The organism is Tateyamaria algicola (genome assembly GCF_047715485.1).
Lineage (GTDB): Bacteria > Pseudomonadota > Alphaproteobacteria > Rhodobacterales > Rhodobacteraceae > Tateyamaria.
On sequence record NZ_CP180422.1, the window covers coordinates 334,983 to 445,894 of the forward strand.

Sequence of the window (110,912 nt, forward strand, 5' to 3'; positions counted from 1 at the left end):
CTTGAACGAGCGGCCGACCAGCATCTGGTCGTTGGCCAACAGGGCCGAGGCCAGCGTGTCGCCCTCGAAACCCTTTAGGATCTTGCCGTTGAAGGAAAAGCGAACGGCCTTGTCTTTGTTCAAAAGGCGGCCGTGTGTGGCAAGACGTGTGCTCATGTATCAGCCTTTGTGCGGGCGGCGGCGTCGGAGCCTCCGGCGGGGATTTTTTCAGAACAGAGAAGGATCACGAAAACGCCCTCCACGACCAGCCGGGGCGCTTGGCCGAAATAGCGTCGCACAGCTCTTTGGGTGGCTCCAGCGTTTGGGCCGGGTATGTGCCAAAGACTTCCAGCGTGGTGGTGCAGCGGGCCGCGTGAAACCACTTGCCGCAGCCGTAGACATGCCGCCACCGCTCGAAATGGACGCCCTTGGGGTTTTCGCGCATGAACATGTAACCCTCGAACTCATCATCGCTCGAACCGGGGCCGAACCGCGTCAGATGCGCCTCGCCGCCCGCATGAAATTCGGTTTCTTCGCCCGTTACGCCGCAGCAGGGACAGGTCAGGATCAGCATGGGCGGGCTCCGATATGTGAGCCGAACACATAAAAGGCGGGCGTCGCAAGACGCCCGCCTGGTGCGGTTCGGGAGGAGAGTTGGGAGTTATTCGGCCGGGATTGCCACGCCTTCGGCAGCAGGGGCAATGGCACCTTGGGAGACTGTACCATTGTCCGGCACACCGCCGATCGAGCCGACAAGCGCCAGAATAGCGATGATGGCGACGATGACGCCAAAGGCAATGAGCAGGCCACGCCCACTGACGCCGTCGCCACGGTGCAGGTTCGGGTTTGGATAGTCTGACATGATGGTTCCTCCTTTGGATAGGATACCATCTGGTCGTGGTGCTGCTGGCCCGCAACCAGCGCCCCGGATAGCGCAAAAAACGGGCCAAGGGCAGCCGATTTTGGACCAAAACACTGGCTAAGTCCCGCCGGTTTGGCGAATTTGCGTGACGCAGACCGGCGGATTATGGCACTGTAAACAAAAGTTGACAGGAGACTGCCATGAGCAAGGAAATGGGCGCCGTTCTGGTCTTTGGTGCCATAATTCTGGGCGCATTGATCATGTTCGCGCTCGAACAACGTGCTGCGGCCAAACGCAAGGCGGCGCGCGGCGGGCGTGAAATCGACGTCAGCAACCTGATCGCCTTTGGCTCGGCTGCGGGCGAAGGCAAGAAGACGGCCGAGTGATCGCATCAACATTGTGCGCCCTCGCATAGGCGCAGCCACGTCACCAGCCGGTCGCCGAACCCCCATTGCATGGTGGACACCGTCAGCAGCATCACGTTGGCGATGTTGAACACATCCGCCTTGAGCCGCAGCGTGTCGAAATTCCGCTCTTCGGTCATGAAATCCACGGAGTAGCCCTGTTTCGGCAGCTCCGTCGGTTTCACCCCGTTCTTCAGCGCGGCAAGCTCGACCCCGTATTCATGCAGCAGTTTTTCGACCGATTTCTGGCGCTCAAGCTCGATCTGCGCCAACCGGTCCGAAAAGAACAGGATGGCAGAGGCATTGCCCAAAGCGCCAAAGCGCTGGAACAGGTCCGCATTGCCGACGACCAGCGCCGCAATCGTGCCGATGCCCCAGGCCGCGAGCCCGACATAGGCCACACGCTTGGCAAAGCGTTGAAGGATGTATTGCACCCCCAGCATGCCTAGTGCGCCACCCCAGCCGCCACGCTTTCGTCGATGAACTTGCCCGCGCGGAAGCGATCGAGCGTGAATTCCTCAGTCAAGGGCGAATGCCCCTTGGCCATCAGTTCCGCCATGGCCCAGCCCGATCCCGGGATCGCCTTGAACCCGCCCGTGCCCCAGCCGCAGTTGATGAACACGCCCTCGACCGGCGTCTTGGACAGGATGGGCGAGCGATCCCCGGTCACATCCACGATACCACCCCATTGGCGCAGCATCTTGAGGCGGGAAATCATCGGGAAAGTCTCGATCAGGGCGCGCACGGTTTCCTCGATATGGTGGAATGATCCACGCTGGGTGTAGTTGTTGTACCCATCCGTACCGCCCCCGATCACCATCTCACCCTTGTCGGATTGGCTCATGTAACCGTGCACCGTGTTGGCCATCACGACCACGTCCATGCAGGGTTTGATCGGCTCGCTGACGAGCGCCTGCAGCGCCACGGATTCGATGGGCAGACGGAACCCTGCCATATCGGCGATATGGCCGGAATGGCCCGCCACAACGACGCCCAGCTTGTCGCAGTCGATTGGCCCCTTGGACGTGTCCACGCCAATCACCTTGCCCCCGTCGCGGCGCACGCCCGTGACCTCGCATTGCTGGATCACGTCCATGCCCATGTCCGAACAGGCCCGCGCATAGCCCCAGGCGACTGCGTCATGGCGCGCCGTGCCGCCACGTGCCTGCCACAGACCACCCAGCACCGGGTATCGTGGTCCGTCGATGTTGATGATCGGCACCAGCTCCTTGACCTTTTCGGGGCCGATGAATTCAGTCTGCACGCCCTGCAACGCATTTGCATGGGCCGTGCGTTGATAGCCGCGCACCTCGTGATGGGTTTGGGCCAGCATGATCACCCCGCGCGGGCTGAACATGACGTTGTAGTTCAAATCCTGGCTCATCGTTTCGTAGAGGCTGCGCGCCTTTTCGTAGATGGCCGCCGACGGGTCCTGCAGATAATTCGAGCGGATGATGGTCGTGTTACGACCCGTGTTGCCACCGCCCAACCACCCCTTTTCCAGGATGGCCACGTTGGTGATGCCGAAGTTCTTGCCAAGATGGTAGGCGGTGGCGAGCCCATGCCCACCCGCGCCAATGATGATCACGTCATACTTTTTCTTGGGCTCCGGCGCGCGCCACGCCCGTTCCCAGCCCGTGTGGTAACGCGCAGCTTCTCGCGCGATGGCAAAGGCGGAGTATCGTTTCATATGGCGGGGCCCCGGCGCTGGAATCGATGAAGGTCGGTCAGATTTGTAATGGCCGCTTGCACAAAGAAAAAGGCCAGCGCTGGCGGCACTTTTTATCAGTTTTGCGACACCGTTGCGGATGGCGCGACCATTGCCGGTACCATCCGCGCCGCTTTGTCCCTTTTGCTGGCTCTTTCCAAGGGTTACATGGCAATGGATCGCAGGGAAAAGGCGCGCATGCTGTTTTGGATTATCACCGGATGTTTGACCCTTGTCGTGGTGGCCACGCTGGCGCGCGCCTATATGCGCGGTGCCGACGACAGCCGTCCGCCTGCGGCCTATGATCTAGATGTCTACCGCGACCAGTTGAAAGAGGTTGAGCGTGATCTGGCGCGCGGTGTCGTGTCGCAAGCGGACGCCGAGCGCGCGCGCACCGAGGTGTCACGCCGTATCCTTGCTGCTGATGCCGCCATGCAGCAGACCCAAACCGACACCCGCCGGTCCGGGGGTGCCATCCTTGTGGCTGGCGCGACGGCGGCGGCGCTTATCGGTGGAACATACGCGATTTACCTTGAACTCGGCGCACCGGGGTACGGCGATCTGGCCCTGAAGGACCGGATCGAGGCCGCCCAGATCTTGCGCAGCGACCGCCCAAGTCAGGAAAGCGCGGAAGCCAGCGTGCCCGATGCCCCGCCCCCACCGGATGTGGGCCCGGACTATGTCGCCCTTGTCGAACGCCTGCGCACTGCTGTCCAAAGCCGACCAAACGACATTCAGGGCTTCACCTTGCTCAGCCAATCCGAGGCGCGGCTTGGCAACTTCGGGGCCGCGCATGCCGCCAAAGCAAAAGAGATCGAGTTGAAGGGCGCGAACGCCACGGCGGCAGATTTTTCCGAATATGCGGACCTCTTGATCCTCGCTGCCGGAGGTTACGTGTCGCCCGAGGCCGAGCAGATATTGGAACGCACGCTTGCCCTTGATCCCACCGATGGCCCGGCGCGCTATTACTTTGGCCTGATGATGGCCCAGACCGGGCGCCCGGACACGGCCTTGCGCGTCTGGGATCAGTTGCTGCGTGAAGGGCCACCAGACGCCCCGTGGATTCCCGCCATCGAGGTTCAGATCGAAGATATGGCCATGCGCGCAGGCGTTGACTATGCCCGCCCGGTCATCGGCACGGGGCGCGGTCCTTCGGCGGCAGATATCGAAGCCGCGGAAGAGATGAGCCCCGCCGAACGCATGGAGATGATCCAGGGCATGGTTGCAGGCCTCAGCGACCGGCTCGCCACCGAAGGCGGGCCTGTGGAAGATTGGGCGCAGTTGATCTCGGCCCTCGGTGTGCTTGGCCGGATGGACCAGGCCGCCGCGATCTTTGCCAATGCCAAAGAGGTGTTCGGCACCGACCCCGGCGCCATGGATATCCTCAACCGCGCCGCAGATCGCGTGGGCCTGCAATGATCACCGACGACACTGCGACCTTCGCCGCAGCCCTGCCACCGATGCGGGCCCTGATGGGGCTGGATCTCGGGGACAAGACGATTGGCGTCTCGGTCTCGGATACGTTTCTGTCGGTCGCCACGCCGCTTGAAACCGTACGGCGCAAGAAATTCGGACTGGATGCCGCGCGCCTGCAAACCCTGATCGCCGAGCGGTCGGTGGGTGGGATCGTGTTGGGCCTGCCCCGCAACATGGACGGAACAGAGGGCCCGCGCTGCCAATCCACCCGCGCCTTTGCGCGCAATTTCGAACGGCTCTGGGATGGCCCGATCACCTTCTGGGATGAGCGGTTGAGCACTGTGGCGGCAGAAAAAGCGCTGCTTGAGGCGGATACGACACGCAAACGTCGCGCCGAAGTCATTGATCACGTGGCGGCGGGCTATATCTTGCAAGGGCTGCTGGACCGGCTGGCAGTGATCAAGAGGCAGGCATGAGCGACATCCCCCAGAACCTCGTATGGACGCGCGACGAGATCGAAAGCCCCTGTGTGCAGGTCTGCGTTATCCATCCCGAAACGCGCCTGTGCGCAGGCTGCGCACGCTCGATTGACGAGATCGGGGCATGGAGCCGGATGAGCCCCGACGAACGCCGCGCCATCATGGCCGAGCTGCCGACGCGCCAGCCTGCCCCCACCACACGGCGCGGTGGACGCAGCGCACGGCTGAAACGCTAGCTGACCATGAACCCTGGCACCCGAAACCGTGTCGGTTTCCAGCCGTTCTCTGCGTCAGAGAACGTTCACTTTGCCAACCACTGCGCAGGGTTTGTGAATTCCGGGCGAAAGAATGCAATCATGCGCCCCGGCCCCGCAGGCCCGCGCCACGGCGCCGTGCCATGCAGCGCAAAGCGGTGGATCAGGAACGACTGACCGGGACCCGCCTGAATTGGCACCGGCGCGCACCGCGCAAACACATCCCGCCGCGCAGCGTGGTAGGCGTCGGTCAAATCCACATCGCCCACCGACCTGTCACCAATCGCCGCTACAATGGCCGCCTGCATGATCTTGTGACTGCCCGGCCACACGATCGTGGGTGCGGCTGGCACAGGGTTCAGCGGCAGGCCGAGGATATAGGCATGGAACTCGCGCGCATAGCGCCGCCGCTGCGGCCCTTCCGGCAACAGCCCGTCCACATGCGCCGCACACCGTTCTAGGCGGTAGCGGTGGTTGGCAGCGCTTTGATCCGCATCGCGCTGCGGGTATCCGGGATAGATGATCGACAGTTGGGCGGCATGCTGCGCCAATTCCGGCACTTGATCCATCCATCGCCCGACCAGCGGAACCCCATTGATCGCGCCCGCCGCATCATTGGGCAAGGCATCCACGCCCACGAACCAGGTTTGCCCATGGCGCAGGTTTTGCCGCTGCTTTTCGGGGTCTTGCGCGATATCACGCGCGACCTCTTCTGCCGCAGCGGCCCAGGCCGTTACACGCGGATCGCCGTCAAAGAGGACATATCCGTCCTCTTCCATCATCCAAAAATGGCTTTGCGCAACATGTTCAGCGCCACAAGCACAAGGAACACCGCAAAGACGCGTTTGAGCGGTCCGGGGTCCATCGCATGGGCCAGTTTCACGCCCCAGGGGGCGGTGATGAGGGTCATGGCGATGATGATGGCAAAGGCGACCAGATTGACCGCCCCGATGGTCAGGGGCGGCACCGGGCCGGACAGCGACACGAGCAGGAACCCAATCACCGAAGGCACGGCAATCAACACGCCAAAGCCGGCAGCCGTCGCGACAGCCCGGTGAATGGGCATGTTGAATAGGCTCATCAGCGGCACGCCGAAACTGCCCCCGCCAATGCCCATGAGCACCGACAGGAATCCCATGCCGGGCGACAGCGCCGCACGGCCGAGGCCGGTTGGCATCGCCTGCCCCAACCGCCAGCTCGACCGCCCAAACCCCATGTAAAGCCCCACGATCAAGGCCAGCACACCAAAGATGCCCTGCAAGGTCGTCGAGCGTAGCTGCGCCACGACCAGCATGCCCAATACCGCGCCAACCACGATGCCCGGGGCCCATGTGCGCAGGATGTCCCAATCAACGGCGCCCTTCTTGTGATGGCTCATCACCGAGCGCACCGAGGTGACGATGATGGTGGCCAACGACGTGGCCAGACACATCTGCATCAGGTCCGGCCCATCATAGCCAAGCGTCTGAAACGCGTAGAAAAACGCGGGCACCAGCACGATACCACCGCCAACACCCAACAGGCCTGCCAAGACGCCGGCGAATGCCCCGATCACGGCCAGCACAGCCAGCATCTGGAACAGCAAAACAGTATCGGGCATGTGGGTGCTTTCCTTTGGGTCGGGGCGTGCTACACCGCTTTGGCGTCCGGGGCCAGTGCCGTCACTTGCGCGAACGCCGCACGGACAAGGTCAGGCCCGGCTCCGGGCTTGGTTGCGCCCTCGCTCAACACGCGCCGCCAGCCCCGCGCGCCGGGGCGCCCCGCAAACAGGCCCAGCATGTGCCGGGTGATCTGGTGCAGCCGTCCACCGCCGGTCAGATGCGCCTCGATATAGGGCAACATCGCCTCGACCACCTCTTCCGCCGTGCGATCCACACCGGCGCCGAAAATCCGGCGATCCGCGCTGGCCAGAATGTCCGCTGGCTGATGATAGGCCGCCCGTCCGATCATCACCCCGTCCAGACCAGACTCGAGCAGCGCTTCGGCCTGCGCCAATGTCTCGACACCGCCATTGATCGAGATGTGCAGATGGGGAAACAGCCCCTTCATCCGCATTACCAGATCGTAGTCCAGCGGCGGAATGTCCCGGTTTTCCTTTGGGCTGAGTCCCTTGAGCCACGCCTTGCGGGCATGGATCGTCACCCGCTCACAGCCCGCTGCCACGATGCGGGCGAGGAATTCGGGCAGAACCTCTTCGGGGTCCTGGTCGTCCACACCAATGCGGCACTTTACCGTCACAGGCACGGTGACCGCGCTGCGCATGGCCGCCACACACTCTGCCACCAGTCCCGGATCGCGCATCAGGATCGCACCAAAGGTGCCCGATTGCACACGGTCCGAGGGGCAGCCGCAGTTAAGGTTGATCTCGTCATATCCCACAGTCGCGCCAAGGCGCGCGGCCTGCGCCAGTTCCGCAGGATCGGACCCGCCCAGTTGCAAGGCGACCGGATGCTCGGCCACATCGTAGTCCAACAGATGCAATGCCCCACCGCGCACCAGTGCAGGCGCGGTCACCATCTCGGTGTAGAGCAGCACGTGCCGACTGAGCAGACGGTGCAGATACCGGCAGTGCCGATCCGTCCAGTCCATCATGGGGGCAACGGACAGTGTTGCGGCCGCATTGGCTGCAGTGCTGGGCATTGATCATTCTCCAAGGTCCGCGAACCGGTCGTTGCGGCCATATTGCACACATACTGCACGGAAATCGGGGGCGTCCAGCCCTGCCCCCAGGAAGTCGGTGCACCGTTTGAGATTTGGCGCCGCGAACTGCCGGTCTTTCGCCTCAGGTGACATGACAAGTGGCAGCCCACCCATGCGCTGTCGGCCTTTATGCGCTGAAATGGGCATCGCACAGGCAACCAAATTGCGCGCCGCTTGTGGCCCCGTATCCTGTGCAGAAGGTGACCGGCCAAGTGCCCCGCAACCACCAAACAAGACCACCTTGAACCGACCTGATACCGATCGCGCGCACAATCGACCAGGAGCCGAGGCAGATGGACAAACTCAAGACGTTTCTCGCCCTCGGCGCGCGGGCCTGGCGCAGTTTTTCGCGCGAGACACGGGGCAAGCTGTATCTGTCCGTCGCTCTCTTCCTCGGGGTCATTCTGGCGCAGACATCCATCCCTATCCTGTTCGCCACCATCATCTCGAACATACAGTCAGACAGCGATCTGGTCGTCTATGTCCTCGCCATCTACCTCGCCTTATTCTTCGCCATCCGGTCCATAGAAGAGCTGCGCTTTGCCATCTACGTGTCGTTCGAGCAGACCGTGCAAAAGAGCATCGCCCTCGAGGTCATGGGCGTGTTCTTCCGCTTCCCCTTTGCCGAAGTGCGCAAGAAGTCCGCCAGCGAATATGCCATCATTGTTGACCGTGGCCTCAGCGGCGTGCGGGCGGTCCTTTACAACCTGATCTTTTCCATCGGCCCGCTGGTGATCCAGACCGCGATCCTGATCATTGTCACGTCCATCGCACTGGACCTCTGGCTGACGGTGTGGATTGGCGCGATCCTGGCGGTCTTCATCGTCACAACCGTGTCGCTGTCTGAACGGACGCGCAAACTGCAAGAGGTCTGGTTCGCCACGGCATCCGAGAACTACCAGATCCTGTCCGAAGGGTTGCGCGCCTATGAAACCATCCGATCGTTCGACCGTGTCGGCTGGCTCAGACATCGTTATGGAACGGCCACGGACAGGTTCATCGATCAGGTGGTCGTGTCGCTGCGCCCGGGCATTGTGCTGGGGTTTGTGCAGGGGGTGCTGTTGGCTCTTCTGGTTGGATCGGCCACGGTGCCCATTGTTTTTGGTGATCTCGACACAACAACCAAAGTCGCCGCTTTGGTGCTGATCAACGGTGTGATCCTCCAGATCGTCCAGCCGCTCTTGCAGTTTTCAGTCACCTACCGGCTGTTCATTCAGGGGCTGGCAAGTGCTGGGCAGATGCTGGAGTTGGTGTCAAAACCCGATTGCCCGGCAAAAATTCCGCATACGCGGATCGCAGGCGACAACGCGTTTGAGATTGAAAATCTCTGCGTGACCGAGGCCGATATCCAGATCCTGAACCTTGCCCACGTATCCATCCGCCGGCATGGCGTTACCTTGATCAAGGGGGCGTCCGGGTCGGGGAAAACGACCCTCGCGCGCTGCCTTGCTGGGCTGCGCGAATATGATGGCGACATCCGGTGCAGCAGTGACATCAATACTGTTTTTTACATGACGCAGGCCGTGGATGTGTTCAACACGTCCCTCGCCGAGAACGTAAGCCTGAGCCCTGAGCCAGACGGTGACAGAGTAGAGCGCGCCCTGGCCCAAGCCGGGCTGGCAGGCAAGGAGCTGTCCAACCTCGAACAACGCCCCGCGGGCGAAGGCGGTGCGCATATGTCGGGCGGGCAAAAGCGGCGCATCGCCATCGCGCGCATGCTCTATCACGACGCCGAAATCCTGATCTTTGACGAACCCACCAACGATCTGGACAAGACGGGTGTCGACGGGATCATCAAGACGATTTTCGACCTTGGCCAAAGTCACACGTGCATCGTGATCTCCCATGATCCGCGCTTCCAAGAACAGGCGGATTTCATGATCGAGCTGCCCGGTGTCACCTAGGACGGGCGGAAGCCCGCACATCGAGCACACCGCATTCCCGCAAGGTTCCGCCCAAACGCCAGTGCAATTCTATCTCGGATTGAAAACGCCCAGCCCCTTTGGAACCATCACGCACGGCAGTTGGCGAACTCGTTTTCGTGCAGCTGTAGACCATCCAAGCCCAAAACCTGACCAAGGAGAGACGTGATGACGCTACAGACACACACCTTCCCCTCAGAGAGGGTCGCAAGCAAATCTGTGATCGGCAACTACCGCAGCAACGTGATGCGCGACGTGAGCGCACGCTTCAATGCGGCCGAAGAGACCAATTCCATCGCCGAAAGCGCGAATTGCGACACCGGCTCGTCAAGCAGCTGTGGCTGCGGGAACTGCGATACCGGGGCCAGCAGCTGCTAGCCATTCGGTGCCTGCCCGGTCCGGCCCCTGCGTGTCGGGGGCCGGATCTGTGATCCCGTGTTCGCGAGGCTCCAATGTCATACATCATGCTGGACGCCCAGGTGGAGGTCCAAAGGTCTGCTGCTGGCCACAGCTTCCTGTTTCGCAAGGATAAAAAGGCGATCCACTTGGATCGCTGCGATGCGCAGGTCGTGTCTGTCATCGAGCATCTGGTGACGGGTCAGGACATTGCGCGCATTCAGGGTAATCCGTTGCAGGATGAGGCCGTGAATGAAGTGCTGGACCGTCTGATGGAGGAAGGTTTGGTTTCCGTCGCGCCCGCTGCGGATGCCGCGACACCAAAGTTCGACAAGGCAAATGCCAAACCGCTGATATGCCTCACGGCGCACCAACCTGTTGCCGGACTGGCCGAAGCGCTGGAAGCAAACGGCTATGCTTGCGTCGGGCACGATAGGGCCGACCTGACCCTGGCCATGTCTCTTCCGTATGACCGCGACTTTCTCCACGCCGAAAACCGTGCCGCGCTGCTGTCGGACACGCCCACCCTCTTTGTAACGTCCATCCGGGGGGTGGTCGAATTCGGCCCCTTCCTCCTGCCCTGGCAATCGGCTTGTTACGAATGTGTCGAGCATCGTTTGGAAGCCGCCCAGCAAAACACCGACTTCTCCCGAACCGAATGGAGCGAGGTCAGATCGCCACAACAGGCGCCATGCCTGTCGGGCATAGTCCGGGAATTGAGCATCGCCATGCTCCTCTCGATCCACCGGACATCGGACCACGCGCACCTGATCAACAGCCAGACTGTGTTTCATCCGGCAACCGCGTCCTTCAGCACCCATTCCGTGCTGAAAGTGCCCGGCTGCCCCGCCTGCGGACGCAGAGCGCGCGGTGCGATGTCATGCGCGATTTGACCAGCGGCGACATCGCCGCCGCCCTCGTGGATGCGCGGTGCGGGCTGATTACCTCGATCGACCACGTTCCGCCCCTGCCCGGTGGCCCCATGATCCAGACCTATCGCGGTGCGCTCGCAGCCCCCTACGCGCAGACCGAAGACGGGTTGCAGCGCGAAAAGATGGACAAGGTCGTTGTGTCGGGATGCAGCCGCGATGATGCAGCAGCACGATGGGCGCTGATTGGCGAGGGTCTGGAACGCTACGCCGCCTACCGCTTTCCGGCTGAGCGGTCTGTTTGCGCGTCTTTCAACAATCTCGGGGACAGCGCGCTTGATCCGCGTGATTGGATCAGCTTTGCCGATGCACCTTATGGCAAGGCGTCTCAATACGTGCGCTTTGATCCCGATGCCGCGATCCGCTGGACCGAGGCACGACGCTATGGTGGCGGCCCACCGCGTCTGATTGCATCGGTTCTGGCCTGGTTGCGCCTGGGTGGCACGGAACGTGCGGAAGAGTTCATTCAACGCGCCTCAACCGGCCTTGGTGCGGGCACATCACTTGCGCAGGCGCAACGCTCCGGTCTTTTAGAAGTCATCGAGCGGGATGCATTCAGCAGCCGCTGGCTGCTTGGCGCCTCTCCCAGTCGGATCGCCGCCCAATCGGACATCAATCAGTTCTATGGGGATGCCACTGCGGCGAGCGGCATCCTGGTCGATCTCTTCGATATTGCGGTCGATGATCTGGCACATGTCGTCCTGGCCCGGCTGTGTGTGGAGGGGACGGAATTCACGGGCGGCGCATTCGGTTTCGCGTTGGGGGCCAGCGCACATCCAGACAAGGCCACAGCCGCCCGCAAGGCCATTGAGGAAGGGTATCACATCCTGCAAGGCATGTTGCACTGGCGCAGACAGGGCAATGCGACCGTGGCGGCAGAGGATTTGTCCGACTTCCTCGATCACGGCCACTACTACAGCCAACCCGGTCCTGCGGCGGATGCGGCGTGGTTCTTTGCGGACCGATCCGAGGACGTGGGCGTCGACATCACAGCGCCATCCACCGCTGCGCCAGACTACGAGCAGGACGTCGCACGCCTCATCTACGGGCTGGCCGCACAGGGCCGTCCCGCGTACTTCGTCGACATCACACCGCCTGATGTCAGATCGCTGGGCTTTCACGTCGTGAAATCGCTGGTGCCCATGTCCCAGCCCCTGACCTGCGGCGCGCGCGTCATCGCGGATGATCGTCGGCGCATCGCGCAGGTCGCGACCCATCTCGGCCTGCCCCGCGACACGCCAATCAACCGCCAAGTGCAACCCTTCGCATGATGCTGGATGACCACATAGACAGGCGCGACCATGCGCTGACGGCCGTGGATGACTTCCATGAAATGACGCGGCTTTATCCCGATGCGCGCCGCGCCTGGGGTCGCCGCGTTGCGTATTTCAACACCAACGAAAAGGCGCGTGCGCGCTTGCTGGACGAACACCGGGACCGTTTTGGATCGGCCTGGCAGACAGGCGACACGGCACAGTCCGCCGATCTGGCCCAGCTGCTTACCGCGCGCAAAAGCCACAGACAGTTTGCATCCGCACCTGCGTCTTTTGAAAGGGTCAAGGATGTCATGGTTGCGGCGACCTGCGCAAAGGAAGGCTCCGCGCACCGCCCCTACGCGTCTGCGGGTGGCATATACAGCGTTGATCACTACCTTATCGGCCTGCGCGTCGATGGGCCGATACAGACTGCATTTGTTGCGTATTGCTGCCCCAAGCGATGCGCCCTGATGCCCGTGCGCACCGGCCTCGACCCTGCGACCTGCCGCAAGGCACTTGGCCTGAGTGCTGACGACGAAATCGACCCCGCATTCGTTGTCATCCAGACGATGAACCTCGAGCGTGCAACGCGAAAGTATCAGCAGCGCGGATACCGGTTTGCCCTGTTGGAAGCCGGGCTCGCCGCCCAGAACATGTGCCTGCTGGCGGATGCCAACGGCTTTGGCGCGCTGATCTGGGGCGGGCACCACGACGACATGATCGACCAGTTGCTGTCGATCCATGGCACCGACGCGACTGCCATCAACACCATACTCATGGGAGGCCACACCCGGTGACGGAGAACTTGACCCAGTCTGACCCAACCACCGCGATCAACGCGCTGCTTCAACAGGTGATCGACTACACGCCCATCGTCGGCCCGCCCATTCCCGTGACCCAAGCGATGCGGGATGCGTTTGTGAAATATCCCAGACACGCGTTCGTCGATCAGTTCCGCATGGTCCACGATGATCCGATCTCTAACCCCCGGTCGCGTACTGACCCGGATGCGCTGTCCCTGATCTACACCAACCAGCCGCTGATGTATGTGGGCGCGAAACGGCAGACGCTGCCGGCCTCCAGTTCGGAACCGGCCTTTATCCTGCATCTTCTGTCTGCTCTGGACATTCAGCCGGGTCAATCCGTTCTTGAGGTTGGATGCGGCACGGGCTGGCTGCTGGCCATTGCGGCACATCTGGCCGGGGATGCCGCCCGCGTGGTCGGGATCGAGATTATTGCCGATCTCGCCCGACAAGCCCGCGAGCACCTTGATAGCGCAGGCCTGAAACAGGTCGAGGTCGTGCATGCCGATGCGAATACCGTCGCGCAATCACTGGGCCGCTTTGACCGTGTGATCCTGACCACATCCACGTTCAGCTTTCCCGAATTCCTGTTCGATGTCTGCAAGGATGGCGGGCGACTGGTCATGCCACTGCGCAACAAGGGATTGTCGGAAGAGGCGCAGTTTCTGGTGAAGGATGGCGCGGGGTTTCGCTCCGAAGGGTCGCGCCTGTGCAAATTCGTCCATATGACCGGCAATACCGAGACCGACAACGGCATCACGCCAGCCGACCAACCCCTGCTGGACCGGATCAACACCGGACAGTCCGAACTGCTGGACATTCCCAAGGGCCCGCCCGGCACGCTGTCCTTCAGCACGTTCCTGTCCAAGACACGGCCCCATTTTGCGTTGCTGGGCCTGCGCGCGCCTGCAAGCGGGACCAGCCTCAGGGCGGGCATCTTTGGTGATCCCGCAGCCCTTGGTATCGCCTTGCTTGCCCCCGACTGGACCAACGGTGCCGTGTGGAACCAGGGGCGGCTGGCATGGTTCGGCGACGCCGGATACCGCGATGCCTTTGTGGCCGCGTTCGAAGAATGGCAGAGGCTGGGCAAACCGGATGGGTCCAAATTCCAACTGCGCGTGCTGCGCGGGTCCGACATACACACAGATGAACAGCCGGATCGCACATGGGTCGAGCACCGCGGCAACACCGCATTGATCTGGACGCTGGCGCCACCATCCCATTGAACGCAGAAGGGGCTCAGATGTCTGGTCTGAAAGACTATGTGACAACCAAGCGGCACGCGATTGCGGCCAGGCACGCGGCCATCAATGCCGCCGACAGTTTCACGCCCGTTCAACTGATCGCCCATGCCGAAGCGGCAGGCGCAAGCGGCGTGCGCCGGATACGGATCAGGGATTTCCAGGTCCTCAGCGACAGCCCCTTCAACTTTGCCGGTCACGATCTGGGGCCCACGTCACCCGAGCTTCAGCTGGGCGTGCTGGCCAGTTGCATCGTGCACACCTACATCGTGCAGGCCGCCATGCTCGAAATTGCGCTGGACGGCGTGGTGGTCGAAGTCACCGCCGACATTGATCTGCGCGCAGGGCATCCGGATCACAAGAACATCCCCGCCGCCCCCAGCAACATCAGCTACACCGCCCATGTCGCGGCGGATACCGAAGACCTTGATGTGCTGAACGACACCGTGCGCCGCAACTGCCCTGTCATGAACCTGCTCGAACAGCCCAACACGATCGCCGGGCGGGTTGAACGCCTTTGACATGGCCCGAAAAGGAACATGAGACCATGAAACGCCGCATCCTACCCACGATAGGCCTGATGGTTTTGCTGATGAACGGCGCTGTTGCGCAGACGTCGACCGGGACGGACACGGAGGCTGAGCTGCCACAAAGCGCCGATGACATCCGCATCGTGGATGTCGATCCGACAGGCACACTCCAACCCGCACCCCTGCCCGAATGGGTCGAGCCGCTCAGCACGGATGACCCGGCCCTGTCCCCATTCACAGGCGTCTGGCGCGGCCAGTGGGAAGGGACGCTCGACAGCTATTTCGCCATCGTCGAGGCCGAAGCGGATCGGGTCAAAGTGTTCCACTCTTGGGGGTCCAACGTGCTGCTGTCCGAACCGGGCATGCGCTATGTCTGGGGCCGTATCCACGACGACGTACTGTTGCTGCCGGGTGATCTTGCGTCGATTTCGCTGCGGGATTCCAAGGACGGAACGCTGTTCGGCCTGTATTACAGCCGCTCGGTGCACATGCCCTCGCGCATTGTCCTCACCAGATGAGCCAGGGTGCGCATGCTCAGGCCAGCGCACCGTTCAGCCAGGTAAAGCATCGGGCCGCGCACACAACAGGGTCGATCACCTCGACATTGACGCGCTCGCGCACCGCTTCGCTGACCTGCACCATGCCAGCACATCCAAGGATGATCGCGTCGATCCCGTCGTCCTGTGCGGCGCACTCTGCCTGCCCAACGATCTTGCGCGTGGACGCGACCGGATCGCTTTCCAGTTCCAGAACCGCCGCATCAGAGGCACGCACCCTGCCCAGGTGCGCGCCAAACCCGACAGAGCGGATGTTGCCCTCGATGATCGGCACCGAGACGCGCAAGGTCGTAACCACGCTGAACCGCCACTGCCTGAGTGCGGCAAAATGATAGGCGGCCTGACCAATTCCAATGACCGGACAGTCGGCCAGTTGGGCGGCCTCGGCCAGACCGGTATCGTCAAAGCAGCCGATGACGATGCCCCCTGCCCCTTCGCCCGCCGCCTTCATGACCAAATCCAGAAGCGGCGGCGTTGCGGCCTCGCCATCCTCTGCCCCCTGGATCGCGGGCGGGCCCTGATGCGAGGTCCAGCCAACGAACTCCAGATCGGGGGCGGCGGCGCGTGCCACGGCGACCATGGCCGTTGTCATCGACACGGTGCTGTTCGGATTGATGATCACGATGTGCGTCACAGGGTCAGACCAGCCCCTGACCGGCATCAGAGCCTTGGCGCGCGCGTCTGCGATTGGCCAGCCAGGCGATCAGAAGAAACACTCCGATCACCAGCAGGGAAAACACCGTTGTCAGCGTTCCCAGCGCAAACAGCACCGGCGTCGTCACATTGGTGGTCATGCCAAAGATTTCCAGCGGAAGAGTGTTGTAGCTGCCCGAGGTCAGCAACGTGCGCGCAAATTCGTCATAGCTTAGGGTAAAGCCGAATAGCGCAACACCGATCAGCGCAGGGGCAATGATGGGCAGAACGACGTGTCTTATGGTCTGCCAGGGCGTCGCGCCAAGGTCGCGCGCGGCCTCTTCATAGCTTGGGTCGAACCGGTTGAAGACGGCAAACATGATCAGCAACCCAAAGGGCAAGGTCCAGGTCAGTTGCGCCCCGTATCCTGACGTGGACCAATGCACCGGCAGCCCCGATTGCGACCAGATCAGCCCGACCCCGAGAGAGATCAGAATGGACGGGATCACCAGCGACGTGATGATCAGGTAGAACAGCACACCCGATCCCGCAAACCGCTTGCGAAAGGCCAACCCACCCATGACCGACACCACAACCGTACTCACCATCACCATCAGACCCAGCACCAGGGACCGCCTGAACGACCCCCAGATATCGCCCACCGCCTGTTGTTCGAAAAGATCGCGAAACCAGTGCAGCGACACACCGCGCATGGGGAATGTCAGCCCCCCGTTCGGGCCCTGAAACGACAGGATGGCGATGGTCAGCGTGGGGCCATAGAGAAAGGCCAGAAACAGCACGAAAAAGGCGGCGAGGATGTAAAACGACTTGGGGCGCGGCTCCACCTCAGAGCTCCTTCCGGATGTCGACAAAGCGCAGCAATGTGCCGATCAAGATCAGCACGGTAATCAGCAGGATCACAGCCGTGGCCGAGGCCGACGGGTATTGCAGCAACCCGATATCGTTCTGGATCATGCGACCCACATTCGCCGACTGGCTGCCCGACATGAACCGCACCGTGATGAAATCGCCCATCACCAGCGCCACCACAAAGATCGTGCCGATCATGATACCCGGCTTGGTGAGCGGCACGATCACATGCCACAATGTCTGCCATCCGCTCGCACCAGCATCTGCCGCCGCCTCGATCAGCGATTTGTCGATCCGCATCATCGTGTTGAAGATCGGGACAACCATGAACAGTGTGTAAAGGTGAACAAAGGCCAGAATGACACTGAAATCGCTGAACAAAAGCCATTCCAGCGGCTCGTCGATCACACCCCACGAGATCAGGGCGGAATTGGCCAGCCCGTTGCGCCCCAGGAACGGAATCCACGAGATCATGCGGATGATGTTGGAGGTCCAGAACGGGATCGTGCACAGCAGGAACAGCGCGATCTGCCAGGTCAGGCTGCGCACATGGAAGGCGAGGAAATAGGCCACGGTAAAGCCAATGATCAGGGTGAACGCCCAGGTGATCGCGGCATATTTTAACGTGTTGAAGAACACGCGGTAAGTCACCTCAGAACCTAGCAAAAAGGCGTAATTGTCGAACTGAAACGCAGGATAGATCGACCATTCGGTCGCCCCCCAGAAACTGACGACCACGACCATCACGATGGGCAGCACCAGGAACAGGGCCAGCACCAGCGCCAGCGGCGCGGCCATCAGCCATCCCGTGATATGTCGAGAGATCGTCATGACCTGTTCTTGCTCTTCACTTTGCCAGGAAAACTCTCAAAGGGGGTCTGGGGGAACGGAATGTCCCCCCAGCCGATGGCTCAGGCGGCGATGAACTCATTCCACTTGCGCACCATGTACTGGTTTTCGTCCATAACAGCGTTCCAGCAGGCCACGGCTCCCATGCGGTCGTAGAACGACCCGCCGTCGCGCACTGCGCCCGCTTTCTCCATCACATCGCCGAACGGGTTGGTGATGTCGCCCTGGGCTTCCTTGCCTTCGAACCAGAAGCCCCATTCGTCTTCGGACATGAAGTTCTTGGATGTCTCGGGCACGGCCGAGTAATAGCCCTGACGCATCAGGAACCCGCCGACCCAGCCGCTCAGATACCAGTTGATGTACTCATAGGCCGCATCCAGTTCGATCCCCGACAGCGATTTGGACAGACCGATGCCACCGCCCCAGGACCGATAGCCTTCTTTCAGCGGCTGGTAGACACATGGGATGCCCTGGCTGCGCACCGCCGTGATGGCGGGCGACCACATCGACTGGATCACGACCTCACCGCTCGCCATAAGGTTCACGCTCTCGTCAAATGACTTCCAGAAGGCGCGGAACTGACCGGCTTTCTTGGCCTCAGTGAAGATGCCGAGGGTCAGGTCGATCTCTTCCTTGGTCATGTTGCCCTTGTCGGGGTATTTGTATTCGCCCATCGACTCCACGACCATCGCCATATCCATGATCCCGATGGAGGAAATGTCGAGGATCGACGCCTTGCCCTTGAATTCGGGGTTCAGCAATTCGGACCAGTTGCTGATAGGCCGCCCGATGAGGTCGGGGCGGATGCCCAGCGTATCGGCGTTGTAGATCGTGGGGATCAGGGTCATCCAACCGGATTCCTCGGCCACGAATTCCTTGCCATCCGGCCCGGTGGTGAAACCAACCGTGTGCGGCGCGGTGCCTTGGGCAATCACGCTGTCAGGCGTCAGCTTGCCTGACCGGAAGGTGCCGACGATCTTGTCGTAATTGGCGATCTTGGACGTATCCATCGCCTGCAGGTTGCCCGTCGGCCAGACCTTCTTGCAGATCCAGTATTCGATGTCTGCGATGTCAAAGCTGTCGGGCTGGGTGGCGGCGCGTTGCGTCACGCTGTCGGAATCGAGCGCGGTCATTTCAAGGGTGAACCCGAGGTCCTCCTTGACCTTGTTGGCCACTTCATTGAGGTTGGACACCCCGGTGCCAAACTGGCGCAGTGTCACATCCTTGATGGCCTGTCCCCATACCATTGGAGCCGGAAGCGCGGCGGCTGCAACCGCCGCGCCACCTGCCTTCAGCATGGACCGGCGCGAATAGCGTGTCTTTGGTATCGTCGTCATGTGATTTCCCTGTGTTTTCGATTTGCATTATGCGGTCAGGGCGTGTGCCGCCCGGGCCTCCCAGTCGAGGCCGACAGCCTCGCCCAGATCCTTCGGGTTGCCGAAGAAATCCTCGTCCGACAGCAGCGCCGTCACTTCCTGATCCCCCGCAATCGCGGCGGTCAGCGCGACATGCGTGCCCTGGTATTCGATGTTGATGATCTTGCCCGGCAGGCGCGCGCCCTCGGGTGCTTGCAGGCGCAGGGCGTCCGAGCGTACGGCGATCTTGCCCTCGGGCATGGTGATGACGTTGTGCGAGCCGAGGAACTGCGCGACAAACGCCGTCTTCGGGGCTTCGAACACATCGCGTGTCCGCCCCGCCTGCTCGATACCGGCATTGTTCATCACGACGATCTCGTCCGCCAGCGCCAGCGCCTCGTCCTGACCGTGGGTGACGTGGATGAACGTGATGCCCAACTCGCGCTGCAGCCGCTTCAACTCGGCCCGCATCCGCACGCGCAGGAACGGATCAAGGGCGGACAACGGCTCGTCCAGCAGCAAGACCTGCGGCTCCGTGATCAGTGCGCGCGCCAATGCCACGCGCTGTTGCTGGCCCCCCGACAATTGCGCAGGCAGGCGGTCTGCAAAGCCGGTCATGTCGACCAGCTCAAGCATCTCGCCTGCGCGGCTGGTGCGCTGGCGGGCGTCCACACCCTGCATCTTCAGGCTGAACGCAACGTTGTCGGCAACACTGAGGTGGGGAAACAACGCATAGTTCTGGAACATCATTGCCGTGCCACGTTTGGCCGGCGGCAGATGCGAGATATCGCGCCCGCCCAACAGCACGGCACCGTCTGACACCGTCTCGTGCCCGGCGACCATGCGCAGGGTCGAGGATTTGCCGCACCCCGACGGACCCAACAGGCAGGCATAGGTGCCCGCCGCGAAATGATAGCTGATCGCATCCACCGCCACGGTGGTGCCGTAGCGCTTTGTCAGGCTGACAAATTCCAGATCAAGCTCGTCGTTCATGGTGCCCTCACGTGGTCTTCCACCAGCTTGCGAAGGCTGCGGGCCAGGCCGAAGCATTTTCCCACCGACCCGCATCGGCGCAGCATCAAACGCCCCCGACAGGGCAGACACATCGACCATTGTGCAAAAACTGGGCAGATATTGTATACGATCCAGATGCCGCATGTACTTGATCTTGCCCTCCCCAAACCGTTGCGCCTATCAGCGTGGCAGGAGACTTGGCATGCACGACTCAGCCCAGATGCACATTTCAACGGCCGAAGACATCGTTTCGCATCTGACCGAGGCGGTGCATGAACACCGCGTCCAACCCGGCATGAAACTGAGCGAGGATGAAGTCGGCGACATCTTTGGCGTCAGCCGCACGGTGGTCCGTCAGGCCCTGCGCGCCATGGCACATGGCGGGCTCGTCTCGATCGAGCGCAATCGTGGGGCCTTTGTCGCCAAACCGTCCCTCAAGGAAGCGCGCGAGGTTTTCGAGGCCCGCGCCCTGCTGGAACCGCAAACCGCGCGGGCTGCGGCTGAACGCGCGCAGGCCGCCGACATCGCCCTGCTCGAGGCGCATATCGAGAACGAGCACGCGGCCCTCGCCCAGGACGAGGCCGGGCGAGCACTGAAGCTGTCGGGCGAATTTCACTGCGAGATCGCGCGCATCGCCGATCAGGACACAATCGAAGGGTTCGTGCGCCAGTTGGTGTCGCGCTCCTCCCTGGTCATCGCGCTCTATTGGCGGCGGCGCAATGCGCTGTGTGAAAGCCATGCGCATCACGCACTGCTCGATGCGTTTCGCGAACAGGACGGGGACGCCGCTGAAGAGTTGATGAAGGGGCACCTTCTGGACCTCGTCTCGCAACTGGATTTGCGCGAACGGCCCAATGACACCGCCTCGTTGCGCGAGGCGTTGAAGAAATGATCGCGTTCCGAACCGCACAGCAATCCGACCTTGCACAGGTGCTGGACTGGGCGGCCGAGGAAGGATGGAACCCAGGTCTGGAGGATGCGGCCGCCTTTTTTGCCGCCGATCCATCCGGCTTCTTTGTCGCGCTCGATGACGGGACACCGCAGGCGGCGATCTCTGTGGTCAACCACAGCGACAGTTTCGCGTTTCTGGGCCTCTACATCGTGCGACCGCCCTATCGCGGGCGCGGCATCGGCTATGGGCTGTGGCAACACGCCCTGGCCCATGCAGGCACACGCACAGTCGGGCTGGACGGCGTGCCCGAACAGCAGGCCAACTACGCCGCATCCGGGTTCGAACATGCAGGCGCAACCACACGCTATACCGGGTTTATCTCGGCCAAAGCAGATGAACACATACGCCTCGCCGACACCGATGATATCAAGGCCCTGAGCGCGCTAGAGGCGCAGGCATCCGGCATTCACAAACCAGCCTACCTCGAGGCGTGGCTGGAGCAGGCAGACACCCGCACGACGCTGATCGCTGATAGTGCAGATGCCGCGCACAGCTTTTGCACGGTGCGCAGGTGCGGAACCGGGGCCAAGATCGGCCCCCTTGTTGCACATGACGTTGATACGGCAGAACGGCTGATGCACCACGCTGCATCCCTCTACCCCGGCGAAGTCAGTATTGACGTGCCCGAAACCTCTGCCCCCCTCGCCGCCCTCTGCGCGCGCCTTGGCCTGACACCGGGGTTCAGGACGGCGCGGATGTATCGCGGCCCGTTCAAACAGGCGCAATCGGAAATCTATGCCGTGACATCACTGGAACTGGGGTAAGGACCGCCCTAGCCCGCCAGCGACGGCAACCAAAGGACAATGCCCGGAAAGGCCACAAGGGCCGCGATGGTGCAGGCATCGGCGATGAAGAAGGGGGTCACACCCTTGAACACGTCCTGCACGGTCAGATCATCACGCACACCGGCCACCACGAAACAGTTGAGGCCGATGGGCGGGGTGATCAGACAGAACTCGGCCATCTTAACGACCAATATCCCGAACCAGATCGCGCACATCGGGCCCGACATGCCAAAGGTGCTGTCAGCAGCCGAGACGAACTCGCCCCCGTTCAGCGCCATGACCGCCGGATAGACCACGGGCAGGGTCAAGAGCAGCATGCCGATCGCGTCCATGAACATGCCCAGCACGGCATAGGCCAGCAGGATGCACACAAGGATCAGCATGGGCGAAACGGTCAGCGAGGTGATCCAGTCGCTAAACGCACCCGGCAGATCGGCAAAGCCAAGGAAACGCACATAAATCAGAACGCCCCAGATGATGGTAAAGATCATGACCGTCAGCTTGGCCGTCTCGATCAGTGCGTCCTTCAGTTCCTTGAAACGCATGCCCCGGTAGAGCGCCATGAGGAACACGATGAACGCCCCCACCGCGCCGCCCTCGGTCGGCGTGCCCCATGCGTCGCCGAACGGGTTGTAAACAAAGAAGATGATGATCACGACCACCGCCACGATGGGCAATGCTGGCGGCAGCGACACAAGGCGTTCTTTCCAGGTAAAGCCCGACACCGGCGGGCCCACGTTTTTCCAGATCAGCGCAATCGCCACGATCATGCCGCCATAGATCAGCGCGGAAAATGCACCGGGAATGAAGCCGGCCAGCAGCAGCTTGCCTACGTCCTGTTCCACGATGATCGCGTAGATCACAAGGATCGCCGAGGGTGGGATCAGCGATGCCAGCGTGCCCCCGGCGGCCACGACCCCGGCCGCGAATTGCTTGTTGTAGCCGATCTTGAGCATTTCCGGGATCGCGATGCGGGCAAACACCGCCGCCGTCGCCACAGATGCGCCAGAAACGGCGGCAAAACCTGCCGTCGCAAACACCGTGGACACGGCCAGACCTCCAGGCACCCATGCGATCCAGCGCTTGGCCGCCTCGAACAGGGCCGTGGTCAGCTTGGCATAGTAAGCGAGGTATCCGATCAGGATAAAGGTCGGGATCAGCGACAGTGCCTGCGAGGACACCTTGGAATGGGGCACTTGCCCCGCGATCTTGACGCTGATTTCCAGCGCCTTTCCAAAGCGTTCCGGGGCGTAGTCAAACCCGTTCCAGCGCAGCCAGACAAGGCCGACAAAGCCCGCAAGCCCCGCAGCAAAGGCGACGCGCATGCCCAGAAAGACAAGCACCAGCATTCCGCCTGTCGTCCACAGGCCAATCGTAATCGGGTCCATCAGTCTGCCCCTTCCAGCGCTTCGGCCTCGGCGCGGGCCTGTTCGGCCACGCTCTGGATCAGGGGGACGGCCACGGGGCTGTCCAGGTTCAGCCAAAAGGCCCGCGCATAGCCAACCGCCTGCAGAACCAGGCGCGCGCACAGAACGGCAAAGGCGACGGGCACAATCAGTTTGCTGGGCCAGATCGGCAAAGAGATATCGATGGAACTGTCACGCGAACACAGTGGGCGCGCGCAGTCAAATGAGCGGTCGAAATGCGCCCAGGATCCCCAGACCAGCGCGATCATAAGCGCCAGGATCAGCAGGATCGACACCAGTTCGAAAAACCACAGCAACCGCCCCTTCATCGCACCAATGATGATGTCCATGCGGATGTGGCCACCATTCCGCTGGACATAAGAGACCCCCATGATCGCGATCAGGGGCATCAGCATCTCGATCAGATCGACATAGCCAAGCAGCGGTTTTTCGAAAAACTCGCGCCCGGTGACGGAATAGGCCGCAAGAAACATGAGGGAAAAGGCGGCCAGACCGCTCAGCAGGGCCATGACCCGCTCTATCGGGACAAGGCCGCGATCAAGGCGACTCAGCAGGCTCGAGTCCTCCAGTACCGTGGATGTTCCGGCCATATCTGCTCTCCCCGTCGGCGCCTTGTTGGCGGCGCGACAGGGCGGGGTTCACCCCGCCCTGCCCTTTGGATTAGCTGCCCGACTTGGCGTCAGCCAGCGTTTTGGCAACCAGATCATAGAGTTCCTGACCGGGCAGGCCCTGACCTTCCATGTCGGCGATCCATTGATCACGGATCGGGTCGGCGGCCTTGGCGCGGAATTCGTCGATGACGCTCGCGTCGATCTCGACCTTGGTCACACCTTTTTCTTCCAGAACGCTGTCCCAGCGCTCAAGCAGCTCGGCGTAGTTGGCAAGGTAGTGATCGATAGCCTCGGGCACCGAGCTGTCCAGCGCCGCCTTGTGCTCATCGCTCAGGCTCTCGTAGGCGTCGATGTTCACCACGACAGGGCAGTTCACCGTGCCGGGGTTCAGGTTGGCGGTCCACCAGTCGGCCTGGTTGATCGTGCCAAAGCTGAGATGCGCGTGCTGGGCAAAGGCCACCGTGTCCACGACGCCGGATTCCATGGCCTGATAGGCCTCGGTCGCGGTCACGGATGTGGGCACACCGCCCACGGCGGAAAACGCGTTGCCGATGCCGCCAGTGGCGCGCACACGCATGCCTTCAAAATCTGCCAGCGTCGCGCGCGGATCACCGGTGCCGACGAGGTTGTATTGCGGCATGGGGCTGGTCATCAGCAGCTTGGCATTCCACTGCGCCATCTCTTCGGTGGCGGCGGGGTGAGCGTAAACGGCTGCGGACACCGCCACTTCCTGTTCAAGGTTCTCGACCCCGAGGAACGGCAGTTCGAGCACGGTGATCACGCGGTTCTTGTCGCGGTGATAGCCGGCACAGAACTGCGCCATCTCGAACGCGCCGATCGAGATACCGTCGAGGTTCTCGCGGTTCTTGGACAGCCCACCATAGCTGATGTTCATGGTGAATTCGCCGCCAGTCTTTTCGCTGACCAGTTCGGCCAGCTTTTCGACATGCTCGGTAAAGGCGCGGCGCTTGCCCCAGACGGACACATTCCATTCCGTGGCGGCCGCCTCAAGTGCAAAGGTGCACGAAATGGCGCCGACAACAGCGCCAACTGCAAGTTTGTTCATGATGTTTCTCCCTTGATGCGGGACGTGATGGCCCGCTTGTGAGCGAAGCTAGCGCGGGTGCAGCGATATGCCAAGAGGAAGGCGGAGGACACCTGCCTACCTGCAACCGATGCGCGATCCGTACTGCAATCAGGGCGTGACAACGATATTGCCTACATGGGTCTTGTCGATAAATGCCTGTTGGGCGGCGCGCAGTTCAGCCAGGGGAAATGTCGCCGCCAGCAGCGGCTTGACCTCGCCCGCCTCGATATAGCGGACCAGATCGCCAAAGATATGCGGCGGCAGCACGGTCGAGCCGGTGAACGTGAGATCGCGCAGATAAAGCGTGCGCAGGTCCAGATCGACGATCGGGCCCGCAATCGCGCCCGAACAGGTAAACCGCCCGCCCCGTGCAAGCACGTCGATGACTGTCGCAAAATAGGGGCCGCCCACGATGTCGGCGACCACGGTGACGGTGTCGCGCCCGATTGCGGCCTTCAGCGCCGCGCCGAGGTTTTCCGGCGCACGCGGCAACAGCGCATCAGCCCCCAATGCGGCCATCTCCGCATGCTTGGCCTCGGATGCCAGCCCCACGACCACCGCACCGCGCCGTTTGGCCAACTGGATCAGCGCCGACCCAACTCCTCCCGATGCGCCGGTCACCAGCACAACGTCATCCGGGCCCACATCGGCGCGGCTCAGCATGCCCTCGGCCGTGGAATAGGAGCATGAGAAGGTCGCCAGTTCCGCATCGCTCAGCGGGCTGTCGATCACGGCCACGTTACGGTGGTCGGCCGTGGTGTACTGTGCAAAGCCGCCATCGCGTTCACTTCCGAAATACCCGGTCTTGTCCTTGTTCAGCGGGTCCGCCCAATCGCGCAGCCAGCAATCCACCATCACACGTTTGCCGACCAGATCGGCCGCGGCATTCGCGCCCACGGCGACCACCGTGCCCACGGCGTCCGCCCCCTGGATGCGCGGGAAATGGATGGGCGAACCACCCCAGGCCGGGTCTTCTTCGCCGACATCGGTGTATCCGTCGCCATCCGTGGCCTGCGTCACGGCCTTGGAATACCAGCCGACCCGCGTGTTCACATCGGTGTTGTTCAGACCGCACGCGCCCACCTTGATCAACACGTCGTCGGCGCCGACCACGGGCATCGGCCAGTCGGTGTGGTAGGCCAGCGCGTCCATATCGCCGTGACCTTGCAGGACGTAGGCAGTCATTTCGGTAGGGAGTGTCATGCGGCGGCCTCCTTGGCGGCGTCCATGCGCGAGGGCATGTCTTGTGGGTCATGGTTGGGCGCGCCGGGCACCCCGCGCCAGTCGTGGCACATTCAAGTTCACCGCCACAAGACCGGTGTCGGGCACAACCGAATAGAAAACGCGCCGGAATATGCGAGAGGCACCGAGCGGCAAGGCATGTTTGATTCTGGCCGCGCCCGCTCTGGAAACAGTGCGCGACACAATATGTCACACCGCCCACTTCACCACGCACGATTGTTCGCCGGGTGTCGGGGGCGGGCTGTCAAACACGCGCGGCCAGTCGATTGACATTCAAGGCATCGGAATCACGGGGAAATTTACTGATCCACACCATCAATTTACAAATATCTCACACGCGCGGAAATCGCTTTACACCAAAACCCAGACAATTCAGCCTTTTATTCCCTTCTTTTCAGCTTTGCGTATGATCACGCTCAAGGGAGGAGGACCCGCACGCGACCGCGTGGCCATGGAGGATGGCCATCTGTCACGTGCCCTCCGATTACGATTGACGACCATTCGGAGGAACAGCCATGTCCGACAGCAAAACCCACGCTCCCAGCGCGGAAATGATCGCGAACGCCCATGTGGACGCGGCCAAGTATGACGCCATGTATGCGGCCTCGATCAGCGATCCGGAGGCGTTCTGGAACGAACACGGCCAGCGCATCGACTGGATCAAGCCCTATACCACGGTCAAGGACGTCTCCTATGATTTCGGCAACGTGTCGATCAACTGGTATGGCGATGGCACGCTGAACGTGTCGGCCAACTGTATCGACCGGCACCTGGCCACACGCGGCGACCAAACGGCGATCATCTGGGAACCCGACAGCCCCGAAGATGACGCGTTGCACATCACCTACACACAGCTGCACGCCGAAACCTGCAAGATGGCGAACGTGCTGAAATCCCTCGGTGTTTCCAAGGGTGATCGCGTTGTCATCTACATGCCCATGATCCCCGAGGCGGCTTATGCGATGCTGGCCTGCGCACGGATCGGGGCGATCCACTCCATCGTGTTCGCCGGGTTCTCGCCGGACGCACTGGCCGCCCGTGTGTCGGGCTGCGACGCCAAGGTCGTGATCACCGCTGATGGCGCGCCGCGCGGGGGCCGTGTGACCAACCTCAAGGACAATGTGAACCAGGCGCTGATCAACGTGATCGACGACACCAAGTGCCTGGTCGTGAAACGCACCGGCCAGCAGATCGCCTGGCGTTCCGGTCTCGATTTCTGGCTGCATGAAGAGGCGGAAAAGGTCGATGCCGACTGCCCGCCAGAAGAGATGGGGGCCGAGGACCCGCTCTTCATCCTCTACACCTCCGGCTCGACCGGACAGCCCAAGGGCGTGGTCCACACCACCGGCGGCTATATCGTCTATGCCGCGCTGACGCACGAAATCACTTTCGACTACCACGACGGCGACGTTTACTGGTGCACGGCTGATGTGGGTTGGGTCACCGGACACAGCTACATCGTCTACGGGCCGCTGGCCAACGGCGCGACCACCCTGATGTTCGAGGGCGTGCCGACCTACCCGGATGCCTCTCGCTTCTGGCAGGTCTGCGAAAAACACAAGGTGGCACAGTTTTACACAGCCCCCACCGCGATCCGCGCACTCATGGCCCACGGCAACGACCCCGTGGCCAAGGCGGACCTGTCCAGCCTAAAGCTGCTGGGGACTGTTGGTGAACCCATCAACCCCGAAGCGTGGAACTGGTATAACGAGGTGGTCGGCGGCGGGCGCTGCCCCATTGTCGACACCTGGTGGCAGACCGAAACCGGCGGTCACCTGATGACCCCCCTGCCCGGCGCCCACGCGACCAAGCCCGGCTCGGCGATGAAACCGTTCTTTGGGGTGGAACCGGTCGTGCTCGAACCGACCTCGGGCGATGTGATCGAGGGCAATGGCGTCGATGGCGTGCTCTGCATAGCTGACAGCTGGCCCGGTCAGATGCGCACCGTCTGGGGCGATCACGAACGGTTCGAAAAGACGTATTTTTCGGACTACAAAGGCTACTACTTCACCGGCGACGGCTGCCGCCGGGATGAGGATGGCGATTACTGGATCACGGGCCGCGTAGATGACGTCATCAACGTCTCGGGCCACCGGATGGGCACAGCCGAAGTGGAAAGCGCGCTGGTGGCACATTCCAAAGTGGCCGAGGCCGCCGTGGTCGGCTATCCCCATGATATCAAAGGGCAAGGCATCTATTGCTATGTCACGCTGATGAACGGCGAAGCACCGTCCGAAGAGTTGCGCAAAGAGCTGCGGACATGGGTGCGCAGCGAAATCGGGCCCATCGCCTCGCCCGACCTGATCCAATGGGCGCCTGGGCTGCCCAAGACACGCTCGGGCAAGATCATGCGCCGCATTCTGCGCAAGATTGCAGAGGATGACTTTGGCGCGCTTGGCGATACCTCGACCCTCGCCGATCCGTCGGTGGTGGACGATCTGATCGAAAACCGCATGAATAAGGGCAGCTAAGGTGGACGGTGCCCGCCGCCCGAGCGCTGCGCTCGTTCTGATCCTGCTTGGCCCGCCCGGTGCGGGCAAGGGCACCCAGGCCCGGATGCTGCAAGAGCGGTTCGGCTATGTGCAACTGTCCACAGGTGATCTGTTGCGTGCCGCCGTCGCCGCAGGGACCGAGGCGGGCAAGGCCGCAGATGCGGTGATGAAGTCGGGCGGGCTGGTGTCGGATCAGATCGTGATCGACATCCTGCGCGACCGCCTCGCGGCGCCAGACTGCGCAAGCGGTGTGATCCTCGATGGCTTTCCACGCACGACCGTGCAGGCCCAGGCGCTGGACACAATGCTAAGCGAAAGCGGCCAGCGCATCGACGCGGCCGTCAGCCTCGAAGTGGACGACGGTGCCATGGTCGCGCGCATTTCTGGGCGCTACACCTGTGCAGGCTGTGGCGAGGGGTTTCACGACACGTTCAAGATCCCCACCAAATCCGGCATTTGCGACACCTGCGGCGGCACGGACATGACGCGGCGCGCCGATGACACAGTCGAGGCTGTGGGCACCCGCCTTGCCGCCTATCATGCCCAGACTGCGCCGCTGATCGGCTATTACGGCGATCACGGGGTGCTGCAACGGGTGGATGCGATGGGTGCGATTGACGAAATCGCAACGTCCCTTGGCCATGTGGTGCGCGAAGCCACAGAGCGCTGACTTGCAGATCGCGCCAATGCACAAACAATTCCCGCCACAACACTGGCCAAAGTGATGGGCGCCGGGCATTCTCGGTGCCATGTCCGATATCTCCCAACTCCGTTACAAGATCGCGCGCACGACTGAACAGCTATGCGGGTTGTTGCGCATCGACCCGGTCGCCGTCATGCGCCGCATGCGCTTTCCCGCAGACTTTCTGCAAAACGAAGGACGCGGTGTCACGGCAGAGGACTTCTTTGCCGGGTGGGAGGCGATCATCGCGGAATCCGGGCGCGCGGATGCGCCGCTGTTCCTTGGGCAGGCATATGCGCGCGGGCCGTTTAACCCGGCCTTCTTTGCCTTTACCTGCAGCCCGAGCATCGCCATCGGGCTGGAACGTCTGGCCCTGTTCAAACCGCTTAGCGGGCCGCTGCATCTGGGCTTGCGGCGCGGTGATTCCGGCGCGCTGACCATCACCAAGTCATCCAATGTCTCAGCGCACCCCCTGCCCGCCTCCTTCGCGGCGACCGAACTGGTGTTTCTGATCGAGGCGATGCGCACCTGCACCGGCCAGCATGTGGTGCCGCGCCACGCGACCCTGCCCGAACGCCTGCCCTGCCACGCGGCCGTCGAGGCATTCATTGGCTGCCCCGTTGCGATTGGCGGCGCGGCGACGTTGCGCCTGGGCCCCGATGACGCAGAGCGCATATTGCTGTCGGCAGACCCCGAGCAATGGGCGCAGTTGGAACCCAATTTTCGCCGACAGATGCAATTGCAGATGTCAGACCAGACGATGAGCGCGCGTGTACGCAGCGTCTTGCCCGAGATGCTGCCCGCAGGCGAGGCCAGCGTGCAGGCCGCCGCCTCGCGCCTGCGTCTCAGCATCCGCAGCCTGCAACGCGCCCTCAAGGCCGAAGGCACGCGGTACCAGGATCTGCTGGATGCCACGCGCGAAGACCTCGCGCGCCGATACCTTGCCGACACCGACCTCAACATCGAGGAAATCAGCTATCTGCTGGCCTACCGCGATCCAAATTCGTTCTACCGCGCCTTCCATATCTGGACAGGCCAGACCCCCATGTCCGTGCGCAACGCCAGCTAAAGCGCGGTCGTGGCGTCATAGCGATAGACCCAGTCCTGACGCGCATGGATCGCCCCGGGCAGGATGCGCGCGCCCAGCGCCATGGGCCCGTAAAACCCGATCTGTCCGAGGGCCGAGGCTTTGTGAAACATGCGCGCATTCGCGGCCGAGCCCTTCTGGATGCGCGACGTGCGCGCAATGCGGGTGTTGAAGTAGGTCTGAAACCCGTCCTCGGGCGTGTCGGATTTCGCGAGGGCTGCCGCCAGTATCCATGCATCTTCAAGGGCTTGTACGGCACCCTGCGCCATGGACGGCAACATCGGGTGCGCGGCATCCCCCATCAGTGCCACACGTCCCTCGTGCCAACGCGGCAAGGGCGCGCGGTCAAACAGCGCCCAGCGGTTCAACACCTCGGCCTTGTCGATCAGGGTCGCGATCACCGGGTGCCAATCCCGAAACGCCGCTTGCGCATCTGCCTTGCGCCCCTCTTCACGCCAACCCTCGGGGGCGGGTTCGGGTTCTTCCACCATGCCAACGAAATTGGCGAGGGTGCCGGCGCGCAGCCGCGTTGTGACGGCGTGGCGGTTGTGGCCTGCCCAGACACAAGCCGATGGCGGTGGCGCATCAGCCCCAAGGGCCGCAACCGGGACAACCGCGCGCCAGGCCACGTTGCCGGTATAGCGCGGCGCGCCCCGGCCCAGCATCTGACGCCGTATGACGGAGTGCAGCCCATCAGCCCCGATCACGATATCGGCCCACAGAGTCTCTGCATCCTTCAACAGCAGACCCGCCTGCTCACCCTCTTGCACGTACCCCGTGACGCTCTGACCGGTCATCACGGCATCCGGTGCGAGCGTGCGCAGCCGTGCAGCCAGTGCATCTACCAGATCGGCCCTGTGGATATGCATGTAAGGCGCGCCCCAGCGCTGTTGCGCATAGCCCTTCATCGGCAGGCGAAAGACGGAAAAGCCAGAGCGCCCCAACCGCATCTCGATCGCTTCGGGTTCAAACAGGGTCGCTTGCAGATGCGGCGCAACGCCCAACGCCTCAAGAACGCGCCAGCCATTGGGGGAAATCTGCAACCCCGCGCCCACTTCGCTCAGTTCAGGCGCCTGTTCCAGCACAAAGATCTCCCAGCCCCGCAGACGCAGCGCAATGGCGGTGGCCAGCCCCCCGATGCCGCCGCCTGCAATCAGCGCCTTCACGTCAGCGCCCCATCTGCACGCAAGGACGCAATGGCAGCGGTGTCATAGCCCAGTTCTGCCAACACGGCCTCTGTCTCGGCCCCCGCACCCGTGGGCGGTGGCGGCGTGAGCGCAGGCGCGCCACTCAGCCGGGGGGCCACCGCCGCCTGCCGCACACCGTTCACGTCAACATAGACACCACGCGCCTCCATATGCGCATCACGTGCCGCCTCATCCAGCGTCAGTACCGGCGCCACGCAGGCATCCGTGCCCGCAAAAACCTCCGCCCAATGATCGCGCGGGTGGCTGGCAAACACAGCCTCGAACCGCGCGGCAAGCATGGGCCACCCGTCCCGGTCATTCTGCTCGGGCAGCGCCGCATCGGACAGGCCAAGGCCCGTCAGCAACAGGGCATAGAACTGAGGCTCTAGCGCACCCACGGCCACGTCGCGCCCATCCGCGCAGCGATAGCAGCGATAAAACGGCGCGCCGCCATCCAGCCAGTTCGTGCCCGGCTGCGCGGTCCACACGCCTTGGGCCATCAACCCATGGATCAGACCCATCATGGCGGGCACGCCGTCCACCATGGCGGCATCGACCACCTGCCCCTTGCCCGTCACGCCACGCGCGATCACGGCGGCGAGCAGACCATAGAGCAGAAACATCGTGCCGCCCCCATAGTCGGCCACGAGGTTCAGGGGCGGTTTGGGCGGTGCGCCCGCCGATCCCATCAGGCTCAACACGCCAGATTGCGCCAGATAGGTGATGTCGTGCCCGGCCACGTGCGCCATGGGTCCGTCTTGCCCCCACCCGGTCATGCGGCCATAGATCAGGTGATCCGGACAGTCGGCAGGCCCAAGGCCCAAACGCTCCATCACGCCAGGGCGAAACCCTTCGATCAGGATGTCCGAGCGTACAATCAACTCCTGCGCAACCGCGCGCCCCGCCTCCGATTTGAGGTTCAGCGCCACCGACCGCTTGCCGCGCCGGTTCACATCATGAGGCTGCGCAGGCCCCGTGGCCTTGTCGATCACCGTGACGCGCGCACCCAGATCCGCCAGCAATTGCCCAGCCAGCGGCGCAGGCCCGAGACCCGCAAACTCGACGACATTCAGACTGTCCAACGGCCCCGGCATTCCCATCCCCCCGGCATTCACTTGCCCCGATAGGACAGAATGCACAGGCAAGGTGCAAGCCAAAGGCACAGAACATTTTTTGCGTAGGGGAATGATATGCCCAAGCGGTGCGGGTGAGAGGACACTGCTCGAACCAAAACGGCCTCAAGTAGCCGAAGGCGGTAGGCCATTGAATATGGTGCGGCCGGCGAGACTCGAACTCGCACGAGTGTTACCTCACAGCGACCTCAACGCTGCGCGTCTACCAATTCCGCCACGGCCGCACGCCTTGACTTGGTGAGGGGTCTTTAGCTGCGAACGCAGCGGATGCCAAGAGCGAAAACCAGCAAAGAAAAACCGGGACCCGCAAGGGCCCCGGCCAGGATCGCAAAGGCGTCTTGGTTTTACTCGCTGACGAGGCCGAATGTCGGCAAGGCAGCGGGCTGGACCTGCGGCTGGGCCGGTGCCAGACCGGACTGCGAAGTGCCCAGGCTCAACGAGGCCTTGCGCAGCAATTCGACCCGCTCGGGTTGACCGGGGGCAAAGACCGCGGGCGCGCCCGCATCCACCGCCTTGATGCCCTCGGCATACCAGACCCGTGCGGCATCGACCCGCTGCGACGTGCCAAAGCCCTGCGCCAGATGGTGCCCCATCAATTCGCCGTAGACGTGATCGCCCATGGCAAACAGCATCAGGGCAGAGCCAAGGGCCACATCCATGTCATCCGTCCGGTAACCGACACCCATGCAGATACGGGCCGTGCCCTGCAATTGCGCGGGCGACATGCCGGTGGTGAGGATAAAGCTCGCCACATCCTGCACCACTTCGGGCTGCGATTTCAGCGCCAGCGCGGCCACATGCGGCTGCATTGCGGGGGCAAACTGCTTGCACTGGGCCGCGATCTGATCCGGGGTGAAACCCTGCACCTTGGCAATCATGTTTTCGCTGGTCGCGATGGCATAGGTGCGCGCAAGGCAGAACTGTTCGTTCAGCGCCACGTTGGGATCGGTCATCGCCGCCGCCGTGGTAAAGCCGCCATTGGTGTTGGTCAGCAGCGACACGGTGTTGCAATGGGAGGCCAGCGATTGCTGCGCTCCACCACCCAGGAAATTGGGCAGGGCCGAACCGGTCGCTGCAGGCGCGGCGGGGGTCGGTGCGGCTGCGACCACCGTGGTTGTGGTCGTCGTGCCAACTGTCGGGGTGGTCGGCTGGGGCGCCACAACGATGGTTGTGCCAGTGACCGGGGCCGCGGTCTGGCCTGCCAGCTCTGCGCGGTAGGTCTTGAGCAGACCGCGCGTGCCATCCGGCGTTGTTGCGATCTGTTGGGTGACGGCGTACCCGCCAGCCTGCGCCCGGTTGTAGGAACTGATCAGCAGGTTCTGCTCGAACGGCGACAACTGACCGGTCGCGGGATAGCCCATATAGGCCTGATAGGCGGAAATCGCATTGCGCGACCGCTGGCCCAACTGACCGTCGACCGACCCTGCATTGAACCCGAAATAGTTGAGAGAGGCCTGAATCTCGCGCCCCTCCTGCGTCGACGGCAGGCGCGGCTTGTAGGTCTTTTTGGTATAGGACCGCGTGGCCGCTTTCTTGCGCTGGTTCTGCTTGGTGGCTGCGTGGCCCACGATCCCGCCGATGATCGCACCGGCGACAAAGTCACCCGCATCCGCCGCAACACGGCTGGCGGGGATCAGGGCAACGGACAGGGCAAGAACGGACGCAGTAATTGTCTTGGTGAACATGAATAAACCTCCGGAAAATACACCTCCACCGTACCATTCCGCAGGGATTCGCGAAGTCATTATTTCCCTACCCTCAAAACGTGATCGGCCAAATGGCTTGAATTTCGCGCGCCCCATCGTGATCTGAATAGTAATGACATAAAGCGAAAGCCCGGACATGAGCACAGCTGACACCCAGACCGTGATCGAGATCGACATCGTATCAGACGTGATGTGCCCCTGGTGCATTGTCGGTTTTCGCCAGTTGGAACAGGCACTTGGCGTCACGGGCATGGGCGCGCGCATCCGCTGGCATCCGTTCGAATTGAACCCCGCGATGCCACCCGATGGCCAGAACCTGAGCGAACATATCGCAGAGAAATACGGCAGCACCCCGGAACAATCCGCGCAGAACCGCGCGCATCTGGTAACTTTGGGCAAAAGCCTCGGCATTGATTTCGTCTTTTCCGAAAACAGCCGCATCGTGAACAGCTTTGCAGCGCACCAACTGCTCGACTTTGCCTTGGCCCAGGGTCTGCAACACCCGCTGAAACTGGCGCTGTTCAAGGCGCATTTCACCGATCAACGGGATGTGTCGGACCATGACGTGCTGCTCGACGTTGCCGAGTCCGTGGGCCTGAACCGGGCCGAGGCCGCACAGGTGCTGAGCAGCGGCGCGCTGACGGACTCGGTGCGCGAGAAACAGGCGTTCTGGACCTCGCGTGGCATATCCGGCGTGCCCTCCATGGTCTTTGCCGGCAAGTACCTGATCACTGGGGCGCAAAGCGTGGAAAACTACGCCCAGATCCTGCAACAGGTGGCCAAGGAAGAGGCCGCCTGACCTCATGCCGGCCCGGCCCGTCGCCCGCGAAACACAGAGACCGCAATGGCCGTCAGCCCCAGCCCAAGGACCACGTAGCCAAGATCGGGCAGATCGCCGAAAAACATGACGTTGATTGCCCGCCCGGGCAGAAAGTTGAACAGGCCCGCCACCATCAACCCATGCCAATAGAGCCCGCGCATCGCATGCTGGTGCTGAGTGATCCGCCCGGCCAGCACATGCCGCATCCCCTCATAGAGCGACCAGAGCGCAAAGACCGCCAACAGGTGGATGGGGCTGAACGGCCCGATCACGGGGAACGAGTGGATCCAGAAGGACGACAGCGCCGTGACGGCCATCGCCAACACCCAAGAGTAGCCAAACAGCTTGTGGATCACATCGCGCCGCCTGCGGTAAAGGGCCAGCGGCCCCACGGCCAAAGCGGTGCAGGCGGCAATGATGTGCAGTTGAATGACCGGGGCGGCGTCGAGAATGGGGTTAAGGGCCAAGGGCGCGTCCTTTCGTGCTGTCTGATCCAGTGGTCCTCAGCTAGACAGGGGGCGCGCGGCCATTCCATTGTAACTGCGTGAAACAGGGGATCAGCTTCGTGAATGACGGACATCCGCACTCTGCGCTTCGCGAATGGCGGGCGCATATGGCCCACCCGGTCACGCTGATCGCCGTGCTGGCGATCGCGGCGGTGCTGGGCGTTGCGGGTCCGTTCGGAACGGATGACCGGTTGGCGCTGCTACAGCGGCTGGTCTATTGGCTTGCTATCGTGGGGCTGACCTATGGCATCGGGTCGATCAGCGACGCGCTTGTCACATGGCGCATGGCGCGCCAACGTTTGTGGCTGAACGTGACGGTGACGGCACTTGTGACGGGTGTTTGTGCCAACCTCGTGGTGATCGGGGTCAACCTGATCACCTTCGGATGGATGCCCAGCGCGGCCGAACTGCCCGCATTCCTGGCCACCACTTTCGGGATCGCCGCCATCGTGACGACCGCCCTTGCGCTGGTCAAACAGCAATCCCGGGACATGCCGACACCCCTTGCCCCGCCCCGCATTCTCGACCGGGTGCCGGTGGACAAGCGCGGCGCGCTGGTGGCGCTTTCGGTCGAAGACCACTATGTGCGCATCCAGACAATCAAGGGCGAGGCGCTGGTATTGCTGCGGTTAAGCGACGCGATGAAAGAAGTGGGCGACACACCCGGCGCACAGGTGCACCGCTCACACTGGGCGGCCTTCGATCAGGTGCGCAGCGCACGGCGCGCAGGCGACCGCGCGATCCTCACCATGTCCAACGGCACCGAGGTGCCGGTCAGCCGTGCCAACATCGCCACGATCAAGGAGGCGGGGCTGCTGCCCTGACGCGCCATGGTCGAGTGGATCACAACACCGGGGCTGACCGACTACCGCACCGCCGAGGCATGGATGGAAGAGCGCGCCAACGCCATCGCTGCGGGCACGGCGGATGAATGCATCTGGCTGCTCGAACACCCCCCGCTCTATACCGCTGGCACATCCGCCAAAGCGGCTGACCTGACAGACCCGAACCGGTTTCCCGTCTACGAGACGCGGCGCGGCGGCCAGTACACCTATCACGGGCCCGGCCAGCGCGTGGCCTACACGCTGCTCGATGTGGGCAAACGGGGCCGCGACGTGCGCGCCTTTGTGCAAAACCTCGAGGCCTGGGTGATCGCCACACTCGACACGTTCAACGTGCGCGGCGACATCCGCGAAGGGCGGGTGGGCGTCTGGGTGCAGCGCCCGGAAAAACCGCCACAAGCCGACGGAACACCGGCCGAGGACAAGATCGCCGCCATCGGCATCCGCCTGCGCAAATGGGTCAGCTTTCACGGCCTGTCGATCAATGTCGAACCCGACCTCGGCCACTTTGACGGGATCGTGCCCTGCGGGATCGCAGAACACGGCGTGACCAGCCTTGTCGATCTCGGCCTGCCTGTGACGATGGGCGACGTGGATGTCGCACTCAGGCAGACATTCGATCAAGTCTTTGCACAGGACTGAACCTTTTGGGTGCGCTGCTCATCTTCGGTCGGGAACCGGGTCGGCGTGACTTCGGACCTTTGAAACGCATCGTCAGGCGTTCGGCTGTCAGGTGACCGTCTGGCCTGCGTTGCCGCCCTACCCCAACATGCCCGCCAGCGCGCGTGCCTCGTATCCGCGCATCACCGGGCGCACGCAGCGGCTGGCACACATCAGCAACTCGGGGAAGATGCGCGCGATCTCGGCGGCCACGGCCCCCTCTTCGCTGTCGCCAAACTCTGCCGCCTCTGCCGCTTCGCGGGTCAGATGAAAGCTCTCGGTCGCAGCGCCTTCGGCAAAGATGATCTCGTGCCGGTCCATCAGAATATGGTAGTAGGTGACCCGCGGGCGCGGCGCGCGGTGGATCAGATCACCGCGCACAAGGTTCACCGCGCTCACCAGCACTTCGTCCGCGCCAAATAGCATCTGCGCACGCCAATCACTGATCAGCATCCGGTGGGCAGGCGACACCAGCAGGTCGCGGGCGTTGTCGAGCGCACCGGCACTGATATGGACAGGCGCCAGATCGCCCGACGCGTCCACCATGCGACGCAGCACGGCGCGCACGGGCCGGTTGCCGTTGTCATAGGTGACAAGGCGCATGCCTTTGCGCAACTGCTCGACCGGAACCGGGCCATCCTCCGTTTCGATCAGAGCACCATCGGTAAAACAGGCCACGTTCGTGTTGTCCTCGGTCAGTTGCGCACCTGACACGCCCGTAAAGGTGAGCGAGCCACCGGCCAGCGACGTGTTGTCCGAGAAATCACCAACCGACTGGTTCAGCACCCCGTCATCGGCAAGGTCCGCGCGCAATTCGTGGATGTGGGAGTAGTAGGCGCTCAGGTCGATGAAATCGTTGTTGGTCTGATCGCCGTCGTTCAGCGCGCCACTGTTGCCCGCATTGAAATCGGTGATGACATCGTCGCCGTCCCCGGTGTTGTAGACGAACACATCATCGCCCGCCCCACCGGTCAGCGTGTCATTGCCCGTCCCGCCCGTCAGCGTGTCATCGGCCGTGTCCACCCGCGCCACGCTGAAGTTGTCGATGGCAAAGCTCTCGTTTGCGATCGTGCTGTTGAGGTCCGAGCCAAAGCCGATGGTCAGCGATGTGGGCGGGTTCGTGATCGTCAGCGCCACGCCAAGGATCGTGTCATCCGTCCCTACCGAGTAACCCAGCTCGCCCGTTGCCGTGTTGGTGAAGGTAAAGCTGTAGGTGGCTCCATCCGGCCCGACAAAGCTTTGCGGTGCCGGGTCCGACGTGTCGCTTTCTAGGAAAGGCACGCGCACTTCGGTGCCATTGACCGTGATGATGAAATCTTCGCCGTTCCAGCTGTCCAGCAGCAGCGCGTCGAAATCCACCTCGATCTGTTCGGCATCCGAACCCAGCTGGAAGGTGCGTTCGGTCGCAATCGCGCCGTCGCCCGCCCCAAAGCGGCCCAGCGAGGTGCCAAGGTTCGGATCAGTCTCGGTCTGATTGTTGGACCAACCCTCGACCGTGCCCTCGAAATCCTCGGAGTATAGGATGGTCGTGCCCGACCCCTCGTCGCCGACCAGGCTGTCATTGCCCGACCCGGCCTCGATGATGTCAGAGCCGGCGCCGCCCTCAAGCGTGTCGCTGCCCGCATCGCCCGTCAGGCTGTCATCGCCGGTGCCACCCGATACGGAGTCGTTGTCATCGCCCCCGATCAGCGTGTCATCGCCGCCATCGCCGATGATTGTGTCGTTGCCCGCACCACCATCAAGACTGTCCGCGCCCTCGACCCCGGCAGGTGTACCGGTGACCGAGTATTCGGGCCCGGGCGGCGTGCCGATCATGTCGGTTGTCAGCAGGCTTTCGGACACATTGCCGGTATCGGGGCCACTGATGGTCGCCGACAAGGCGTCGCCGCCCCGGTTTTCCCAATAGCGGATCTGGATCGTATACGTCTCGTTCGGGTCCAGTTGCACGTCGCCATACCGCGTGGTCGTGCCCTGGTGGAAGTCGTTGTTCAGATAGTCGAGCGTGCCGCCGGTCTGGTTGGCGAACTGAACCGGATCCCCGTTGGAATCAAAGATCTGGATGGTGGAGCCGTCATCCGACGATGTGGTCAGACGGTAGGTGCCGCCCGCCGTGGTGTTCAGCGTGCTGGTATAGATGACACCGAAATCTTCGGGGTTGCCCGTGGTGCCGCGCACCGAATTGGTCAGCCCGCCCTCGTTGAAATCGGTGACATAGCCCGATCCGGTGCGCGTTCCGTTCTCAATATCAAAGGCTTGGCCCGCCGAAGACGAAAAGTTGTAGTCGAACGTCTCGAAGTGCCACGCGCCCTCGACCGGGCCGTCACCGCGCAGAACGTCATCACCTGCCCCGCCGGTCACCGTGTCAGCGCCAAATGCGCCAGTCAGGGTGTCGGTGCCGGTTGTCCCGGAGATAACCTGACTACCTTCGGTGCCGGGATTCGTGTTGTCGTTCGTTGCCATTGCCAGCCATTCTGATCTGCCGCGCGGATTGCGCCTGTGACCTGAACACCTGAAGCCGGAATCAGACTTATCGAAGGACGAAAGATGATGAAGAGGTTACGAAATTAAGGCCATTTTGGGAGATATGGTGCACAGCAGAAACCAGTCCCCCCGATTTCCAAGCACTGTTTCGCATCCAGAAACGGTGAAAGACGGTGACTTGGCGCGATTTCGCAAGGACGCGCGACAATTCACCCCGGTTGCGGCGACGATCTTCCATTGATGCGGGCCAGCCAAAACTCTAGAAGCATTGAAGAAACCGCATGTGGACGGGAACCCCGCATGCGCTGACCTAATTAAGCCAGGAGGCACCGCATGGCAGACGCAGCCATTCACGGGCACGAGCACGAAGACGAGCGTGGTTTCTTTACCCGCTGGTTCATGTCCACAAACCACAAAGACATCGGTATTCTGTACCTGATCGTATCTGCCCTTGTCGGCTTTGTTTCGGTGGCCTTCACCGTTTACATGCGGCTCGAACTGATGGATCCGGGCGTTCAGTACATGTGTATGGAAGGGGCGCGCATGTTCGCGGATGCCTCCACGCCCTGTACGCCCAACGGGCACCTCTGGAACGTGCTGATCACCGGCCACGGCATCCTGATGATGTTCTTTGTCGTGATTCCCGCCCTGTTCGGTGGATTTGGCAACTATTTCATGCCCTTGCAGATCGGCGCGCCGGACATGGCGTTCCCCCGCATGAACAACCTGTCCTTCTGGCTCTATGTGGCCGGTACGACGCTGGCGATCTGTTCGGTGCTGGCGCCGGGTGGCAATGGCCAGCTTGGGTCGGGCGTCGGCTGGGTTCTGTACCCGCCGCTGTCGACCAATGAACAAGGCATGTCGATGGACCTTGCGATCTTTGCGGTCCACGTCTCGGGTGCTTCGTCCATCCTGGGTGCGATCAACATGATCACCACCTTCCTGAACATGCGTGCCCCGGGCATGACCCTGTTCAAGGTGCCGCTGTTCTCGTGGTCGATCTTTATCACATCGTGGCTGATCCTGTTGTCCCTGCCGGTTCTGGCGGGCGCGATCACCATGCTGCTGATGGACCGCAACTTCGGCTTCACCTTCTTTGATCCGGCCGGTGGCGGCGACCCCGTGCTTTACCAGCACATCCTGTGGTTCTTTGGTCACCCCGAAGTGTACATCATCATCCTGCCCGGCTTCGGCATCATCAGCCACGTGATCGCGACCTTCGCGCGCAAGCCGATCTTCGGCTATCTGCCGATGGTCTGGGCGCTGATCGCCATTGGTGTGCTGGGCTTTGTCGTGTGGGCGCACCACATGTACACGGTCGGCATGTCGCTGAACCAGCAGGCCTACTTCATGCTGGCGACCATGGTCATCGCGGTCCCGACCGGGGTCAAGGTGTTCAGCTGGATCGCCACCATGTGGGGCGGCTCGGTCGAGTTGAAGACACCCATGCTCTGGGCTTTCGGCTTCCTGTTCCTGTTCACCCTTGGTGGCGTCACAGGCATCGTTCTGTCCCAGGCTGCCGTGGACCGCTACTATCACGACACATATTACGTTGTGGCGCACTTCCACTACGTGATGTCGCTGGGGGCCGTGTTTGCGATCTTTGCGGGGATCTACTTCTACTTCCCCAAGATGACCGGGCGGATGTACCCTGAATGGGCAGGCAAGCTGCACTTCTGGACGATGTTCATCGGTGCCAACATCACCTTCTTCCCCCAGCACTTCCTGGGCCGCCAAGGGATGCCACGCCGCTACATCGACTATCCCGAGCAGTTCGCCTACTGGAATGAATGGTCTTCGTGGGGCGCGTTCCTCAGCTTTGCCTCGTTCCTGTTCTTCTTCGGCATCATCATCTATTCGCTGCTGCGCGGTGCCAAGGTGACCGAGAACAACCCCTGGAACGAGTATGCGGACACGCTGGAATGGACACTGCCCAGCCCACCGCCAGAGCACACGTTCGAAATCCTGCCCAAGCAGGAAGACTGGGACAAACAGCCGGGCCATTAGCGGTGCGACTGACCTAAAAAACAAGAAGGGCTCCGGTGGCGACCGGGGCCCTTTTTCAAATCGCCAAAGCCAGAAGACCAGATGCTGTACACTCCGCTACTCGATACATTTTCAATCGCGTGCATCGCGGTGCTGCTCGGATTGAGCACGGTCATGTATCGACGCCATGTCTCTGCAACAAAGCACGCCTTAGCGCTCGCTGGACTATGTGGGGTCGTGCTGGCGGCCTGGGTCGTCTCGGAAACGCTGACGCTGAACTCATCCACCCCCGAAATTTTGCCACCTACGATGCGGCCTCTCTCCGTGGTCAGCGGACTGACGGTCCCCCTGCTGATACTATTGTGTCTCGGCGCATGGCACACGCTGACCCACCGTTGGCAGGCCGCGTCTCAACGCCTGCTCTCCTACACGATCCACTGGATCATCGTACTTGGCTGGGTTGCCGTCAGCCTCTTGGAGCCCACCAACATCTTTGCCATGCCAGACACACTGTCGGACCTCTCAGAGGCGGACCTCACGGCGTTCATGCAGCAAAACAACGCTGCAGCTCATCTCCATAAATGGGCCGTTCTGGGGTATTTGGGGCTCGCTGTGTCGCTCTTTGTTCTACCACTACTGGTCAGCTTTCGCCGCACATCCTGATCCACAGTCATCTTGCTAGATAAACTCCGGGGTTTGGGGCAGCGCCCCAAAAACACCTGAAAAACCGCAGTTCCACCTGCCGTGTTATGCAATATCATGTAACAAAACTGGGCCATCTCCCGCCCAAGCCTCCACCGAAACGCGCGAACCGCCGCCCACGCGCGCGCGAAGGGGCTAATACATCTTCCTCGACCCGGCCTCTGCCCCATATGCCTGTCCTATCACTGCCCCGTGGACCGCGCTGCCCGAACACGTGACCCGCACCGTGCAGGAGAAACGAGGAAAGGAACACGACATGCTGTCGACCAAACTCACATCTGCCGCCCTCGCGGCCTCGCTCGCCCTTGTGCCAGCCACACGCGTTGCCGCCGATGGCAAGGACTTCATCGCTGGCGCGCTGCTGGGCGGCGTGGCGGGCGCCATCATCCAGAACGAGGTGCGCAAGAACAAGGCGCAACAACGCACCCGTGCGCGCACCGTAACCCCGCAAACCTACGCCGCACAGCCGCGTGCCTATTCGGCCCCGCGCACCACGAAAAAGACCTATCGCCCCAGCATCCCGGCCACGCAGGAAGGGCGCGAAATCCAGTCGTCGCTGAACTACTTCGGCTTCAACGCAGGCACGGTGGATGGTCAGGTCGGCAGCCGCACCCGCGAGGCGATCGGCGACTACCAGGCCTATCTCGGCTACCCCCGCACGGGCACGCTGAACGCGTTCGAGCAGAACCTGCTGGTCACGTCCTATAACCGGGCGCTGGCCGGGGGTGATCAGACCTTCGCCCAGATCGCAGGCCAACCTGAAGGGGCACGCGGCCTGCTGAAACTCTACCGGGCCGAAATCGCCTCGGGCGCGCAGCAAGCGCCCACAGCGGTGCCCGCCCCCACACTCAACCCGACGCGTGCACCCGCCGTCGTGACAGACCTCTGACACCCAAAGGGCCCGCGCTGCGATCGCGCGGGCCCTGCGACACCCTGCCTTTCGACATGCGGGCGATGCGCGATATAACTGCTCCATGCCCTACCGCTGGACAACAGACACAGACGCCCCCCGCCAGGAACTGCAACTCTGGCCGCACAACTCTCTGCCGCAAAAAGGCATGGCGGCCTTTGTCCTGTCGACCTTCACCCTGATCCTGATCCCGGCCCTGCCGCTCTTGGGCAGCGTGGTGCTGTGGGGTCTGCTGCCGTTCCTCATGCTGGCGGTGTGGGGCATCTATTACGCCCTGCGGCGCAATCGCCGCGCGCGCCAGATCATCGAGGTGCTGACGCTGGATGCGGACGAAACCCACCTCACGCGCACAGACGCAAATGGGGCCGTGCAGGAATGGGACTGCAACCGGTACTGGACGCAAGTGACCAAATACGAAAGCGAGGGGCCGGTGCCGCACTACGTCACGCTCAAGGGCAAGGGGCGCGAGGTCGAGATCGGCGCGTTCCTGAGCGAAGAGGAACGCATTGCCCTCTACGACGACCTGCTCAGCGCGCTGCGACGCTAGGCGCACCACAGGTACGCCTTACGACGCCAAACCGGGCGGCCCGGTAAGGCGGAGGTGTCCTCCGCCCTCTTCCATCACCCTGCTCGAACGACAAAAGGCGCAGCATCAGCTGCGCCTTACCTGCACCCCGTAAGGCGGAAATCTCCGCCTTCGTCCTATCAGCTGCACAAACGGTCCTTGACCATGGGCCCGACCGATCCGAAGTCCATCTGACCGGTATACTTGGCCTTCAGCACGCCCATGACCTTGCCCATGTCGCGAATGCTGTCGGCACCCACCTCGGCAATGGCCGCATCAACCGCCTTGGCCGAGGCCACCTCGTCCAGCTGCTGGGGCAGGAACTCCTCGATCACCTTGATCTCTTCCAACTCGCGCTCCGCCAGGTCCAGCCGCCCACCCTCTTCATAGGTGCGCGCGCTCTCCGCACGCTGCTTGGACATTTTGCCAAGGATGGCAAGCACTTCGCCCTCACCGACCCCGTCGTCCTGACCGGCCGCCCGGGCGTCGATATCCTTGTCCTTGATCGCCGCATTCACCAGACGCAACGTCGACAGACGTGCGGCATCCTTGTCTTTCATGGCCTGCTTGAGCGCGGCCGAAATCTTGGTGCGCAAATCCATTTGTGATGTCCATCCCCATGGCCACGTGTTGAGTGGGTGACCATATGGCATGCACCACGGTGAGGCAAGCCGCAGCCAATCCTCTAAGTCACTGAAAACAAACGGAACTGCAAAATTCCGATCTCGCTTGACCGCGCCGCGCCGTCCCATTAGTTTCCGCGCAATTTGCCAAAACCTGCCACGTTGCGCCTGCCCCGCCCCCAGCCCCCAAAGGTCTGTCCATGAACGCTGCCGCCCCCACCACACCCACCGCCTGCCTCGCCCTTGCCGATGGAACACTGTTTTACGGACAGGGCTTTGGCGCCACCGGCCAGACCGAGGCTGAACTGTGTTTCAACACCGCCATGACCGGCTATCAGGAGATTATGACCGACCCCTCCTATGCCGGTCAGGTCGTGACCTTCACCTTCCCCCATATCGGCAACACCGGCGTGAACCCCGAAGATGACGAAACCGGCGATCCGGTCGCTTCGGGCATGGTGGTCAAGTGGATGCCCACCGCCGCCTCGAACTGGCGCGCGGTGCAGGAACTGTCGGACTGGCTGGCGGCACGCGGTCGCATCGCCATCGGCGGCGTGGACACCCGGCGGCTGACCCGCGCGATCCGGCAGGCGGGCGCGCCCCATGTGGCCCTCGCCCATGATCCGGACGGCAATTTCGACGCAGAGGCACTTGTGGCCGCCGCGCGCGGCTTTGCAGGGCTCGAAGGGATGGATCTGGCCAAGGATGTCACCTGCGCCCAGTCCTACCGCTGGAACGAAAAACGCTGGGCCTGGCCCGAAGGGTACACGCCCCAGAACGCGCCCAAGCACAAGGTCGTCGCCATCGACTACGGGGCCAAGCGCAACATCCTGCGCTGCCTCGCTTCTGCGGGCTGCGATGTGACCGTGCTGCCCGCCACCGCTACGGCCGAAGAGGTGATGGCACATGAACCCGATGGCGTGTTCCTGTCCAACGGTCCGGGCGATCCGGCAGCAACGGGCACATATGCCGTGCCCATGATCAAGGACGTGTTGAAAACCGACACGCCGGTCTTCGGCATCTGCCTCGGCCACCAGATGCTGGCCCTCGCCCTCGGGGCCAAGACGATCAAGATGAACCACGGCCACCACGGCGCCAACCACCCGGTCAAAGACCTGGAAACCGGCAAAGTCGAGATCACCTCGATGAACCACGGTTTCGCCGTGGATGCCCAGACCCTTCCCGACGGTGTGGTGGAAACGCATACCTCGCTGTTTGACGGGTCAAACTGCGGTATCCGCGTGGCAGGCAAGCCGGTCTATTCGGTGCAATACCACCCCGAGGCCAGCCCCGGCCCGCAGGACAGCTATTACCTGTTCGAGCGCTTTGCCGAGGCGATGGCCGCCCGCGCAGGTTGAAAAATCGGCGCGTATCCACAACCTTAACACTCCGTTAACCAGCCTGGGCCAAAGCTGCGGTCGAACCTGACGTTCGGACCGTTTCATGAGTGATCCACTCTTACGCCTTTCTGCCCCCCGCCCGGTCATCCGGCGGGAACGCCCGGCCTTGCCGGTCGGGCGGCAGTTGGTCAATGCCGGTCTCATCAGTCAGGCCACCCTTCTCGAAGCGCTGGCACAACAGCACCAGATCAACGCACCGCTGGGTGAAATTCTGGTGGCAGAGGGCCATGTCAGCCGGCAGGACGTGCTATCGGCTCTGGCCGTACAATATGATGCGGACCGTGTCGATTTGTCGGTGAACCCGCCCAGCCCGCTGATGAAAACGGCCCTGCCCACCGAGATTTGCCAGCGGTTTGGCGTGGTGCCCTGGCGCTGGATCGGTACGACGTTGCTGGTGGCGACCACGCGGCCCGACCGCTTTGCGACACTGGTCGTAAGCCTGCCCGACACTGCCCCCGACATCCTGCCCGTGATTGCCGATCAGGACGAGATCAATGCGGTGATCGGCAGGTTGCACGGCGCTGAACTGGCCCACCGCGCCGTGACGCAGTTGCCCGATGCGATCAGCTGCCGCAACTGGTCGCCCAAGGCCGCCATCGGCACGCTCGGTCTCGCCCTGATCTTTGGCACGTTTGCCGCGCTCGCCCTCCTGTTTCCTGCCGCGTTCGTGACCGGGCTGATCGGCTGGGGTATCCTGACCCTCGCGATGACAACGACGCTCAAGGCGCTGGCCCTGGCCGCACAACTGACCCACCGCGCGCCCGCCCGGCCCGAGCCGTTGCGCACCCTGCCGCTCAGGCGGTTGCCCCGCATATCCGTCATGGTGCCGCTGTTTCGCGAGGAACGGATCGCCGAGGCGCTGATCACTCGCCTGTCCAAACTCACCTACCCCAAGGCCCTGCTCGAGGTGGTGCTGGTGCTCGAGGCAAAGGACACCGTCACCCGCGCCACACTCGCGCGCACTGATCTGCCGCGCTGGATGCGGGTGATCGAAGTGCCCGATGACGGGACAATCACCACGAAACCGCGGGCACTGAACTACGCGCTGGATTTCTGCAACGGCGACATCATCGGCGTCTGGGATGCCGAGGACGCGCCCGAACCCGATCAACTGGAAAAGGTGGTCACGCATTTCGCCCATGCCGGACCCAAGGTCGCCTGCGTGCAAGGCATCCTTGATTACTACAACGCGCGCCACAACTGGATCGCGCGCTGCTTTACCATCGAATATGCGGGCTGGTGGCGCCTGGTGCTGCCGGGGGTGGCGCGGATGGGGCTGGTGCTGCCGCTTGGGGGGACAACCCTGTTCTTCCGCCGACCCATCCTCGAGGAACTCGGGGGCTGGGACGCCCATAACGTGACCGAAGACGCCGACCTCGGCATCAGGCTCGCGCGGGCGGGATACACCACCGAACTGATCCCCACCGCCACCTACGAAGAGGCCAATTGCCGCGCCTGGCCCTGGGTCAAACAGCGCTCACGCTGGATCAAGGGCTACATCATCACCTATTGCGTCCACATGCGCAGGCCCCGCGCGCTGCTGCGCGATCTGGGCCTCAAACGGTTCATCGGGATCCAGACGATGTTCCTGGCCACCGTGTCGCAATTTGCCACGCTGCCGCTGCTCTGGACGTTCTGGCTGCCCGCCTTCGGGCTTCCCCACCCGGTCATCACGACACTGGGCCCCAGCATCATCTGGCCGCTGGCCACCTTCTTCATCGCGGCCGAAATCCTCAACATTCTCATCGGGATGCTGGCGGTATCCGACCGCGACCACCGCCACCTGGTGCCCTGGGTGCTCAGCCTGCCGCTCTATTTCCCGCTCGGGGCGCTGGCCAGCTACAAGGCGCTCTACGAGCTGGTGACGGACCCGTTCTACTGGGACAAGACCCAGCACGGGCACGCACAGGGCTAGCCCTCTTCCTTGCGCGCATCCGCATCCTGCTTGAGGCGGGTCATGAACGCGACCGAGATGTGATCGCGCAGCGCCGCGCCCGCCGCCGCCTCGTCCTTGGCCTCGATGGCGCTGACGATGGCGTCATGCTCGCTCTGGGCGATGCGGGTGCGGCCAACGGCGGCCAGCGAGGTCGTGGCCATCAGCGCCATGGTGCGATGGACCAGATCCAGTTGCTGCACCAGATAGCGGTTGTGCGAGGCCAGATGGATCTGCTTGTGAAAACGGCGATTGGCGCGGGACAGGGCCGCCGGATCGCCGATCAGCGCGTTGTCCTCCTCGACCATGTCACGCAGGATACGGACCTCTTCGGCGGTGGCATGGCGGGCCGCTAAGGACGCGGCCAGACCCTCCAGCTCGCGGCGCACGACATAGAGCTCGGACATCTGGTTGTGATCCAGCGAGGCAACAATCAGGCTGCGCCCGTCGCGCGACAACAACGATTGCGTCTCAAGCCGCTGCAGGGCCTCGCGCACGGGCGTGCGCGACACGCCAAAGCGCTCGGCCAGCTCACTCTCGACCAGACGGTCGCCGGGGCGATAGGTGCCGATGTCGATGGCCTCCAGGATCATCGAATAGGCGTCCGTGTTCGAAGGGCGTGGATTGGGCATGAAGAACTTCGCAAGTCATTGATTTCCATTACCCTAGGACCCACCACCACACACACGCAACCCCCAAGCAGTTGCGCGCCGCCTCCGACACCCCTACACCTGCGCCCATGCCAGCTTCCGACTTTGCCCATGTCCGGGCCTGGGTCTTTGACCTCGACAACACGCTCTACCCGCCCGCCGTACGCCTGTTCGACCAGATCGAAGTGCGGATGACAGCCTATGTGATGGACACGCTGGGCGTGGACCACGCCGAGGCGAACCACCTGCGCGTGCACTACTGGCACACCCACGGGACCACGCTTGCCGGGTTGATGCGCGAACACGATATCGACCCGGTGCCCTACCTGGCGGATGTGCACGATATCTCCTTTGACGCGCTGACGCCCGATCCCGACCTTGCCGCGCATATCAAGGCGCTGCCGGGGCGGCGGATCGTCTACACCAACGGCTGTGCGCCTTACGCCGAACAGGTGCTGGCCGCGCGCGGGTTGTCGGGGCTGTTCGATGCGATCTACGGGGTCGAACATGCCGATTATCACCCCAAACCCGACCAACATGCGTTCGAGGCGGTGTTCACCCGCGACGGGCTTGAGCCAAGCGTCGGGGCGATGTTCGAGGACGAACCGCGCAACCTGGCCGTGCCCCACGCCATGGGAATGAAAACGGTGCATGTGGCGCCCGACCCGGTGGATCACGATCACATCCACCACCACACCGATGACCTGACGGGATTCCTGAAACGCTTGCAGGGGTAGGACAGGATGCCGCCTTGGCCTGCCCGTCCATGCGCCTAGGTTGAGGTGAAACAAGGGGTAGACCATGCGCGCACTCACATCCTGTGACATCCTGATTTCCGGCGGCGGCATTGCAGGGCTTACCGCGGCAGCTGCCTTTGGCAGCGCCGGGTTTGACGTGATCTGCGTCGATCCGGCCCCACCCGTGACCGACCGCGAGGCCGACGGCGCCGACATGCGCACAACGGCGATGCTGCAACCTGCGCGCACGCTGCTTGACCGCGCGGGCCTGTGGGAGGCGCTTGCCCCCCACGCCGCCGCACTCGACGTGATGCAGATCGTGGATGCGGGCGGGCAAAACGGCGCGGCGCGCGAGGTCAAGGCGTTCCGTGCCTCAGACGTGTCCGACCTGCCCTTTGGCTGGAACTTTCCGAACTGGCGGCTGCGGCGTGAGATGGTGGCGCGGCTGGGCGCGCTGCCCAACGTTGATTTTCGCCCCGGCACCGGGACAGACAGCCTGTTGGCGCGCACGAAAGAGGCGCGCGTGGGGCTTTCGGATGGCACGCGTGTTTCGGCCCGTCTGGTGATCGCTGCGGACGGGCGCGGCTCGCCCATGCGGCAGGCGGCGGGCATCGGCGTAAGCACACGGCGCTATGGACAAAAGGCGCTGGCCTTTGCGGTGACGCATCCGATCCCGCATTCCAACGTCTCGACCGAAGTGCACCAGACCGGTGGCCCCTTCACTCTCGTGCCCCTGCCCGACCGTGACGGCCTGCCCTGCTCGGCGGTGGTGTGGATGGATGACGGCCCGCTCAGCGCGGCACGCATGGCGCTGGATGTCGCGGCGTTCGAGGCCGAGATGACAGCGCGCAGCTGTCACATATTGGGGCCGCTCACCCTCGCCTCACGCCGCAGCATCTGGCCGATCATCAGCCAGCGGGCCGAGCGGTTGAACGGAACGCGGCTGGCCTTGATTGCAGAGGCCGCGCATGTGGTGCCACCCATCGGGGCACAGGGGCTCAACATGTCGCTGGCCGATACGGCGACCCTGCTGGACTTGGCCGTGGCGCGGCCCGAAGGCTTGGGCGATGCACAGATGCTCGACGCCTATCACAAAGCGCGCATTGGAGACATCGCGATGCGGGTGACGGGGATCGATCTGCTGAACCGGGTCAGCCAGGCCAAATCGCCCATGGCACGGGATGCCCGCGCCTTTGGGCTGAACGCGTTGCACCAGGTGACACCGTTGCGCAAAACGCTGATGCAGCTGGGGCTGGGAACGGTCTCTCAGGGCTAGCGGGGGCGGACGACACGTCCGCCTTACGGGGGTCCGAGCAGCCTCGGAGGGCAGTGTGCCATTTGCCCGGTTAATATTTGGCTGTCGGGGCGCGCGGCGCGCAAGGGTCTGATATCGCGCCCCGATCACAGATTGCTCAACACGCCCTTAGGGCTGCGAACAGCCTGTCCCCGCGGGGACAGGCCTCGGCGCAGGACACCTGCGCCTTACAAAACCTGGTCAACCACCCTTGCAAGGCGGGCCAACGTGCCATCCACATCATACAACTTGTCGAGGCCAAAGAGCCCAATACGAAAGGTGCGGAAATCCGCGGGTTCATCACATTGCAGCGGCACACCTGCAGCGATCTGCATGCCTTGTGCCGCGAACTTCTTGCCCGTCTGGATGTCGGGATCACCGGTATAGCTGACGACCACACCCGGTGCGCCAAAGCCCTCCGCCGCGACCGAGGTCACACCCTTGTCAGCCAGCATCTGCCGGACCGCATCGCCGAGTTTCCACTGCGCCTCTTTCAGGCGGGCAAAGCCGTAGTCCTGCGTCTCGCGCATCGTGTCGCGGAAATCGCGCAGGGCATCCGTGGGCATGGTGGCGTGGTAGGCGTGGCCCCCGTTTTCGTAGGCCTGCATGATCTGGTGCCATTTCTTGAGGTCGATGGCGAAGCTGTCGGACGTGGTCGTCTCCATCCGCTCCACGGCGCGTTCGGACAACATCACGAGGCCGGCGCAGGGCGACGCGCTCCACCCCTTCTGCGGGGCAGAGATCAGGACATCGACGCCAAGGGCGCGCATATCGATCCACGCACAGCCCGACGCAATGCAATCGAGCACCATCACCGCCCCGACCTCATGGGCCGCTGCGGCCATGGCTGCGACATAGGCGTCCGGCAGGATCACACCCGCGCTGGTCTCGACATGCGGAGCAAAGACGACATCGGGTTTCTGGGCGCGAATGGCCTCGACCACCTCGTCGATGGGCGCGGGCGCGAAAGGCGACGGAGACGCATTGCCAGTCTGGCGGGCTTTCAACACGGTGGTTGAGGCGGTCAGCCCCCCGGTCTCGAAAATCTGGCTCCACCGGTAAGAGAACCAGCCGTTGCGCACGACCAAAACATCCGAGCCGCGACCGAACTGGCGGGCTACGGCCTCCATCCCGAAGGTGCCCCCGCCGGGCACAACCACCACGGCGTCCGCCGCGTAGACCTCTTTCAACATGGAGGAGATGTCATTCATGACGCCCTGAAATGCAGTGCTCATGTGGTTGAGGGAGCGGTCGGTGAACACGACCGAGAATTCTTCAAGCCCGTTGGGGTCAACGCTGTCCAGCAATGCAGCCATGATGTCATCCTTTCGATTTGCATCCGGACATATCGCGAGCCGCAGCGAACGGCAAAGCCTACCTCGGTATACATTCGCCGCAGCGCGGCGGGGACGATGCCCATGGGAAATGTTTTGCGCGGATGGTGGTCATGGTTGGCCAAACCATACGATAACGTATCTTCGCCCACCCCGTTGCCTAGGCCAAGGGACCGGGACGGCGCTCTTCGCTGAGCAGCACATTGGCCTCGACTTCGCCCGCGCCGGGCAGGGTCATGATGCGGCGGCGCAGGACCCGCTCGAAATCCGGCAGATCGCGCGCCACGACGCGCAGGCGGTAATCGTAGAGGCCCAGCACATGTTCGACCGTCTGCACTTCGGGGATGGCACTGACGGCACGTTCGAAATCTTCGAGGCTCACGCGGCCCTTGGTGGCCAGCTTGACCCCCAGAAACACGGTCACGCCAAACCCGACCTTTTCCGCATCGAGCCGCAAACGCTGACCGGCGATCACACCCGTCTCGCGCAGACGTTTGATACGGCGCCATGCGGCGGGCTGGGACAGACCACAGGCGCGCCCGATGGCCCCCGCCCCTTGGGTTGCATCCCTCACCATACAGATAAGTATGGCGCGATCCGTGTCGTCGAGTTCGATCATAGCGGCAGCGCCTCATCGCTCTTGATCCGGGCCACATGCATCAGCGCCTCGATATCGGCGATGTGGGGCAGTGTCAGGATACGGCTGCGATAGAGGTGCTGATAGTGCGCCATGTCGCGGGCAATCACCGACAGCCGCACATCCACGCGGCCCAGAAAGGTCTGTATCTCGATCACTTCGGGCACGTCGCGCGCCGCCTCGATGAACTGATCGAAGGCGCTGCCCTGGGTCTTGTCCAGCGTGACACGCAGCGACACCTCGACCGCGTAGCCCAACGCGGCCCAGTCGATAACGGCTTGAACGCCCTGCACCAGCCCGGCCTCGCGCAGCCGTGCCTGACGGCGGGCCAACTGCCCCGCACTGACGCGCGCGCGCTCGGCCAATTCGGCAGGGGCGAGATCAGGGGCAGCCTGCCACTGGCGCAGGATACGTCTGTCTACATCATCGAGCATGATTTTTCTGCATATTTGAAGAACAATGAATGATCATACCTTCATTGTTCCAAAAATATGCAAATAGCAACCGTGCAGATAGCGCACCGGGTCCGTATAAGCCACCCCAGCAACCAACCCGGAGGATCCGACATGCGCGTATATTACGACCGCGATTGCGACATCAACCTGATCAAGGACATGAACGTGGCCATTCTCGGCTACGGCTCCCAAGGTCATGCCCACGCCCTGAACCTGCGTGACAGCGGCGCCAAGAACGTCGTCGTCGCCCTGCGCGAAGGCTCGCCCAGCATCGCCAAGGCCGAAGGCGAAGGCCTGAAGACCATGGGCATCGCCGAAGCGGCCGCCTGGGCCGACCTGATCATGTTCACCATGCCCGATGAGCTGCAGGCCGAAACCTACAAGAAATACGTCCACGACAACATCCGTGAAGGTGCCGCGATTGCCTTTGCCCACGGGTTGAACGTGCATTTCGGCCTGATCGAGCCCAAGGCGGGCATCGACGTTGTGATGATGGCGCCCAAGGGCCCCGGCCACACCGTGCGCGGCGAATATGTCAAAGGCGGCGGCGTGCCCTGCCTTGTGGCTGTCGACAAGGACGCATCGGGCCGCGCGCTGGAAATCGGTCTGTCCTACTGCTCCGCCATTGGCGGCGGCCGCTCGGGCATCATCGAAACCAACTTCCGCGAGGAATGCGAAACCGACCTGTTCGGTGAGCAGGCCGTGCTGTGCGGGGGTCTGGTCGAACTGATCCGCATGGGCTTTGAAACGCTGGTCGAGGCGGGCTATGCCCCCGAGATGGCCTATTTCGAGTGCCTGCACGAGGTGAAGCTGATCGTGGACCTGATCTATGAGGGCGGTATCGCCAACATGAACTACTCGATCTCGAACACCGCCGAGTACGGCGAGTATGTGTCCGGCCCCCGCGTTCTGCCCTATGACGAGACCAAGGCCCGGATGAAGGCGATTCTGACCGACATCCAGACCGGCAAGTTCGTGCGTGACTTCATGGCGGAAAACCAGGTGGGTCAGCCGTTCTTCAAAGGCACACGTCGCATCAATGACGAGCACCAGATCGAAGCCACTGGCGAAACCCTGCGCGGCATGATGCCGTGGATTTCGGCGGGCAAGATGGTCGACAAGGCCAAGAACTAAACGTTGCACACCACCGGACGGAGCGGCGCATGCGCGCTCCGTCCGACCCATATGGGTCACATGCGGGCTGTTTTGTCACCGGCCCGCTGATCCATATTCAAGCCACGCCCTGTCTTCCGGCGCCAGCTCCCTGTCCATCAGGGTGTCATAGGCGCGCACCTCTGCCGCTGTCAGATCGCTTTCCCATTGGCCGCTGGTCCCGTTGTGAAAGAATGCGGCGTCCGACTTCATGAACCCTTTGCCCCCGCCGGGCGCGTAGCGGTCCGCATGTCTGCGCATATTGTCGAAACGCGCCACCTGCACCAGTTGATCCATCAGATCGGGGGCATGTGTGACGCCCAATATCCGCGCCACCCTGGCAAAGGTGCCCGGCAAGTCTCGGCTCATATCCGCATAGTGAAACAGCGACACGTTGGGCCGATCCGCCACTGACAGTGCCGCCTTGTAGTGCCGCAGGATGTGCGCCAGCGGCATCGCATCGCCGTCAAAACCCTCTGGCCCGCCATCCAGAAACCGCCGGAAGGTGACGCCATCTGCATCATCCTCGGGGTACCAGGCGTCGAAAAAGGGCATTGGGATGTTCCGCAGGTGCCTGCGATAGGACAGGTGCGCGTCCAGTGGATGACGGAACACGCAGATATACTGTGCATCCGGGTCCAGCGGCAGCCCGTCCATTGGCGTGTGACTTTTCATGCAGCGGCGCTGGGTCATCGCGTCAAGCCGTGCGGCCACCTCTGCCATCTCGCGAAAGCGGATGTCGACCCAGGGCATTTTCATGGTCAGGTCCGTCTCTACCTCCGGGTCACCGCTGAACAGCAGGGCCACGATGGTTTGCATCCAGGTTGTCCCGCATTTGGGCGGTGTGACGACAATCACATCATCGGGGCGAAGGCGGACGCTGTCCCAGCGTCGGCTGTCGGTCAGCGGTCCGAGGTATAGCTTGCGGTCGGTCATGTGGCGTGTCCGATGTAGCCGAAAGGTGCCTGCAGCAGACGCAGAATTGGCCTGCGATGCAACACAAACGGTGCTGGCCGTCAAAGCCCGGGGGGATCAGACGCACCCGTGATCGGGAAATGCCGCGCCAAAGCCGTCCTTGCCCCGGAGTGTCACGTCGATCACGCGCTCTCCCGGCACCCGCCGCATCCACCCGTTGGCCTCCATCCGCGCCAGCATTGCGCGCCCCAACCCGCCTGCCAGATGGCTGCGACGTTCGCTCCAGTCCAGACAGGATCGGCACATCGGCGCCCGCGCCTTGGTCAAGGCGGTCAGGTCGATGCCGAAGTCGGTGATGAAGGCCGCACCAGCATCGGTCAGCGTGACATCCGTGTCCTCTTCGGCCAGAAACCCGCGCGCGACCATGCTTTGATACATCTGCACTCCCATGGCGCCGGCAAGGTGGTTGTAACAGACCCGCGCGGCGCGCATCTGCACATCCCGCGGCCCGGTGCGCACCCGTTTGACGCCGCGCCCCGCAGCCAAGCCCATCAACGCTTCGAGCACAGAGGCGACCTCGGCATCGGCCAGGTGGAAGTACTTGTGCCGCCCTTCCTTGCGGGGGCGTATCAAATCGGCATCGGTCAGTTTCGACAGGTGCCCGCTGGCGGTGGACAGTCCCACCCCCGCCCCCTCTGCCAGTTCTGACGCCGTCAGCGCGCGGCCATCCATTAGCGCGGTCAGGATGTTGGCGCGGGCCGGGTCGCCCATCAGAGCGGCGATGCGGGAGATATCGGGACCTTCTTTCATAGTTTGGTCATAGCCGAAGCATTCGCGTCACGCAATCCGCTAGGGTGGTGACACATCAGGAGGAGAGCACAATGCTGACTTGCATCATCCAGTACCAGATCGACCCGACCAGGCGCGCGGCCTTTGCCGAATATGGCGCGCGCTGGGGCGAGGCGATCCCGCGCTGCGGCGCGGACCTTGTGGGTTATTTTGCACCGCACGAGGGATCGTCAACGCTAGCTTACGGCATCTATCACATTGAAAACCTTGCCGCTTACGAGGCGTATCGCGCCCGTCTGGCCGACGATCCGTTAGGCCGCGAGAATTACCTGTTTGCACAATCAGAGAAATTCATTCTCAAAGAAGACCGGACATGGCTGACCTGCGTGTCCAAGCCGGGAGGGGCCACATGATCGCTGTCATTTTCGAAGTCTGGCCCAAGGAAGGCCACCGCACACCCTATCTGAACCGCGCGGCGGCGTTGAAAGAGCATCTGACCGACATCCCCGGTTTCATCTCGGTCGAGCGTTACGAGAGCCTGATGGAACCGGGCAAGCTGTTATCCCTGTCGTTCTGGGAGGATGAGGCCGCGCTGGAGCATTGGCGCAAGCTGCCCGAACATCGCGCAGCGCAAGGCGCGGGGCGCGAGATCCACTTTGACAATTACCGCCTGCGCGTGGCGGGTGTGATCCGCGATTACGGCATGACAGAGCGTGACGAAGCCCCTGAAGACAGCCGGGCCCTGCATGACCGATAGCCCACGGATCACTTGGGTCAGTTGGCTGATGGTCGCCACCCTGGGCTTTACCTGGGGCGGGACGTTTCTGGTGACCGAGGTGGCGCTGGAAGGCATCACGCCCTTCTGGCTGGCCGCTGGCCGCGTCGTCTTCGCCGCCGTGTTGATGAGCGTGATCTGGCAGACCATGGGCCGCCCTTTGTTCCAGCGCCCCCCGCCCCGATCTGCCCGCATCGCGGTGCTGGCCATCGGGGGCTTCAGCACGGCGATCCCCTTCATGCTGCTGGCCTGGGGGCAACAATACACCACGGGTGGGTTTGCGGGGGTGTCCATGGCCTCGGTCGCGCTGATCGTGCTGCCGCTGGCGCATTTCCTGGTGCCGGGCGAGCGGCTGACATGGCGGCGCACGCTGGGCTTTGTCATCGGCTTTGTCGGGGTCTGCGTCCTGATTGGCGGGCAGGCCTTTGAAAGCTCGGGCGCGCAGTTGGAAACGGCGGGTCGGCTGGCCTGTGTGTCAGCGGCCTGCTGCTATGGTATCAGCTCGGTGCTGATGCGCCGCCTGCCCGCGGTTGATCCGATCGGGCTGTCCACCGTGCTGTTGCTGATTGCCGCTGCAATTACGGTGCCCATGGCGCTGATCACCGAAGGCCCGCCACCCCTGCCCGACACCAAGACGTTGATTGTGATCGTATTTCTGGGCCTCATCCCGACGGCGGCTGCCAACATGCTGCGTGTCCTTGTGATCCGCAGCGCGGGGCCGGTGTTCATGTCCCTGACCAACTACCAGGTGCCGCTGTGGTCGGTGATCATGGGCGCGCTGTTGCTGAACGAACCGCTGCCATCCAGCCTGTTGCTGGCGATGACGCTGATCCTGATCGGCGTGGGCCTGAGCCAGTATGGCGCGTTGCGGCGACTGTTCAGCCGCCGCCGCGCCTGAGCGCTAGTATTTGCCCAGTTTCATGCGGGTCTTGCCCAGCACCTTGCCGCTGGCATCCACGGCCTTGACCACGGCCTCGTAGGAATTGCCGCGCCCGCCGGAACAGGGCGGCAGATAGCCGGGAGAGGCGTAATCGCCCGTGCTTTTGGCTGCTGCAATGACCTGTACGCCCTTGGGCATCCGCGCCGTCATGCCCGGCACCGCCGGCAGCTTGGCCGATGTGCCGCTGACGGCATAACCGATGGTGCCGTGCCCGCCATTGCGCGACAGAGGCTTGAACGACTTGTCGTTGTATTCGACGATCAGCCAGACGGCACCGGCTGGAATGCCTGTGGCCTGAAACGGCGGGGTTGACCCTTTGCCGCCATGCAGCACGCATTCCTGGCCTGCGGGCACCTTTTTCCCATCCCAGGGCGACAGCACCTGGGCCTTGAGATCAGCCAGCGCAACGCTTGCGGACATGGCCAGAACGGGGAGCGAAAGAAGAACGGATTTCATACATACACCATCGATTGGAGTCTCAATGACGCTACCGTATTGAACGGGCGCCTCCAATCAAGCGTTTACCGCAGCCTCGACCGCAGAAACGATGTGATCCACGCTGTCGGTCAGGATCTTTTCGTCTTCGCTTTCTGCCATGACCCGGATCAGGGGTTCGGTGCCTGACTTGCGGATCAGCAGGCGCCCATTGCCGTTCAACTGGCCCTCGGCCTCGGCGATGGCGGTCTTGACCGACGCGATGTCCAGCGGGGTCTGGCCCGCGCTGTAGCGCACGTTCTTGAGCAGTTGCGGCACGGGGTCAAAGACGTGCAGCACTTCGCTTGCTTTCCTGCCGGAATCGACCAGCGCGGCGAGGAATTGCAGCCCTGCCATCAGCCCGTCGCCCGTTGTGGCGTGATCGGTCATCACGATATGGCCCGACTGTTCGCCCCCAAGGTTGAAGCCACCGGCGCGCATTCGTTCGACAACGTAGCGGTCGCCGACATTGGTCCGCTCGAGCGCGACGCCCTGCCCTTGCAGGAACCGTTCCAACCCGAGGTTCGACATGACCGTCGCGACCAGCGCGTTGCCTTTCAGCTTGCCCTCGGTCGCCCAGCGGGCCGCCATCAGGCCCATGAACTGATCGCCGTTGCCGACATTGCCCTTTTCATCGAGCAGGATCACACGATCCGCATCGCCATCGAGGCAAATGCCGACATCCGCGCCATGCGCCACGACAGCCTCGGCCGCCGTTTGCGGGTGCATGGAGCCGCAGCCGTCGTTGATGTTGTGCCCGTTCGGGGCGACGCCCACCGGGATCACCGTCGCGCCCAGTTCCCAGAGCGCTTCGGGCGCGACCTTGTAGGCGGCCCCGTTCGCGCAATCGATCACGACCTTGAGCCCGTCGAGCCGCATCTGGCGCGGGAAGGAAGATTTCACCCGCTCCACATAGCGATAGCGCCCGTCATAGACGTGTTTGGCGCGCCCGATCTTGGCGGCTGGAACGGGTTCGACCCCGTCTGCGACAAGCCGCTCGATCTCGGTCTCGGCGGCGTCGCTGAGTTTGTAGCCATCAGGGCCGAAGAACTTGATCCCGTTGTCGTGGGCGTGGTTGTGGCTGGCCGAGATCATCACGCCCAGGTCGGCGCGCATCGACCGCGTCAGCAGCCCCACCGCCGGTGTGGGCACAGGCCCCAGCAGCAGCACGTTCATGCCCGTACTGGTCAGACCCGCCGTCAGGGCGTTTTCGAACATGTAGCCCGACAGGCGCGTGTCCTTGCCGATCACCACACGGTGTACGCTGTCACCATCGCGGCGGAAATAGCGCCCGACGGCAGCGCCGATGCGCAGGGCCGTTTCGGCGGTCATGGGGGAGGTGTTGGCCGTGCCACGCACGCCGTCGGTACCGAAGAGTTTGGTCATGCAGAAGGATGTGCCACAGCAGCCCGCCATAGTGCAATGGCCTGCGCGTGATCGGCGACATCGTGCGCGCGGATGATCTGCACGCCCTGGGCGATGGCGGCAAGGGCCACGGCGACCGATCCGGGGCTGCGCTGTGCGGCATCCGGCGCGTTCCCGAGGGTGCCGATGAACCTTTTGCGCGAGGCCCCCAGCAGGATGGGCACGCCGAGGCTGTGGAACAGGCTGATACGATTGAGCAGCGCGAGGTTGTGATCGAGCGTCTTGCCAAACCCGATGCCCGGATCAGCGATGATGTTTCTGCGGGGGATGCCGCTGGCGATCAGGCTGTCGATCCGGTCGGCGAGGAAGTCGTAGACGTCGAGCAGGACGTTGTCGTAGTGCGGCGCGTCCTGCATGGTTTGCGGATCGCCCTGCGCGTGCATCACGCAGACCGGCGCACCTTTGGCTGCACAGAGGGGGGCAAGGTCTGCATCATAGGTGAACCCCGAGACGTCATTGACGAGGGTTGCGCCAGCGGCGAGCGCCGCCTCGGCCACAGCCGCCTTGCGCGTGTCGATGGAGATGGGTGTGGTCACACCTGCGGCGCGCAGGGCGCGGATGACGGGGGCGGTGCGTGCGATTTCCTCTTCCGGCGCAACGGGTTGCGCACCGGGCCGGGTGGATTCGCCGCCGATGTCGAGGATATGCGCCCCGGCCTTGATCAATGATTGGCCATGAACGGTCGCGGCCACCGGGCTGTTATGTGCGCCCCCGTCGGAAAAGCTGTCAGGCGTGGTGTTGAGAATGCCCATGATCTGCGGCGCATCCCACGGGCCAGCAAATTGCGCGCGTTCGCGTTCGGTCAGCTCCGAGGCGGGGATGATCTGGGCTGCGTCCCGGCGCGACAGCACTTCGACATGGGTGAACCAGCACCAGCCGCAGCGGATCGCCCCGTGCGGCTGCACGGGACCGGTTTGCATCAGCGGACGCAGGTAGCGCATGGATCAGAGCTGGGCTTGGGTGGCAGGCACGGTGCGCAGGGTCACCGGCGCATCGACGGGGCCGTCATCCCCGATCACCAGCATCTCGCGCGCATCGAAGGTGGCCGCGAACCACGACGCCAGTGCCACCGCATCCGCCCCCTTGGCCGAGGGGCCATCGACCGCATCAAGCACGATCTTGGACGGTGCCCAGACACAGATCTGACCGTTGCGCATGGCCCAATCAAGCTCGGTCCGGGTGTCCACCACCTTGCAGCGGGCATCGCGCGCGGCGAGCACCCAGGCATTCTGTTCGATGGCCAGCAGGTCGATGCGGCGCTGTGCCAGCGGATGGCTGGCCTGCGGGGCGACGGTGGCGTCGGGGCCAACACAGAAGATCAACGGGCGGCCCGTCTTTTCCAACTGGTCAATCCAGCCGTTCAAGTGGTCCGAAGCGATGGCGGCGTTGGACAGGTACACGAGTTCGGGGTGCAGCGCCTCGTCTTCATCCACGCTCACGGGGCGGACGGTGCCACGGCTGCGCACGATCTCGACACCCAGGGCACCGGGACCACGGTCGAGTTTCTCGACACGGACAAAGACCCGCATCGCCTGCGGCTCGATCAGGATGCGGTCAGCGACCCGTTCGGCCAGCGTTTCCAGCAGGTTGAGCCGTTCGTCGGCCAACTCGTGCATGATCGCCTCGGTCACCTTGTCATAGCTGAGGATGCGGTCGACATCGTCGTCGATGGGGCCTGTGAGGGGCCGCACCTCGACCACCACGTTGAAACAGATGCGCTGGGTGACCCCGCGTTCGGCCTGAAAGGCACCGATCTCGACCTCGACCGTGTGGTCGCGCACCGAGATGCGATCCAGCGGTGCTGTGGTGGCCGTAGCCTCGGACCGTTCGGACGGGTGAGAGAACGCAAGACGGATTTCGGACGCCATGTCAGGGCCTTTGCAACAGGGATCAGCGCCGCCCTTCTAGCGCCCGTGCAGGGGCGCGAACAGGGGCAAAGACGCCGCCCAAACGCCCGAAAGCGTCAGATCGGATCAGTTGGACGCTGTGCGGAACGTGTGACGGTAAAAGATGTGGACGCCGATGCGGGCCGTCTTGGTGTATACCCGGCTCCAGCGCGGGCGCACGGCAGTGGTGTGATAGTGCGTCGCCCCGCTGGTGATCGCGGGCGCCTTGCCGTCCAGAACGGCGCGGGCCACCTTGCCCACGCGGGAAAACGCTTGCGCCTCGTGGATCGTCTCGGGCGCACCGTCACAGGTATAGGTAAACTGGCACTGGTATTTGCGGCCCGTGCCCTGATTGATCACACCGCAGACATTGTTGGGAAAGCGCGCGCTTTTCACGCGGTTCATGATCACCTCGGCCACGGCGAACTGGCCCTTGACCGTCTCGCCGCGCGCCTCGAAGTAGAGCGCTTCGGACAGGCACTGCCAATGGGCATTGCCGGACGCCTTGGGCTGCGCATCAAGCCAGCTGCGCGAATAGACGACGTTTTGCGCCTCACCGGCTTTGGCTGCGGGTTCGGTCAAAAGGCTGCTCAGACGACCATCCGACACCGCACTGAGCCCACGTGTTTCGGCCTTGCGCAACGCGTCGGCAGCCGCGTTGTCTGTCGCCTCGGCCAGCGCCACTCCGGTTGTGGCAACCAGAATCGAAAGGGCCAATGCCCCCTTGAAAAAACCACGCATGTAAACCCCCAGGATTTGTGCAATCCGCGCCAATTAGTCAAAAATGCGCATTACGTCCAGTTTTTGACGGTTTATTGGGCACATATCCGCTATGCGTTCAGGCTTGGGTCACATGGCCTGACGCTTTATCCGGTGGAGTTCGTTGCCGAATTCTACCCGATCTTGTGGCCTATCGCTAACTGTGCTGCGGCTAAACGCGCCACCGGAACCCGGAAGGGCGAACAGGAAACATAGTCGAATCCGGCGGTGCGGCAGAAGGCGATTGATTCGGGGTTGCCGCCATGTTCGCCGCAGATCGACAGGGTAATGTCGGGGCGCGCGGCACGCCCGCGCTCGGATCCCAGCTTGAGCAACTCACCCACGCCGTCGATGTCGAGCGAGTGAAACGGATCCTCGGCAAAAACCTCTTGGCGCACGTAATCGGACATGAACCGACCCGCATCATCGCGCGACAAGCCATAGGTCATCTGCGTGAGGTCATTGGTGCCAAAGCTGAGAAAGCTGCAATGCTGCGCGATGTCGCCTGCGCGCAGGGCCGCGCGCGGCGTTTCCACCATCACACCCAGATTGTAGGTGAATTGCGCGCCCTTTTCGGTGGCCACGGCGGCAGCGATGGCGTCGATCCGTGTACGCACCAGTTCGACCTCGCGCTTGGCGCTGACCAGCGGGATCATGATCTCGGGCACGACGGGGTCGCCATCGCGGCTGGCCTCGACCGTTGCCTCGAAAATGGCGCGGGCCTGCATTTCGTAAATCTCGGGCACGGTGACGCCGAGGCGCACACCGCGCAGGCCCAGCATGGGGTTGTATTCCATCATCGCCTCGATCCGCCGGGTCACGTCGGACAGTGGCAGATCAAGCGCGTCGGCCAGTTCGCGTTGGCCGTTGCGGTCGGTGGGCAGAAATTCGTGCAGGGGTGGATCGAACAGGCGGATGCAGACCGGCTGGCCCTGCATGATCGCGAAAAGCTGTATGAAGTCCGCGCGCTGCATGGGCAAAAGCCGTTCCAGCACCGCCCGACGGTCATCGCTGGTTTCGGCAAAGATCATTTCGCGCATGACCGTGAGACGCCCGGCCTCGAAGAACATATGTTCGGTCCGGCACAGGCCGATGCCTTGGGCGGCGAAATTGCGCGCCGTCTGCGCATCGGCGGGGGTGTCGGCGTTGGCGCGGATGTCGATGTCACGCTCTGCGTCGGCCCAATCCATCAGGTCCTGGAACGCGTCATCAAGCGCTGCTTCCTGCATGGCGGGAGCGCCCAGAAGGATGGTGCCGTTGGTGCCGTCCACGGTCACGACTTCGCCCGCCTTGATCACCCGCCCGTCTTCGGTCAGCAGCTGTTGCTTGCGGGTCTGGAAACGGATGTTGCTGACCCCCACGACACAGGGCAGCCCGATGCCGCGCCCGATCACCGCCGCGTGGCTGGTGATGCCGCCCCGTTCGGTGATCACGGCCTTGGCCGCATGCATGCCGCGAATGTCCTCGGGCGAGGTTTCGCGGCGCACGAGGATACAGTCCTCGCCCCGCGACGCGCTGGCCTGCGCGTCGGTCGCGGAAAAGACGATCCGCCCGGTGGCCGCACCGGGGCTGGCCGCAATGCCGGAGCCGAGGATGTCCCGTTTGGCGTGGCGGTCGACCTGACGGTGCAGAAGTTCGTTGAGCGTGTTGGGTTCGACCCGCATCAGTGCCTCCTGGCGCGGGATGATGCCGTCGCGGGCCAGTTGCACGGCGATGCGCACCGTGGCGCGGGACGACCGGGCAAGGCGCACACCGTCGAGGATGCGCAACTGCCCGTTTTCAATGGTGAATTCGACCTGCATCTCTTCGCGCAGGCGGGTGCGCATCAGTTGGGCGTGGGTCACCAACTGGTCAAAGCAATCGGGCACTTCGTCCTGCAACGAGGGGCCGCGATTGTCGCGCGTGATATAGAGGCTGGCCGCATCGGCGTGCAGGGCATCGCGGCCCTGGCTTTGGCGCAGGTAGCGGCCTGTGATCTGGGGTTTGCCGGTCTTGGAGGAGACAAGTTGCAGCACGCCGGAGCCGCATTCCCCTTCCCCCACGCCAAAGGCCATCTGCTGCACGACAAGGCCAAGGCCCGCATCCACCGGCGCGCCCTTGGCCTGGCGCAGCAGGCGGGCCGAGGTGCCCTCCCACGCGCGGGCCATGGATTTGAGCACCCCGGCGAGTTGTTCGGCGCGGGTGTTGGGGAAGGGAGTTTCCGTCTCGTCCTCATAGGCGCGCAGCACGTCGGCGAGGGCCTGTGCCCCCTCGCCCGTGATGTGGTCGAACATGTCCGGGTCGAGCCGGTCGACATGGATCGCGTAGCTTTGCACGAAGCGGGTGAACAGGACGGAGGCTGCATCCGTGCCGAGGGTTGCGCACAGCACCTCGTAGCGCGCATCGTTCATCCCGATGTTGAGAATGGCCGAGGGCCCACCCCAATCGGGGTCTTCGGACGACGGGCGCACGCAGAGCAGCGCGTCCTGCGGGAACTGGCGCATGATGGCGTCGATGTCGGGCAGATGCCCGCTGGCGATGGCATGCACGGCGTCAAAGGACAGGGCGACAGTTGCTGGCACCGGCAGATCAAGCCGAACCAGACGTTGCAGGCATTTCGCACGCCCCCCATGGGTCACCGTGGCGATTGGCGCGGTTTGTGTGACCAGCGTGGTGTTGGGATTATTCTGCACTGCAGCACCGACCTTTCCGTGGCGCAGCATAGACTGTGACGATGATGTGACAAGGGGGTTTGAGGGGCGCAACTCAGACCCGTGACAGGGTGCGACGCCGCAAGCGCCAGGCGGGGGTGCCACAACCTGCATTTGCGCAACGGTTTCCGGGCGTTGCAGGGGGCGCTGCCCCCCGGCCTGCGGCCTCCCCCGGAGTTTATCTGGCAAGATGAAGCGTGGATCAGCCGTCGAGCTTGGTGAGGTCGGCGACCGAGAGGCAGAGCGTGCGGATGCGGCTGAGCAGGTTCAGGCGGTTGCGCCGCACAGTCTGCTTGTCGGTGTTGATCTGCACGGCGTTAAAGAAGGCGTCGATGGGACTGCGCAGCGCGGCCATGGCGTGCATGGCTGTGGCGAAGTCCTGTGCCTCCATCGCGGGGGCGATTTTTGCTTCTGCATGATCGAGGGCGGTGAACAGCGCGCGTTCTTCGTCCGTTTCGGCGTATTTGGCATCGGCGCCATAGGAGTATTCGACGCCGTCTGCTTCTTCGGCTTGCGTGAGGATGTTGTTGGCGCGTTTGAAGCCCTGGATCAGGTTTTCGCCGTCGTCGGTTTTGAGCGTTTCGGAGAGGGCCTTGGCGCGTTTGACCAGCAGGGTGAGGTCGTCGTTGTTTGGCATCGCGATGCAGGCGTCGATGATGTCGTGGCGGATGCCCTGATCACGGAGATAGACTTTTAGGCGGTCGTGGAAGAAGGCTAGGAGTGAACCAGTTAACGCGGCCTCGTCTGCTTGGATTGGTGCTCGCAACTCAATCCGCTTTTGCAGGTCAACGGCAGTTCGAGCGATTTTGCCAAACGTCCTGGCGTTTTCCTCATTCTCACTTACTGAGCCGCTTCGTTCAAGATTGCGTACTTCTGTCAATGCAACGTGAGCACCTGCAAAACGCAGCGGAGGCAACAGGCTCGCGGAAAATCGCAGCGAGATACCGTTTTCAAGCAGCAAGCGAATTACACCTAACGCCGCCCTACGCAGAGCAAACGGGTCCTTGGAACCAGTTGGCTTCTCGTCAATAGCCCAGAAGCCTGTCAGCGTGTCGAGTTTGTCCGCCAGCGCTACAGCGACCGACACTGGTGCAGTTGGCACATCATCCGATGGGCCGAGCGGCGAGTAGTGTTCTTCTGCCGCTGCTGAAATCGCGGCATCTCGACCTGATGCTTCGATGTAATACCGTCCCATAAGCCCTTGAAGTTCCGGGAATTCGTAGACCATTTCGGAGCTGAGGTCTGCCTTGGCCAAACGTGCAGCCTCTTCGGCCATGTCGGGGTCGGCGCCGACCACCGGGGCGAGTTCGCGGGCGAGTGCGGCGATGCGCTCGATCCGGTCGGCCTGGCTGCCCAGTTTGTTGTGGAACGTCACGTTTTCAAGCGCTTGCGTCCAGACACTCATGTCAGACTTGGCCACGCGCAGGTCGTTTTCCCAGAAGAATTTCGCATCTGCCAGCCGCGCGCTCAGCACTTTTTCGTTGCCTGCGAGGATCGTCGCGCCGTTATCCGCCGTTTCGCGGTTGGCGACGGTGATGAACCGTTCGATCCGGCCTGTTTTGGGGTTCTTCACGGAGAAGAATTTCTGGTGTTCCTTCATCGAGGTTTGCAGAACTTCGGCCGGTAACTCGAGGAAATCATTTCCGATCTTGCCCATCAGCACCACGGGCCATTCCACAAGGCCTGCGACCTCGGCGAGCAGACCCGCATCCTCGACCACTTCAAGGCCCGAGGCGAAGGCCATGTTGGTGGCGTCGTGCCAGATCGCCTCGGCCCGCTCGGCCGGGTCCAGCACCACGCGGGCGACTTTGAGCTTTTTGCCGTAATCCTCGAAAGACGCGACAGAAAAGCGGCCCGGGGCCATGAACCGGTGCCCTTCGGTGCTGTCGCCCGAGCTGATGCCGTCGATGTCCATCGGCACCACTTGTGTGCCCGCCTCATCCGTCAGGATGCAGAGGATCGAGTGCAGCGGGCGCACCCATTTCAGCGCGCCTGTGCCCCAGCGCATCGACTTGAGCCAGGGGAAATTGCGAACGGTGTGTTCCAGCACCTCGGCGACGATATCGCCTGCGGGGCGGCCCGGTTTCTCGATCACGGCAAACAGCACGTTCCCTTTTGGGGTTTCGCGGGTCTCGACCTGATCGCGGGTGAGGCCTGCGCCGCGCAGGAACCCTTCGATCGCCTTTTCGGGCGCGTCGGCCTTGGGGCCTTTGCGTTCTTCGCGCGTGGTGGGGGAGTTGGCGAGCAGCCCTTCGACCGTCAGCGTCAGGCGGCGCGGCGTGGTGAAGGCGGCGGCAGAGGCATAGGTCAGCCCCGCCTCGACCAGACCGTTCGTGACCAGCTTTTGCAGGTCTTCACCGGCGCGTTTCTGCATGCGCGCGGGGATTTCTTCGGAGAAGAGTTCGATCAGAAGGTCAGGCATTATTCAGTGTCCCGTTTTGGGCATTCTTCGCCCACAATCGTGCCGTCATAGGCTTTTTCGCCGCAATCGTTGAGTTCGTGCCAGACATAGCCGCGCCCGTCCTCGGTGATGGCGACGATCCGGTCGACGCCGAAATCGACGTTCTTTTGCCCGAGGAAGGGCAGTGCCGTGCCTGCGTCGAGTTCGGCGGCAATGGCTTCGGCATCGAAACAGTCGAACCAGTGGGGCGCGTTGCGCGGGGTGGCCACGTCCAGTCCCACATAGGTTTCGGTCAGCAGCGCCAGCGACATGTCCGTGGTGAAACAGGCGCGGTAGCGGATGGGCGAGCTGTCCGCGTCGATCGCCTCGAAATTGTCGATGGTGATCGGTTCGGGCATGTCGGAGACGACGGAGACGAGTGCGACCTCGGCCTGCTCTACTGTCTGGTAGAAGCCGTAGACCTGCAGGTAGTAGAGTGCGATGCCGCCGATGAGTGAGCCGAGCAAGATAAACATCCCGATGATTTTGCCGCTCATCCCGCGTCCTCGCCCAAACAGAGCACATTGCCGTCGGGGTCGGTGACTTCGACTTCGCGCATGCCGTATTCGGTGATCGTGGGCCCCGAGACGGGCGTGCCGGTGCTGGCGATGTGGGCGATCTGTGCGTCGAGGTCCTGGGGGTAGAGATAGACGCGCCAGCGGTCATAGGCGGCCTCCGGCCCGTCCCATGCGATGAGGAACACCTGAGCGGCGCCCGCGCGGAAGATGCCGAAGCCGGTGGTGGGTGCGCCCGCCTCTTCCTTTACCTCAAAGCCGAGCACGTCGATGTAGAATGCCTTGGCCCGTTGGTAGTCGGAGACCCGCAGCACGGGGGTTGCGTTGGTGTAGGTCACGCCGCGTCCTCCGGGCTCCAACCGCCTGCGCGCGTCTGCACAAAGGCGTCGGCGCATTGTTTGGCGAGGCTGCGGACCCGTCCGATATAGGCCTGGCGTTCGGTGACCGAGATCACGCCGCGCGCATCGAGCAGGTTGAACATGTGCGAGGCCTTGATGCATTGGTCATAAGCCGGGTGCGCCATGATGATCCGCTTGCCGGTCTTGGGGTCGACATGGTCCTGGGCGAGTATCTTTTCGCACTCGACCTCGGCCTCTTCGAACTGGCGCAGGAGGACGTCGGTGTTGGCCACGTCGAAATTCCAGCGGGCGTATTCCTCTTCGGTTTGTTTGAAGATGTCGCCGTAGCTGAGCGCAATCGGGGTTTGCGGGTCGTTGAACGGCATGTCCATGACGTGGTCGACGCCGAGGATGTACATGGCGAGCCGTTCGAGGCCGTAGGTGAGTTCGCCTGACACCGGGTGGCAGTCGTGCCCGCCGACCTGCTGGAAATAGGTGAATTGCGACACTTCCATGCCGTCACACCAGACTTCCCAGCCCAGACCCCATGCGCCGAGCGTGGGGCTTTCCCAGTCATCCTCGACAAAGCGGATGTCGTGCAGGGCCATGTCGACGCCGATGGCCTCGAGTGAGCCGAGATACAGCTCTTGCAGATCGGGCGGGCTGGGTTTTATCAGCACCTGGTACTGATAGTAGTGCTGAAGCCGGTTCGGATTCTCGCCGTAGCGCCCGTCGGTGGGACGGCGCGAGGGTTGGACGTAGGCCGCGGCCCAGGGCTGCGTGCCAAGCGAGCGCAGCGTGGTGGCGGGGTGGAACGTCCCTGCCCCGACTTCCATGTCATAGGGCTGCAGCACGGCGCAGCCCTTGCCCGCCCAATAGGTCTGAAGCCTCAGGATGATCTCCTGAAACGAACGGGGGGGCGTCGGGGTCTGTGACTCGGGCAATGACATGGGCAACAAAACCTAGCTGGGATGCGCGCCTTACCTACGGCCCGCCCCGGGATTGGTCAATTGCGCGCGAGGTGTCTTTTTGCGGGTATTCCCCCATTTCCATTGCGGCGGTTTCCTGCTTATCTTTGCGACCAAGAAAATGGGGCACCAAGACCGTCAAAAGGGGAATTCGGGTGATTTTCAAAAGGGTAGTGCTGGCGTGGACGATGATGATCGCCTTGGCAGGTGCGGTTTTTGCACAGAACGAGGCGGTGTGGATCCAGGTGGAGGCGCAGCCGAGCCTGAACGCGGCAACCGAACGCGCGCGCATCTATGCGGCTGATTTGCCTGATGTGAACGGCTTTGCCCTTGGCGGCGGCTGGTATGGCGTGGCCCTTGGCCCCTATGCGCGCACGGACGCCGAACAGGTGCTGCGCGTCTACCGGTCCGAGGGGGTCATTCCGCGCGACAGCTACATTGCCTTCAGTTCCAGCTTTCGCCAGCAGTTCTGGCCTGTCGGCGCCAACGTATTGAACCGTGGCGTGGTGCAGGCCCCAGTGCCGACGACGCCCGCTGCGCCAACTGCCCCCGCGGTTGCCGCCCCTGCCCCGCCCCCGGCGGATGAGACCCCGGCAGAGGCCCAGCGCAGCGAGCGGTTGCTGAACCGTGATGAGCGCAAGGAATTGCAGATCGCGCTGCAATGGGCGGGTGTCTATCCCGGTGCCATTGACGGGGCCTATGGGCGCGGCACGCGCAGCGCCATGGCCGCCTGGCAGGAACAGAAGGGCTTTGACATCACGGGCGTTCTGACCACGGCGCAGCGCGCGGCGCTATTGAAGGATTACAACTCTGTGCTCGACGATCTGGGCCTGCGCCTTGTGCGTGATGACACCGCAGGCATCGAGATGCAGTTGCCCATGGATGTGGTGACCTTCGAGAAATATGAATACCCCTTCGCCCATTACACAAGCAGCGGCGACATCCCTGCGACCGTGCTGTTGATTTCGCAGGCGGGCGATCAGACCACGTTGTTCGGCCTTTACGACATCATGCAGACGCTGGACGTGGTGCCGCTGGATGGCCCGCGCGAGCGCAAGGATCGTTCCTTCGTTCTGGTCGGTGAGGATGCGACCCGCGTCTCCGAGACCCGCGTCGCGCTGGAAGACGGCATGATCAAGGGGTTCACCCTGATCTGGCCCGCCGGGGACGAGGAACGCCGCACACGGCTGGTCGACGAGATGGAAAACAGCTTTGTCCGTCTGGCCGGTGTGATCCCGCCCGAAGCGAGCACACCCGAGCAGGCCGTTGATCTGGTTGCGGGCTTGCAGGTGCGCAAGCCGCGCCTGTCACGCTCGGGCTTTTTCGTGGATCGCCGCGGGACCGTTCTGACCACCGCCGAGGCTGTGGACAGCTGCACGCGCCTGACGCTGGATGGCGAAACCGAGGCCGAATTGGTGGTGCTGGACAACACCAAGGGCGTGGCCGTGGTCAAACCCAAGTCGACATTGGCCCCTCTGGCCGTCGCCCGGTTCAGCAACGCGGTGCCGCGCTTGAATTCCGAGGTGGCGACATCCGGTTACAGTTTCGAGGGCGTGCTGGGCGCCCCTTCGATGACCTTTGGGACGCTGAGCGATGTGCGGGGTCTGGGCGGGGAGCCCGATCTGGCGCGTCTGGCCCTGAACACCTTGCCCGGCGATGCAGGCGGCCCTGTGCTGGATGCGGGGGGCGGTGTGCTGGGCATGTTGCTGCCCGAGACGCAATCGGGCCGCGCGCTGCCCGAAGGTGTGCAGTTCGCGCTGGACCGTGAGGCGTTGCAGGACGTGCTGGCGCAGGCGGGTATGGCGGCTGCGGGCACGAACAGTTCCACTCCCATTGATCCAGTGGATCTGTCGGCGGCGGCAACGGGCATGACCGTGCTGGTCAGCTGCTGGGACTGACCCCAATTCGTTAAAATTGCGGGCACTGAAGGGTTGGCCGTTAGCCTCGTGTTAACAGCCAAAGGCGCAGGTTTGCGTCGAGGCGTGGGAGCGCTGAGTAAACCTAATCAGTGATCGGAGTGAGTCATGTTCAAATCAATTCTCAAGAGTGCCGCCGTTGTTGCGACCTTTGGTATGGTGATGGCCCCGGCGGCCCCTGCCGTCGCCGCTGTGGCCAAGCCGCCTGCATCCTTTCAAGGGCAGTGGTGGACGCACCCGCTGGGCTGCGAATACAGCCGCGCAGGCCGTCCGGGCGAGACGATGTGGTTTCTGATCGTCAACACCCGCAAGAAGGGCTGCCCGGCCTATATCGCGGGCAACACCTGGGGCGGGATTTACCGCGCCGAAGGGTCGAAATCGTAACCTGAAGGCCGATCAAGAGGCGCTGGAGATGTCCGGTGTCAGATAGATCAATGTTGGGCCGTCTGCGTCGAATGCGGCGCGGACGGTGTCTTGCATCTCGGCCAGCGATGTGGGGGCTGCGGCATAGGCACCGAAAGCCTCTGCCAGTTTGCAGAAGTCCGGATTGCGGGCCACCACCGCGTTGGGTGCGATCTGGGCCCGCACCATGCTTTCCTCGATCTCTTTCAGCTTGCCATTGTCCCACAGGATGATGGGCAGCGGCAGGCCGAGTTCGACGGCCACACCCAGTTCGGCCATGGTATAGTGAAAGCCGTAATCGCCGATGATCGCGAGGGTCGGCTGCCCCTTGCGCGCCACCGCACCGCCGATGGCGGCCGGTGTTGCATACCCCAACGTGCCAAAGCCCGTGGGATGGTGCCAGCCGCCGGGACGGTCCATCGGCCAGACCTCTTTCGCGGCATAGGCGAACTGGGTCATGTCAGAATAGATCACAGACAATTCAGGCAGGCAGTCGCGCAACGCGTCGATCACGGGCACGAGGCCGGGGCGCTCGGCCTCAACCTCTGCCCGCCAGGCTTGGCGGGTCGCGCTGACAGACTTCGCATTCCAGTCCGTGTCTGCCTTGTGGCCTTCGAGCATGTCGAGCAGCCGGTCAAAAAAGGCCGTAGTGTCGCAGCGTAGGTTGATCGCACCGGGTTGCCGGAAGCTGGCCGGATCCAGGTCGACCTGGATGCAAGTGCCCGTAATGCCCGCATCGCGCCGCCACATGTCGGTTTCGGCCAGTTCGGTCCCGACCAGCACCACCACATCCGCCTCACCGATGATGCGCGCACTGTCTGGCCGCGCGAGGTAGCTGCCAAAGTGCAGCGGGCCGTCCCCGGCGATGCCGCGGCCCGCATAGGTTTCGAAGGACGCCGCCTGGAGCGTCTTGAGCGCATGCCGGGCCTTGAGCCCGCATTGGGCCGCGCCGCCACCGAGGATGAACAGCGGTCGCCGCGCCTGCAAGATCGGGGCGAAACACCCGTCAAGCGCGATAGCGTTTTGCGACGCGGCCTGCGGCATGGGCGGGGCGGGCTCTGCGCGCCCTTCAAGGACCGAGATCGGAACCTGGATGTGTTTGGGGCGTGGGCGCCCGGTTTCAAACTCCATCAACGCCCGGTCGATCAACGCGTACGCGGCTTCGGGGGTCCGCGCCTCCTCCGACCAATCGCAGACGGTTTCGGCCGCTGCGCGCTGGTCTTTCATCTGGTGAAGCTGCCCTTTGGTCGCGGCCACCTCGTCCAAACAGCTTGAGATGACCAGCATTGGTACACTGTCGGAGTACGCCTGCCCCATAGGTGTCATGATGTTCGTCAGCCCCGGCCCCGTGATCACGTAGGCCACGCCCGGTTTGCCGGTCGCCCGTGCATAGCCGTCGGCCATAAAGCCCGCGCCCTGTTCGTGGCGTGCGAGCACATGGGTGATCCCCGCCTCTTCGATCCCGCGATACATTTCCTGATTGTGCACGCCGGGGATGCCGAAAATCGTGTCGACGCCTCGGTCTTTGAGCATGTGCGAGATTTGGGCGCCAAGGGGGCGGGTTTCGGGCATCAGGCCCTCCAAAATTGCAAGGTGAAGATAACGTAGACGGCCATCAGCTCGAGCCGGCCAATCAGCATGGCCGCCGCAAGCAGCCATTTGGCGGTGTCGTTGAGCGCTGCGAAGTTACCCGCGGGCCCGATCTGGTCGCCAAGGCCGGGGCCGATATTGGCAAGTGCCGTGGCCGCCCCCGAAACGGCCGTAACAAAGTCGAGGCCCGTCATGGCAAGCGCGACCGACAAAAGGCCCAGCGTGACCGTGAAGAACATGAAGAAGGACATGACCGAGTTCAGCACGTCCTCGCCCACCGGGCGACCCGCATAGCGGGGGGTAAAGATGCCGTGCGGGCTGCGCGTCTTTTGCAGCTGCGCCTTGATCGAGGCAAAGAGCAGTTGGTAACGGAACACCTTGATCGAACAGGCGGTCGAGCCCGCACACCCCCCGATCAGGCCTGTAAAAAACAGCACCGTGACAGCAAAGCTGCCCCATTGCATGTAGTCGGCATTGGCATAGCCCGTCCCTGTCATCAGTGAAACCGTGTTGAACAGTGCCGTGCGCAGGGCGGATTCGCTGAACGTGCCCTGTTGCGCGACGTTCCAAAGGGCGATCAGCGTAACGATCACCAGTGCTGTAACCAAAAAGACGTGGATTTGCGTGTCTTGCAGGAAGGGGCGCGCGGTGCCTGCGCTCAGTTGTACAAAGCGAACGAAGGGGAGCGCGGCCAGGATCATGAACAGCGTGGCAACGTAAGAAACGCCTGGTCCGAAGGTCGCAAATGAGGCGTCGTAATTGGAAAACCCGCCTGTCGCGATGGTGGTCATGGCATGGACAGTACCGTCAAAGGCGCTCATCCCAGCAGAGATATAGGCCAGCGCGCAGATCAAGGTCAGGGCCACATAGATGACCGAAATGCGGCTTGCAATCTCGGTCGCGCGAGGCAGGATTTTACCAAAAGTATCAAAGGCTTCGGTGCGGAAAATCTGCATGCCGCCCACGCGCAGCTCGGGCAGGAAAACCATGGCCACAACGATGATACCGATCCCGCCGAGCCATTGCAGGATGCCACGCCACAACAGCAAGCCTTTGGGCAATTCATCGAGGCCGGAAAAGACGGTGGAGCCAGTTGTGGTGAGGCCCGACATCGCCTCGAAAAACGCATCGACAAAGCGCGCGTCAGTGGCGCCGAAAAAGAAGGGGAGCGCGCCAAAGATCGGCAGGGCCAACCACACGCCGGTGGTGAGCAGAAAGGTCTGCTGGATCGTCAGCCCTTCGCGCACGCCATTGGCACAGCTGAGCGCGATGATGCCGCCCGTCAGGATGGTGATCAGTGCGCTTTCCGCGAACACAGGCCAGTGATCGCGCCCCTCGGCGAGATCGACCAGCAGGGGCAGAAGCATGGCGATGCCCAGCACCGCGACCAGCAGGCCGATCACATATCCAACAGGGCGCATATCCATCACAGCGCCCAGCGTTGAAGGGCCGCGCGCGGCGTGTCAAGCACGTGCACGCCCCGCATCGGAACAGAGTGCGCATGGCCCGACAGGTGCGGGCCGTGCGCAATGGCTCAGATGTGCATCAGATCGCGGAAGACGTAGGCCGGGATGTCGGCGCGGCGCAGGTTCATTGCCGAAAGTTCAGCGTCTGTCTTGGCGTTCAGCGCGTCGATGCGGCGCATCCGCGCTTCCATGGCGGCCGAGACGGTCAGGGCGCGGCTGAACATGGAGAAGAAGCTGGAAATGCTGTCCCAGATGTTGGACAGGACGTTGGATTGTGTGTGTGTAACGTAAGCCATGTGGCACCTCGTGGGATTGGAATTTCGTGTCCTCCCGTTGAGACAAAGATAGGATGCCGCAGTGCAGAATACCAATGCCGATACTGCATGGCCGGTTTGCGGTGCGCGGGTAAACCGTTTGTTTACCAGTGAAAAATTGGGCGCCTTGGGCAGACGTAAGGCGCATCTTGATGCGCCTTACCACGTTGTGTGCAGCGCGCATGTTCACATGAAAAAGGCGCACCATCAGGTGCGCCTTACATGGATCCGATTTCGTAAGGCGGAGGTGTCCTCCGCCCCGCCCGTCAGCCCACGTGGAACAGCGTTGCAAACATGTGCGGATCGATGCTGTCGGTGGCAAAAGTGTCGCCCTCGGTCAGCACGGATACCGCATCATGGCTGTGCAGGCTTTCCTGATGGCTTGCCACCACGCGGAAATCCCCGACCCGCACGTCAGCGAGCAGTTGCGCGCAGAACAGCCGCGCCGCATCTTCGACAAAGATCGGGTTCGCGGCATTCAACTCGGCAAATGCCTGTTCATCCTCGCGCTTCACCATGACTTGCGTCTCGGTGGGCACGGCGCGGCGGCAGGCCTCGATCAGGTCCTCGAACCACAGGCAGGATGCGTCTTCGTCCAGCACCACGGACAGCCGCGCGACAGAGCGTTGCGAGTGCGGTGTCGCCAGTTGGCCGCGCGTCGCACGTGCGTGCTCGCTCAGTTCCAGCGAACAAGGGCAGGTCGACGAATAGACGTAGTCGAGATGCATGATCTTCTTACGCACCCCCGCCTGTTCCACAAGTTCCAGTGCGATGTCGTAGTACTGGTAGCCTGACAGGCCAGAGCGCAACGAGTCGACCTTCATCGGGAAGGAGAACCGCATCTGGATGCGCGCATCAAAGCTTTCGAGGTCGGATTTATAGTCATCCAGCGCTGCCTCGATCACTTCAAAACTGAACGTTTCCTCGGCATGTTTGTAGAAGGACCGCATGATGCGGGACATGTTGATGCCCTTCTTGTCCGCCTCGAGGCTGACCGTGCCGGTCACGGATGTTTCCAGCGTCAGCGCATCGCCCGAGCGCGTTTGCACGCGCAGAGGCAGGCGGAAATTCGAGATTCCTACGTGCTGGATTTGCTGCTTGGCCCCCCGGATCAGGCTGGAGGGGCCGTTTTGCAGGTCGGGCAGTGTGTCCTTATACGCAGAATCAACCGCGAAATCATCCGGATAGTCCCGTTCGAACGACGGGTAATCAACGCCATCGCCGCCAGGCACAAGCCGTGCCACGGACGGGTCGAGTTCGAGAATTTCGGTGGTTGAGGCGGTTTTGGCCCAGCGGCGGAGTGTATCCAGTGCTGCTTCGGCCTCGTCGCGTTCGGGTATTGCGGTGATGTCGGGCGTATGAATGTTCATAAAGTAGCCCCCCTTTCTGTCTGCGTGTAGAGGGTATGTAAGCCACCCGCCTTCACATTTCCAATCAGTCTAACAGTTACGTGTTGAGCTGAAACATGGATGACATTTATTCGGGGAAACTGACGGCCCCCGGCAGTGGGGCCGTCCTTGCATTATACTGCTTTTTCGAGGGCTTGCAGGATATCGGCGACCAGATCGTCCGTATCCTCGATCCCGACCGACATGCGCACGAGGCCGGGCGTGATTCCGAGCGCGTCCTTTTGATCCTGCGGCAGGCGCTGGTGCGTGGTGGTCGCGGGATGGGTCAGGATCGACTTTGCGTCCCCAAGGTTGTTCGAGATCACCGGGATGCTCAGCGCGTTCAGGAACTTGAACGCCGTTTCCTGCCCGCCCACGAGGTCGAGGGACAGGACCGTGCCGCCCTTGCCGCCCATCTGGGTCTGGACCAGCGGGTTTTGGGCGTGGCTGGCATGGCCGGGATAGATCACCCGCGCGAGAGCCTCGTGCCCTTGCAGTGCCTCGGCCAGAGCGAGGGCAGAGGCGGTCTGTGCCCGCACCCGCAATTCCATGGTTTCCAGCCCCTTGAGCATGATCCACGCCGTGAATGGCGACATGGAGCCGCCGGTGTGTTTCATGTAAGGTTCCACCGTTTTGCGGATGAACTCCTTGGTGCCAAGGATGATGCCCCCCAGCGCGCGCCCCTGCCCGTCGATATGCTTGGTCGCGGAATAGATCACCACATCTGCGCCCTGCGCGATGGCGTCAGAGTAGACGGGCGTGGCAAAGACGTTGTCGATCAGCACCGTCGCGCCGACCTTGTGGGCAAGTGCCGAGACGGCGGCGATGTCCACGACTTCGAGCGTCGGGTTGGAGATCGATTCAAAGAACACCGCCGTGGTGCCCGGGGTGATCGCAGCCTCCCATGCGGCCAGATCGGTGCCATCGACAAATTCGACCTCGACCCCGTAGCGGGTCAGGATTTCTTCCAGCACGTAGAGGCACGACCCGAACAGCGCGCGGGCCGACACAACCCTGTCGCCGGCCTTCAGCATCGCTGTCAGCGCGCCCGACACTGCCGCCATGCCCGAGGCGGTGGCAAACCCATCTTCGGCGCCTTCAAGCAATGCCATACGCTCTTCGAACATCGCGACGGTCGGGTTGCCGTAGCGGGCATAGATGAACTCGTCTTCTCCGGCGGCTTCGAAGCGCTGTGCAGCGGCTTCGGCCGTTTCGTAGACAAACCCCTGGGTCAAAAAGATCGCTTCGCTCACTTCGCCATATTGGCTGCGGCGGGTGCCGCCATGGACAGCGCGCGTGCGCGGGCTCCATTTCTCGGACATGTTCAACTCCGTATCGGGCCTGAAATGGGGTCAGGCCACAAAAAACCCCCAGACGCGGGTCAAGCGAAAGGGGGGCTTTCATCCTGACCTTTTAGCGGAATTTATCGGCCTGCCCTGTCATCAGGACGTCCGAAGTGGCCCGCAATCCGGTAACAAATCGCCACATCCACCGGATACGCCCGGGGGTGTTGCACGTCAACACCGTCACGGTGCTGTAACTTTAAATTCATCCCGACGTCATATGTCTCGGTCATAGGGGCCCCACTAGATGTGGTAGGAGGTGGTGGAATGCCGATCCTGAGACTGAATGCTGGCCCCGAGGGGCTGAGGCTCCATGGCTCACCCGCTTCTGCGTGCTCGGCGATCCGCACAGCCGCGTCGGGCACAGGGCCCATCATCATCCTGATCCACGGGTTCAAATATGACCCCGATTGCACGGGCCGTTCGCCCCATGCCACCATTTTCGCGCGCGCCGCACAGTCCGACCGCGCCCGCGACGTGGGCTGGTTGCGCCATCTGGGCTTTGGCACCGGCAGCACGGATGAGGGACTGGCCATTGCCTTTGGCTGGCGCGCGCGGGGCAACCTGTGGCGCGCCGAACGTTCGGCGCAGGCGGCCGGGCAACATCTGGCCCGGGTGATCAAGGACATCCGCGCCCGCGCGCCTGACCGCCCCATTCATGCCGTGACCCATTCCATGGGCTCCGAAGTGATCTTCGAGGCGCTCCACGCCTTGCCCGCAGGGGCCGTGCAGCGGATCGTGACCCTGACAGGCGCGACCTATGCCAGCCGCGCCATTGCGGCCATGCAGACACCCGCCGGACGCAGTGCGGAATTGTTCAACATCACCAGCCGCGAAAACGATCTGTTCGACTTTCTTTATGAACGGCTGATTACGCCGCCCCTGCGCGGAGACTGGGCCATGGGGATCGGTCTGGACCTGCCCAATGCCGTCAACATCCAGCTGGATTGCGCGCGCACCTTGTTGATCCTGACCCGATTTGGCGGCCATATCGGGCCGTCCCGGCGTCGCATCTGCCACTGGTCAAGCTATACGCGCCCCGGCGTGTTGCGGTTTTATGCGCGCGCCCTGCGCCGGCCCGATACAGTTCCGATGGATGTGCTGCAACAGGTCCTGCCCGCCGCAGTGGCGCCCCGCTGGTCACGTATGTTTGCCCGCCCTGCCCTGTCGCTGCCCTTGCCCATGGCGCAGAAACCCGCATCATGACCCCCTGACAGGGGGTACATTCATGATTGATCTTTACTTCTGGCCGACACCAAACGGGTGGAAAGCCTCTATCGCGCTCGAGGAGTTCGGGCTGCCTTATGCGGTGCATCTGGTCGATATCTCTGCCGGGGATCAGTTCAAACCGGACTTCCTGAAAATCTCGCCCAACAACCGGATGCCCGCGATTGTCGATCCGGACGGGCCGGATGGCGCGCCGATTTCGATCTTTGAGTCCGGGGCAATCCTGCAATATCTGGCGCGCAAGACCGGCAAGTTTGGCGGGGCAACCGAGCGTGACCGCATTGCCGTCGATCAGTGGCTGATGTGGCAGATGGGCGGTGTGGGCCCGATGGCCGGGCAGACGCATCATTTCCTAAAGTATGCGCCGCAAATGGGCCACGACATTGCTTATGCGAAGGACCGGTATCGGGGCGAGACCGACCGTCTGTACGGCGTGCTGGATCGGCAGTTGGCGAACACCGAATACGTGGCGGGCGACTATTCGATTGCAGATATGGCGATCTGGCCCTGGGCGTCGCTGTGGCAGGGGCAGGAACAGACGCTTGAGGACAAGCCGAACCTTGCCCGCTGGCTGGAGGCCGTGGGCGACCGCCCCGCCGTGCAGGCCGGTCGCGCGCTGCATGCGGACAAGCGCAAGACGCAGGTCGACAAGGATGCGCAGGACCGGCTGTTCAAGCAGAAATAGAGCCGTTCAACGCCCAGGCCGACACCGTCAAACTATACGGGGCCGACTTTTTCCTTTGCTTTGTCAACGCATTGTCGCGCACTGTTTCGCGAATTGTTGTCGAAGAGAATATTCATGGCCGAATTTGTCGTGAACCCACAATGGCTCGTCTATGCGGCGGGTGGGTTGTACGTGTTGGGGCTGGTCGTCCTCAACCAGCTTGTCCTGCGGTTGTTCGTGTTGACCGGCACGGCGTTTTACATTGTCTACTACTTTACCGTCGGCCCGACACCGCTGTGGGAGGCGATCTATATCAGCACCCTGATCGGGGCGGCCAACATCACCGGCATCCTCGCCCTGATGGCGCGGCGTTCGAAACTGGCGGTGCCCGCGGCACATGCGGACCTTTTTGCGCTGTTTCCGACCTTGCACCCCGGTGATTTCCGCGCCCTGATGAAGAACGCGCGCCGCTACACGATCACGGAGCAGCTTCAAGCCACGGTCGAAGGCGGCAAAGGCGAGCGGCTGTACTATGTCATTTCGGGCACGACCCAGGTGGAGAAAGGCGGCGACAGGTTCACGCTGCCGCCCGGCCTTTTTGTGGGCGAGGTGGCCTATCTGATCGGCACCCCAAGTTCCGCGAGCACCTGGCTGGATTCAGGGGCCGAGGTGCTGGAATGGCGCTTTGACGCCCTGCGCCGCCAGGCGGCGCGCAACACGCGGTTCAAGCTGGCGCTTGATGCGACCCTGTCCGTCGATCTTGCGGTGAAGGTGGCGCAGGCCATTGCCCCCACCCACTCGCAATGGCGCACGGCGGTGCCGCCCAAGCCTGAATTGGTCTAGGTGACCCGTCAGGATGCGTCTGACTGGTCGCTGTCTTCGATCAGGTAGTCCTGAAGGGCGCTGAACTGCCAGAACAGGAATGCGACCAGCGCGATGGGAAAGCCGAAGGTTTCGATCTTGACCCATGTGTCGGTGGACATGGTGCGCCAGACGATTTCATTGGCGACGGCAAGCCCGGCAAACATCGCGCAGAGCCGCCGGGTCAGGATCATCCATCCCTCGTGCCGCATGGGCATCGCGTCATTGAGGACGTAGGCCAACCAGCTTTGCCCCCTCAACAAGCCGATGCCCAACAGCAGCGCGAACATGGCATAGACGATCGAGGTTTTCATTTTGAAGAACCGTTCGTCATTGAACCAGGCGGTGAGTGCGCCAAAGAAGATCACCATGAAGGCGGTGAAGATCTGCATCCGGCTGAGTTTGCCCGTCAGTGCCCAGAGCGCGGCCATGGCGATCAGCAGGATCGGCACAAAGATCAGCGTGGCCACGATAAAGCCCGAGTATTCGACCCCGCCCATCTCGTAACTGTTGTCCCGGATGCGCAGGTAGATCAGGAAAAAGACCAGTGGCGGGCCCAGTTCGAGCACCTGTTTCAGGATCGGGTTGATGTCGCGTGCGTCGCTCATGTTGTTCTATCCGCCCATTTCCACAATGACTGCCCCAATAGCGATCAGCGCCATCAGCGCGATCCTGCGGGGTCCTACCGTTTCTTTCAGCACCAGCCAACCGATAATGGCGGCAAAGACGGTCGAGGTTTCGCGCAGCACCGCCGCCTCGCCCACCTTGTCGAGCCGTGTGGCCATCATGATGGAGCCGAAGGAGAGAAAGGCAACGATCCCCCCGATCACGCCGCGCAGCATCAAGGGTGGCACGCTGGGTGCGTTTTCCATGCGACGCCAGCGCATATAGGCGATGGGCGGCATGAACAGCCCGTCGATCATGAAAAACCACGCAAGGAACGTGAACGGGTTTTCCGTCGCGCGGATGCCGTAGGCGTCATAGGTGGTGTAGAGCGCGACAAAGAGGCCCGTGAGAACCGCAAGCCCGAGGGCCATGTGCAGCGTGTCACGCTCGGTTTCCAGATAGCGCAGGTTATAGGCGGCCAGCCCGAAGATGCCCGATAGCAACACCGCCACCCCTAGCCACTGTGTGAGCGTGAAGGTTTCGGCAAAGAGGAAATAGGCCCCGATGACCGTGAATAGTGGCCCCGTGCCCCGCACGACCGGGTAGACGACCGTGTAGGCACCCTTGGTATAGGCCCAGGCCTGCAGGCATTTGTAGGCAACGTGGATGACAAAGACGGTGGCGAATATGGGCCACATATGCGGCTCGGGCCAGGGCACAATGAAAAGCGCAAAGGGCGCGGCCATCAGGCCGTAGGAGGCATCTATAGCGCCCCGCGTCAGCCATGGATCGTGCCGCCCCTTTTGCAGCGCGCCGAAGACCGCATGAAGGAAGGCGGCGAGTATGGCGAGGGCCAGCGCGACCTGGTGGCCGGTTTCAGTGCCTTCGATGCTGGCCAGCCAGGCGGTCATTCAGGTGTGGGGCCGACGGGGGAAAGAATTTTGAAGAAAAATTCTTGGGGGCGCTGCCCCCCGGCCTGCGGCCTCCCCCCGGAGTTTATCTGGCAAGATGAAGGAGGGATCATGCGTCTTCGAGACCTGTGAGCGCTGCGGCAAAATCTTCGGGATCGAAGGGAGAGAGGTCATCGATCTGTTCGCCCACACCGATGGCGTGGATCGGCAGGCCGAACTTGTCCGCCAGTGCAACCAGCACGCCGCCCTTGGCGGTGCCATCGAGCTTGGTCATCACGAGGCCGGAGACGTTGGACACCTCCTGAAAGACCTTGACCTGGTTGAGCGCGTTCTGACCAGTTGTGGCGTCCAGCACCAACAGCGTATTGTGCGGGGCGCTGTCGTCTTTCTTGCGGATGACGCGGACGATCTTGGCCAGTTCCTCCATCAGATCGCCCCGGTTTTGCAGACGACCAGCGGTGTCGATCATCAAGAGGTCCGCGCCGGTTTCCTGCGCCTTTGTCATCGCCTCGAAGGCGAGGCTGGCGGGGTCGGACCCTTCGGGTGCGGTAAGTACGGGCACCCCGGCCCGCTCGCCCCAGACCTGGAGTTGCTCGACAGCCGCTGCGCGGAACGTATCGCCCGCGGCGATCACCACGGATTTGCCTGCGGCGCGGAACTGGCTGGCGAGTTTGCCGATGGTCGTGGTCTTGCCCGACCCGTTCACGCCCACGACCAGCACCACTTGGGGTTTTTGCGGGTAAAGCGGGAGCGGCTTGGCCACAGGTTCCATGATCCGGGCGATTTCGCTGGCCATCAATTCCTTGATTTCCTGCACACTCAGTTTCCGTCCCATGCGCCCTTCGGCCATGTTCGCAGTGACGCGGAGGGCCGTGTCGACGCCCATGTCCGAGGCGATCAGCAACTCCTCAAGCTGCTCGAGCATGTCGTCATCGAGTGTGCGGCGCAGCACCGGGGCGCTGTCCTTGCGTCCCAGCAGGCGGCCCAGGATGCCGGGGCGTGCGGGTTCGGATGGTGCCTCGGCCTCGGGGGCGAGGGGCGGCATTTCGATCGGAGTTGGCGCCGTGTAGGGTTCGGGCGTCGGTGTTGGCAATTCGACCGGCGCGGGGTCTGGCACTGGCTCCGGGACGTGTGGCAGTTCCGGTTCAGGCACAGGTGCAGGCTCTGGCACAGGTTGCGGCACCGGGTCCGGGATCGGCAGCGGTTCGGGTTCTGGCTCCGGCTCGGGTTCGGGTGTTGGCTCTGGCTCGGGTTGTGGTTCGGGCGCGGGTGTCGGGATCGGTTCCGGCTCGGGGTCGGGTTGCGGATCGGGCAGCGCCTCTTCACCGCCGTCTTCGACAATCGCCTCGAGCCCCTCGTCGATTTTCGACGAGGATTTGAACAGCCGGTCCTTGAGTTTCTTGAAAAATGCCATGATGCCCCGATACTTGGTCTGACACCTGACCTAATACGGGCGCGGCGGCATGAAAAGGTATGAGTTTTGGCGCATGGTTGCGGTGGTGGTGGCCGTTTGGGTGCCACGGGAGGGGTTGGCAGATGCGCCGGGCACGCTGTGTTCCACCGGTCGCCTTGGGCCTGTGGCCTGTATCCGGCCCGATCACGCGGCCTTTGACATCTGCCAGCACATTGAGGGCGCGAGCCGTCGCCACCTGCTGGATGCCGGTTTCTTTGCGCGGCTCTTGTGGCAGGAAAGCCGGTTTGATGCCAATGCGCTCAGCCCCGCAGGAGCGCAGGGCATTGCACAGTTCATGCCCGGCACGGCCAAGCTGCGCAATTTGTCAGACAGCTATAATCCGGCCGAGGCGATGGAGCGATCCGCCCATTACCTTGCCGAATTGCAGCGTCGGTATGGCAATCCCGGGCTGGCGGCGGTGGCCTATAACGGGGGTGAACGGCGCGCGGACGGCTTCATGGAAGGCGGCGGGCTGGCGCGCGAGACCATCAACTATGTGCGCATCATCACTGGGCTCAATGCCGAGGATTGGCGCGATGCGCCGCCAGACACCCATGATTTTCGTCTGGACGGCGATGTGCCCTTCATGCCCGCCTGTCTGGCGATGGCAAAGGCGCGGCGGGTAACATCGCTGGGGCCACCACCGCCCCGATGGAAGGCCTGGGGCGTGCAGATCGGTTTTGGCAAGACGGCCAAGGACGCGCGGGCGAACGTGGCGCGCCAGACGCAGAGCTGTCGCGGAACGGTGGGCAAGGAGACCGTCGATTACATCAACATCCCGTCGCGCATCCGGGGACGCCCCCTACGTCATGGGGCGTATCGGGCGGCAGACGCGCGATGGCGCCGCCCAATTGTGCCGCGCTCTGGCGCGCGATGGCTGCATCTGCCGGATCTACCGCAACCCGACCTAAACCTCGTCGGGGAAGTGTTTCATCACCAGCTTGATCGGGTTCGGGGCGGCCTGCCCCAGACCGCAGATCGAGGCATCGGTCATCGCCGTGCACAGATCGTCCAACAGCGGCTGATCCCAGGTGTCGGCCTGCATCAGCTTGACCGCCTTTTCGCAGCCCACCCGGCAGGGCGTGCATTGACCACAGCTTTCATCCTCGAAAAACCGCAGCATGTTGAGGGCGGCGTCGCGGGCGCGGTCCTGATCGGACAGGACAACCACCGCCGCCGAGCCGATGAAGGTGCCGTGCGGTTGCAGCGTGTCGAAGTCGAGGGGGATGTCGTTCATGGATGCGGGCAATAGGCCGGAGGACGGGCCTCCGGGTTGGTAGGCCTTGAACACGTGGCCCTCTGCCATGCCACCAGCCGCGTCGATGATGTCGGTGATGGTAGAGCCTGCGGGCAGCAGGTAGACACCGGGTGCGGAAACGCGGCCCGAGACGGAATAGCTGCGCAGGCCCTTGCGCCCGTTGAGTTCGGTGCTGTTCAGCACTTCGGGACCCTCACGGCAGATGCGCGCGATCCAGTGCAGGGTTTCGACATTGTGCACCAGCGTGGGTTGGCCAAAGATGCCGACCTGCGCCACGTAGGGGGACGGTGACGGGGCATGCCGCGCTTGCCCTCGATGCTTTCGATCATCGCGGATTCTTCGCCGCAGATGTACGCACCCGCACCCCGGCGCAAATCGATATAACCTTCGGCAACGATGCCGGCCTGTTCCAGTGCCTTGATCTCGCGCGCGAGGATGTCGAGCACGGCCGGATATTCGTCGCGCATGTAAATGTAGGCGGTGTCGGCCTCGACCGCCCAGGCGGCGATCAGCATGCCCTCGAGAAACAGATGAGGAACACGCTCCAAGTAGTAGCGATCCTTGAATGTTCCGGGCTCGCCCTCGTCCCCGTTCACGGCCAGATAGCGGGGACCGGCATTGCCGCGCACAAAGCCCCACTTGGTGCCCGAGGGGAAGCCAGCGCCGCCAAGACCGCGCAAGCCGCTGTCCTTGATCCGGGCCTGCACGTCCTCCCAGTTGCCATTGGCGCGCAGGTCTTTGAGCGCGGCGTATCCGCCCTCGGCCATGTAGGTATCGAGCGTTTCGTAATCGGGCACGTGGGCGTGGGTGTCCCCTGCCGCGATGGCGGCCTGCACCTTTTCAGGGGTCGCGTTGTCGATGTGGTTGTGGCCCAGTTCCAGCACGGGCGCGGTGTCACACCGGCCCATGCAGGGCGCGCGTAGCACGCGGACCTCTGACGGGTCGAGCCCATCCTCAAGCGCGGATTTGAGGGCCTGTGCGCCCGCCAGCTCGCAGCTGAGCGAGTCGCAGACGCGGATGGTCAGCGCGGGGGTGGTGTTTCGCCCTCTTTCACCACGTCGAAATGGGCGTAGAAGGTGGCGACTTCGTAGACCTCGGCCATGCTCATCCGCATTTCTTCGGCCAATGCGCGCAGGTGCGCGGCGGAGAGATGTCCGTATTCATCCTGGATCAGATGCAAGAACTCGATCAGCAGATCGCTGCGGCGGGGCTGGTCGCCCAGCAGTGCGCGCACCTCGTCCCAGGCCTGATCCTCGAGCGCGCGGCCCTTGGGGCGCACCCGCCCCTTGCCCTTGCCGGACTTCCAGACGCCTTTGCCTTTACCCGCTTGATCCAGCGCCATGCCGCACTCCCTTGGCTCGATTTTGAAGCGAGGATATCAGCGGGCCTGCGCCCCTATCAGCCCAAAAGCGACCCGTCAGGGCGCAATTCACGCGCCGATCCTCATCACCGTGCAGCGGATGGGCAACGCGGGGTGCGTCATTCGGCCATTAAGGTGTCGCAATCACCTGTATGATAGCGTGCGCCTGATTGAACCAAAGTGATTCTGCCCGATGCCCTTTGTCTTTGCGACACTTTTGCCCGCCGCCATGCTGGCTGCCGCCTGCCTGTGGGGTGGATCATGGGCACTCGCGGGCATCGCGTCGATCACGGTTGTGGTCTTTGCCTTTGACAAGATCAACGTGCCCAGGTCGGTGCGTGAGACGGACGGCCACCGCTTGTCCGAGGTGTTGGGGGTCGTGCATTTCGCGCTGCTTGGTCTGGCTGTCTGGGCGATGAACGGGCCTTTGCCCGTGCTTGACAAGGTGCTGATCGTGATTGGCTGCGGGCTGTTTTTCGGCCAGATATCAAACTCTAACGCGCATGAGTTGATCCATCGCGCGAACCGCTGGGCCTTTCGCCTTGGGGCGCTCAACTATGCCTCGATCCTGTTTGGCCACCACACCAGTGCGCACCGTTTGGTGCATCATGTGCACGCGGCCACCCCGCTTGATCCGGCTACGGCACGGGGCGGCGAAGGGTTCTGGGCCTATCTGCCGCGCACGTGGATCGGCAGCTTTCGCGCCGGGTTGCGGGCCGAACGCCAGCGCCATGGTGGCACCCGTTGGCCGATGCCTTATGTGGGCTATGTGCTGGGCGCGCTTGTAAGCCTGCTGGCCGCCTGCGCCTTGGGTGGAGTGCCGGGGTTGATCGGGCTGATCACCATTTCGGCCTACGCGCAAACGCAGCTGATGCTGTCGGATTATGTCCAGCATTATGGGCTGGAGCGGGCTGTTGGCCCTGATGGTCGGCGTGCACCCATGGGACCGGCCCATTCGTGGAACGCGCCGCACTGGTATTCGTCGGCCATGATGCTGAACGCACCGCGCCATTCCGCGCATCATACCCGGCCAGCCCTGGCCTATCCGCAACTCGATCTCGACGACGCAACGATGCCGATGCTGCCCCATTCGCTGCCCATGATGGCCGTGATCGCGCTGGTTCCGCCGCTGTGGCGGCGCGTGATGGACAAGCGGGTGGCCAAGTGGCGCCACGCAGGCGGCGATATGGTGCCGCAGCCGCTCTGAAACGGCCCGAACGACTGGTGCTGCCCGCCCCACTCTGGCAAACTGCCGCCATGACGTTGCGCGCGCTGATCCCCGCCCTTGCCATGCTGGCCACACCTGCCATCGCGGAGCCCATGACCGCCGCCGAATTCGAGGCCTATGTCACCGGGAAAACCCTGTATTACGGTCGCCTGGGCGATGCCTACGGCGCTGAAATCTATCACGAAAACCGGCGCGTGACCTGGTCTTTCCTCGATGGGGATTGCAAGGATGGCTATTGGTACAACGAAGGGCGCAACATCTGTTTCGTTTACGAAGACCGCCCTGATCCGCAATGCTGGTCATTCGAGAAACAGGCAGGCGGGCTAATCGCGACTTTCGAAAACGACCCCACCAGCGCCGAACTCTACGAGGCGCAGGATGTGGGCGAAGAAATGGTGTGTCTTGGCCCCAAGATCGGGGTCTGAGCCGTAAGCGCGGGGCGGACGACACGTCCGCCTTACCTTGGCGCCATCGCTGGCCGCACCAACGGCACTTCCACGCAATACATATGGATGTAAGGCGGAGGTCACCTCCGCCTTAGCCCGGCTGATGCTGCGCGCGGACCCACGGCCCTGTAAGGCGCAGCTTGGTGCGCCTAGAACAGGGATCCCTGCTCTGGCGGTTTGGCCTTGGCTTTGCGCGCAGGTGCTGCACCGCCACCCAGTTTCAGTCGCCCATCGGCGAACTCGATCTCGAGACCACTGGCCGCCTCGGCAGCCGCCCTGGTCGTCACGATCCCGTCTCCGCCCCGCACAACCGCATAGCCGCGCGCCAGCGTCGCCTTGTAGCTGAGCGTTTCGCGCAGCCGGTCCATCGCCTCGAGCCTGTGTTTGTGGCTTGCGATCTGATGCGTGCCAACGGCATGTAACCGCCCCACCACGCTGTCAAACCGCGCGCGCGCCTGCGCCACATCCTGCGCCAAGAGGCGCGGGGCAAAACGCGCCGCCCGGGCCTCGAACCGCTCGCGCTGGCTGCGTGCGGCGCGGTCCAATGCGGGGGCCAGGCGATCCGACAAGGCGCGTACCTTATTGTTTTCACTGCGCAATTGACGGCCCAGGATACCGGGGCGCAGGCTGCCGGACACATCGGACAGGCGCACGCGCCGACGCTGCACACCGCTGATCAGCGCGGGGCCCAATCTGTCACCCAGCACATCAAGGCGATGCCGCGGCCCCTCGACCAGTGCGTCGGGACGCGGCAAGGCGCGCGCCAGATCGCGCAGACGCTGGGTGCGCCGGTCAAGGCCGCCGCTCAGGCTTGTCGTCATCCGCGCGCCGGCCTGCTCGACCCAGGCCAGCAACTCGTGGCGTACGGGCACGGCCATCTCGGCTGCAGCAGTCGGTGTCGGCGCGCGTTGGTCAGATGCATAGTCGATCAAGGTGGTGTCGGTTTCGTGCCCCACGGCCGAGATCAGCGGAATATCCGAGGCCGCGGCGGCCCGCGCCACGATTTCCTCATTGAACCCCCACAGGTCTTCGACCGACCCGCCCCCACGGGCCACGATGATCAGGTCGGGCCGGGGCATCGCGCCCCCCGGCTGCAACGCGTTGAACCCGGCAATGGCGCGGGCGACTTCGGGCGCACAGGCCGCCCCCTGCACCGCCACGGGCCAGATCAGCACCTTGCGCGGAAAGCGGTCGCGCAGCCGGTGCAGGATATCGCGGATCACGGCCCCCTGCAGCGACGTGACCACGCCAATGATCTCGGGCAGATAGGGCAATGGTTTCTTGCGGTCCGCATCGAACAGCCCCTCGGCGGCCAGCGCCTTCTTGCGCTTTTCCAAGAGCGCCATCAGCGCCCCCTCGCCCGCAATGGCGATGCGTTGGGCGTTGAGCGAGAATTTCGACTGGAACCCGGAGGCCGTCATCCGCCCCTCGGCCACCACCTCCATCCCCTCTTCGGGCATGGTCCCCAGCTCGCCCACCTGCCCTTTCCACGTCATGCAGGACAGCACGTTGCGGTCATCCTTGAGGTCGAAATAGAGGTGACCTGAGCGCGCCAAGACCACGCGCCCGACCTCGCCCTTGATCCGCACCCAGCCCAGTTCGCCCTCGATCAGGCGTTTGACCTTGCCCGCAATTTCAGAGACGGAAAACTCCGGTGTGTTGGAACCGGGAACGGGGTCGTCAAGAAGGTCCATGGTGCATCCTTGTGCAGGGCTGATCGCCAGCTTAGAACGCAGGCCAGCAAAGGCCAAGGAGCAGCACCCATGAATATCCTCATCCTCGGCGGCGGGGGCCGTGAACACAGCTTGGCCTGGGCCGTTTTGCAGAACCCCAAATGCGACCGTCTCGTGGTGGCACCGGGCAATGCTGGGATCGCGGCCATCGCCGATTGCGCCGCCCTCGACATCCTGGATGGCGGGGTCGTGGCCAACTTCGTCGAGGAAGAGGCAATTGATTTCGTGATCGTCGGCCCCGAGGCCCCGCTGGCCGCAGGCGTGGCGGACCGGTTGCGCGATGCGGGCGTGCTGGTCTTCGGCCCCAGCCAGGCCGCCGCCCAGCTGGAAGCCTCCAAAGCCTTCACCAAGCAGATTTGCGACGCGGCCAAGGCGCCCACGGCAGCCTATGGCCACTTCACCGATGCCGCCGCCGCCAAGGCCTATGTCACCACCCAGGGCGCGCCCATCGTGGTCAAGGCGGATGGGCTGGCGGCAGGCAAGGGCGTGATCATCGCCGAGACGGTGGATCAGGCCCATGCGGCCATCGACGACATGTTCGCCGGTGCCTTTGGCGGGGCCGGTGCCGAGGTGGTGATCGAAGAATTCATGACCGGCGAGGAAGCCTCATTCTTTGTCCTCTGCGACGGTGCAGACGTGCTGCCCATAGGCACAGCACAAGACCACAAGCGCGTGGGCGAAGGCGATACCGGCCCCAACACGGGCGGCATGGGCGCCTACTCCCCCGCACCTGTGCTGACGGACGCGATTGCTGAACGCGCCCTGGCCGAAATCATTCGCCCCACCATGGCCGAAATGGCGGCGCGCGGCATGCCCTATCAGGGGGTGCTCTACGCGGGTCTGATGATCGAGAACGGAGCGCCGCGCCTCGTGGAATATAACGTGCGCTTTGGCGACCCGGAATGCCAGGTGCTGATGATGCGGCTGGGTGCACAGGCGCTGGACCTGATGCACGCCGCCGCCGAAGGGCGGTTGGCCGAGGCGCAGGTGAACTGGGCGCAGGATCACGCCACGACCGTGGTGATGGCCGCAAACGGCTATCCCGGCGACTATGCCAAAGGGGCCCGGATCGGCGGGCTTGATGCAACGCCCGAAACCAGCAGCCAGATGGTGTTTCATGCTGGCACCGCAAGGGTGGATGGGCAGATCACCGCATCAGGTGGGCGGGTGTTGAACGTGACCGCACGGGGGGCCACGCTGTCCGAGGCGACGGCGCGCGCCTACGAGATGGTGGATGCCATCGACTTCCCCGACGGGTTTTGTCGGCGCGATATCGGTTGGCGGGCGCTCAAGACCTGACTGCGTACCGCTCTTTCATCTTGCAAGGAAAACTCCCGCCGGAGGCTCCCGCAGCACCCACACTCACCACCGGCTGCGTTACTCTGCACATTCCAAAGCGCGGGCAAACATCGGGCGCGTGGTATCTTCACCGAGGTACGACCAGATAAACCCGCCGCCATCCCATTTGACGGCCAGCAGATGGGACCAGTTCGCAGTGGCCACGATCATCTCAGGCGTGCCGTTGCAAGTGCGGATGCCGCCCGCAATGTCGACTTCTCCGATCCGGTGGTTTGTAACCCCTTCAAAGGCGGCTACATCAACCAGCTCTGCGTTCTGGTAGCGCCAGACCCGCAGGACCTTTGCCAGATGCGGGCGATCGACATAGGCGATCTCAATGTTGCCATCGCCGTCCAGATCAGCGGCACCAATGGGCGCAAGCCAGCGGTTCGTGCGCCCGATATGCGGCGTTTCGGTGATCTTGCCCGTGGGACCGTAAACAGCCAACGCGCCGCCAAGACGCATGTCGCTCTCAACCACGATAACCTCAGGGGCACCGTCCCCATCCAGATCAGCCAGCCGGGGGGCGACATCCTCGAACACGTGATCCTGCGGCAAGGTGAAGGTGCGGACAGACCCATCGCGCAAGGTCAGCTCAAGCGCACCCCATTCGATGGCATCCCCAAGGATACCGTGGGCATAGCGATCCGTGGGATCGGTAAAGCGGGCCGAGACAATGGTATCACCGACAGCAGGTGCTGCCCCCATTACCACCACGCACACGGCCAGCAGCGCGCCGCGGGCCCGACAGTGCAACATGCACGACAGCAGACGCGGCGCCCGGGTCGGCATCACCGGATCAGATCTGCTTTTCAGGCATCTGCACGACCAGGCCGTCCAGCGCGTCCGTCACCTTCAGCTGGCAGGTCAGGCGCGAACGGGACTCGTCGGGCTCATAGGCAAAGTCGAGCATGTCGGTTTCCATATCGTCCTTGGCCGGCAGTTTTTCGACCCAGTCGGGATGCACATAGACGTGGCATGTCGAACAGGCACAGGCGCCGCCGCAATCGGCCTCGATGCCCGGAATGTTGTTGTCGCGCGCGCCTTCCATGACCGTGAGGCCATTGGCCACGTCCACCACATGCTCGGTCCCGCCATGTTCGATATAGGTGATCTTGGCCATCAAACAGCCCCCTTGCTTCCCTGGTTCCGCATGGTTCTACCCGCCCCGTTTTCGGCCCGCCAGCCCCTTTTGCGACATGGTGCTTTTCCCTTTGTCGCAGAGGCCTTGTGTTCTATATTTGTTCTTATGCAGGTCTACCCCGCCCCATCCACGGCCGCAGAACCGTCCGGACACTGGCCGCGCCCGCCCGCCTGTCTGCGGGCCTGCGATCTGAACAGGCCGCCGGTCAATGCCCGGGTGACGGTGGCCGGGCTCGTGATCCTGCGCCAGCGCCCCGGCACCGCCAAGGGCGTGATCTTCGTCACGCTCGAGGACGAGACAGGCGTGGTGAACATCATCGTGTGGCGCCACATCTATGAACGCTTCCGCCGGGCGGTCGTGGCAGGCCGCATGTTGCGGGTGACCGGGCGGATGCAGCGCGCCCATAACGTGACCCATGTGCTGGCCGAAGAGATCGAGGATATCTCGCCCATGCTCGACCAGCTTCTGGCCGAGGGCACGGGCCGCAAGGTGGCCGCCGAGGCCCGCACCGAAACCTGGGATGGCCGCGCGGGGCGCTGAGGGCTAGGCAGATCGGTGCGCAGCCGATATGCTTTGCCCAAAGCCCATTCAGAGGCCCGAGCAGAGACCCATATGCGACACACTCCCCTGATCCCTGTCCTGGCGGCAGTACTGGCCCTGTCGGCCTGCGCCGAAAACGCCGTCGTGACCTCCGCGTCCAACATCGATCCGATCTCGCTCGCCACGGCTCCGCCCGGCGCTGCCCCCGGCACGTGCTGGGGCAAGACGGTCACCCCGGCGGTGGTCGAAACGGTCACGCGCAAGGTCCTGCTCCAGCCAGCACAGATCAGCAGTGACGGGCGCGTGCAGGCCCCGCCGATTTACAAGAGCGAAGCCCAGCAAGAGGTGGTCCAGCCGCGCCGCGAGACCTGGTACGAAGTGATCTGCGACGCGGACCTGACACCCGATCTGATCTCTTCCGTCCAACGCGCACTCGAAGCGCGAGGCCACTATCGCGGCCCAATCACCGGCACCCTCGATGCCCGCACCAGTGCAGCAGTGGGCCGTTATCAGCAGGCCGAAGGGCTTGAAAGCAACACGCTGTCCATTGCCGCGGCGCGCAAGCTGGGCCTGATCGCGGTAGCACGCCCTCAATCCAGCGATACCTGAGCCACCCCCAAACGAAAAAAGGCGCCCAACCGGGCGCCTTTCTCATGTGTGATGGGATGCTGATCACTCAGGCAGGCTCAGCGCGACAAAGCGTGGATCGCCCGCGCGCCGCACCAGCAGCAAGAGCGATTTGCGCCCCGCCTCTTTCACCTCTTCAAGGCGCGCCTCGAAACCGGCAATGTCCGTGACCTTCTGCTGGCCCGCCTCGGTGATCACGTCACCGGCGCGCAGACCCTTTTCGTAGGCTTCGGACGTTTCGTCCACCTCGGTCACGGCCAGACCCTGCTGATCTTCGGCCACGCCCAGCTGCTCGCGCAACTCCGCGGTCAGGCTGCTGAGCGTCAGGCCAAGCACATCCTTGGTCTGGGGCGCATCTGGTGTGTCAGGGGTCTGTGCGACCGCAGGCACGGCGCCTTCGGCCTCTTCCCGGCGGCCCAGCGTCACGCGCAGGGTCACGGTTTCACCATCACGGAACACCACGACACGCACCGTTTCGCCCACGGGGCTGTTGCCCACCTGACGCACAAGGCCGCGTGTGTCGGCCACATCGACGCCCGCAAAGCTCAGGATGACATCGCCGTCCTGCATGCCCGCTTCCATCGCCGGGCCTTCAGGGACGGATGTCACCAGGGCGCCGGACACCTGTTCGAGGCCAATGGCCTCGGCAATATCCTCGGTCACGTCCTGGATGCGCACACCCAGCCAGCCGCGGCGGGTTTCGCCGAATTCCTGCAACTGGTCGACCACGCGGGTCACGACATTGGACGCCATCGAAAAACCGATCCCGATGGAGCCGCCATTGGGTGACAGGATCGCCGTGTTCACACCGATCACCTGACCGTCCATGTTGAACAGGGGCCCGCCCGAGTTGCCCCGGTTGATGGCCGCGTCTGTCTGAATGTAGTCGTCATATGTGCCGCTCAGCGCGCGGTTGCGGGCCGAGACGATCCCGGCCGAGACGGAAAAGCCCTGCCCCAGCGGGTTGCCCATCGCAATCACCCAGTCGCCGACACGTGCCGTGTCACTGTCGCCAAACGGGACGTGAGGCAGAGGGCGCTCTGCCTCGACCTTCAGCAACGCGATGTCGGTATTGGGGTCTGTGCCGATCAGTTTGGCCTCAAGCTCGTCCCCATTGAAGAACTCGATCAGGATCTCGTCAGCACCCTCGATCACGTGGTTGTTGGTGACGATGAACCCATCCTCGGAAATCACAAATCCCGAGCCCAGAGCGGAAGACCGGCGCGGGCGATCACCGGGGCCGTTGCGGTCCTGGAACTCGCGGAAGAAATCCTCGAAGGGTGAACCTTCAGGCACGATGCCCTGCGGGCCGGTGCGCCCTTCGACAACGGTCGAGGTGGTGATGTTCACCACCGACGGGCTGATCTGCTCGGCCAGGGGTGCGAGGCTCTCGGGGCGGGCATGGGCCGCCAGGGCCTGCACCAGCACAAAGGCGAGCGCCAGCGCGCCCAGCCAGAAGGCGCGAATATGGTTGAAATCGGGAAGCTGTCTCGAAAGGGCAATCGCCTGTCGCTGCATCAGGTCTCTCCTGCATCGTAACTTTGGCCATTTTGGCCATTTTGCACATCAGTAAGCGCAACTGCGCACAGGGTGCATGTAGGGTTGCATCCTTGCAACATTAAAGATGGTTTGCCGCGCGAGGGTTTCAACAGCGCGTTACCATTCCGTGAACACGCGCGATCAGATGCCCAGGAAAAAGGCCAGCCAGACACAGATCAGGCCGCTGACCAGCACAAGTGCCCCGAATTGGCGTCGCACGTTTTCCGGCATCGACCGCAAAACCTCGAGCACGCGTTCGATAAGCGAAGGGGCCAGCACATAGGCCAGCCCCTCCACAATCATCACCAGACCAAGGGCCAGAAGCACCCAGGCCATCATCAGTCGCCTTCGGCGCTGCGCGTGCCCTGATCCGAGCGCAGGTAGTTGAAGAACTCGCTGTCCGGCGACATCACCATGGTCGAGTTGTTGCCCTGCAGCGCGCGTTCATAGGCTGTGAGCGACCGGTAGAATTCGAAGAACTCAGGATCGGCCCCGAACGCATCGGCAAAGATCGCGTTGCGGCGTGCATCGGCCTCACCGCGGATGATCTCGGCCTGACGTTCGGCATCCGAGACCAGCTCGACCACGGTCCGGTCGGCCTGCGCGCGCACACGCTGGGCCGCTTCGTTACCACGGGCGCGTTCGTCCGTCGCCTCACGCTCACGTTCGGCGCGCATCCGATCAAAGGTCGCGTCAAGGTTTTCAGTAGGCAGGTCGGTGCGTTTCAGACGCACGTCGATGACTTCGATGCCCAGCGCGCGCGCCTCGGCAATGGCCGCGTTGCGGATGCGCAGCATCAGCGCGGCCCGGTCGGAACTCAGGATGTCATTGGAGGACACCGAACCCAACACTTCCCGCGTTTCGGCACGCAAGATGGAATCGAGGCGGTTTTCGGCGGTGGTGACACCACCCACACCCACAGCCTGGCGGAACTGGTTCACGTCCACGATGCGGTAGCGGGCAAAGGCATCGACCACCAGACGGCGGTCATCCAGCGGCGTGATCTCGAGCGGGTCGACATCGCGGCTGAGGATGCGGTCGTCATAGCGCACGACTTCCTGGATCAGCGGGATCTTGAAGGCGAGACCGGGGTCTTCCTTGATGTCAACGACACGGCCGAACTGCAGGACCAGCGCCTTTTCACGCTCGTCCACGATATAGACCGACGACAGGCCAAGGGCCGCAAGGATCACGACAATCGGCAACAGATATGTGGTACGACGCATCAGTTGGACCCTCCACGACGCAGTTCATTCAGGGGCAGGTAAGGCACGACGCCCTGTCCGCCGCCACCGGTGGATTCATCGAGGATGATCTTGTCCATCTGACCCAGGACACTCTCCATCGTTTCCAGATAGAGACGCTTGCGGGTCACTTCGGGCGCCTTGGAATACTCCTCCAGAACGGCGGAGAAGCGGCTGGCCTCACCTTCGGCCTGGTTGACCTGCTGGGCGCGGTAGCCTTCGGCCTCTTCCAGAACCTGTGCTGCCTGACCACGGGCCTCGGCGAGGACCTGGTTGGCATAGGCATCAGCCACGTTCTGCAAGCGGTCACGCTCCTGCTCGGCGGCTTGCACGTCGCGGAAGGCGTCGATCACCGATTGGGGCGGGTCAGCCTTGTCAAAGTTGACACGGATGACGTTCACGCCGCTGTCATAGCTGTTCAAAGTCAGCTGGATCAGATCCTGCAAACGGCCTGCAATGGCGCCACGATCCCGGTTCAGGATCGGTGCCAGCTCGGATTGGGCGATGATCTCGCGCATCGCCGATTCAGACACGGCCCGAATCGTCGGGCGCGGATCGCGCAGGTTAAACAGGAACTTGGATGGATCATTGATGTTCCACACCACCTGGAAGTCGATGTCGACGATGTTCTCGTCGCCCGTCAGCATCAGGCCGGCATCACCGCCGCGACCACCTACACCGATATCTTCGGTCTGTTCGCGGGTGACGGGGATGACCTCTGCCGTGACCAACGGCCAGGGGGCAAAGTTCAGGCCCGGATTGCCGATGTTCGAAAACTCGCCCAGGAACAGCTCAACCGACTGTTCTTCGGGCCGGACCGTGTAAAAGCTTGCCATGCCCCAAAGCACGACGCCGACAATCGCGGCAAGGCCTACGGTGCCGCGTGTCAGGAAGGGGCCCGAGCCCCCGCCGCCACCGCGTCCGCCGCCCGTGTTGCCACCGCCGCGACCGCCCATGAGGACGCGCAGCTGTTCCTGACCCTTTTTGACCAGCTCGTCGATTTCGGGGATTTGGGGGCCGTCATCGCCTGGGCGACGCCCGCCATTGCCGCGATCGGGACCACGCGGGCCGCCGCCTCGGCGTCCGTCGTCATCACCAGAATTTCCGCCACCCCCCCAGGGGCCGCCTGTATTGCCAGCCATATGGTGTAGTTCTCCTCTTGTCATGCGGTCCGTGCCGCACCTTGATCCTGTAACTGTAGTTTTTTATCGGGAATTCAAGCAGTCCGCATCGGCGTCTTCATGGTTACGATTTCCTCAGACATGGTGGGGTGCACCGCGACCGTACGGTCGAAATCTTCTTTGGTGGCCCCCATTTTGACGGCGATCCCGGCCAGTTGGATCATCTCACCCGCATCTGGTGCGACGATGTGACAACCCAGCACCTTGCGGCTTGCCTTGCTCACGACGAGTTTCATCAGAACGCGGTCGGGCTGTCCGGCAAAGGCGCTCTTCATCGGGCGGAACGACGTGCAATAGACCTCGATCTCTTCCTGTTCGCGCGCGTCTTCCTCGCTCAGCCCCACGGTGCCCATTTCTGGCTGGGTAAAGATGGCCGAGGGGATCAACTCGTGATCGACTGCGGTCGGGTTGTCCTTGAACACGGTTTCGACAAAGGCCATGCCCTCGCGAATGGCGACGGGCGTGAGGTTCACCCGATTGGTCACGTCACCGATGGCATAGACGCTGTCTGCTGCGGTCTTGGAGTACTCATCGACCTTGATCTCGCCCCGGCGGCCAATCTCGATCCCCAAATCCTCCAGCCCCATGTCGCGGCTGTTGGGGTCGCGCCCCGTGGCAAACAGGACCGCATCGAATTCCCGCGGCGCGCCGCTGGTCGGCTTGACCCAGATCGGGCCATTCCCATCGCGGGCCGTTGCGGTCAGTTCCAGCGATTGCGCGGCAGTGGCACCCATGGCGGCATCCGTCGCGGTTGCGGTGGTTGCGCTGTGATCGGCACTTGCGGGGGCCATTTCCACGATGTTGGTGCCAAGGTGGAGGCTGATCCCCTGCTCGCGCATGGCTTCGGCAATCAGGCCGCGCGCCTCGTCGTCAAAGCCGCGCAGCACCTGCGCGCCGCGATAATACTGCGTAACCACGACGCCGAGCCCATTGAAGATGCAGGCGAATTCGCAGGCGATATAGCCGCCACCCACGATCAGGATCGATTTGGGCAGCTTTTCGAGGTGAAAGATGTCGTCGCTGACAATGCCCAGATCTGCATTGGGAATGTCCGGGCGGACCGGGTGGCCGCCGGTGGCGATCAGGATCGTCTTGGCTGTCTTGGTCTCGCCCGTCGACAGCTCGACCGTGTGCGCATCCTTCAGCCGGGCGCGGGCGTCGAACGTGTCCACACCGGAGTTCTTCAGCAGGCTGCGATAGATACCCTCAAGGCGGTCCAGCTCTTCGTTCAGCCGCCCGCGAAAGGCTGCCCAGTCAAAGGCGCCCGCGCCCATGTCCCAGCCATAGCCTCGGGCCAGTTCGGGCATCTGGGAAAACTCGCTGGCAAAGACCATCAATTTCTTGGGCACACAGCCGCGGATCACACACGTGCCGCCATAGCGATCCTCTTCGGCCAGCGCGACACGGGCGCCGGTGTCCCCGGCCGCCACGCGCGCAGCCCGCACGCCACCCGATCCCCCGCCAATCACAAAGAGATCGTAATCGTAGTCCGCCATGCCAGCCGCCTTCTTTAGTCTGCGAGGTCCGTGAACAGGTTGTCCGTCTCTAGAAAATCGAGCCGCTCCTGCTCTACCGTACCCTCATTGATATCCCGCACCTCGACCCGACCATCGCCGTAGCCGATCACGACGGCGTCACAGATATCGATGAACAAACCGTTTTCAACCACGCCCGGCATCTGGTTGATCACCAGGCTCAACTGGCGCGGGTTGCCGATCCGCTGCAAATGCAGGTCAAGGATGTAGTTCCCCTCGTCCGTGACAAAGGCCTTTTCCCCATTCATCCGCAGGGTCGACTGGCGGCCCAGTACGTCCATGGAAATAAGGGTTTCCTCGACCAGCGCCTGCGTGGTCTGCCAGCCAAAGGGGATCACCTCGATGGGCAGGGGAAAGGCACCGAGATGTTCGACCTCTTTGCCGATATCGGCGATCACCACCATTTGATCAGAGGCGGTCGCCACGATCTTTTCCTGCAGCAGAGCGCCGCCGCCGCCCTTGATCAGGTTCAGATCACCGTCGAACTCGTCTGCGCCGTCAATGGTGACGTCCAGCCACTTGGCTTCGTCCAGGCTGATGACCTCGATCCCGCAATCGCGCGCGAGGTCCGCAGTGCGTGTGGATGTGGGTACGCCCTTGAAGCGCAAGCCGCCCTCGCGCACCTGTTCGCCCAGGCAGCGCACCAGCCAGGCGGCCGTCGATCCGGTGCCCAGGCCCACGCGCATCCCGTCCTCGACATAGTCTGCCGCGCGTTTGGCGGCGACGAATTTGGCCTTGTCGATGGGCGACAATTCTCCGGTCATGATGTGACGACTCCCCAAGTGTTGGCGGGGTTATAGTGCGCCACTCTGCCCGTTGCGACCCCCAAGGGCGCAGTTTTGCGCATACGCGTCAAAGGGCGCTGGCGGCTCAGCGCGCAAATCTAGAATAGTGTGCGCCGCAGGCGCGCCTTTGGATCACGCCCCGTTCCAGGCGCCCCCCTCAGGCAGGGGCGTCGAGCAGGTCCATCGCCTCCAGCACCTCGTCCATGTCGACGCGCCCGTCCCCGCTCAGATCAAAGATCATCATCGCCCGCATCGCCGCGCGCGCCTGTTCGCTCAGCCCCGCATCGGCCACGGCGCGGGCGTGGCCTTGTATTTCGGTCCAACTCGCCATGCCGTCCTTGTTCAGATCGCTGGCACGATGCCAAACCATCAGCCGCCCGCGCATCGTCGCACTGGCGGCGTGGACAAGCACTTTCAATTCAGCCTCAGACACGGACAGGTCGCCGTTCAGATCCGCATCGAGCAGGCGGCGCAATTCCCGCGCCCTCAGCCGGGCAAGTTCCGCGGCGATGGCCGTCTCGACATCCGCCGCGCTCAGTCCCTCCGGGCCGCCGTAGCCCAGGACCAGGCCCGCCGCCTCTTGCACAAAGGCCTCGGGACGGTCCCGCATCCGGTTCAGCGTCGCGCCGGGCGTGCGCGCAATCAGCGCATCCAGCAGGGCCTGGGGCGCACCCTCCTGCGCCAGTACGCGCCAGGGCATCAGGCACACAATCAGCGACATCAGGGCAATGATCCAGCGCATGGGGCAATCCTCCTGCCCTGCAGCCAACGACATCAGGGTTAAACCAAAGTTAAAGCCTGCCCAAATCCCGCCGAAAATGGTCGTTTTGAAGCCATGCCATCGGGTGCTGTCACGCTAAGACTGGCCCATGAGTTACGTGCTGCACTACGCCCCCGACAACGCTTCGCTGATCGTGCGCCTCGCGCTCGACACATGCGATCTGCCGTTCGAGACGCGGTTGGTGGACCGGGGCACGGATCAGCAAAACAGCCCCGCCTACCGCGCCCTCAACCCCAACGGGCTGATCCCGACACTGGAAACACCGGACGGGGTTTTGTTCGAAACCTCGGCCATCCTGCTTTACCTGTCAGAACAGCATGCAGGCCTGATGCCAACGCCAGGTCCGGCGTGGGCAGCGGCGCTGAAATGGCTGATCTGGCTGGGCAACACCCTGCATCCCAGCCAACGGATGATGTTTTACCCGCATCTCTATACCGACGGCGACCACGACGCCTTGCGCGCCCCGACCCGCGCCCGGATCACTCGCCTACTGAGCCTGCTGGCCGCGGCACCGGATGCAGATTGGCTGGAAGGGTCACCCAGTGCGATGTCCTGTTACCTCGCCCCCTTGCTGCGTTGGTGCGCAATTTATGGCGGGCCTGCATGGTTTACCCTTGCTGATCACCCACGCCTGATGGACTTTGCCGCACGAATGGAACAGACCGATGCCGTGGCCCGCGCCATCACAGCCGAGGGGCTGGGCCTCTACCCGTTCACCGCGCCTCAGCGCCCCAACCCACCCGAAGGAAGCGCGCTCTAGATGTTTCTGTCTGTCTTTGAAATGTTCAAGGTCGGCATTGGCCCGTCCTCGTCCCATACGATGGGACCGATGGTGGCCGCTGCGCGCTTTCTCGACATGATGCGCGCCTCGCCCTTTCATTTTGCGGGCCTGCGCGCCTCGCTGCACGGCAGCCTCGCCTTTACCGGTGTGGGCCACGCCACGGACCGCGCGACGATCCTTGGCCTGGCTGGGTTCGTTCCGGATACCTATGACCATGAACAGGCCGAGGCGACGCTGGCCGCGCTGGCCGATACGCATATGTTGCACCCCGACGGCCTGCCGCCCCTGCACTTTGATCCAAAGACCGACCTGATTTTCGACTATGACACGCAGCTGTCCGGGCACGCCAACGGCATGATCCTGATGGCCACGGACGCCCAGGGCGACGTCACCTTGCGCCAGGTCTTCTATTCCATCGGCGGCGGATTCGTGATGACCGAGGAGGAACTGGCCGCCGGCAAGGCCACGGACGAGGGCGCGCCCGTGCCCTACCCGTTCAAATCGGCCGCCGAGATGCTCAAGATGGCTGCAAGCTCGGGCAAGTCCATCGCCGCCATGAAACGCGCCAACGAGGTGTCGCGCAACGGTGATCCGCACCTGCGATCCGGGACAAAGCGGCTGTGGGAGGTCATGAACGACTGTATCGACCGGGGGCTGAGCACGGATGGCACCCTGCCCGGCGGTCTACAGGTCAAACGCCGCGCCAAGGGCATCCATGACAAGCTGCTTGAGGAACGGGGCATGAACCTCACTGCGCCGCACACGATCAACGACTGGATGAGCGTCTATGCCATGGCCGTTAACGAAGAAAACGCCGCAGGCGGGCAAGTCGTCACCGCCCCTACAAACGGCGCGGCAGGCGTGCTGCCCGCAACGTTGCGCTACTATCTCGACCACGTGCCCGGCGCGACAGAGGCCCATGTCGAGGATTTCCTGCTGACGGCGGCCGCCATCGGCGGGCTGGTCAAATACAACGCCTCGATCTCGGGGGCCGAGGCCGGATGCCAGGCCGAAGTCGGCAGTGCCGCCGCCATGGCCGCGGCGGGCTTGTGTGCCGTGATGGGGGGCAGTCCCGAACAGATCGAAAACGCGGCCGAGATTGCCCTGGAACACCACCTTGGCATGACATGCGATCCGGTGAAGGGCCTCGTGCAGGTGCCTTGCATCGAACGCAACGGCTTGGGCGCGATCAAGGCGGTCAGCGCCGCGTCGCTCGCCCTGCGGGGCGATGGAACCCATCTTGTACCCCTGGATGCCTGTATCGAAACCATGCGCCAGACGGGCGCGGACATGAGCGAGAAGTACAAGGAAACCTCGCTGGGCGGGCTGGCCGTGAATGTGCCCAACTGCTGACGGGGTCGGTGGGCGGGTGCCTTTCACGCAGCGCGTGAAACAGACCCGCCCGACCACGTTGCTTGACGCTAGTTGGCGTCAAGTACGCTGCAAATCCCGCGTTGTGTTATCACCATCCCCTGCTAGCGTGCCCGAATGACTCAGGATCGCCCCCTCCTCGGCATTCTTCTAATGCTGGGTTTTTGCGTTGTCGCACCGATGGGCGATGCGGTGGCCAAGCTGCTTGGGCAGTCCGTGCCGCTGGGTCAGCTATTGCTGATCCGTTTCGCCGTGCAGGCGCTCATCCTGATCCCGCTGGTCTGGCTGGGGCGACGCGCCTGGCGGATGCGGGGGCGCGTGCTGCACCTGACCCTGTTCCGCACGGTGCTGCACATCTTTGGCATCGGGGCCATGTTCACAGCCCTGCAATACCTGCCCCTGGCCGATGCGGTCGCCATCGCCTTCGTCATGCCCTTCCTGATGCTGCTGCTGGGCAAGTATGTACTGGGTGAAGAGGTCGGGCACCGCCGCTTCCTTGCCTGCATCGTCGGCTTTGTAGGCACCTTGCTGGTGGTGCAGCCCAGCTTTGCCGAAGTGGGCTGGCCCGCCCTGCTGCCACTGGTCGTGGCGGTCAACTTCTCGATCTTCATGCTGGTCACGCGCCAGATCGCCAAGGACACCGACCCCATCGGCCTGCAAGCGGTCAGCGGGGTGATGGCGGTGCTGATCATGGGGCCAATGCTGTTGCTGACACAGAACACCGGCATCGTGCCACTCGCGCTGATCCAGCCCACGGGCAACGAATGGTCGCTGCTGATCGCCATCGGTGTGCTCGGTTCTCTGGCGCATCTGCTGATGACCTGGTCGCTGCGCTATGCGCCCTCTGCCACGCTTGCGCCGATGCAATATCTCGAAATTCCGGTCGCCACGGTGATCGGTTTCCTCGTGTTCACCGACCTGCCCAATGGGCTGGCCTCGCTTGGTATCTGCATCACGATTGGGGCTGGGCTGTACATCGTTCTGCGGGAACGCTCCATCGCGCGGATGGAGGCGCGGACACCAGCGCCTGTATGACCGCAGCCAGCCGCCCGCGTGGCAGGATCACGATCATCGCGGGCGCCTCCATCGTCAGGGAAATGTCGCCCAGTGCCCTGTTGGATGTGCCAATCCTGGTTAACGGATCAAAGGCCAGACCATCAATCGGCCAGTGCAAACCGCGCGATGTGCCCATGACCGGCGCCAGCGGATAAAGCGACACCGTCTCGCCTGCATCACATGGCACAGAGATCTGCGGCGGGCACAGAAACATCACTTCATCCGGCCCGATCAGAACGCACGGGCGGTCGGGATAGCGGGCCATCACGTTGAGGGCTGCCAACTGATGGTCAATCCGCGCACCGGTAAAGCCTACCCCCAAAATCACCGGGGCCGTAATGTGGCGCAGCGCCTTGTCGAAATCCGTGCTATCTTGTTCAGAGATGTGAAAGCGGCGCTCTTGTGGGATCAGTTGCACCGTTTCGGCGCTGACGCTGTCGAAATCTCCGATCACGGCGGTCAGGTCCACCCCCGCGCGGCGCGCCAGTTCCGCCCCGCCATCCGCCGCAACACATAGCGGCGCCAACCCCATGGCAAGGGTCACATCTTCGATTTGCGCCGCCCCGCCGCCCAACAGGGTGACAGGTTCTAAACTGTGAACAATCTGCTTCGTCATGGGTTTTTAATGCAATTTTCGGAAACAGATCACAATGTCGCCCTGAAATGATACCCTCACCGGCACAGATTCGGGCCGCTTTGGTCCGGGATTGGCCCCTATAGAAACCTCCGCATACTGGCAGAGGACGAGCATCCGATGATGAGTAATAATAAAATTTTGACAGTTTCCTACGGCACGTTTTCTTGCACGTTGGAAGGATTCGACGACAGCTTTGGCACGATGAAGGCCATCGCGGAGTATTTCCGCGACCTGGCTGCCGATGACCGCTATTTCGGTGCCGAGCCGCCCCAACCCGACGCAGAGATGCTGGCCCGGATCGCCGAGCGCGAGATTTCCCGCCGTGTCGAAGCGCGCGAACATGAAGGCCGCATTGTGCTGAGTGCCGGCCACGCCGAGGCCGCCGCCGTTGCCGCGCCCGCCATTGCGCAAGAGGCAGCCCCCGCACCTGCTGAACCCCCCGCACCTGCTGAACCCGCAGCTGCCGAAGAGGTGGCTGAGGCCGCACCGGTTGCAGAGGATGTTCCTGCCGCAGAAGAGGCCGTTGCAGAAGCCGACATGGCCGAAACCGCAGTCGTCGAAACAGTCGAGGAAGACACCGCAGTCGAAGACGCGCCAAGCGCCGACATCGATATGCAGGACGCAGCCGACGTGCCCGAAGCGGCCGAAGCTTTCTTTGCCCAGAGCGCCGAAGAAGATGAGGCCGAGGACGAACAGGCGCCCGAAGCCGTGGCCGAACCTGTTGATACGGCCGACATTCCCGCTCAGGACAGCATCGCCGCCAAGTTGCAGCGCATCCGTGCCGTTGTCTCCAAGAGCCAGGAAGAGGCCGCGGAAGACGACCTGTTCGAAGACGAACACGCCGAAGAGTTCGCCCCGCAAGCCGAGATCGAAGACGTGGCAGATGACGCGCCCGAAGGCGACGAGCCCCCCGCCGCCATCATCGATGACGCGGCCCGTGCCGTTGAGGCGTCCCAGGACGTCGAGGAAGACGCCACTGTTGCAGAAGATGCAGCGGACGAAGAAGACGACGATATCGCCGCAATCCTCGCCCGCTTTGACGGCAAAGCAGATGACACTGCTGAGGAAGATGTCGAAGCGGTCGCAGAGACAGCGCAAGCCGATGACGAGACCGAAGCCACCGCTGAGGACGCCAAGGATGACGTCGACGCATCAGCCGACGACGACGATGATGACCTGGGCCTGGATCTCGCTTGCCGCACTGATGGCCGAAGAGGACGATGCCGAGGCTGATCAGGCCGAAGACGGCGACGCGGCCGAAAACCTCTTTGACGACAGCACAGCCGAGGCCGAAGAAGAGGAAGACGCCCCGCGCCGTGCCCGCATCATCAAGGTCAAGCGCGCCGATATCGACGCCGCCATCGCAAGCGGTCAGCTCGAAGAGGTGGCTGACACCGACGAAGGCGCAGAGATCGAAGAAGCATCAAGCCTGTCGGAAGAGGACGAAGCCGAACTGCTGGCCGAACTTGCCCAGGTCGAAGCGGAACTGCCCAAATCCGTGGACGAGGCTGCACATGATGCAGACGACGCCATCGCGGCATCCGATGACGATGCGCCCGAGGTCAACGACGACGACGTCTCGCGCCTGATGGCCGAAGCCGACAACCAGATGGAAGAGCCTGAAGGCTCGAGCCGTCGCAACGCATTCGCCCACCTCAAGGCCGCTGTCATGGCCAAGAAGGCAGATGCCGACATCGGCAACGACTCGGTCAAGGACGAGGGCGCATTCCGCTCCGATCTCGCCTCGGTCGTCAAACCGCGCCGTCCTGCCGCCAGTGGCAACCGCGCCGAGCGCCCCGATGGCAACCGCCCCGCGCCTCTGAAACTGGTCGCCGAGCAGCGCGTCGATGTCGAAGCCGCCCCAAAGGGCCCGGTGCGTCCGCGTCGTGTTGCCGCCGTGGACGAGGCCGCAAGCGCAACCCCCGACGCCACCAGCAGCTTTGCCGACTACGCCTCGGACATGGGTGCGCACAACCTGCCCGAACTGTTGGAAGCGGCGGCAAGCTATCTCAGCTTTGTCGAGGGCCGCGACCAGTTCTCGCGTCCGCAGCTGATGACCAAGGTGCGTCAGGTCGAACAGGGCGAATTCAGCCGCGAAGACGGGTTGCGCTCATTCGGCCAACTGCTGCGCGCAGGCAAGATCGAAAAGATCAAAGGGGGCCGCTTTGCCGTGACAAACGACATCGGCTATCGCCCGGATCAACGCGCCGCAGGCTAAGTTCACAATCCAAACCAACGCTGGGGCGGTCCTGATCAGGGCCGCCCTTTGTTATTGCCCATCATTGCTCGTCCGGCGGCACATCGGTGCAAAAGATCAGCTTGTTGCCGAACGGGTCCGAGATGCTCATGTCGTCCATCCCCCAGGGCTGGCGTTGCACGCCAGGGCGGGCATGGCGAAAGCGTTTGGCGTTCAGTGCCGCGCAATAGGCGCGAACATCATCCATCTCGATCCGCATCGACGCACCGGGGCTGGCATCGCCAAAATGCTCGGAGAGATGCAGCGCGCACTTCCCCAGCTTCAGTCCCATGTACAAGGGCGTATCCGGTTCGAACCGGTGCTCGAACGTGACCTCAAAGCCGAGAAACCCGACATAGAAGGCGCGTGCCTGTGCCTCGTTGAAACTGCGCAGGATCGGAATGGGTGGGGCGAACTTGGCCATCGAACTACTCCTGATCAGACGCAGACACTCTACCCGTCAGACGGCCCACGACAACCCATGAGGCAATGGCCTGTCGGCCAGATCGAAACGCAGCGTACAGCGCGGGGCCTCTGATTGCGATGGGGGTGAGCGATGCAGGATCAGCATGTGAAGCACGAGAATGTCGCCCGCCTGCGCCTCTGTGATCTCGGTATCGAACTGTGCCGCCACCGCCTCGGCCTCGCCCGTCGGTACCGCGCCTGCCCTGTGACTGCCCAGCGCAATCTCCATGGCTCCATTTTCGGCAGTGGTGTCATCCAGATGGATACGGACAAACAGCATATGCTGCAGCACGCTCACTGGTGGGGCGCAGTGCCACATGTCACCCTTGCGCGACCACGCACTGTACCCTTCAAGGTCGATCCGATCGCGCACGGCGATGATGCGATCCTGATGCCAGGGCACCCCCCAATTGTCAGACCGGGTTTTGTCAAACACAACACCTCGCACGGGCGCCATGCCGGGCCAATGGGCGCGAATGGGTGCCAGCCACCGCCCAGCTGCGACCATCAACGTATGATCCGGTGCCAATCGGCTAGAGCCCGCTCCGATATCGGCGCGCAATTCCGAACATGTATCGCTATCAAGCGCGCCCCGCAGCCAGACACGGCCCGTCCTGGCAAATGCCTCGGCGGCGGCCGTCATTCGTGTTGGGAGCCTGCATCAGGGTCCGGTTGCCCAATCCCCTTGAACACAGCCTTGAGGGGGAAGGCCCAGATCACACCCAGGCCCACGTAGATCGCCAATTCCACAAAAATAGAAGGGCGGTCAAATTGCGCAACCAGGCTGACGGCCGCGATGATGTATAGCGGCACGCCCAAAATCAGGATCAACAGCGACAGCCGTTTACGTGTTTTGTAGCGCAGCGCCATAGGCCCACCTCAATCAGCAAAGGGATCGCGGACAAGGATCGTATCCTCCCGCTCGGGTGAGGTGGAAAGTAGGGCGACGGGGCAGTCGATCAACTCTTCGACACGGCGCACATATTTGATCGCGTTTGCAGGCAGGTCCGCCCAGCTGCGCGCGCCTTCGGTCGATTCCGACCAGCCGGGCATCTCTTCGTAGACCGGCGTGCAGCGCGCCTGTTGATCGGCGGCGGTGGGCAGATAATCCAGCGTCTCGCCATCCAGCTCGTAGCCGACACAGATCTTCAGCCTCTCGAACCCGTCCAGCACATCCAGCTTGGTCAGCGAAATGCCGTTCACACCGCTGGTCGCGCAGGTCTGGCGCACCAGGCAAGCGTCAAACCACCCGCAGCGGCGCTTGCGGCCCGTGGTGGTACCGAATTCATGGCCCCGTTCACCCAGCCGCTGGCCGTCGTCATCGTGCAATTCGGTCGGGAACGGGCCCTCACCCACGCGGGTGGTATAGGCCTTGACGATGCCGAGGACGAAATCGATGGTCCCCGGGCCCACGCCCACGCCCGTTGCCGCCTGCCCCGCAATTACGTTGGAGGATGTGACAAAGGGATAGGTGCCAAAGTCGATGTCGAGCAGCGCGCCTTGCGCGCCCTCGAACAGGATGCGCTTGCCCGCCTTGCGCGCCTCGGTCATGACCTTCCAGACCGGGGCCGCATATTCGAGGATAGCCGGAGCGACCTCGGCCAGACTTGCCAGCAGCGCCTCGCGGTCCACAGACTCTAGTCCCAAGCCACGGCGCAAGGCATCGTGGTGGATCAAGGCGCGATCCACCCGCAGTTCCAGGGTCGCGGGATCGGCCAGATCGGCGACACGCACCACACGGCGGCCCACCTTGTCCTCATAGGCCGGGCCGATGCCGCGCCCGGTCGTGCCGATCTTGGCCACCGAATTCTGCGACTCGCGCGCCCGGTCCAACTCTCCGTGGATCGGCAGGATCAGTGGCGTGTTCTCTGCAATCATCAGCGTCTCGGGGCTGATCTCGACCCCCTGAGCGCGCAAGGTCTCGATTTCGGAGACCAGATGCCAAGGGTCCAGCACCACACCATTGCCGATGACGGACAGCTTGCCGCCCCGCACCACGCCCGAAGGCAGCGCATGCAGCTTGTAGACTTCCCCATCGATGACCAGCGTGTGCCCCGCATTGTGACCACCCTGGAAACGCGCGATCACATCCGCCCGCTCGCTCAGCCAATCGACGATCTTGCCCTTGCCCTCGTCGCCCCACTGCGCGCCGACAACCACCACATTGGCCATTGAAGAGTCCTTTCATGCAAACCCGCGCCCGTATAGCGATGCGGCGGGCAATGGCAAACCGCAATCTCTGTTTCTTCTGACCAAAAATACCACCGCCGGAGGCTCCAACCGTTGCAACGGGCGCCGGTTCCCGGCATCAACACGCAGAATTGCAATGAACGGACCACTTCCATGGGATTTCTCTGGCGCTGGCTTTTTGCCCTGGCCCTGCTGGCCGCGACCTACAATCCGACCCCCTATAATTACGTGGTCTGGACCGGCGAATTCGGGTCGCAGAACCTGTCCATCGCGGTGCTGACGGGGCTGTTGCTGCTGATCGGCTATATCATCTACCTGCGTGCCACCCTGCGCTCCATCGGGGGCTTCGGCATGGCACTGGTTCTGGCTGTGGTCGGGGCGACGCTGTGGGTGCTTTATGATCTGGGGATGGTCAAACTGGACGATCCGGGCCTGAACACCTGGCTTGCGTTGCTGGCGCTGTCTTTGGTGCTGGGCGTTGGCCTCAGTTGGAGCCATGTGCGCCGCTACCTGTCCGGTCAGGCCGATATGGATGACGTGGACGAATAGCGGCACTGTCTTGGGGGCCAGCCCCCAAACCCCCGGCATATTTTTCAGAACAATGAGAACAATGAAGGGTCAGTCGAGTGTCACAGGCTCGCCGTGCGGTGTGCGCAGATAGGCGGCCTCCCACGCGGTGCGCATCTGCTGGATGTCGCCAGGGGCTGCCGCGCCGAGGTCAGACAGCAGGGCCTCGAGGGTTTCCAGCCACGCAGCGAAGTAATCATCGCCGCCGTTGAGTTCTCTGGTCAGACCATGCGCCTTGAGGGTTGCGCCGAAGCGGGCCGCCCAATCGGGCCAGTCAAACACGCCCGCTTCGTTCAGATGCACGGTCATTGCAAACAGTTGCGCATGCCAGGGTGCTTCAAAGACCGGTTCGGGCTTCATGGCGCACTCAGATAGCTTTGCCAGAGGTCGGCAATGACCTCGTCTGCGGCATGTTCCGGATGCGCCCAGAGGTCCGCGGCGGCAAAAGCCACGGCATAGAGCGGCTCGGGCGCCTCGCCCTGCCCATGGGCATTGCTGTCGGGCAGGATATGCGTGCCGTGACGGCGCACGACCGTGCCGGTGCGCCCCGCCAGGTAGGCGGGCAAACGTGTGTGCCCTCCGTCCACTGCGATGTTCTCGGCCTTTGCGCGCACCACAACCCGGTCACCGGGTTTGAATGCAGGGGCCGGGCCACCGGGCCGCGTTGCAGGCCCGCCTTTGGCAAGAACGTCGGCCACCGAGGCCGCTTTGAGCCGCTTGTTGGCCAACGTGCTTTCGCCCGTCGCCTGCCCCGTTGCCAGTTCTTCTGGCGTTACCGCGCCTTTCGCCACCAACAGGTCGGCCAGTGCTGCGATCCACTTTTCATAATACGCAAATCGCGCGTAGTCCTTGGGCGCGAGGCTCTCGCGGGCATGGCGAGATGTGTCGAGGTTCCAGAGACCCAGCGCGCCCGAGGCCAGTGTCAGCGCCAATGCGCGCGGGTGCCAGTCGGCGTGGAACTGTACGTCTTCGGGTTCGGGCTCTACCGGACCATCGCCGAACCGCCCGCCCATGTCGTGGGGCCGGGTCACCGGGCCACCGCCAATCCGCAGCCGATCATCGAATCGCGGGTAACCAGCGCCATCAGCGCGGCCTCGTCCATTCCCGCGCTCCCTTCAGGGCGCATGGGCAGGACGAGGTAGCGCACCTCGGCCGTCGAATCCCATACGCGCACAGATGTCTCTTCGGGCAATGTCACACCGAACTCGCCCAGCACCTTGCGCGGCTCGCGCACAGCACGGGCGCGGTAGGCGTCGGATTTGTACCACCCCGGCGGAATGCCCAGCAGTGGCCACGGATAGCACGAGCACAGGGTGCACACGACCATGTTGTGCACGTCCTTGGTGTTCTCGACCACGACCATGTGTTCGCCTTGCCGCCCGTAATAGCCCATCTCGGCCAGCACCGGATCGGCATCCTCCAGCAGGGCCGCCTTGAACGCAGAGTCGGACCAGGCCCGCGCCACCACATGGGCACCGTTCTTGGGGCCGATCTTGTTCTCGTAGGTGTCGATGATCTCGTCCAGCGCAGCCGGATCAATCAGCCCCTTCCGGGTCAGGATCGTCTCGAGCGCCTTGACC

General features: G+C 63.1%; 114 protein-coding genes, 1 tRNA gene and 2 pseudogenes (2 of these 117 cut by a window edge). 49 read left to right on the plus strand and 68 right to left on the minus strand.

The features are described 5' to 3' along the window. From ACMHLQ_RS03970 to ACMHLQ_RS03980, 3 genes are all read right to left on the minus strand, one after another. Positions 1-156, minus strand: the beginning of a protein-coding gene (locus ACMHLQ_RS03970) for a sarcosine oxidase subunit alpha family protein (RefSeq protein WP_415403471.1). It extends 2,859 nt beyond the left edge of the window; 156 of the gene's 3,015 nt are visible here — the first part of the coding sequence; the start codon lies at positions 154-156; its stop codon lies off the left edge, out of view. A gap of 67 nt (positions 157-223) precedes the next feature. Next, complete coding sequence (locus ACMHLQ_RS03975) at positions 224-553, minus strand: sarcosine oxidase subunit delta (protein WP_415403472.1); 330 nt, start codon at positions 551-553, stop codon at positions 224-226. Positions 554-640: 87 nt separating this feature from the next. Continuing rightward, positions 641-841, minus strand: coding sequence for a hypothetical protein (locus ACMHLQ_RS03980; protein WP_415403473.1), 201 nt, complete (start codon positions 839-841; stop codon positions 641-643). A 200-nt stretch (positions 842-1,041) separates the two neighbouring features. On the opposite strand from ACMHLQ_RS03980, the gene ACMHLQ_RS03985 reads away from it, so the two are divergent. Further along, positions 1,042-1,227 carry a hypothetical protein gene (locus ACMHLQ_RS03985; protein ID WP_415403474.1) on the plus strand — a complete coding sequence of 62 codons (186 nt, stop codon included), beginning with the start codon at positions 1,042-1,044 and terminating at the stop codon, positions 1,225-1,227. A gap of 5 nt (positions 1,228-1,232) precedes the next feature. On the opposite strand, the gene ACMHLQ_RS03990 is transcribed toward ACMHLQ_RS03985, so the two are convergent. Continuing rightward, a complete protein-coding gene (locus ACMHLQ_RS03990) occupies positions 1,233-1,688 on the minus strand; it encodes a hypothetical protein (RefSeq protein ID WP_415403475.1) in 456 nt (151 codons plus the stop codon). Positions 1,689-1,690: 2 nt separating this feature from the next. Then, entirely contained in the window at positions 1,691-2,935 is a 1,245-nt protein-coding gene (locus tag ACMHLQ_RS03995; RefSeq protein ID WP_415403476.1) for a sarcosine oxidase subunit beta family protein, read from the minus strand. A 216-nt stretch (positions 2,936-3,151) separates the two neighbouring features. Here ACMHLQ_RS03995 and ccmI point away from each other — a divergent pair, with 216 nt between their 5' ends. From ccmI to ACMHLQ_RS04010, 3 genes are read left to right on the plus strand one after another with little or no spacing between them, the layout of a single operon-like run. Beyond that, on the plus strand, positions 3,152-4,372 hold the full coding sequence (gene ccmI, locus ACMHLQ_RS04000) for a c-type cytochrome biogenesis protein CcmI (protein WP_415403477.1): 1,221 nt from the start codon (positions 3,152-3,154) through the stop codon (positions 4,370-4,372). Beyond that, complete coding sequence (gene ruvX, locus ACMHLQ_RS04005) at positions 4,369-4,845, plus strand: Holliday junction resolvase RuvX (protein WP_415403478.1); 477 nt, start codon at positions 4,369-4,371, stop codon at positions 4,843-4,845. Before ccmI ends, ruvX begins: the two co-directional genes overlap by 4 nt. After that, entirely contained in the window at positions 4,842-5,084 is a 243-nt protein-coding gene (locus ACMHLQ_RS04010) for a DUF1289 domain-containing protein (protein WP_415403479.1), read from the plus strand. Before ruvX ends, ACMHLQ_RS04010 begins: the two co-directional genes overlap by 4 nt. Before the next feature lie 65 nt (positions 5,085-5,149). On the opposite strand, the gene ACMHLQ_RS04015 is transcribed toward ACMHLQ_RS04010, so the two are convergent. The 4 genes from ACMHLQ_RS04015 to ACMHLQ_RS04030 are packed head-to-tail and all read right to left on the minus strand — an operon-like array spanning position 5,150 to position 7,916. After that, positions 5,150-5,884, minus strand: coding sequence for a hypothetical protein (locus ACMHLQ_RS04015; RefSeq protein ID WP_415403480.1), 735 nt, complete (start codon positions 5,882-5,884; stop codon positions 5,150-5,152). Next, positions 5,881-6,702: a sulfite exporter TauE/SafE family protein gene (locus tag ACMHLQ_RS04020; RefSeq protein ID WP_415403481.1), complete on the minus strand. Its 822-nt coding sequence runs from the start codon at positions 6,700-6,702 to the stop codon at positions 5,881-5,883. Before ACMHLQ_RS04020 ends, ACMHLQ_RS04015 begins: the two co-directional genes overlap by 4 nt. A 29-nt stretch (positions 6,703-6,731) precedes the next feature. Continuing rightward, the gene (dusA, locus tag ACMHLQ_RS04025) at positions 6,732-7,742 is read right to left on the minus strand and encodes a tRNA dihydrouridine(20/20a) synthase DusA (protein WP_415403483.1); all 1,011 of its coding nucleotides are present in this window, start codon (positions 7,740-7,742) and stop codon (positions 6,732-6,734) included. A 3-nt stretch (positions 7,743-7,745) separates the two neighbouring features. Beyond that, positions 7,746-7,916, minus strand: coding sequence for a hypothetical protein (locus tag ACMHLQ_RS04030; protein WP_415403485.1), 171 nt, complete (start codon positions 7,914-7,916; stop codon positions 7,746-7,748). Positions 7,917-8,095: 179 nt separating this feature from the next. Here ACMHLQ_RS04030 and ACMHLQ_RS04035 point away from each other — a divergent pair, with 179 nt between their 5' ends. From ACMHLQ_RS04035 to ACMHLQ_RS04070, 8 genes are all read left to right on the plus strand, one after another. After that, positions 8,096-9,706, plus strand: coding sequence for an ATP-binding cassette domain-containing protein (locus ACMHLQ_RS04035; RefSeq protein ID WP_415403486.1), 1,611 nt, complete (start codon positions 8,096-8,098; stop codon positions 9,704-9,706). 186 nt (positions 9,707-9,892) lie between these two features. Next, the gene (locus ACMHLQ_RS04040) at positions 9,893-10,102 is read left to right on the plus strand and encodes a hypothetical protein (protein ID WP_415403487.1); all 210 of its coding nucleotides are present in this window, start codon (positions 9,893-9,895) and stop codon (positions 10,100-10,102) included. An 86-nt stretch (positions 10,103-10,188) separates the two neighbouring features. Next, positions 10,189-11,013 (plus strand): TOMM precursor leader peptide-binding protein, encoded by an 825-nt coding sequence (locus ACMHLQ_RS04045; protein ID WP_415403489.1) that lies wholly within the window; start codon positions 10,189-10,191, stop codon positions 11,011-11,013. After that, positions 11,001-12,320, plus strand: a complete 1,320-nt coding sequence (locus ACMHLQ_RS04050; protein WP_415403490.1) for a YcaO-like family protein — start codon at positions 11,001-11,003, stop codon at positions 12,318-12,320. Before ACMHLQ_RS04045 ends, ACMHLQ_RS04050 begins: the two co-directional genes overlap by 13 nt. Next, positions 12,320-13,102 carry a SagB/ThcOx family dehydrogenase gene (locus tag ACMHLQ_RS04055; protein ID WP_415403491.1) on the plus strand — a complete coding sequence of 261 codons (783 nt, stop codon included), beginning with the start codon at positions 12,320-12,322 and terminating at the stop codon, positions 13,100-13,102. Before ACMHLQ_RS04050 ends, ACMHLQ_RS04055 begins: the two co-directional genes overlap by 1 nt. A gap of 8 nt (positions 13,103-13,110) precedes the next feature. Further along, the gene (locus ACMHLQ_RS04060; RefSeq protein ID WP_415403492.1) at positions 13,111-14,334 is read left to right on the plus strand and encodes a protein-L-isoaspartate O-methyltransferase family protein; all 1,224 of its coding nucleotides are present in this window, start codon (positions 13,111-13,113) and stop codon (positions 14,332-14,334) included. A 17-nt stretch (positions 14,335-14,351) separates the two neighbouring features. Further along, positions 14,352-14,870, plus strand: coding sequence for an OsmC family protein (locus ACMHLQ_RS04065; RefSeq protein WP_415403493.1), 519 nt, complete (start codon positions 14,352-14,354; stop codon positions 14,868-14,870). A 26-nt stretch (positions 14,871-14,896) separates the two neighbouring features. Then, complete coding sequence (locus ACMHLQ_RS04070) at positions 14,897-15,397, plus strand: hypothetical protein (RefSeq protein WP_415403494.1); 501 nt, start codon at positions 14,897-14,899, stop codon at positions 15,395-15,397. 16 nt (positions 15,398-15,413) lie between these two features. Here ACMHLQ_RS04070 and ACMHLQ_RS04075 read toward each other — a convergent pair whose 3' ends face one another. The 5 genes from ACMHLQ_RS04075 to ACMHLQ_RS04095 all read right to left on the minus strand — a co-directional run bounded on the left by ACMHLQ_RS04075 (position 15,414) and on the right by ACMHLQ_RS04095 (position 20,136). After that, positions 15,414-16,070 carry an aspartate/glutamate racemase family protein gene (locus ACMHLQ_RS04075; protein WP_415403495.1) on the minus strand — a complete coding sequence of 219 codons (657 nt, stop codon included), beginning with the start codon at positions 16,068-16,070 and terminating at the stop codon, positions 15,414-15,416. 4 nt (positions 16,071-16,074) lie between these two features. Then, positions 16,075-16,914 (minus strand): ABC transporter permease, encoded by an 840-nt coding sequence (locus tag ACMHLQ_RS04080; RefSeq protein WP_415403497.1) that lies wholly within the window; start codon positions 16,912-16,914, stop codon positions 16,075-16,077. A gap of 1 nt (position 16,915) precedes the next feature. Then, positions 16,916-17,770: an ABC transporter permease gene (locus ACMHLQ_RS04085; RefSeq protein ID WP_415403498.1), complete on the minus strand. Its 855-nt coding sequence runs from the start codon at positions 17,768-17,770 to the stop codon at positions 16,916-16,918. Positions 17,771-17,850: 80 nt separating this feature from the next. Continuing rightward, positions 17,851-19,116: an ABC transporter substrate-binding protein gene (locus ACMHLQ_RS04090; protein WP_415405353.1), complete on the minus strand. Its 1,266-nt coding sequence runs from the start codon at positions 19,114-19,116 to the stop codon at positions 17,851-17,853. 36 nt (positions 19,117-19,152) lie between these two features. Beyond that, positions 19,153-20,136: an ABC transporter ATP-binding protein gene (locus ACMHLQ_RS04095; RefSeq protein WP_415403499.1), complete on the minus strand. Its 984-nt coding sequence runs from the start codon at positions 20,134-20,136 to the stop codon at positions 19,153-19,155. A gap of 223 nt (positions 20,137-20,359) precedes the next feature. Between ACMHLQ_RS04095 and ACMHLQ_RS04100 the strand changes: the two genes are divergently transcribed. Together ACMHLQ_RS04100 and ACMHLQ_RS04105 are read left to right on the plus strand one after the other, a co-directional pair. After that, on the plus strand, positions 20,360-21,049 hold the full coding sequence (locus tag ACMHLQ_RS04100) for a GntR family transcriptional regulator (protein ID WP_415403501.1): 690 nt from the start codon (positions 20,360-20,362) through the stop codon (positions 21,047-21,049). Next, on the plus strand, positions 21,046-21,873 hold the full coding sequence (locus tag ACMHLQ_RS04105; protein ID WP_415403502.1) for a GNAT family N-acetyltransferase: 828 nt from the start codon (positions 21,046-21,048) through the stop codon (positions 21,871-21,873). Before ACMHLQ_RS04100 ends, ACMHLQ_RS04105 begins: the two co-directional genes overlap by 4 nt. Before the next feature lie 8 nt (positions 21,874-21,881). Here the strand turns inward: ACMHLQ_RS04105 and ACMHLQ_RS04110 are convergent, their stop codons facing one another. The 4 genes from ACMHLQ_RS04110 to ACMHLQ_RS04125 all read right to left on the minus strand — a co-directional run bounded on the left by ACMHLQ_RS04110 (position 21,882) and on the right by ACMHLQ_RS04125 (position 26,222). Further along, positions 21,882-23,282: a TRAP transporter large permease gene (locus tag ACMHLQ_RS04110; RefSeq protein ID WP_415403503.1), complete on the minus strand. Its 1,401-nt coding sequence runs from the start codon at positions 23,280-23,282 to the stop codon at positions 21,882-21,884. Then, positions 23,282-23,911 (minus strand): TRAP transporter small permease subunit, encoded by a 630-nt coding sequence (locus tag ACMHLQ_RS04115; protein WP_415403504.1) that lies wholly within the window; start codon positions 23,909-23,911, stop codon positions 23,282-23,284. The genes ACMHLQ_RS04110 and ACMHLQ_RS04115 overlap by 1 nt, the downstream gene beginning before the upstream one ends. Positions 23,912-23,981: 70 nt before the next feature. Next, complete coding sequence (locus ACMHLQ_RS04120; RefSeq protein WP_415403505.1) at positions 23,982-24,998, minus strand: C4-dicarboxylate TRAP transporter substrate-binding protein; 1,017 nt, start codon at positions 24,996-24,998, stop codon at positions 23,982-23,984. Positions 24,999-25,127: 129 nt separating this feature from the next. Next, positions 25,128-26,222 (minus strand): zinc-binding dehydrogenase, encoded by a 1,095-nt coding sequence (locus ACMHLQ_RS04125; RefSeq protein WP_415403507.1) that lies wholly within the window; start codon positions 26,220-26,222, stop codon positions 25,128-25,130. A 554-nt stretch (positions 26,223-26,776) separates the two neighbouring features. On the opposite strand from ACMHLQ_RS04125, the gene acs reads away from it, so the two are divergent. The 3 genes from acs to ACMHLQ_RS04140 all read left to right on the plus strand — a co-directional run bounded on the left by acs (position 26,777) and on the right by ACMHLQ_RS04140 (position 30,504). After that, entirely contained in the window at positions 26,777-28,732 is a 1,956-nt protein-coding gene (gene acs / locus ACMHLQ_RS04130) for an acetate--CoA ligase (RefSeq protein WP_415403508.1), read from the plus strand. Position 28,733: 1 nt separating this feature from the next. Then, a complete protein-coding gene (locus ACMHLQ_RS04135) occupies positions 28,734-29,423 on the plus strand; it encodes an adenylate kinase (protein WP_415403509.1) in 690 nt (229 codons plus the stop codon). Between the two features lie 79 nt (positions 29,424-29,502). After that, positions 29,503-30,504 (plus strand): AraC family transcriptional regulator ligand-binding domain-containing protein, encoded by a 1,002-nt coding sequence (locus ACMHLQ_RS04140; protein ID WP_415403510.1) that lies wholly within the window; start codon positions 29,503-29,505, stop codon positions 30,502-30,504. On the opposite strand, the gene ACMHLQ_RS04145 is transcribed toward ACMHLQ_RS04140, so the two are convergent. The 4 genes from ACMHLQ_RS04145 to ACMHLQ_RS04160 form a co-directional block, all read right to left on the minus strand. Further along, a complete protein-coding gene (locus ACMHLQ_RS04145; RefSeq protein ID WP_415403511.1) occupies positions 30,501-31,688 on the minus strand; it encodes an FAD-dependent monooxygenase in 1,188 nt (395 codons plus the stop codon). The two genes, ACMHLQ_RS04140 and ACMHLQ_RS04145, sit on opposite strands and share 4 nt — an antisense overlap. Continuing rightward, positions 31,685-32,803, minus strand: coding sequence for a CaiB/BaiF CoA transferase family protein (locus ACMHLQ_RS04150; RefSeq protein WP_415403512.1), 1,119 nt, complete (start codon positions 32,801-32,803; stop codon positions 31,685-31,687). The genes ACMHLQ_RS04145 and ACMHLQ_RS04150 overlap by 4 nt, the downstream gene beginning before the upstream one ends. Before the next feature lie 176 nt (positions 32,804-32,979). Next, positions 32,980-33,066: transfer RNA gene (locus ACMHLQ_RS04155), tRNA-Leu, on the minus strand. A gap of 120 nt (positions 33,067-33,186) precedes the next feature. Continuing rightward, the gene (locus tag ACMHLQ_RS04160; RefSeq protein WP_415403514.1) at positions 33,187-34,527 is read right to left on the minus strand and encodes a peptidoglycan-binding domain-containing protein; all 1,341 of its coding nucleotides are present in this window, start codon (positions 34,525-34,527) and stop codon (positions 33,187-33,189) included. Between the two features lie 157 nt (positions 34,528-34,684). Here ACMHLQ_RS04160 and ACMHLQ_RS04165 point away from each other — a divergent pair, with 157 nt between their 5' ends. After that, positions 34,685-35,347 carry a DsbA family oxidoreductase gene (locus tag ACMHLQ_RS04165; protein ID WP_415403515.1) on the plus strand — a complete coding sequence of 221 codons (663 nt, stop codon included), beginning with the start codon at positions 34,685-34,687 and terminating at the stop codon, positions 35,345-35,347. A gap of 2 nt (positions 35,348-35,349) precedes the next feature. Here the strand turns inward: ACMHLQ_RS04165 and ACMHLQ_RS04170 are convergent, their stop codons facing one another. Beyond that, the gene (locus ACMHLQ_RS04170) at positions 35,350-35,835 is read right to left on the minus strand and encodes a DUF2306 domain-containing protein (RefSeq protein ID WP_415403516.1); all 486 of its coding nucleotides are present in this window, start codon (positions 35,833-35,835) and stop codon (positions 35,350-35,352) included. A gap of 146 nt (positions 35,836-35,981) precedes the next feature. Here ACMHLQ_RS04170 and ACMHLQ_RS04175 point away from each other — a divergent pair, with 146 nt between their 5' ends. Continuing rightward, positions 35,982-36,698 (plus strand): LytTR family DNA-binding domain-containing protein, encoded by a 717-nt coding sequence (locus tag ACMHLQ_RS04175; protein WP_415403518.1) that lies wholly within the window; start codon positions 35,982-35,984, stop codon positions 36,696-36,698. A gap of 6 nt (positions 36,699-36,704) precedes the next feature. Beyond that, a complete protein-coding gene (gene lipB / locus ACMHLQ_RS04180) occupies positions 36,705-37,358 on the plus strand; it encodes a lipoyl(octanoyl) transferase LipB (RefSeq protein ID WP_415403520.1) in 654 nt (217 codons plus the stop codon). Positions 37,359-37,475: 117 nt separating this feature from the next. Here lipB and ACMHLQ_RS04185 read toward each other — a convergent pair whose 3' ends face one another. After that, positions 37,476-39,836 (minus strand): Hint domain-containing protein, encoded by a 2,361-nt coding sequence (locus tag ACMHLQ_RS04185; protein ID WP_415403522.1) that lies wholly within the window; start codon positions 39,834-39,836, stop codon positions 37,476-37,478. Positions 39,837-40,190: 354 nt separating this feature from the next. Here ACMHLQ_RS04185 and ctaD point away from each other — a divergent pair, with 354 nt between their 5' ends. The 4 genes from ctaD to ACMHLQ_RS04205 all read left to right on the plus strand — a co-directional run bounded on the left by ctaD (position 40,191) and on the right by ACMHLQ_RS04205 (position 44,002). Then, positions 40,191-41,864, plus strand: coding sequence for a cytochrome c oxidase subunit I (gene ctaD / locus ACMHLQ_RS04190; RefSeq protein WP_415403524.1), 1,674 nt, complete (start codon positions 40,191-40,193; stop codon positions 41,862-41,864). A gap of 81 nt (positions 41,865-41,945) precedes the next feature. After that, positions 41,946-42,506, plus strand: a complete 561-nt coding sequence (locus ACMHLQ_RS04195; RefSeq protein WP_415403526.1) for a hypothetical protein — start codon at positions 41,946-41,948, stop codon at positions 42,504-42,506. Positions 42,507-42,801: 295 nt separating this feature from the next. Beyond that, complete coding sequence (locus tag ACMHLQ_RS04200; RefSeq protein ID WP_415403528.1) at positions 42,802-43,434, plus strand: peptidoglycan-binding domain-containing protein; 633 nt, start codon at positions 42,802-42,804, stop codon at positions 43,432-43,434. 85 nt (positions 43,435-43,519) lie between these two features. Next, positions 43,520-44,002 carry a DUF2244 domain-containing protein gene (locus ACMHLQ_RS04205; protein ID WP_415403530.1) on the plus strand — a complete coding sequence of 161 codons (483 nt, stop codon included), beginning with the start codon at positions 43,520-43,522 and terminating at the stop codon, positions 44,000-44,002. Between the two features lie 158 nt (positions 44,003-44,160). Here ACMHLQ_RS04205 and ACMHLQ_RS04210 read toward each other — a convergent pair whose 3' ends face one another. Then, positions 44,161-44,622: a GatB/YqeY domain-containing protein gene (locus ACMHLQ_RS04210; protein ID WP_415403532.1), complete on the minus strand. Its 462-nt coding sequence runs from the start codon at positions 44,620-44,622 to the stop codon at positions 44,161-44,163. Between the two features lie 221 nt (positions 44,623-44,843). Between ACMHLQ_RS04210 and carA the strand changes: the two genes are divergently transcribed. Next, positions 44,844-46,001, plus strand: coding sequence for a glutamine-hydrolyzing carbamoyl-phosphate synthase small subunit (gene carA / locus ACMHLQ_RS04215; RefSeq protein ID WP_415403534.1), 1,158 nt, complete (start codon positions 44,844-44,846; stop codon positions 45,999-46,001). An 85-nt stretch (positions 46,002-46,086) separates the two neighbouring features. Beyond that, on the plus strand, positions 46,087-47,958 hold the full coding sequence (locus ACMHLQ_RS04220; RefSeq protein ID WP_415403536.1) for a glycosyltransferase: 1,872 nt from the start codon (positions 46,087-46,089) through the stop codon (positions 47,956-47,958). Here the strand turns inward: ACMHLQ_RS04220 and ACMHLQ_RS04225 are convergent. After that, complete coding sequence (locus ACMHLQ_RS04225) at positions 47,955-48,608, minus strand: GntR family transcriptional regulator (protein WP_415403538.1); 654 nt, start codon at positions 48,606-48,608, stop codon at positions 47,955-47,957. The two genes, ACMHLQ_RS04220 and ACMHLQ_RS04225, sit on opposite strands and share 4 nt — an antisense overlap. 107 nt (positions 48,609-48,715) lie before the next feature. On the opposite strand from ACMHLQ_RS04225, the gene ACMHLQ_RS04230 reads away from it, so the two are divergent. Then, positions 48,716-49,363: a pyrimidine 5'-nucleotidase gene (locus tag ACMHLQ_RS04230; RefSeq protein ID WP_415403540.1), complete on the plus strand. Its 648-nt coding sequence runs from the start codon at positions 48,716-48,718 to the stop codon at positions 49,361-49,363. A gap of 64 nt (positions 49,364-49,427) precedes the next feature. Next, positions 49,428-50,639: a UbiH/UbiF family hydroxylase gene (locus ACMHLQ_RS04235; RefSeq protein ID WP_415403542.1), complete on the plus strand. Its 1,212-nt coding sequence runs from the start codon at positions 49,428-49,430 to the stop codon at positions 50,637-50,639. 206 nt (positions 50,640-50,845) lie between these two features. Here the strand turns inward: ACMHLQ_RS04235 and ACMHLQ_RS04240 are convergent, their stop codons facing one another. The 3 genes from ACMHLQ_RS04240 to ACMHLQ_RS04250 form a co-directional block, all read right to left on the minus strand. Beyond that, a complete protein-coding gene (locus ACMHLQ_RS04240) occupies positions 50,846-51,973 on the minus strand; it encodes an aminotransferase class V-fold PLP-dependent enzyme (protein WP_415403544.1) in 1,128 nt (375 codons plus the stop codon). A gap of 178 nt (positions 51,974-52,151) precedes the next feature. Then, positions 52,152-52,610 carry an Lrp/AsnC family transcriptional regulator gene (locus ACMHLQ_RS04245; RefSeq protein WP_415403546.1) on the minus strand — a complete coding sequence of 153 codons (459 nt, stop codon included), beginning with the start codon at positions 52,608-52,610 and terminating at the stop codon, positions 52,152-52,154. Further along, on the minus strand, positions 52,607-53,062 hold the full coding sequence (locus ACMHLQ_RS04250) for an Lrp/AsnC family transcriptional regulator (RefSeq protein ID WP_415403548.1): 456 nt from the start codon (positions 53,060-53,062) through the stop codon (positions 52,607-52,609). The genes ACMHLQ_RS04245 and ACMHLQ_RS04250 overlap by 4 nt, the downstream gene beginning before the upstream one ends. 132 nt (positions 53,063-53,194) lie before the next feature. Here ACMHLQ_RS04250 and ilvC point away from each other — a divergent pair, with 132 nt between their 5' ends. Then, positions 53,195-54,217, plus strand: coding sequence for a ketol-acid reductoisomerase (ilvC, locus tag ACMHLQ_RS04255; RefSeq protein ID WP_415403550.1), 1,023 nt, complete (start codon positions 53,195-53,197; stop codon positions 54,215-54,217). Between the two features lie 75 nt (positions 54,218-54,292). Here ilvC and ACMHLQ_RS04260 read toward each other — a convergent pair whose 3' ends face one another. Both ACMHLQ_RS04260 and ACMHLQ_RS04265 read right to left on the minus strand, forming a co-directional pair. Next, positions 54,293-55,171: a sulfotransferase domain-containing protein gene (locus tag ACMHLQ_RS04260; RefSeq protein ID WP_415403552.1), complete on the minus strand. Its 879-nt coding sequence runs from the start codon at positions 55,169-55,171 to the stop codon at positions 54,293-54,295. A 96-nt stretch (positions 55,172-55,267) separates the two neighbouring features. Further along, entirely contained in the window at positions 55,268-55,960 is a 693-nt protein-coding gene (locus ACMHLQ_RS04265) for an ArsR/SmtB family transcription factor (protein WP_415403554.1), read from the minus strand. Between the two features lie 71 nt (positions 55,961-56,031). Here ACMHLQ_RS04265 and ACMHLQ_RS04270 point away from each other — a divergent pair, with 71 nt between their 5' ends. The 3 genes from ACMHLQ_RS04270 to ACMHLQ_RS04280 are packed head-to-tail and all read left to right on the plus strand — an operon-like array spanning position 56,032 to position 57,612. Further along, entirely contained in the window at positions 56,032-56,352 is a 321-nt protein-coding gene (locus tag ACMHLQ_RS04270; RefSeq protein ID WP_415403556.1) for an NIPSNAP family protein, read from the plus strand. Continuing rightward, a complete protein-coding gene (locus tag ACMHLQ_RS04275) occupies positions 56,349-56,696 on the plus strand; it encodes an antibiotic biosynthesis monooxygenase family protein (protein WP_415403558.1) in 348 nt (115 codons plus the stop codon). Before ACMHLQ_RS04270 ends, ACMHLQ_RS04275 begins: the two co-directional genes overlap by 4 nt. Further along, positions 56,686-57,612 (plus strand): DMT family transporter, encoded by a 927-nt coding sequence (locus ACMHLQ_RS04280; RefSeq protein WP_415403560.1) that lies wholly within the window; start codon positions 56,686-56,688, stop codon positions 57,610-57,612. Before ACMHLQ_RS04275 ends, ACMHLQ_RS04280 begins: the two co-directional genes overlap by 11 nt. 3 nt (positions 57,613-57,615) lie before the next feature. On the opposite strand, the gene ACMHLQ_RS04285 is transcribed toward ACMHLQ_RS04280, so the two are convergent. From ACMHLQ_RS04285 to ACMHLQ_RS04330, 10 genes are all read right to left on the minus strand, one after another. Beyond that, complete coding sequence (locus ACMHLQ_RS04285; RefSeq protein ID WP_415403562.1) at positions 57,616-58,110, minus strand: hypothetical protein; 495 nt, start codon at positions 58,108-58,110, stop codon at positions 57,616-57,618. A gap of 57 nt (positions 58,111-58,167) precedes the next feature. Then, positions 58,168-59,514, minus strand: a complete 1,347-nt coding sequence (gene glmM, locus ACMHLQ_RS04290; protein ID WP_415403564.1) for a phosphoglucosamine mutase — start codon at positions 59,512-59,514, stop codon at positions 58,168-58,170. Continuing rightward, positions 59,511-60,494, minus strand: coding sequence for a dihydropteroate synthase (gene folP / locus ACMHLQ_RS04295; RefSeq protein WP_415403566.1), 984 nt, complete (start codon positions 60,492-60,494; stop codon positions 59,511-59,513). Before folP ends, glmM begins: the two co-directional genes overlap by 4 nt. Before the next feature lie 3 nt (positions 60,495-60,497). Next, on the minus strand, positions 60,498-61,421 hold the full coding sequence (locus ACMHLQ_RS04300) for a dihydroneopterin aldolase (protein WP_415403568.1): 924 nt from the start codon (positions 61,419-61,421) through the stop codon (positions 60,498-60,500). 105 nt (positions 61,422-61,526) lie between these two features. After that, the gene (locus ACMHLQ_RS04305; RefSeq protein WP_415403570.1) at positions 61,527-62,180 is read right to left on the minus strand and encodes a cell wall hydrolase; all 654 of its coding nucleotides are present in this window, start codon (positions 62,178-62,180) and stop codon (positions 61,527-61,529) included. A 152-nt stretch (positions 62,181-62,332) separates the two neighbouring features. Then, positions 62,333-64,900 (minus strand): putative PEP-binding protein, encoded by a 2,568-nt coding sequence (locus ACMHLQ_RS04310; protein ID WP_415403571.1) that lies wholly within the window; start codon positions 64,898-64,900, stop codon positions 62,333-62,335. A gap of 190 nt (positions 64,901-65,090) precedes the next feature. After that, on the minus strand, positions 65,091-67,310 hold the full coding sequence (gene glyS, locus ACMHLQ_RS04315; RefSeq protein WP_415403572.1) for a glycine--tRNA ligase subunit beta: 2,220 nt from the start codon (positions 67,308-67,310) through the stop codon (positions 65,091-65,093). Continuing rightward, on the minus strand, positions 67,310-67,825 hold the full coding sequence (locus ACMHLQ_RS04320; RefSeq protein ID WP_415403573.1) for a DUF6446 family protein: 516 nt from the start codon (positions 67,823-67,825) through the stop codon (positions 67,310-67,312). Before ACMHLQ_RS04320 ends, glyS begins: the two co-directional genes overlap by 1 nt. After that, positions 67,822-68,181 (minus strand): glyoxalase superfamily protein, encoded by a 360-nt coding sequence (locus tag ACMHLQ_RS04325; RefSeq protein ID WP_415403574.1) that lies wholly within the window; start codon positions 68,179-68,181, stop codon positions 67,822-67,824. The genes ACMHLQ_RS04320 and ACMHLQ_RS04325 overlap by 4 nt, the downstream gene beginning before the upstream one ends. Beyond that, on the minus strand, positions 68,178-69,131 hold the full coding sequence (locus tag ACMHLQ_RS04330; RefSeq protein ID WP_415403575.1) for a glycine--tRNA ligase subunit alpha: 954 nt from the start codon (positions 69,129-69,131) through the stop codon (positions 68,178-68,180). Before ACMHLQ_RS04330 ends, ACMHLQ_RS04325 begins: the two co-directional genes overlap by 4 nt. 173 nt (positions 69,132-69,304) lie before the next feature. On the opposite strand from ACMHLQ_RS04330, the gene ACMHLQ_RS04335 reads away from it, so the two are divergent. After that, a complete protein-coding gene (locus ACMHLQ_RS04335) occupies positions 69,305-71,047 on the plus strand; it encodes a serine protease (protein WP_415403576.1) in 1,743 nt (580 codons plus the stop codon). A gap of 126 nt (positions 71,048-71,173) precedes the next feature. Then, the gene (locus ACMHLQ_RS04340; RefSeq protein WP_415403577.1) at positions 71,174-71,449 is read left to right on the plus strand and encodes a hypothetical protein; all 276 of its coding nucleotides are present in this window, start codon (positions 71,174-71,176) and stop codon (positions 71,447-71,449) included. A 12-nt stretch (positions 71,450-71,461) separates the two neighbouring features. Here the strand turns inward: ACMHLQ_RS04340 and ACMHLQ_RS04345 are convergent, their stop codons facing one another. From ACMHLQ_RS04345 to metZ, 5 genes are all read right to left on the minus strand, one after another. After that, a complete protein-coding gene (locus ACMHLQ_RS04345) occupies positions 71,462-73,000 on the minus strand; it encodes a 5-guanidino-2-oxopentanoate decarboxylase (protein ID WP_415403578.1) in 1,539 nt (512 codons plus the stop codon). A gap of 38 nt (positions 73,001-73,038) precedes the next feature. Beyond that, on the minus strand, positions 73,039-74,487 hold the full coding sequence (locus tag ACMHLQ_RS04350) for a TrkH family potassium uptake protein (protein ID WP_415403579.1): 1,449 nt from the start codon (positions 74,485-74,487) through the stop codon (positions 73,039-73,041). A 104-nt stretch (positions 74,488-74,591) separates the two neighbouring features. Beyond that, entirely contained in the window at positions 74,592-74,819 is a 228-nt protein-coding gene (locus ACMHLQ_RS04355) for a hypothetical protein (RefSeq protein WP_415403580.1), read from the minus strand. Between the two features lie 284 nt (positions 74,820-75,103). Continuing rightward, the gene (folE2, locus tag ACMHLQ_RS04360) at positions 75,104-76,207 is read right to left on the minus strand and encodes a GTP cyclohydrolase FolE2 (protein ID WP_415403581.1); all 1,104 of its coding nucleotides are present in this window, start codon (positions 76,205-76,207) and stop codon (positions 75,104-75,106) included. A 152-nt stretch (positions 76,208-76,359) separates the two neighbouring features. Next, on the minus strand, positions 76,360-77,547 hold the full coding sequence (metZ, locus tag ACMHLQ_RS04365) for an O-succinylhomoserine sulfhydrylase (protein ID WP_415403582.1): 1,188 nt from the start codon (positions 77,545-77,547) through the stop codon (positions 76,360-76,362). Between the two features lie 288 nt (positions 77,548-77,835). Between metZ and ACMHLQ_RS04370 the strand changes: the two genes are divergently transcribed. From ACMHLQ_RS04370 to ACMHLQ_RS04380, 3 genes are all read left to right on the plus strand, one after another. Further along, a complete protein-coding gene (locus tag ACMHLQ_RS04370; RefSeq protein WP_415403583.1) occupies positions 77,836-78,774 on the plus strand; it encodes an alpha/beta hydrolase in 939 nt (312 codons plus the stop codon). 22 nt (positions 78,775-78,796) lie between these two features. Continuing rightward, on the plus strand, positions 78,797-79,480 hold the full coding sequence (locus ACMHLQ_RS04375) for a glutathione S-transferase N-terminal domain-containing protein (protein ID WP_415403584.1): 684 nt from the start codon (positions 78,797-78,799) through the stop codon (positions 79,478-79,480). A 114-nt stretch (positions 79,481-79,594) separates the two neighbouring features. Further along, positions 79,595-80,302 carry a cyclic nucleotide-binding domain-containing protein gene (locus tag ACMHLQ_RS04380; protein ID WP_415403585.1) on the plus strand — a complete coding sequence of 236 codons (708 nt, stop codon included), beginning with the start codon at positions 79,595-79,597 and terminating at the stop codon, positions 80,300-80,302. Between the two features lie 8 nt (positions 80,303-80,310). Here ACMHLQ_RS04380 and ACMHLQ_RS04385 read toward each other — a convergent pair whose 3' ends face one another. From ACMHLQ_RS04385 to ftsY, 3 genes are all read right to left on the minus strand, one after another. Beyond that, positions 80,311-80,928, minus strand: a complete 618-nt coding sequence (locus ACMHLQ_RS04385; RefSeq protein WP_415403586.1) for an inner membrane-spanning protein YciB — start codon at positions 80,926-80,928, stop codon at positions 80,311-80,313. A gap of 6 nt (positions 80,929-80,934) precedes the next feature. Then, positions 80,935-81,837, minus strand: a complete 903-nt coding sequence (locus tag ACMHLQ_RS04390; protein ID WP_415403587.1) for an EamA family transporter — start codon at positions 81,835-81,837, stop codon at positions 80,935-80,937. Between the two features lie 109 nt (positions 81,838-81,946). Beyond that, the gene (ftsY, locus tag ACMHLQ_RS04395; protein WP_415403588.1) at positions 81,947-83,251 is read right to left on the minus strand and encodes a signal recognition particle-docking protein FtsY; all 1,305 of its coding nucleotides are present in this window, start codon (positions 83,249-83,251) and stop codon (positions 81,947-81,949) included. Positions 83,252-83,324: 73 nt separating this feature from the next. On the opposite strand from ftsY, the pseudogene ACMHLQ_RS04400 reads away from it, so the two are divergent. After that, a pseudogene (locus ACMHLQ_RS04400) lies at positions 83,325-83,675 on the plus strand (lytic transglycosylase domain-containing protein); the annotation flags it as partial. A gap of 522 nt (positions 83,676-84,197) precedes the next feature. Here the strand turns inward: ACMHLQ_RS04400 and ACMHLQ_RS04405 are convergent. Further along, a pseudogene (locus tag ACMHLQ_RS04405) lies at positions 84,198-85,890 on the minus strand (NAD(P)H-dependent oxidoreductase subunit E). A 211-nt stretch (positions 85,891-86,101) separates the two neighbouring features. Here ACMHLQ_RS04405 and ACMHLQ_RS04410 point away from each other — a divergent pair. Next, complete coding sequence (locus ACMHLQ_RS04410) at positions 86,102-87,115, plus strand: alkane 1-monooxygenase (RefSeq protein ID WP_415403589.1); 1,014 nt, start codon at positions 86,102-86,104, stop codon at positions 87,113-87,115. A gap of 50 nt (positions 87,116-87,165) precedes the next feature. Beyond that, the gene (locus tag ACMHLQ_RS04415; RefSeq protein ID WP_415403590.1) at positions 87,166-87,561 is read left to right on the plus strand and encodes a hypothetical protein; all 396 of its coding nucleotides are present in this window, start codon (positions 87,166-87,168) and stop codon (positions 87,559-87,561) included. 170 nt (positions 87,562-87,731) lie between these two features. On the opposite strand, the gene xseA is transcribed toward ACMHLQ_RS04415, so the two are convergent. Beyond that, a complete protein-coding gene (xseA, locus tag ACMHLQ_RS04420; protein ID WP_415403591.1) occupies positions 87,732-89,276 on the minus strand; it encodes an exodeoxyribonuclease VII large subunit in 1,545 nt (514 codons plus the stop codon). A gap of 69 nt (positions 89,277-89,345) precedes the next feature. On the opposite strand from xseA, the gene purD reads away from it, so the two are divergent. Beyond that, positions 89,346-90,614 carry a phosphoribosylamine--glycine ligase gene (purD, locus tag ACMHLQ_RS04425; protein ID WP_415403592.1) on the plus strand — a complete coding sequence of 423 codons (1,269 nt, stop codon included), beginning with the start codon at positions 89,346-89,348 and terminating at the stop codon, positions 90,612-90,614. Positions 90,615-90,692: 78 nt separating this feature from the next. Here the strand turns inward: purD and ACMHLQ_RS04430 are convergent, their stop codons facing one another. Both ACMHLQ_RS04430 and ACMHLQ_RS04435 read right to left on the minus strand, forming a co-directional pair. Further along, the gene (locus ACMHLQ_RS04430; protein ID WP_415403593.1) at positions 90,693-91,445 is read right to left on the minus strand and encodes an FG-GAP repeat domain-containing protein; all 753 of its coding nucleotides are present in this window, start codon (positions 91,443-91,445) and stop codon (positions 90,693-90,695) included. Between the two features lie 7 nt (positions 91,446-91,452). Beyond that, on the minus strand, positions 91,453-91,776 hold the full coding sequence (locus tag ACMHLQ_RS04435; protein ID WP_415403594.1) for a 2Fe-2S iron-sulfur cluster-binding protein: 324 nt from the start codon (positions 91,774-91,776) through the stop codon (positions 91,453-91,455). A gap of 126 nt (positions 91,777-91,902) precedes the next feature. Here ACMHLQ_RS04435 and ACMHLQ_RS04440 point away from each other — a divergent pair, with 126 nt between their 5' ends. Further along, the gene (locus tag ACMHLQ_RS04440) at positions 91,903-92,337 is read left to right on the plus strand and encodes an OB-fold nucleic acid binding domain-containing protein (RefSeq protein ID WP_415403595.1); all 435 of its coding nucleotides are present in this window, start codon (positions 91,903-91,905) and stop codon (positions 92,335-92,337) included. A 72-nt stretch (positions 92,338-92,409) separates the two neighbouring features. Further along, entirely contained in the window at positions 92,410-92,946 is a 537-nt protein-coding gene (locus ACMHLQ_RS04445; protein WP_415403596.1) for a peptidoglycan-binding domain-containing protein, read from the plus strand. Between the two features lie 63 nt (positions 92,947-93,009). On the opposite strand, the gene ACMHLQ_RS04450 is transcribed toward ACMHLQ_RS04445, so the two are convergent. From ACMHLQ_RS04450 to ACMHLQ_RS04480, 7 genes are all read right to left on the minus strand, one after another. After that, on the minus strand, positions 93,010-94,482 hold the full coding sequence (locus ACMHLQ_RS04450; RefSeq protein ID WP_415403597.1) for a Do family serine endopeptidase: 1,473 nt from the start codon (positions 94,480-94,482) through the stop codon (positions 93,010-93,012). A gap of 162 nt (positions 94,483-94,644) precedes the next feature. Next, positions 94,645-94,839 (minus strand): DUF2065 domain-containing protein, encoded by a 195-nt coding sequence (locus ACMHLQ_RS04455; RefSeq protein WP_415403598.1) that lies wholly within the window; start codon positions 94,837-94,839, stop codon positions 94,645-94,647. Positions 94,840-94,841: 2 nt separating this feature from the next. Further along, the gene (gene hflC / locus ACMHLQ_RS04460) at positions 94,842-95,729 is read right to left on the minus strand and encodes a protease modulator HflC (protein ID WP_415403599.1); all 888 of its coding nucleotides are present in this window, start codon (positions 95,727-95,729) and stop codon (positions 94,842-94,844) included. After that, a complete protein-coding gene (hflK, locus tag ACMHLQ_RS04465) occupies positions 95,729-96,889 on the minus strand; it encodes an FtsH protease activity modulator HflK (protein ID WP_415403600.1) in 1,161 nt (386 codons plus the stop codon). Before hflK ends, hflC begins: the two co-directional genes overlap by 1 nt. 74 nt (positions 96,890-96,963) lie before the next feature. Further along, positions 96,964-98,424 (minus strand): FAD-dependent oxidoreductase, encoded by a 1,461-nt coding sequence (locus ACMHLQ_RS04470; protein WP_415403601.1) that lies wholly within the window; start codon positions 98,422-98,424, stop codon positions 96,964-96,966. A 14-nt stretch (positions 98,425-98,438) separates the two neighbouring features. After that, positions 98,439-99,227 (minus strand): ribose-5-phosphate isomerase RpiA, encoded by a 789-nt coding sequence (rpiA, locus tag ACMHLQ_RS04475; protein WP_415403602.1) that lies wholly within the window; start codon positions 99,225-99,227, stop codon positions 98,439-98,441. Positions 99,228-99,405: 178 nt separating this feature from the next. Further along, positions 99,406-99,990 carry a hypothetical protein gene (locus tag ACMHLQ_RS04480; RefSeq protein ID WP_415403603.1) on the minus strand — a complete coding sequence of 195 codons (585 nt, stop codon included), beginning with the start codon at positions 99,988-99,990 and terminating at the stop codon, positions 99,406-99,408. Between the two features lie 127 nt (positions 99,991-100,117). Here ACMHLQ_RS04480 and ACMHLQ_RS04485 point away from each other — a divergent pair, with 127 nt between their 5' ends. The 3 genes from ACMHLQ_RS04485 to ACMHLQ_RS04495 all read left to right on the plus strand — a co-directional run bounded on the left by ACMHLQ_RS04485 (position 100,118) and on the right by ACMHLQ_RS04495 (position 103,216). After that, on the plus strand, positions 100,118-100,789 hold the full coding sequence (locus ACMHLQ_RS04485; RefSeq protein ID WP_415403604.1) for a glutathione S-transferase family protein: 672 nt from the start codon (positions 100,118-100,120) through the stop codon (positions 100,787-100,789). Continuing rightward, positions 100,790-102,163, plus strand: coding sequence for an L-serine ammonia-lyase (locus ACMHLQ_RS04490; RefSeq protein WP_415403605.1), 1,374 nt, complete (start codon positions 100,790-100,792; stop codon positions 102,161-102,163). A gap of 135 nt (positions 102,164-102,298) precedes the next feature. Next, positions 102,299-103,216: a DMT family transporter gene (locus ACMHLQ_RS04495; RefSeq protein ID WP_415403606.1), complete on the plus strand. Its 918-nt coding sequence runs from the start codon at positions 102,299-102,301 to the stop codon at positions 103,214-103,216. On the opposite strand, the gene ACMHLQ_RS04500 is transcribed toward ACMHLQ_RS04495, so the two are convergent. Next, the gene (locus ACMHLQ_RS04500; protein WP_415403607.1) at positions 103,134-103,853 is read right to left on the minus strand and encodes a thiamine diphosphokinase; all 720 of its coding nucleotides are present in this window, start codon (positions 103,851-103,853) and stop codon (positions 103,134-103,136) included. The two genes, ACMHLQ_RS04495 and ACMHLQ_RS04500, sit on opposite strands and share 83 nt — an antisense overlap. Before the next feature lie 192 nt (positions 103,854-104,045). Between ACMHLQ_RS04500 and ACMHLQ_RS04505 the strand changes: the two genes are divergently transcribed. After that, on the plus strand, positions 104,046-105,107 hold the full coding sequence (locus tag ACMHLQ_RS04505; protein ID WP_415403608.1) for a hypothetical protein: 1,062 nt from the start codon (positions 104,046-104,048) through the stop codon (positions 105,105-105,107). Then, a complete protein-coding gene (locus ACMHLQ_RS04510; protein WP_415403609.1) occupies positions 105,013-106,092 on the plus strand; it encodes a hypothetical protein in 1,080 nt (359 codons plus the stop codon). The genes ACMHLQ_RS04505 and ACMHLQ_RS04510 overlap by 95 nt, the downstream gene beginning before the upstream one ends. Positions 106,093-106,153: 61 nt before the next feature. Here the strand turns inward: ACMHLQ_RS04510 and ACMHLQ_RS04515 are convergent, their stop codons facing one another. Genes ACMHLQ_RS04515 through ACMHLQ_RS04530 form a run of 4 tightly spaced genes read right to left on the minus strand, consistent with a single transcriptional unit; the run spans position 106,154 to position 108,747 of the window. Continuing rightward, complete coding sequence (locus ACMHLQ_RS04515; protein ID WP_415403610.1) at positions 106,154-106,534, minus strand: glyoxalase superfamily protein; 381 nt, start codon at positions 106,532-106,534, stop codon at positions 106,154-106,156. Between the two features lie 36 nt (positions 106,535-106,570). Then, complete coding sequence (locus tag ACMHLQ_RS04520; RefSeq protein ID WP_415403611.1) at positions 106,571-107,218, minus strand: phytanoyl-CoA dioxygenase family protein; 648 nt, start codon at positions 107,216-107,218, stop codon at positions 106,571-106,573. After that, positions 107,215-107,445 (minus strand): DUF2842 domain-containing protein, encoded by a 231-nt coding sequence (locus ACMHLQ_RS04525; RefSeq protein WP_415403612.1) that lies wholly within the window; start codon positions 107,443-107,445, stop codon positions 107,215-107,217. Before ACMHLQ_RS04525 ends, ACMHLQ_RS04520 begins: the two co-directional genes overlap by 4 nt. Before the next feature lie 9 nt (positions 107,446-107,454). Further along, entirely contained in the window at positions 107,455-108,747 is a 1,293-nt protein-coding gene (locus tag ACMHLQ_RS04530) for an adenylosuccinate synthase (protein ID WP_415403613.1), read from the minus strand. Between the two features lie 171 nt (positions 108,748-108,918). Between ACMHLQ_RS04530 and ACMHLQ_RS04535 the strand changes: the two genes are divergently transcribed. Continuing rightward, positions 108,919-109,314, plus strand: coding sequence for a DUF6524 family protein (locus tag ACMHLQ_RS04535; protein ID WP_415403614.1), 396 nt, complete (start codon positions 108,919-108,921; stop codon positions 109,312-109,314). 69 nt (positions 109,315-109,383) lie between these two features. Here ACMHLQ_RS04535 and ACMHLQ_RS04540 read toward each other — a convergent pair whose 3' ends face one another. The 3 genes in view from ACMHLQ_RS04540 to nthA are tightly spaced (each overlapping or abutting the next) and all read right to left on the minus strand, a layout consistent with a single transcriptional unit that may run on beyond the window. Then, positions 109,384-109,692, minus strand: coding sequence for a nitrile hydratase accessory protein (locus tag ACMHLQ_RS04540; RefSeq protein WP_415403615.1), 309 nt, complete (start codon positions 109,690-109,692; stop codon positions 109,384-109,386). Then, a complete protein-coding gene (gene nthB / locus ACMHLQ_RS04545; RefSeq protein ID WP_415403616.1) occupies positions 109,689-110,363 on the minus strand; it encodes a nitrile hydratase subunit beta in 675 nt (224 codons plus the stop codon). The genes ACMHLQ_RS04540 and nthB overlap by 4 nt, the downstream gene beginning before the upstream one ends. Then, a protein-coding gene (nthA, locus tag ACMHLQ_RS04550) for a nitrile hydratase subunit alpha (protein ID WP_415405354.1) crosses the window boundary here: on the minus strand, positions 110,360-110,912 show its 3' portion. 59 nt of this gene lie beyond the right edge of the window; only the last 553 of its 612 coding nucleotides appear in the window; its start codon lies off the right edge, out of view — the gene reads right to left on this strand; the stop codon is at positions 110,360-110,362. Before nthA ends, nthB begins: the two co-directional genes overlap by 4 nt.

Coding starts and splice junctions, on each gene's coding strand:
- ctaD (WP_415403524.1), top strand. CDS start 40,191: ATGGCAGACGCAGCCATTCACGGGCACGAGCACGAAGACGAGCGTGGT.
- folP (WP_415403566.1), bottom strand. CDS start 60,494: ATGCGCTACCTGCGTCCGCTGATGCAAACCGGTCCCGTGCAGCCGCAC.
- acs (WP_415403508.1), top strand. CDS start 26,777: ATGTCCGACAGCAAAACCCACGCTCCCAGCGCGGAAATGATCGCGAAC.
- metZ (WP_415403582.1), bottom strand. CDS start 77,547: ATGTCCGAGAAATGGAGCCCGCGCACGCGCGCTGTCCATGGCGGCACC.
- ACMHLQ_RS04345 (WP_415403578.1), bottom strand. CDS start 73,000: ATGCTCAAAGACCGAGGCGTCGACACGATTTTCGGCATCCCCGGCGTG.
- ACMHLQ_RS04480 (WP_415403603.1), bottom strand. CDS start 99,990: ATGCGCTGGATCATTGCCCTGATGTCGCTGATTGTGTGCCTGATGCCC.
- ACMHLQ_RS04125 (WP_415403507.1), bottom strand. CDS start 26,222: ATGACACTCCCTACCGAAATGACTGCCTACGTCCTGCAAGGTCACGGC.
- ACMHLQ_RS04195 (WP_415403526.1), top strand. CDS start 41,946: ATGCTGTACACTCCGCTACTCGATACATTTTCAATCGCGTGCATCGCG.
- ACMHLQ_RS03975 (WP_415403472.1), bottom strand. CDS start 553: ATGCTGATCCTGACCTGTCCCTGCTGCGGCGTAACGGGCGAAGAAACC.
- ACMHLQ_RS04515 (WP_415403610.1), bottom strand. CDS start 106,534: ATGGCCAAGTTCGCCCCACCCATTCCGATCCTGCGCAGTTTCAACGAG.
- ACMHLQ_RS04535 (WP_415403614.1), top strand. CDS start 108,919: ATGGGATTTCTCTGGCGCTGGCTTTTTGCCCTGGCCCTGCTGGCCGCG.
- ACMHLQ_RS04485 (WP_415403604.1), top strand. CDS start 100,118: ATGAGTTACGTGCTGCACTACGCCCCCGACAACGCTTCGCTGATCGTG.
- ACMHLQ_RS04470 (WP_415403601.1), bottom strand. CDS start 98,424: ATGGCGGACTACGATTACGATCTCTTTGTGATTGGCGGGGGATCGGGT.
- ACMHLQ_RS04305 (WP_415403570.1), bottom strand. CDS start 62,180: ATGCGTGGTTTTTTCAAGGGGGCATTGGCCCTTTCGATTCTGGTTGCC.
- ACMHLQ_RS04030 (WP_415403485.1), bottom strand. CDS start 7,916: ATGGGTGGGCTGCCACTTGTCATGTCACCTGAGGCGAAAGACCGGCAG.
- ACMHLQ_RS04250 (WP_415403548.1), bottom strand. CDS start 53,062: ATGCTCGATGATGTAGACAGACGTATCCTGCGCCAGTGGCAGGCTGCC.
- carA (WP_415403534.1), top strand. CDS start 44,844: ATGAACGCTGCCGCCCCCACCACACCCACCGCCTGCCTCGCCCTTGCC.
- lipB (WP_415403520.1), top strand. CDS start 36,705: ATGGTCGAGTGGATCACAACACCGGGGCTGACCGACTACCGCACCGCC.
- ACMHLQ_RS04140 (WP_415403510.1), top strand. CDS start 29,503: ATGTCCGATATCTCCCAACTCCGTTACAAGATCGCGCGCACGACTGAA.
- ACMHLQ_RS04260 (WP_415403552.1), bottom strand. CDS start 55,171: ATGACCGACCGCAAGCTATACCTCGGACCGCTGACCGACAGCCGACGC.
- ftsY (WP_415403588.1), bottom strand. CDS start 83,251: ATGGCATTTTTCAAGAAACTCAAGGACCGGCTGTTCAAATCCTCGTCG.
- ACMHLQ_RS04015 (WP_415403480.1), bottom strand. CDS start 5,884: ATGATGGAAGAGGACGGATATGTCCTCTTTGACGGCGATCCGCGTGTA.
- ACMHLQ_RS04085 (WP_415403498.1), bottom strand. CDS start 17,770: ATGACGATCTCTCGACATATCACGGGATGGCTGATGGCCGCGCCGCTG.
- ACMHLQ_RS04070 (WP_415403494.1), top strand. CDS start 14,897: ATGAAACGCCGCATCCTACCCACGATAGGCCTGATGGTTTTGCTGATG.
- ACMHLQ_RS04450 (WP_415403597.1), bottom strand. CDS start 94,482: ATGCAGCGACAGGCGATTGCCCTTTCGAGACAGCTTCCCGATTTCAAC.
- ACMHLQ_RS04415 (WP_415403590.1), top strand. CDS start 87,166: ATGACGTTGCGCGCGCTGATCCCCGCCCTTGCCATGCTGGCCACACCT.
- glyS (WP_415403572.1), bottom strand. CDS start 67,310: ATGCCTGACCTTCTGATCGAACTCTTCTCCGAAGAAATCCCCGCGCGC.
- ACMHLQ_RS04510 (WP_415403609.1), top strand. CDS start 105,013: ATGACGTCGACGCATCAGCCGACGACGACGATGATGACCTGGGCCTGG.
- ACMHLQ_RS03980 (WP_415403473.1), bottom strand. CDS start 841: ATGTCAGACTATCCAAACCCGAACCTGCACCGTGGCGACGGCGTCAGT.
- ACMHLQ_RS04385 (WP_415403586.1), bottom strand. CDS start 80,928: ATGAGCGACGCACGCGACATCAACCCGATCCTGAAACAGGTGCTCGAA.
- ACMHLQ_RS04435 (WP_415403594.1), bottom strand. CDS start 91,776: ATGGCCAAGATCACCTATATCGAACATGGCGGGACCGAGCATGTGGTG.
- ACMHLQ_RS04050 (WP_415403490.1), top strand. CDS start 11,001: ATGCGCGATTTGACCAGCGGCGACATCGCCGCCGCCCTCGTGGATGCG.
- ACMHLQ_RS04165 (WP_415403515.1), top strand. CDS start 34,685: ATGAGCACAGCTGACACCCAGACCGTGATCGAGATCGACATCGTATCA.
- ACMHLQ_RS04310 (WP_415403571.1), bottom strand. CDS start 64,900: ATGCTGCGCCACGGAAAGGTCGGTGCTGCAGTGCAGAATAATCCCAAC.
- ACMHLQ_RS04300 (WP_415403568.1), bottom strand. CDS start 61,421: ATGGCGTCCGAAATCCGTCTTGCGTTCTCTCACCCGTCCGAACGGTCC.
- ACMHLQ_RS04430 (WP_415403593.1), bottom strand. CDS start 91,445: ATGCCGACCCGGGCGCCGCGTCTGCTGTCGTGCATGTTGCACTGTCGG.
- ACMHLQ_RS04390 (WP_415403587.1), bottom strand. CDS start 81,837: ATGACCGCCTGGCTGGCCAGCATCGAAGGCACTGAAACCGGCCACCAG.
- ACMHLQ_RS04105 (WP_415403502.1), top strand. CDS start 21,046: ATGATCGCGTTCCGAACCGCACAGCAATCCGACCTTGCACAGGTGCTG.
- ACMHLQ_RS04010 (WP_415403479.1), top strand. CDS start 4,842: ATGAGCGACATCCCCCAGAACCTCGTATGGACGCGCGACGAGATCGAA.
- ACMHLQ_RS04320 (WP_415403573.1), bottom strand. CDS start 67,825: ATGAGCGGCAAAATCATCGGGATGTTTATCTTGCTCGGCTCACTCATC.
- ACMHLQ_RS04490 (WP_415403605.1), top strand. CDS start 100,790: ATGTTTCTGTCTGTCTTTGAAATGTTCAAGGTCGGCATTGGCCCGTCC.
- ACMHLQ_RS04270 (WP_415403556.1), top strand. CDS start 56,032: ATGCTGACTTGCATCATCCAGTACCAGATCGACCCGACCAGGCGCGCG.
- ACMHLQ_RS04160 (WP_415403514.1), bottom strand. CDS start 34,527: ATGTTCACCAAGACAATTACTGCGTCCGTTCTTGCCCTGTCCGTTGCC.
- ACMHLQ_RS04330 (WP_415403575.1), bottom strand. CDS start 69,131: ATGTCATTGCCCGAGTCACAGACCCCGACGCCCCCCCGTTCGTTTCAG.
- ACMHLQ_RS03995 (WP_415403476.1), bottom strand. CDS start 2,935: ATGAAACGATACTCCGCCTTTGCCATCGCGCGAGAAGCTGCGCGTTAC.
- ACMHLQ_RS04210 (WP_415403532.1), bottom strand. CDS start 44,622: ATGGATTTGCGCACCAAGATTTCGGCCGCGCTCAAGCAGGCCATGAAA.
- ACMHLQ_RS04220 (WP_415403536.1), top strand. CDS start 46,087: ATGAGTGATCCACTCTTACGCCTTTCTGCCCCCCGCCCGGTCATCCGG.
- ACMHLQ_RS03990 (WP_415403475.1), bottom strand. CDS start 1,688: ATGCTGGGGGTGCAATACATCCTTCAACGCTTTGCCAAGCGTGTGGCC.
- ACMHLQ_RS04285 (WP_415403562.1), bottom strand. CDS start 58,110: ATGAAATCCGTTCTTCTTTCGCTCCCCGTTCTGGCCATGTCCGCAAGC.
- ACMHLQ_RS04040 (WP_415403487.1), top strand. CDS start 9,893: ATGACGCTACAGACACACACCTTCCCCTCAGAGAGGGTCGCAAGCAAA.
- xseA (WP_415403591.1), bottom strand. CDS start 89,276: ATGGACCTTCTTGACGACCCCGTTCCCGGTTCCAACACACCGGAGTTT.
- ACMHLQ_RS04520 (WP_415403611.1), bottom strand. CDS start 107,218: ATGACGGCCGCCGCCGAGGCATTTGCCAGGACGGGCCGTGTCTGGCTG.
- purD (WP_415403592.1), top strand. CDS start 89,346: ATGAATATCCTCATCCTCGGCGGCGGGGGCCGTGAACACAGCTTGGCC.
- ACMHLQ_RS04445 (WP_415403596.1), top strand. CDS start 92,410: ATGCGACACACTCCCCTGATCCCTGTCCTGGCGGCAGTACTGGCCCTG.
- ACMHLQ_RS04530 (WP_415403613.1), bottom strand. CDS start 108,747: ATGGCCAATGTGGTGGTTGTCGGCGCGCAGTGGGGCGACGAGGGCAAG.
- ACMHLQ_RS04035 (WP_415403486.1), top strand. CDS start 8,096: ATGGACAAACTCAAGACGTTTCTCGCCCTCGGCGCGCGGGCCTGGCGC.
- ACMHLQ_RS04100 (WP_415403501.1), top strand. CDS start 20,360: ATGCACGACTCAGCCCAGATGCACATTTCAACGGCCGAAGACATCGTT.
- ruvX (WP_415403478.1), top strand. CDS start 4,369: ATGATCACCGACGACACTGCGACCTTCGCCGCAGCCCTGCCACCGATG.
- ACMHLQ_RS04340 (WP_415403577.1), top strand. CDS start 71,174: ATGTTCAAATCAATTCTCAAGAGTGCCGCCGTTGTTGCGACCTTTGGT.
- ACMHLQ_RS04375 (WP_415403584.1), top strand. CDS start 78,797: ATGATTGATCTTTACTTCTGGCCGACACCAAACGGGTGGAAAGCCTCT.
- ACMHLQ_RS04380 (WP_415403585.1), top strand. CDS start 79,595: ATGGCCGAATTTGTCGTGAACCCACAATGGCTCGTCTATGCGGCGGGT.
- ACMHLQ_RS04245 (WP_415403546.1), bottom strand. CDS start 52,610: ATGATCGAACTCGACGACACGGATCGCGCCATACTTATCTGTATGGTG.
- ACMHLQ_RS04355 (WP_415403580.1), bottom strand. CDS start 74,819: ATGGCTTACGTTACACACACACAATCCAACGTCCTGTCCAACATCTGG.
- ACMHLQ_RS04235 (WP_415403542.1), top strand. CDS start 49,428: ATGCGCGCACTCACATCCTGTGACATCCTGATTTCCGGCGGCGGCATT.
- ACMHLQ_RS04275 (WP_415403558.1), top strand. CDS start 56,349: ATGATCGCTGTCATTTTCGAAGTCTGGCCCAAGGAAGGCCACCGCACA.
- ACMHLQ_RS04225 (WP_415403538.1), bottom strand. CDS start 48,608: ATGCCCAATCCACGCCCTTCGAACACGGACGCCTATTCGATGATCCTG.
- ccmI (WP_415403477.1), top strand. CDS start 3,152: ATGCTGTTTTGGATTATCACCGGATGTTTGACCCTTGTCGTGGTGGCC.
- ACMHLQ_RS03985 (WP_415403474.1), top strand. CDS start 1,042: ATGAGCAAGGAAATGGGCGCCGTTCTGGTCTTTGGTGCCATAATTCTG.
- ACMHLQ_RS04095 (WP_415403499.1), bottom strand. CDS start 20,136: ATGAACGACGAGCTTGATCTGGAATTTGTCAGCCTGACAAAGCGCTAC.
- ACMHLQ_RS04150 (WP_415403512.1), bottom strand. CDS start 32,803: ATGCCGGGGCCGTTGGACAGTCTGAATGTCGTCGAGTTTGCGGGTCTC.
- ACMHLQ_RS04185 (WP_415403522.1), bottom strand. CDS start 39,836: ATGGCAACGAACGACAACACGAATCCCGGCACCGAAGGTAGTCAGGTT.
- ilvC (WP_415403550.1), top strand. CDS start 53,195: ATGCGCGTATATTACGACCGCGATTGCGACATCAACCTGATCAAGGAC.
- ACMHLQ_RS04055 (WP_415403491.1), top strand. CDS start 12,320: ATGCTGGATGACCACATAGACAGGCGCGACCATGCGCTGACGGCCGTG.
- ACMHLQ_RS04410 (WP_415403589.1), top strand. CDS start 86,102: ATGCCCTTTGTCTTTGCGACACTTTTGCCCGCCGCCATGCTGGCTGCC.
- ACMHLQ_RS04440 (WP_415403595.1), top strand. CDS start 91,903: ATGCAGGTCTACCCCGCCCCATCCACGGCCGCAGAACCGTCCGGACAC.
- ACMHLQ_RS04540 (WP_415403615.1), bottom strand. CDS start 109,692: ATGAAGCCCGAACCGGTCTTTGAAGCACCCTGGCATGCGCAACTGTTT.
- ACMHLQ_RS04500 (WP_415403607.1), bottom strand. CDS start 103,853: ATGACGAAGCAGATTGTTCACAGTTTAGAACCTGTCACCCTGTTGGGC.
- hflC (WP_415403599.1), bottom strand. CDS start 95,729: ATGCGTCGTACCACATATCTGTTGCCGATTGTCGTGATCCTTGCGGCC.
- ACMHLQ_RS04280 (WP_415403560.1), top strand. CDS start 56,686: ATGACCGATAGCCCACGGATCACTTGGGTCAGTTGGCTGATGGTCGCC.
- ACMHLQ_RS04175 (WP_415403518.1), top strand. CDS start 35,982: ATGGCCCACCCGGTCACGCTGATCGCCGTGCTGGCGATCGCGGCGGTG.
- dusA (WP_415403483.1), bottom strand. CDS start 7,742: ATGCCCAGCACTGCAGCCAATGCGGCCGCAACACTGTCCGTTGCCCCC.
- ACMHLQ_RS04495 (WP_415403606.1), top strand. CDS start 102,299: ATGACTCAGGATCGCCCCCTCCTCGGCATTCTTCTAATGCTGGGTTTT.
- glmM (WP_415403564.1), bottom strand. CDS start 59,514: ATGACCAAACTCTTCGGTACCGACGGCGTGCGTGGCACGGCCAACACC.
- ACMHLQ_RS04065 (WP_415403493.1), top strand. CDS start 14,352: ATGTCTGGTCTGAAAGACTATGTGACAACCAAGCGGCACGCGATTGCG.
- ACMHLQ_RS04045 (WP_415403489.1), top strand. CDS start 10,189: ATGCTGGACGCCCAGGTGGAGGTCCAAAGGTCTGCTGCTGGCCACAGC.
- ACMHLQ_RS04020 (WP_415403481.1), bottom strand. CDS start 6,702: ATGCCCGATACTGTTTTGCTGTTCCAGATGCTGGCTGTGCTGGCCGTG.
- ACMHLQ_RS04205 (WP_415403530.1), top strand. CDS start 43,520: ATGCCCTACCGCTGGACAACAGACACAGACGCCCCCCGCCAGGAACTG.
- ACMHLQ_RS04455 (WP_415403598.1), bottom strand. CDS start 94,839: ATGGCCTGGGTGCTTCTGGCCCTTGGTCTGGTGATGATTGTGGAGGGG.
- ACMHLQ_RS04230 (WP_415403540.1), top strand. CDS start 48,716: ATGCCAGCTTCCGACTTTGCCCATGTCCGGGCCTGGGTCTTTGACCTC.
- ACMHLQ_RS04110 (WP_415403503.1), bottom strand. CDS start 23,282: ATGGACCCGATTACGATTGGCCTGTGGACGACAGGCGGAATGCTGGTG.
- rpiA (WP_415403602.1), bottom strand. CDS start 99,227: ATGACCGGAGAATTGTCGCCCATCGACAAGGCCAAATTCGTCGCCGCC.
- ACMHLQ_RS04240 (WP_415403544.1), bottom strand. CDS start 51,973: ATGGCTGCATTGCTGGACAGCGTTGACCCCAACGGGCTTGAAGAATTC.
- ACMHLQ_RS04370 (WP_415403583.1), top strand. CDS start 77,836: ATGCCGATCCTGAGACTGAATGCTGGCCCCGAGGGGCTGAGGCTCCAT.
- hflK (WP_415403600.1), bottom strand. CDS start 96,889: ATGGCTGGCAATACAGGCGGCCCCTGGGGGGGTGGCGGAAATTCTGGT.
- ACMHLQ_RS04265 (WP_415403554.1), bottom strand. CDS start 55,960: ATGAAAGAAGGTCCCGATATCTCCCGCATCGCCGCTCTGATGGGCGAC.
- folE2 (WP_415403581.1), bottom strand. CDS start 76,207: ATGAACATTCATACGCCCGACATCACCGCAATACCCGAACGCGACGAG.
- ACMHLQ_RS04115 (WP_415403504.1), bottom strand. CDS start 23,911: ATGGCCGGAACATCCACGGTACTGGAGGACTCGAGCCTGCTGAGTCGC.
- ACMHLQ_RS04200 (WP_415403528.1), top strand. CDS start 42,802: ATGCTGTCGACCAAACTCACATCTGCCGCCCTCGCGGCCTCGCTCGCC.
- ACMHLQ_RS04120 (WP_415403505.1), bottom strand. CDS start 24,998: ATGAACAAACTTGCAGTTGGCGCTGTTGTCGGCGCCATTTCGTGCACC.
- ACMHLQ_RS04525 (WP_415403612.1), bottom strand. CDS start 107,445: ATGGCGCTGCGCTACAAAACACGTAAACGGCTGTCGCTGTTGATCCTG.